Source organism: Meiothermus granaticius NBRC 107808, assembly GCF_003574355.1.
Classification (GTDB): Bacteria; Deinococcota; Deinococci; order Deinococcales; family Thermaceae; genus Meiothermus; species Meiothermus granaticius.
Genome location: NZ_QWLB01000002.1, coordinates 1 through 112,341, shown reverse-complemented (window position 1 = coordinate 112,341; position 112,341 = coordinate 1). Strand labels below are relative to the sequence as shown.

Annotated in this window: 100 protein-coding genes and 1 pseudogene (1 of these 101 only partly in view); 50 read left to right on the top strand and 51 right to left on the bottom strand. The window is 62.6% G+C overall.

Annotated features, from left to right (window positions below; all coding sequences use genetic code 11):
• The 6 genes from Mgrana_RS17005 to Mgrana_RS01225 all read left to right on the top strand — a co-directional run.
• Window positions 1-421, top strand: partial view of a hypothetical protein gene (locus tag Mgrana_RS17005; RefSeq protein ID WP_240631195.1) — the end only. 1,286 nt of this gene lie to the left of the window's left edge; the window shows 421 of its 1,707 coding nt (coding positions 1,287-1,707); the start codon falls outside the window, past its left edge; the stop codon is at window positions 419-421.
• Window positions 315-4,259 carry a hypothetical protein gene (locus Mgrana_RS01245; protein ID WP_308629429.1) on the top strand — a complete coding sequence of 1,315 codons (3,945 nt, stop codon included), beginning with the start codon at window positions 315-317 and terminating at the stop codon, window positions 4,257-4,259. Before Mgrana_RS17005 ends, Mgrana_RS01245 begins: the two co-directional genes overlap by 107 nt.
• Before the next feature lie 35 nt (window positions 4,260-4,294).
• The gene (pdxH, locus tag Mgrana_RS01240) at window positions 4,295-4,930 is read left to right on the top strand and encodes a pyridoxamine 5'-phosphate oxidase (protein WP_119355781.1); all 636 of its coding nucleotides are present in this window, start codon (window positions 4,295-4,297) and stop codon (window positions 4,928-4,930) included.
• Window positions 4,931-5,063: 133 nt separating this feature from the next.
• Window positions 5,064-5,762, top strand: a complete 699-nt coding sequence (locus Mgrana_RS01235; protein WP_119355780.1) for a M48 family metallopeptidase — start codon at window positions 5,064-5,066, stop codon at window positions 5,760-5,762.
• A gap of 29 nt (window positions 5,763-5,791) precedes the next feature.
• Window positions 5,792-7,921 (top strand): alpha-amylase family glycosyl hydrolase, encoded by a 2,130-nt coding sequence (locus Mgrana_RS01230; protein WP_119355779.1) that lies wholly within the window; start codon window positions 5,792-5,794, stop codon window positions 7,919-7,921.
• A 49-nt stretch (window positions 7,922-7,970) separates the two neighbouring features.
• Window positions 7,971-9,131 (top strand): MFS transporter, encoded by a 1,161-nt coding sequence (locus tag Mgrana_RS01225; RefSeq protein WP_119355778.1) that lies wholly within the window; start codon window positions 7,971-7,973, stop codon window positions 9,129-9,131.
• Window positions 9,132-9,144: 13 nt separating this feature from the next.
• On the opposite strand, the gene cimA is transcribed toward Mgrana_RS01225, so the two are convergent.
• Genes cimA through ilvB form a run of 6 tightly spaced genes read right to left on the bottom strand, consistent with a single transcriptional unit; the run spans window position 9,145 to window position 16,393 of the window.
• Window positions 9,145-10,731, bottom strand: coding sequence for a citramalate synthase (gene cimA / locus Mgrana_RS01220; protein ID WP_119355777.1), 1,587 nt, complete (start codon window positions 10,729-10,731; stop codon window positions 9,145-9,147).
• A 2-nt stretch (window positions 10,732-10,733) separates the two neighbouring features.
• Complete coding sequence (locus Mgrana_RS01215) at window positions 10,734-12,293, bottom strand: 2-isopropylmalate synthase (RefSeq protein ID WP_371862061.1); 1,560 nt, start codon at window positions 12,291-12,293, stop codon at window positions 10,734-10,736.
• 53 nt (window positions 12,294-12,346) lie between these two features.
• Window positions 12,347-13,369: a ketol-acid reductoisomerase gene (gene ilvC, locus Mgrana_RS01210; protein WP_119355775.1), complete on the bottom strand. Its 1,023-nt coding sequence runs from the start codon at window positions 13,367-13,369 to the stop codon at window positions 12,347-12,349.
• Window positions 13,370-13,379: 10 nt separating this feature from the next.
• Window positions 13,380-14,123 (bottom strand): class I SAM-dependent methyltransferase, encoded by a 744-nt coding sequence (locus Mgrana_RS01205; RefSeq protein WP_119355774.1) that lies wholly within the window; start codon window positions 14,121-14,123, stop codon window positions 13,380-13,382.
• A gap of 44 nt (window positions 14,124-14,167) precedes the next feature.
• Window positions 14,168-14,677 (bottom strand): acetolactate synthase small subunit, encoded by a 510-nt coding sequence (ilvN, locus tag Mgrana_RS01200; protein ID WP_119355773.1) that lies wholly within the window; start codon window positions 14,675-14,677, stop codon window positions 14,168-14,170.
• Window positions 14,678-14,704: 27 nt separating this feature from the next.
• Window positions 14,705-16,393: a biosynthetic-type acetolactate synthase large subunit gene (gene ilvB / locus Mgrana_RS01195; RefSeq protein WP_119355772.1), complete on the bottom strand. Its 1,689-nt coding sequence runs from the start codon at window positions 16,391-16,393 to the stop codon at window positions 14,705-14,707.
• A 482-nt stretch (window positions 16,394-16,875) separates the two neighbouring features.
• Between ilvB and Mgrana_RS01190 the strand changes: the two genes are divergently transcribed.
• Window positions 16,876-17,112, top strand: coding sequence for a hypothetical protein (locus Mgrana_RS01190; RefSeq protein ID WP_119355771.1), 237 nt, complete (start codon window positions 16,876-16,878; stop codon window positions 17,110-17,112).
• Between the two features lie 147 nt (window positions 17,113-17,259).
• A complete protein-coding gene (locus Mgrana_RS01185; protein ID WP_119355770.1) occupies window positions 17,260-18,369 on the top strand; it encodes a hypothetical protein in 1,110 nt (369 codons plus the stop codon).
• A gap of 14 nt (window positions 18,370-18,383) precedes the next feature.
• On the opposite strand, the gene Mgrana_RS01180 is transcribed toward Mgrana_RS01185, so the two are convergent.
• Entirely contained in the window at window positions 18,384-19,388 is a 1,005-nt protein-coding gene (locus Mgrana_RS01180; RefSeq protein ID WP_119355769.1) for a YpdA family putative bacillithiol disulfide reductase, read from the bottom strand.
• A 53-nt stretch (window positions 19,389-19,441) separates the two neighbouring features.
• Window positions 19,442-19,774, bottom strand: coding sequence for a hypothetical protein (locus Mgrana_RS01175; RefSeq protein WP_186813101.1), 333 nt, complete (start codon window positions 19,772-19,774; stop codon window positions 19,442-19,444).
• Window positions 19,775-19,835: 61 nt separating this feature from the next.
• Between Mgrana_RS01175 and Mgrana_RS01170 the strand changes: the two genes are divergently transcribed.
• From Mgrana_RS01170 to Mgrana_RS01160, 3 genes are all read left to right on the top strand, one after another.
• Window positions 19,836-20,897: a M28 family metallopeptidase gene (locus Mgrana_RS01170; protein ID WP_119355768.1), complete on the top strand. Its 1,062-nt coding sequence runs from the start codon at window positions 19,836-19,838 to the stop codon at window positions 20,895-20,897.
• A gap of 183 nt (window positions 20,898-21,080) precedes the next feature.
• Complete coding sequence (locus tag Mgrana_RS01165) at window positions 21,081-22,181, top strand: type IV pilus twitching motility protein PilT (RefSeq protein ID WP_119355767.1); 1,101 nt, start codon at window positions 21,081-21,083, stop codon at window positions 22,179-22,181.
• A 94-nt stretch (window positions 22,182-22,275) separates the two neighbouring features.
• Window positions 22,276-23,277: a tagatose 1,6-diphosphate aldolase gene (locus Mgrana_RS01160; RefSeq protein WP_222592122.1), complete on the top strand. Its 1,002-nt coding sequence runs from the start codon at window positions 22,276-22,278 to the stop codon at window positions 23,275-23,277.
• Window positions 23,278-23,348: 71 nt separating this feature from the next.
• On the opposite strand, the gene ahcY is transcribed toward Mgrana_RS01160, so the two are convergent.
• The 5 genes from ahcY to rimO form a co-directional block, all read right to left on the bottom strand.
• Window positions 23,349-24,611, bottom strand: coding sequence for an adenosylhomocysteinase (gene ahcY / locus Mgrana_RS01155; protein WP_119355765.1), 1,263 nt, complete (start codon window positions 24,609-24,611; stop codon window positions 23,349-23,351).
• A 40-nt stretch (window positions 24,612-24,651) separates the two neighbouring features.
• Window positions 24,652-25,134: an S-ribosylhomocysteine lyase gene (locus tag Mgrana_RS01150; protein ID WP_170146369.1), complete on the bottom strand. Its 483-nt coding sequence runs from the start codon at window positions 25,132-25,134 to the stop codon at window positions 24,652-24,654.
• Window positions 25,135-25,169: 35 nt separating this feature from the next.
• Window positions 25,170-26,642: a TrkH family potassium uptake protein gene (locus Mgrana_RS01145; protein ID WP_119355763.1), complete on the bottom strand. Its 1,473-nt coding sequence runs from the start codon at window positions 26,640-26,642 to the stop codon at window positions 25,170-25,172.
• Window positions 26,617-27,954, bottom strand: a complete 1,338-nt coding sequence (trkA, locus tag Mgrana_RS01140; protein WP_119355762.1) for a Trk system potassium transporter TrkA — start codon at window positions 27,952-27,954, stop codon at window positions 26,617-26,619. Before trkA ends, Mgrana_RS01145 begins: the two co-directional genes overlap by 26 nt.
• 150 nt (window positions 27,955-28,104) lie before the next feature.
• Entirely contained in the window at window positions 28,105-29,472 is a 1,368-nt protein-coding gene (rimO, locus tag Mgrana_RS01135) for a 30S ribosomal protein S12 methylthiotransferase RimO (RefSeq protein ID WP_119355761.1), read from the bottom strand.
• A 114-nt stretch (window positions 29,473-29,586) separates the two neighbouring features.
• On the opposite strand from rimO, the gene Mgrana_RS01130 reads away from it, so the two are divergent.
• The 4 genes from Mgrana_RS01130 to Mgrana_RS01115 all read left to right on the top strand — a co-directional run bounded on the left by Mgrana_RS01130 (window position 29,587) and on the right by Mgrana_RS01115 (window position 32,502).
• Window positions 29,587-29,904, top strand: coding sequence for an MliC family protein (locus tag Mgrana_RS01130; protein ID WP_119355760.1), 318 nt, complete (start codon window positions 29,587-29,589; stop codon window positions 29,902-29,904).
• A 55-nt stretch (window positions 29,905-29,959) separates the two neighbouring features.
• Window positions 29,960-30,658, top strand: coding sequence for a 5'-methylthioadenosine/S-adenosylhomocysteine nucleosidase (gene mtnN, locus Mgrana_RS01125; protein WP_240631194.1), 699 nt, complete (start codon window positions 29,960-29,962; stop codon window positions 30,656-30,658).
• Between the two features lie 82 nt (window positions 30,659-30,740).
• Window positions 30,741-31,361, top strand: coding sequence for a 5'-methylthioadenosine/S-adenosylhomocysteine nucleosidase family protein (locus tag Mgrana_RS01120; protein WP_119355759.1), 621 nt, complete (start codon window positions 30,741-30,743; stop codon window positions 31,359-31,361).
• Window positions 31,362-31,521: 160 nt separating this feature from the next.
• Window positions 31,522-32,502 carry a ribose-phosphate diphosphokinase gene (locus Mgrana_RS01115; RefSeq protein WP_119355758.1) on the top strand — a complete coding sequence of 327 codons (981 nt, stop codon included), beginning with the start codon at window positions 31,522-31,524 and terminating at the stop codon, window positions 32,500-32,502.
• Here the strand turns inward: Mgrana_RS01115 and Mgrana_RS01110 are convergent.
• From Mgrana_RS01110 to araD, 3 genes are read right to left on the bottom strand one after another with little or no spacing between them, the layout of a single operon-like run.
• Window positions 32,499-33,968 carry a S8 family peptidase gene (locus Mgrana_RS01110; RefSeq protein ID WP_170146368.1) on the bottom strand — a complete coding sequence of 490 codons (1,470 nt, stop codon included), beginning with the start codon at window positions 33,966-33,968 and terminating at the stop codon, window positions 32,499-32,501. The genes Mgrana_RS01115 and Mgrana_RS01110 overlap by 4 nt on opposite strands.
• A 57-nt stretch (window positions 33,969-34,025) precedes the next feature.
• A complete protein-coding gene (locus Mgrana_RS17190; RefSeq protein WP_119355800.1) occupies window positions 34,026-36,425 on the bottom strand; it encodes a tetratricopeptide repeat protein in 2,400 nt (799 codons plus the stop codon).
• An 11-nt stretch (window positions 36,426-36,436) separates the two neighbouring features.
• On the bottom strand, window positions 36,437-37,141 hold the full coding sequence (gene araD, locus Mgrana_RS01100; RefSeq protein ID WP_240631193.1) for an L-ribulose-5-phosphate 4-epimerase AraD: 705 nt from the start codon (window positions 37,139-37,141) through the stop codon (window positions 36,437-36,439).
• 246 nt (window positions 37,142-37,387) lie between these two features.
• On the opposite strand from araD, the gene Mgrana_RS01095 reads away from it, so the two are divergent.
• Entirely contained in the window at window positions 37,388-39,454 is a 2,067-nt protein-coding gene (locus Mgrana_RS01095; RefSeq protein WP_240631192.1) for a glutamine synthetase III family protein, read from the top strand.
• On the opposite strand, the gene Mgrana_RS01090 is transcribed toward Mgrana_RS01095, so the two are convergent.
• Entirely contained in the window at window positions 39,447-40,343 is an 897-nt protein-coding gene (locus tag Mgrana_RS01090) for an FAD-dependent oxidoreductase (RefSeq protein WP_119355755.1), read from the bottom strand. The genes Mgrana_RS01095 and Mgrana_RS01090 overlap by 8 nt on opposite strands.
• A 6-nt stretch (window positions 40,344-40,349) precedes the next feature.
• Window positions 40,350-40,715: a hypothetical protein gene (locus tag Mgrana_RS01085; protein WP_119355754.1), complete on the bottom strand. Its 366-nt coding sequence runs from the start codon at window positions 40,713-40,715 to the stop codon at window positions 40,350-40,352.
• Window positions 40,716-40,896: 181 nt separating this feature from the next.
• Here Mgrana_RS01085 and Mgrana_RS01080 point away from each other — a divergent pair, with 181 nt between their 5' ends.
• The 4 genes from Mgrana_RS01080 to Mgrana_RS01065 all read left to right on the top strand — a co-directional run bounded on the left by Mgrana_RS01080 (window position 40,897) and on the right by Mgrana_RS01065 (window position 43,549).
• Window positions 40,897-41,343: a hypothetical protein gene (locus Mgrana_RS01080; RefSeq protein WP_240631191.1), complete on the top strand. Its 447-nt coding sequence runs from the start codon at window positions 40,897-40,899 to the stop codon at window positions 41,341-41,343.
• 119 nt (window positions 41,344-41,462) lie between these two features.
• Window positions 41,463-41,852, top strand: a complete 390-nt coding sequence (locus tag Mgrana_RS01075; RefSeq protein ID WP_119355753.1) for a hypothetical protein — start codon at window positions 41,463-41,465, stop codon at window positions 41,850-41,852.
• A 29-nt stretch (window positions 41,853-41,881) separates the two neighbouring features.
• Window positions 41,882-42,397: an HNH endonuclease gene (locus tag Mgrana_RS01070; protein ID WP_119355752.1), complete on the top strand. Its 516-nt coding sequence runs from the start codon at window positions 41,882-41,884 to the stop codon at window positions 42,395-42,397.
• A gap of 54 nt (window positions 42,398-42,451) precedes the next feature.
• A complete protein-coding gene (locus Mgrana_RS01065) occupies window positions 42,452-43,549 on the top strand; it encodes a glycosyltransferase (protein WP_119355751.1) in 1,098 nt (365 codons plus the stop codon).
• A gap of 6 nt (window positions 43,550-43,555) precedes the next feature.
• Here the strand turns inward: Mgrana_RS01065 and Mgrana_RS01060 are convergent, their stop codons facing one another.
• From Mgrana_RS01060 to Mgrana_RS01050, 3 genes are read right to left on the bottom strand one after another with little or no spacing between them, the layout of a single operon-like run.
• Window positions 43,556-44,083 (bottom strand): YceI family protein, encoded by a 528-nt coding sequence (locus tag Mgrana_RS01060; RefSeq protein WP_240631190.1) that lies wholly within the window; start codon window positions 44,081-44,083, stop codon window positions 43,556-43,558.
• A complete protein-coding gene (locus Mgrana_RS01055) occupies window positions 44,080-44,709 on the bottom strand; it encodes an SDR family NAD(P)-dependent oxidoreductase (protein WP_119355750.1) in 630 nt (209 codons plus the stop codon). The genes Mgrana_RS01060 and Mgrana_RS01055 overlap by 4 nt, the downstream gene beginning before the upstream one ends.
• Window positions 44,710-44,744: 35 nt before the next feature.
• The gene (locus tag Mgrana_RS01050; protein WP_119355749.1) at window positions 44,745-44,960 is read right to left on the bottom strand and encodes a hypothetical protein; all 216 of its coding nucleotides are present in this window, start codon (window positions 44,958-44,960) and stop codon (window positions 44,745-44,747) included.
• 124 nt (window positions 44,961-45,084) lie between these two features.
• On the opposite strand from Mgrana_RS01050, the gene Mgrana_RS01045 reads away from it, so the two are divergent.
• A complete protein-coding gene (locus Mgrana_RS01045; RefSeq protein WP_119355748.1) occupies window positions 45,085-45,276 on the top strand; it encodes a hypothetical protein in 192 nt (63 codons plus the stop codon).
• A 5-nt stretch (window positions 45,277-45,281) separates the two neighbouring features.
• Here Mgrana_RS01045 and Mgrana_RS01040 read toward each other — a convergent pair whose 3' ends face one another.
• From Mgrana_RS01040 to Mgrana_RS01010, 7 genes and pseudogenes are all read right to left on the bottom strand, one after another.
• Entirely contained in the window at window positions 45,282-45,869 is a 588-nt protein-coding gene (locus Mgrana_RS01040) for a class II aldolase/adducin family protein (RefSeq protein ID WP_119355747.1), read from the bottom strand.
• Between the two features lie 34 nt (window positions 45,870-45,903).
• Window positions 45,904-46,755 (bottom strand): annotated as a pseudogene (locus Mgrana_RS01035) (alpha/beta hydrolase family protein); the annotation flags it as partial.
• 130 nt (window positions 46,756-46,885) lie between these two features.
• Window positions 46,886-51,466, bottom strand: coding sequence for a DNA-directed RNA polymerase subunit beta' (locus Mgrana_RS01030; protein WP_119355745.1), 4,581 nt, complete (start codon window positions 51,464-51,466; stop codon window positions 46,886-46,888).
• Window positions 51,467-51,532: 66 nt separating this feature from the next.
• The gene (gene rpoB, locus Mgrana_RS01025; RefSeq protein WP_119355744.1) at window positions 51,533-54,907 is read right to left on the bottom strand and encodes a DNA-directed RNA polymerase subunit beta; all 3,375 of its coding nucleotides are present in this window, start codon (window positions 54,905-54,907) and stop codon (window positions 51,533-51,535) included.
• Between the two features lie 351 nt (window positions 54,908-55,258).
• Window positions 55,259-55,975 (bottom strand): tetratricopeptide repeat protein, encoded by a 717-nt coding sequence (locus Mgrana_RS01020; protein WP_119355743.1) that lies wholly within the window; start codon window positions 55,973-55,975, stop codon window positions 55,259-55,261.
• Window positions 55,976-56,017: 42 nt separating this feature from the next.
• Window positions 56,018-57,358 carry a glycogen synthase gene (locus Mgrana_RS01015; RefSeq protein WP_119355742.1) on the bottom strand — a complete coding sequence of 447 codons (1,341 nt, stop codon included), beginning with the start codon at window positions 57,356-57,358 and terminating at the stop codon, window positions 56,018-56,020.
• A gap of 25 nt (window positions 57,359-57,383) precedes the next feature.
• On the bottom strand, window positions 57,384-57,839 hold the full coding sequence (locus Mgrana_RS01010) for a gamma-glutamylcyclotransferase family protein (protein WP_119355741.1): 456 nt from the start codon (window positions 57,837-57,839) through the stop codon (window positions 57,384-57,386).
• Window positions 57,840-57,990: 151 nt separating this feature from the next.
• Here Mgrana_RS01010 and paaA point away from each other — a divergent pair, with 151 nt between their 5' ends.
• The 5 genes from paaA (at window position 57,991) to Mgrana_RS00985 (ending at window position 61,448) form a co-directional block, all read left to right on the top strand.
• Window positions 57,991-58,959, top strand: a complete 969-nt coding sequence (gene paaA, locus Mgrana_RS01005; protein ID WP_119355740.1) for a 1,2-phenylacetyl-CoA epoxidase subunit PaaA — start codon at window positions 57,991-57,993, stop codon at window positions 58,957-58,959.
• A 4-nt stretch (window positions 58,960-58,963) separates the two neighbouring features.
• Window positions 58,964-59,521, top strand: a complete 558-nt coding sequence (locus Mgrana_RS01000) for a phenylacetic acid degradation protein (protein ID WP_119355739.1) — start codon at window positions 58,964-58,966, stop codon at window positions 59,519-59,521.
• The gene (gene paaC, locus Mgrana_RS00995; RefSeq protein ID WP_119355738.1) at window positions 59,511-60,269 is read left to right on the top strand and encodes a 1,2-phenylacetyl-CoA epoxidase subunit PaaC; all 759 of its coding nucleotides are present in this window, start codon (window positions 59,511-59,513) and stop codon (window positions 60,267-60,269) included. The genes Mgrana_RS01000 and paaC overlap by 11 nt, the downstream gene beginning before the upstream one ends.
• Entirely contained in the window at window positions 60,263-60,754 is a 492-nt protein-coding gene (paaD, locus tag Mgrana_RS00990; RefSeq protein WP_119355737.1) for a 1,2-phenylacetyl-CoA epoxidase subunit PaaD, read from the top strand. The genes paaC and paaD overlap by 7 nt, the downstream gene beginning before the upstream one ends.
• A gap of 103 nt (window positions 60,755-60,857) precedes the next feature.
• Window positions 60,858-61,448, top strand: coding sequence for a hypothetical protein (locus Mgrana_RS00985; protein WP_119355736.1), 591 nt, complete (start codon window positions 60,858-60,860; stop codon window positions 61,446-61,448).
• A gap of 33 nt (window positions 61,449-61,481) precedes the next feature.
• Here Mgrana_RS00985 and Mgrana_RS00980 read toward each other — a convergent pair whose 3' ends face one another.
• Window positions 61,482-62,723 (bottom strand): hypothetical protein, encoded by a 1,242-nt coding sequence (locus Mgrana_RS00980; RefSeq protein ID WP_119355735.1) that lies wholly within the window; start codon window positions 62,721-62,723, stop codon window positions 61,482-61,484.
• Between the two features lie 65 nt (window positions 62,724-62,788).
• Here Mgrana_RS00980 and Mgrana_RS00975 point away from each other — a divergent pair, with 65 nt between their 5' ends.
• The gene (locus Mgrana_RS00975; protein WP_119355734.1) at window positions 62,789-63,277 is read left to right on the top strand and encodes a PH domain-containing protein; all 489 of its coding nucleotides are present in this window, start codon (window positions 62,789-62,791) and stop codon (window positions 63,275-63,277) included.
• Between the two features lie 5 nt (window positions 63,278-63,282).
• Here Mgrana_RS00975 and Mgrana_RS00970 read toward each other — a convergent pair whose 3' ends face one another.
• The 3 genes from Mgrana_RS00970 to Mgrana_RS00960 form a co-directional block, all read right to left on the bottom strand.
• Window positions 63,283-64,809 carry a phosphodiester glycosidase family protein gene (locus Mgrana_RS00970; protein ID WP_170146370.1) on the bottom strand — a complete coding sequence of 509 codons (1,527 nt, stop codon included), beginning with the start codon at window positions 64,807-64,809 and terminating at the stop codon, window positions 63,283-63,285.
• 130 nt (window positions 64,810-64,939) lie between these two features.
• Window positions 64,940-65,902, bottom strand: coding sequence for a branched-chain amino acid transaminase (locus tag Mgrana_RS00965; protein WP_119355732.1), 963 nt, complete (start codon window positions 65,900-65,902; stop codon window positions 64,940-64,942).
• Window positions 65,903-66,003: 101 nt separating this feature from the next.
• Window positions 66,004-66,804, bottom strand: a complete 801-nt coding sequence (locus Mgrana_RS00960; protein ID WP_119355796.1) for a DciA family protein — start codon at window positions 66,802-66,804, stop codon at window positions 66,004-66,006.
• A 52-nt stretch (window positions 66,805-66,856) separates the two neighbouring features.
• Between Mgrana_RS00960 and Mgrana_RS00955 the strand changes: the two genes are divergently transcribed.
• Complete coding sequence (locus tag Mgrana_RS00955) at window positions 66,857-67,591, top strand: sulfite exporter TauE/SafE family protein (protein WP_119355731.1); 735 nt, start codon at window positions 66,857-66,859, stop codon at window positions 67,589-67,591.
• A gap of 10 nt (window positions 67,592-67,601) precedes the next feature.
• Here the strand turns inward: Mgrana_RS00955 and recF are convergent, their stop codons facing one another.
• Window positions 67,602-68,624, bottom strand: coding sequence for a DNA replication/repair protein RecF (gene recF / locus Mgrana_RS00950; protein WP_119355795.1), 1,023 nt, complete (start codon window positions 68,622-68,624; stop codon window positions 67,602-67,604).
• A gap of 199 nt (window positions 68,625-68,823) precedes the next feature.
• On the opposite strand from recF, the gene Mgrana_RS00945 reads away from it, so the two are divergent.
• A complete protein-coding gene (locus Mgrana_RS00945; RefSeq protein WP_119355730.1) occupies window positions 68,824-69,096 on the top strand; it encodes a hypothetical protein in 273 nt (90 codons plus the stop codon).
• Here the strand turns inward: Mgrana_RS00945 and Mgrana_RS00940 are convergent.
• The gene (locus Mgrana_RS00940; RefSeq protein ID WP_119355729.1) at window positions 69,093-70,112 is read right to left on the bottom strand and encodes a LacI family DNA-binding transcriptional regulator; all 1,020 of its coding nucleotides are present in this window, start codon (window positions 70,110-70,112) and stop codon (window positions 69,093-69,095) included. The genes Mgrana_RS00945 and Mgrana_RS00940 overlap by 4 nt on opposite strands.
• A 243-nt stretch (window positions 70,113-70,355) precedes the next feature.
• Between Mgrana_RS00940 and Mgrana_RS00935 the strand changes: the two genes are divergently transcribed.
• The 6 genes from Mgrana_RS00935 to Mgrana_RS00910 all read left to right on the top strand — a co-directional run bounded on the left by Mgrana_RS00935 (window position 70,356) and on the right by Mgrana_RS00910 (window position 75,957).
• On the top strand, window positions 70,356-71,663 hold the full coding sequence (locus tag Mgrana_RS00935; RefSeq protein ID WP_119355728.1) for an ABC transporter substrate-binding protein: 1,308 nt from the start codon (window positions 70,356-70,358) through the stop codon (window positions 71,661-71,663).
• A gap of 93 nt (window positions 71,664-71,756) precedes the next feature.
• Window positions 71,757-72,665: a carbohydrate ABC transporter permease gene (locus tag Mgrana_RS00930; protein ID WP_240631189.1), complete on the top strand. Its 909-nt coding sequence runs from the start codon at window positions 71,757-71,759 to the stop codon at window positions 72,663-72,665.
• Between the two features lie 3 nt (window positions 72,666-72,668).
• Complete coding sequence (locus tag Mgrana_RS00925; protein WP_119355727.1) at window positions 72,669-73,490, top strand: carbohydrate ABC transporter permease; 822 nt, start codon at window positions 72,669-72,671, stop codon at window positions 73,488-73,490.
• A 61-nt stretch (window positions 73,491-73,551) separates the two neighbouring features.
• Window positions 73,552-74,574 carry a zinc-dependent alcohol dehydrogenase family protein gene (locus Mgrana_RS00920; protein WP_119355726.1) on the top strand — a complete coding sequence of 341 codons (1,023 nt, stop codon included), beginning with the start codon at window positions 73,552-73,554 and terminating at the stop codon, window positions 74,572-74,574.
• Window positions 74,571-75,323, top strand: a complete 753-nt coding sequence (locus Mgrana_RS00915; RefSeq protein ID WP_119355725.1) for an SDR family NAD(P)-dependent oxidoreductase — start codon at window positions 74,571-74,573, stop codon at window positions 75,321-75,323. Before Mgrana_RS00920 ends, Mgrana_RS00915 begins: the two co-directional genes overlap by 4 nt.
• Before the next feature lie 88 nt (window positions 75,324-75,411).
• A complete protein-coding gene (locus Mgrana_RS00910) occupies window positions 75,412-75,957 on the top strand; it encodes a hypothetical protein (RefSeq protein ID WP_119355724.1) in 546 nt (181 codons plus the stop codon).
• Here Mgrana_RS00910 and Mgrana_RS00905 read toward each other — a convergent pair.
• From Mgrana_RS00905 to Mgrana_RS00865, 9 genes are all read right to left on the bottom strand, one after another.
• Complete coding sequence (locus Mgrana_RS00905; protein WP_119355723.1) at window positions 75,944-77,176, bottom strand: S41 family peptidase; 1,233 nt, start codon at window positions 77,174-77,176, stop codon at window positions 75,944-75,946. The two genes, Mgrana_RS00910 and Mgrana_RS00905, sit on opposite strands and share 14 nt — an antisense overlap.
• A gap of 69 nt (window positions 77,177-77,245) precedes the next feature.
• Window positions 77,246-78,754, bottom strand: a complete 1,509-nt coding sequence (locus tag Mgrana_RS00900; RefSeq protein WP_119355722.1) for a carboxypeptidase M32 — start codon at window positions 78,752-78,754, stop codon at window positions 77,246-77,248.
• A gap of 80 nt (window positions 78,755-78,834) precedes the next feature.
• Window positions 78,835-79,686, bottom strand: a complete 852-nt coding sequence (locus Mgrana_RS00895) for a carbohydrate ABC transporter permease (protein ID WP_240631188.1) — start codon at window positions 79,684-79,686, stop codon at window positions 78,835-78,837.
• Window positions 79,676-80,557, bottom strand: a complete 882-nt coding sequence (locus tag Mgrana_RS00890; RefSeq protein WP_119355720.1) for a carbohydrate ABC transporter permease — start codon at window positions 80,555-80,557, stop codon at window positions 79,676-79,678. Before Mgrana_RS00890 ends, Mgrana_RS00895 begins: the two co-directional genes overlap by 11 nt.
• A gap of 112 nt (window positions 80,558-80,669) precedes the next feature.
• Window positions 80,670-81,941 carry an ABC transporter substrate-binding protein gene (locus Mgrana_RS00885; RefSeq protein ID WP_119355719.1) on the bottom strand — a complete coding sequence of 424 codons (1,272 nt, stop codon included), beginning with the start codon at window positions 81,939-81,941 and terminating at the stop codon, window positions 80,670-80,672.
• A gap of 221 nt (window positions 81,942-82,162) precedes the next feature.
• Window positions 82,163-84,259, bottom strand: a complete 2,097-nt coding sequence (locus Mgrana_RS00880; RefSeq protein ID WP_119355718.1) for a DUF4832 domain-containing protein — start codon at window positions 84,257-84,259, stop codon at window positions 82,163-82,165.
• Between the two features lie 178 nt (window positions 84,260-84,437).
• Complete coding sequence (locus Mgrana_RS00875) at window positions 84,438-85,793, bottom strand: NAD(P)(+) transhydrogenase (Re/Si-specific) subunit beta (protein ID WP_119355717.1); 1,356 nt, start codon at window positions 85,791-85,793, stop codon at window positions 84,438-84,440.
• 12 nt (window positions 85,794-85,805) lie between these two features.
• Complete coding sequence (locus Mgrana_RS00870) at window positions 85,806-86,129, bottom strand: NAD(P) transhydrogenase subunit alpha part 2 (RefSeq protein WP_119355716.1); 324 nt, start codon at window positions 86,127-86,129, stop codon at window positions 85,806-85,808.
• 23 nt (window positions 86,130-86,152) lie between these two features.
• Entirely contained in the window at window positions 86,153-87,280 is a 1,128-nt protein-coding gene (locus Mgrana_RS00865; protein ID WP_119355715.1) for an NAD(P) transhydrogenase subunit alpha, read from the bottom strand.
• 110 nt (window positions 87,281-87,390) lie between these two features.
• Between Mgrana_RS00865 and Mgrana_RS00860 the strand changes: the two genes are divergently transcribed.
• The 5 genes from Mgrana_RS00860 (at window position 87,391) to Mgrana_RS00840 (ending at window position 93,153) form a co-directional block, all read left to right on the top strand.
• On the top strand, window positions 87,391-88,131 hold the full coding sequence (locus Mgrana_RS00860; protein WP_119355714.1) for an SDR family NAD(P)-dependent oxidoreductase: 741 nt from the start codon (window positions 87,391-87,393) through the stop codon (window positions 88,129-88,131).
• A 28-nt stretch (window positions 88,132-88,159) separates the two neighbouring features.
• Window positions 88,160-89,170, top strand: coding sequence for an aldo/keto reductase (locus Mgrana_RS00855; RefSeq protein ID WP_119355793.1), 1,011 nt, complete (start codon window positions 88,160-88,162; stop codon window positions 89,168-89,170).
• A gap of 30 nt (window positions 89,171-89,200) precedes the next feature.
• On the top strand, window positions 89,201-90,094 hold the full coding sequence (locus tag Mgrana_RS00850; RefSeq protein ID WP_119355713.1) for a DMT family transporter: 894 nt from the start codon (window positions 89,201-89,203) through the stop codon (window positions 90,092-90,094).
• Between the two features lie 47 nt (window positions 90,095-90,141).
• Entirely contained in the window at window positions 90,142-90,786 is a 645-nt protein-coding gene (locus tag Mgrana_RS00845) for a TapB family protein (RefSeq protein ID WP_119355712.1), read from the top strand.
• 195 nt (window positions 90,787-90,981) lie between these two features.
• Window positions 90,982-93,153, top strand: a complete 2,172-nt coding sequence (locus Mgrana_RS00840; protein ID WP_147371282.1) for a S8 family serine peptidase — start codon at window positions 90,982-90,984, stop codon at window positions 93,151-93,153.
• A 25-nt stretch (window positions 93,154-93,178) separates the two neighbouring features.
• On the opposite strand, the gene Mgrana_RS00835 is transcribed toward Mgrana_RS00840, so the two are convergent.
• From Mgrana_RS00835 to Mgrana_RS00815, 5 genes are all read right to left on the bottom strand, one after another.
• The gene (locus tag Mgrana_RS00835) at window positions 93,179-95,029 is read right to left on the bottom strand and encodes an amylo-alpha-1,6-glucosidase (RefSeq protein ID WP_119355710.1); all 1,851 of its coding nucleotides are present in this window, start codon (window positions 95,027-95,029) and stop codon (window positions 93,179-93,181) included.
• A gap of 45 nt (window positions 95,030-95,074) precedes the next feature.
• The gene (locus tag Mgrana_RS00830) at window positions 95,075-96,442 is read right to left on the bottom strand and encodes a carbohydrate ABC transporter permease (protein WP_119355709.1); all 1,368 of its coding nucleotides are present in this window, start codon (window positions 96,440-96,442) and stop codon (window positions 95,075-95,077) included.
• 10 nt (window positions 96,443-96,452) lie between these two features.
• Window positions 96,453-97,547 carry a carbohydrate ABC transporter permease gene (locus tag Mgrana_RS00825; RefSeq protein ID WP_119355708.1) on the bottom strand — a complete coding sequence of 365 codons (1,095 nt, stop codon included), beginning with the start codon at window positions 97,545-97,547 and terminating at the stop codon, window positions 96,453-96,455.
• Between the two features lie 81 nt (window positions 97,548-97,628).
• Window positions 97,629-98,864 (bottom strand): extracellular solute-binding protein, encoded by a 1,236-nt coding sequence (locus Mgrana_RS00820; protein WP_119355707.1) that lies wholly within the window; start codon window positions 98,862-98,864, stop codon window positions 97,629-97,631.
• An 81-nt stretch (window positions 98,865-98,945) separates the two neighbouring features.
• Window positions 98,946-99,935, bottom strand: a complete 990-nt coding sequence (locus tag Mgrana_RS00815; RefSeq protein WP_119355706.1) for a LacI family DNA-binding transcriptional regulator — start codon at window positions 99,933-99,935, stop codon at window positions 98,946-98,948.
• A 183-nt stretch (window positions 99,936-100,118) separates the two neighbouring features.
• On the opposite strand from Mgrana_RS00815, the gene Mgrana_RS00810 reads away from it, so the two are divergent.
• Entirely contained in the window at window positions 100,119-101,183 is a 1,065-nt protein-coding gene (locus tag Mgrana_RS00810) for a glucose-1-phosphate thymidylyltransferase (protein WP_119355705.1), read from the top strand.
• A gap of 113 nt (window positions 101,184-101,296) precedes the next feature.
• Window positions 101,297-101,986: a LysM peptidoglycan-binding domain-containing protein gene (locus tag Mgrana_RS00805; protein ID WP_119355704.1), complete on the top strand. Its 690-nt coding sequence runs from the start codon at window positions 101,297-101,299 to the stop codon at window positions 101,984-101,986.
• Between the two features lie 13 nt (window positions 101,987-101,999).
• On the opposite strand, the gene Mgrana_RS00800 is transcribed toward Mgrana_RS00805, so the two are convergent.
• Complete coding sequence (locus tag Mgrana_RS00800; protein WP_119355703.1) at window positions 102,000-102,395, bottom strand: metallopeptidase family protein; 396 nt, start codon at window positions 102,393-102,395, stop codon at window positions 102,000-102,002.
• Between the two features lie 105 nt (window positions 102,396-102,500).
• Here Mgrana_RS00800 and Mgrana_RS00795 point away from each other — a divergent pair, with 105 nt between their 5' ends.
• The gene (locus Mgrana_RS00795; protein WP_119355702.1) at window positions 102,501-102,707 is read left to right on the top strand and encodes a dodecin family protein; all 207 of its coding nucleotides are present in this window, start codon (window positions 102,501-102,503) and stop codon (window positions 102,705-102,707) included.
• Between the two features lie 15 nt (window positions 102,708-102,722).
• On the opposite strand, the gene Mgrana_RS00790 is transcribed toward Mgrana_RS00795, so the two are convergent.
• Window positions 102,723-103,823, bottom strand: coding sequence for a tetratricopeptide repeat protein (locus Mgrana_RS00790; RefSeq protein WP_119355701.1), 1,101 nt, complete (start codon window positions 103,821-103,823; stop codon window positions 102,723-102,725).
• A gap of 209 nt (window positions 103,824-104,032) precedes the next feature.
• Between Mgrana_RS00790 and pheS the strand changes: the two genes are divergently transcribed.
• The 6 genes from pheS (at window position 104,033) to Mgrana_RS00760 (ending at window position 110,382) form a co-directional block, all read left to right on the top strand.
• Window positions 104,033-105,094 carry a phenylalanine--tRNA ligase subunit alpha gene (gene pheS / locus Mgrana_RS00785; RefSeq protein WP_119355792.1) on the top strand — a complete coding sequence of 354 codons (1,062 nt, stop codon included), beginning with the start codon at window positions 104,033-104,035 and terminating at the stop codon, window positions 105,092-105,094.
• Between the two features lie 8 nt (window positions 105,095-105,102).
• Window positions 105,103-105,564: a VOC family protein gene (locus Mgrana_RS00780; RefSeq protein WP_206075031.1), complete on the top strand. Its 462-nt coding sequence runs from the start codon at window positions 105,103-105,105 to the stop codon at window positions 105,562-105,564.
• Between the two features lie 2 nt (window positions 105,565-105,566).
• Window positions 105,567-107,909 carry a phenylalanine--tRNA ligase subunit beta gene (gene pheT / locus Mgrana_RS00775; protein WP_119355700.1) on the top strand — a complete coding sequence of 781 codons (2,343 nt, stop codon included), beginning with the start codon at window positions 105,567-105,569 and terminating at the stop codon, window positions 107,907-107,909.
• Window positions 107,910-108,020: 111 nt separating this feature from the next.
• Window positions 108,021-108,980 carry a ring-cleaving dioxygenase gene (locus tag Mgrana_RS00770; RefSeq protein WP_119355699.1) on the top strand — a complete coding sequence of 320 codons (960 nt, stop codon included), beginning with the start codon at window positions 108,021-108,023 and terminating at the stop codon, window positions 108,978-108,980.
• Between the two features lie 20 nt (window positions 108,981-109,000).
• On the top strand, window positions 109,001-109,618 hold the full coding sequence (locus Mgrana_RS00765) for an alpha/beta hydrolase (protein ID WP_119355698.1): 618 nt from the start codon (window positions 109,001-109,003) through the stop codon (window positions 109,616-109,618).
• Complete coding sequence (locus Mgrana_RS00760; RefSeq protein WP_119355697.1) at window positions 109,615-110,382, top strand: VOC family protein; 768 nt, start codon at window positions 109,615-109,617, stop codon at window positions 110,380-110,382. Before Mgrana_RS00765 ends, Mgrana_RS00760 begins: the two co-directional genes overlap by 4 nt.
• Before the next feature lie 27 nt (window positions 110,383-110,409).
• Here Mgrana_RS00760 and Mgrana_RS00755 read toward each other — a convergent pair whose 3' ends face one another.
• Entirely contained in the window at window positions 110,410-111,750 is a 1,341-nt protein-coding gene (locus Mgrana_RS00755) for an ArsB/NhaD family transporter (protein ID WP_119355696.1), read from the bottom strand.
• A 79-nt stretch (window positions 111,751-111,829) separates the two neighbouring features.
• Here Mgrana_RS00755 and Mgrana_RS17185 point away from each other — a divergent pair.
• Window positions 111,830-112,341 (top strand): LysM peptidoglycan-binding domain-containing protein (locus tag Mgrana_RS17185; protein ID WP_119355790.1); only part of this gene is annotated, 512 nt, incomplete at its 3' end.

Sequence of the window (112,341 nt, the reverse complement as noted above, 5' to 3'; positions counted from 1 at the left end):
TCGCCGAGGTGCAGCTGCGGGTGTATCCCGAGGTTGGGCTGAGCCTCAGCTCCAGCACCCCCGTGCTCAAAGTGGGAGAGGAGGCCACCCTCACCCTGAGCGCCCACACCGAGTTCCCGGCCTTCTTGCCCGCCGAGCTGAGCCTCGAGCTGCCCCCGTGCTTGGAACCGCTGGATACCCCCCAGCTCACCACCCCGGTCTCGGCGAGCCACCCTGGAACCCTATCGGTGCGGGTCAGGGCAACCTGCCGGGGAGAGTTCACCCCCACCGCCCACCTCCAGCCCTGGCAGCAGGTTGCACAAACCTCCCTGCGGGTGCTCCAAGCCGCAACCTTCACCCTGCGCAAGGAAGCCCTACAGCCCCAGGTAAACGTAGGGGAGCAGGCCCAGTACCGCATCACCGTGCAAAACACCGGGGATGAGGCCGGGGAGGTCCGTGTTCGAGACGGGCTGGCTGCGGGTTTATGGGGCAGTCCGCTGGACCAGACCGTTCGCCTCGAGCCCGGCCAGGCCAAGGCCTTTGAGCTGAGCGCTACGGTTACCGCCGAGGCTCCCGAAACCCTGACCAACACCGCAACCCTGCTCAACGCCCGCGGCGAAACCCTGGGGGAGGCCCAGGCCAGCCTCAGGGTGCTGCGCCCGCTGGCCAAGCTCACCCGCACCCTAGACAAGCACCTGGCCGTTCCCGGAGAAGCGGTCACGGTGACGCTACGGGTGACCAACGAAGGTCATGCCCCGCTCTCCTACACCCTCACCGATACCCCTCCCGAGTGGTTGGAAACCGCTGCTGAGCCAGAGTTCAAAGGACAACTCGAGCCCGGCCAGAGCGCCATTCATACCTACACCGGCACCGTCCGGTTCGGCGCGGAGGCGGAGGGGCGGTTCAGGGCCGAGCTGCGCTCCAACGGGGGCACCCTCGAGGCTCCAGACGCTCTCCGCCGCGTGTGGATCGGGCTCGAGAAGAGCGTCAGCCCGGATAAGGTGGTGCTGGGCGGCGAGGCCGAGTTTGTGTTGCGGGTGCACAACCCCACCGACCACCCCTTGCGGCTCGAGCTACAAGAAGCCCCCGACCCCAACCTTAACCTGCAACTGCCCAGCGACCTAGGGCTCGAGCTGGCCCCAGGGGAGGGCCGGGAGCTCCGCCTCAAAACCCAACCGCAAAAGGTGGGGGGGCTGGAAAACCAGGTCACCGCCCTGGTTAACGGGGTTCCGGCTTCAGGCACCGCCAAGGCGGTACTGCGGGTGCTGCCGGTGCTCGAGCCGGTGCGTATCTCCACGGTGCGGCTCGAGTTTAGCCTTCAGGGGTCAGGGCAGCGCCTGCTGCTGACCCACCAACCGCCCGCCGGGACCCAGTATGAACCGGGCTCGGCCCGCCTGGATGGCCAGCCCTTCCCCGATCCACGCCTGGACGACCAGGGCCGTCTTTACTTCGAGCTGCCCTACCAGCCTCAAGGGGTTCTGAGCTACCAGCTTCGCCACCGCAACCGCTTGCCCGAGCTCGAGCCCTCCACCCTGACCCTGCAGGTAGGCGACCGCGAGGTCTTCTTGCAGGGGCAGGTGCCCTTTAGCGCCCTCGGGGCGACCCACCCCCTGGAAGTCCGTGTCCGGGACGGTTTTATTCAAGAGCCGCTGCCGGGCACCCTCTTCCGCGCCGACAAGGCCAAGGTGGTGGTGCAAACCCCCTATGGCCTAGAGGTTCAGCTCCTGATCAATGGGGTGGCCGTTGACCCCAAAAGCCTGGGGCAGGCTACCTACGACCCCGCCAGCGGAATCCAGCGGCTGGAGTACTACGGCCTGCCCCTGCAACCCGGTCGGAATCAGATCGAGCTCCAAACCGCAGCGGGTTCCGACCGGGTTGAGGTCTTTTTGGCCGGAAACCCGGTACGGCTCGAGGTGCGCCCCCTGAAGCTCCTGGCCGATGGGCGTACCCCCCTGGAGTTTGAGATCCTGGCCCTAGACGCCAACGGGCTGCCTTCGGGGTTTGGCCCCCTGACCCTTCAAACCTCTGGGGAACCGCTCGAGCCCGATGCCTTCCCCGATCTCTCCGGTTATCAATTGCTGCTCAAGGAGGGCCGGGCGGTACTGCGGCTCAAGCCGCTGGCGGCTCCCTCCAACGTGCGGCTCCAACTGGCCTTCGGTGAGCTGAGTGCCAATGCTGCGTTCTACGTGCTGGGCAAGCAAACCTCCTTCTGGCAGTTCCAGGGCAGCGTGGGGGTGCGGCTCGCAGACGGAGGACAGGGGTTTGCCTTGGGCCGGGGGTATCTAGAAACCCCCTTGGGGAACGGTATTCTGCGTGGCGCCCTGGACGGCTCGCTGGCCTTCGAACAGGGCCAGCCGCAGGTGAACGGTGGTCTGAACCGCCTCCCCGACCCCACCGGGGCCTTCCCCCTGACCGGCGCAGGGACCGAAGCCCAGCCCGCATTGCGCTCAGAGGATCCGCTGGCCCTCCGCTACGATGAGGAGCGCTTCAGCTTGGGCTACTATGCCGGCAGTCTAGCCCTGGCTGGGCTGCCCGACCTCCCCCAGGGCACCGTGCTGCGGGCCGAGACCCGAGGCGACCTCGCCGCTCAGGGTTTTCTGGGTTGGTTGCCGGTGGCCAGCCGGACCGAGGAGATCGTCCCCGACGGAACCCGAATCTATTCGCTGTCTGGGGCAGCCGAGCCGGGCAGCGAAACTGTGCTCCTGATGATCGGCGCCAGCAGCGTGCGCCTCGAGCCGCTCAAAGACTATGTCTTAGACGGGCTCAGCGGGCTCCTTACCCTCTCCCGCCCCCTGTGGCCCAGCACCGCTGATTTTCAGCCGGTACGGCTGGTGGTGAGCTACGCCCCACTAGGCGGAGCGCGGGAACTGGGGTACGGCGCTGGGGTACGGGCCAAGCTGGGAGGCTTCAGCCTGGGGGGCTCAGCCGCCTTCCTGCCTGGCTCGGGCTGGAACTACGGTCTCGAGGCAGGTTTTCAAAACGACCACTTCAGCCTGGCGGCCCGTTACCTGCAAGGCGCGGAGGAGCGCTTCGGCCTAGAAGCCAGCGGCCAAGAGGGACGCCTGGAGACCGCAGCCAACCTCAGCGTAAGCCCTGGGGCCATCGTGCAAGGCTCGGCCAGGGTGGGTTACGCCCTCAGCCCGGCGGACAAGCTCTCGCTCGAGCACACCGCCAATGCCGACAGCACCACCCATACCAACCAAACGGGGCTGCTCTACATACGGACGCTAAGCCCGAGCTTCTCGGTGGGAGCGGGGCTTGGCTACCTCTGGGAGGCCGCTTCGCTGGCGGGGCTGGGCCGCCTGGGGTATCAAAGCGGGGCCTTCAGCAGCGAGCTAACCCACGCACAGCCCTTTAGCGGCCTGGCCCAGGCCACCACCCGGCTGCGTACCCGCCTGGCCTTCGACTCCAACACCGCGCTCGAGGGCGACCTGTTGCAGACCTGGGGTCAGGGGTTGAGCGGCAGCTTGGGGCTCAAGCAAAAGCTGGCCGGTTCCAATCTGGCCCTCGATTACCAGCTCCCCGGTGCCTCCGGGGAGGGCAACCGCGCCCGCTTTGGCCTCGAAACCCCCTTGCCCCTAGATGAGCGCTGGGGCCTCAACCTTTCGGCGGGGCTCGAGCGCGACCTGAACAGCGGCACCAACCAGGCGGCTTTAGGCCTGGCCACCCGTTACAAGACCGCAACCTTCTCGGCCACGCTGGGCGGGGAGACCGCCTGGGATGGCAGCCAGGTCAAGGTGGTGCTCCGGGGCGGGGCCGCCGGGCAGCTCGACGCCCAACAGACACTCTCGCTCGACACCACCTACCAGGTCACCCCTACCCCCACCGGCAGCTTTACCGTAGCCTATGCCCTGCGGGGGGCAGAGGTATCCCTGTTGACCTACCATCGCCTCATCAGCGCCCCCCAAAGCAGCCCTGGACCGACCGGGGTGCTCGAGGGCTCCTTGGCCGCCAGCTATCACCCCAACCTGGCCTTCCAGCTGCGCCCCTCGCTGGCCTACCGCAGTGTGCTGGGGGATCCTGGCAGCACCACCTTCCAGGTGGGTTTGGGGGGCAATTACTACTTCAGCGAGCGCTGGGGCCTGGGGGCCACGGCGTATTACCAGTTCCAGCCCTCGACCGGAAGCAGCGCCACAGCCTTGGGGCTCGAGGGCAGCTTCCGGGTGGTGGAGGGGCTGTGGTTCAACCTGGGGTACGTCCTGGGGGGCTTCCAGGGGCTAACCCCCGATACCCGGCCTGGGATATACCTGCGGCTGGACTTCCTGACCGGCGGACCCTAGAGCGGAAATGCGCTGGGTGTTGCCATAATTGGGTCATGGACCTCGTCAATCGCCATGTGGATTACCTTCAGGGAACCCTCAATTCGTCTGATCTCGATCCGGACCCGTTGGTCCAGTTTGGGCACTGGCTCGAGGCGGCCTTTGCCGCCAACCTGATCGAGCCTGGGGGGATGACCCTCTCCACGGTAGGCCCCGAGGGCCGCCCCAGCAGCCGGGTGGTGCTCCTGCGGGGGTATTCCCCCGAGGGGTTGGTGTTTTACACCAACTACAACAGCCGCAAAGGGCGGGAGCTAGCCCAAAACCCCTGGGCCTGTCTGGGGTTCTGGTGGCCCGCGCTCGAGCGCCAGATCCGGGTCGAGGGTCGGGTGGAGCGGGTCAGCCCTGAGCAGTCCGACGCCTATTTCGCCAGCCGCCCCTATGAAAGCCAGCTAGGGTCAGCGGCCAGCCCGCAAAGCGAGGAGATCGCCTCGAGGGCGGTTCTCGAGGAGCGCATGGCCCGTTTGCGAGAACAGTATCCCCAGGGGGTTCCACGCCCTGCCCACTGGGGGGGGTTCCGGCTCCTCCCAGACCGCTTTGAGTTCTGGCAGGGACGCAAAAACCGCCTCCACGACCGCTTTGTCTATACCCTCGAGCCCGACCGCTCCTGGCGGATCGCCCGGCTGGCCCCCTGAAGCTCCGGCTGGCCCCAGGTCGGCGGCCTGGATATGATTTTTACCACAAAATCCGTTCCGATTAGCCTGCAACATAATTTCAAGCCCCGATCTCACCATCTGTTTTGGCTGTCCTGAATAGGATTAAGGCCGGATGTCCGCGTTTGAAACCGCTCGCATAACCTATCGGAATCGCTCCTTTTCCTTTACCATCCGCCGCAGCGCCCGCCGCCGCACGGTAGGGGTCACGGTGGATCTCCAGGGGGTGCGGGTTGCGGCCCCCAGCCGAATGCCGCTCGAGCGGGTGATTGCCCTGGTCGAGACCAAGGCCGAGTGGATCGCGGCCAAGCGGGCCGCCCTCAACCGCTGCCGAGGCCCGCGCAAGCGTTTTGTGGATGGGGAATCCTATCCCTATCTGGGCAGGCGGGTGCGGCTGGAGGTCAACGCCCAGCCCCATAAAAATCCGGTGGCCCTCAAGGGCAACATCCTCGAGGTGCGCTCGGAAGACCCCCGCGCAGCGCTCGAGGGGTGGTACAAGGCTCGGGCCCAGGAGGTGATTGGGCGCCGGGTAGAGCACTACTGCCAGATCCTGGGCTGGGAGGTTCCACCGGTGCTGATCCGCAATCAGAAAAAGCGCTGGGGCAGCTGCAATGCCAAGGGCGAGCTGCGCTTCAACTGGCGGCTGGTGATGGCTCCGCTCGAGCTGCTGGATTACGTGGTGGTCCACGAGCTGGCCCACCTCAAGGAGCTCAACCACAGCCAGCGCTTTTGGCGCTTGGTCGAGCAGATCATGCCCGAGTACCAAGAGCGGCACCAAGCCCTCAATGAGCTGGGGCCAAGCCTGTACTGGTAGGGGGCCTCACCCGCGGTAGGCTGGGAACCATGTTGAGACGAGGCCTGCTGTTCGTGATCCCGCTTTGGCTGGCCCTGGCGCTGGCCGTGCCGGTCACCTTCACCTATGACCCCCCGGTCGGGCTCGAGGTACACTCGGTCTCCCTGCGCGGCAGCTTCAACCAATGGGGGGAGATCCCCATGCTCCAGCAACCCGACGGAACCTGGAGCGTCACCGTAGAGCTGCCGCCGGGTCCCGTGCAGTACAAGTTCTTTATTAACGGGCGCTGGCCCCAAAACATGTGCGACGACCCCACCTTTGGCACCCCTGGGGTGGACGCCGAGGGGCTCACCTGCCGCGATGACGGTCAGGGCGGGATGAACGCGGTGCGCGTGGTCGAAGCCGGTCCCGATACCCCCCCAGCCGATACCCTGGCCTTTCAGCACGATCCCCAGGAGGTGCGCTATCTCTCGGTCGCGGCGGGAAAGCTCTCGGTGCGCTTTGGGGCAGCGGTGGGCGAGGTTAGGAACGCGCGGGTGATCGCCGACCAGTCCTACCCCATGCTCAAGCAGCTCGAGGATGAAACTGGCGAAACCTGGCGGGCGGCCCTACCGGTCTCAACCCAGCAGTACCGCATCCAGCTCACCGACAGGAACGGGAAGGAGCGGAACTTCGGCCCCTTTAGGGTCCCGGCCCATCCCTTTACCGCCCTGGACTGGGTTTCAAAGAGCGTGGGGTATCAGATCTTTCTCGAGCGCTTCTGGAACGGCGACCCCAGCAACGACCGCAAAGCCCTGCAAAGCGACGAGTACACCTTCAACCCGGTCTGGCAAAAAGACCCCAGCTTGCCCAAACCCTACCTCTCCAAGTGGAGCGATCCGCCCGGAGCCCTGCACTGCTGCCACCAATACTTCGGGGGGGATCTGGCCGGGTTCATGGCCAAGCTGCCCTACCTGAAGGCCCTGGGAACGACCTTGATCTACTTCAACCCGCTCTTCGACTCCGGCTCGGTGCATGGGTACGACACCCACGGCTACCTCAAGGTCTCGCCCAAGTTTGGCGATACGGCCTTGCTCCAGAAGGCCCTCGAGGCCGCGCATAAAAATGGCCTTCGGGTGATCTTCGATTTTGTCCCCAACCACACCGGGCTGGGGTTTTGGGCCTTTCAGGATGTGGTGAAAAAGGGCCGGGCCTCCAAGTACTGGAACTGGTACTTCATCCGGCAATACCCCTTTACCCCAGGCGACAGCCGCGCCTATGAAGCCTGGGCCGGGGTGGCCAGCCTGCCCAAGCTCAACACCGGCAACCTCGAGGTGCGGCGGTATCTCATCGGTGTGGCCGTGAACTGGATTAAATTTGGCTTCGATGGGGTGCGGGTAGATGTGGCCAACGAGGTCATTGATCCGCACGGCTTCTTCCGGGAGCTGCGGCAGGCCATTCGCAGGGTCAACCCCGAGGCTTACCTGGTGGCCGAGGTTTGGCAGCGCGACCCTTCCTGGTTGCAGGGGGATGAGTTTGATAGCCTTATGAACTACGCCATCGGGCGCGATGTGCTGCTGGGGTATGCCCGGGGCTTATCCAGCGCTCGCCGCACCCTGAGCGGTCTTTCCAGCATCTACAGCGTCTACTCCGAAGCGGTGGCGGCCCAGGGGTTCAACCTGATCGGCTCCCACGACACCGCCCGGGTGCTCACCGATCTGGGCGGGGGCGGGCTGCGCGACCAACCCTCCCCTGAGGCCCTCGCGCGCTTGAAGCTGGCCTCGGCCCTGCTCTATGCTCTACCTGGGGTCCCGGTCTATTTCCAGGGTGAGGAGTGCGGGTTTACCGGAGAAAAGGGCACCTATCCTGTCAACGAGCTGTACCGCTACCCGCTGCAATGGGAACGCTGCAACCCCGACACGCTCGAGCACTACCGGCGCCTGGGCCGGCTGCGCACGGGGATTGCGGCACTTCGCAGCCCGGTCTTCCGCATCTATAGGGCCGAAGGAAACGTCCTGGCCTTCTTCCGTGGGGAGGCCGGGGCCTCTGAAGCCCTGATGGTGTTCAATAGCGGTAAGGACACGGCCCAACTCCCCCTGCCCCAGGGAGGGTGGCGAGATGCCGTGAGCGGGAAAACCTATCGCTCCGAAATCCCCATGGGGCCGATCTCCTGGCGCTACCTGCAGCGGGGCGGTCTCTAGCCTGGATGGGGATTTGCCAATCTGACCCTCCAGTCAGTACAGTTGGAAGGTGCCGCGCAAGAGCATCCTGGCCATCACCCTCAGCCACGCTTCGGTAGATATGCAAACGGGTTCACTGGCGGTGCTGCTGCCGGTGCTGCTCTCGAGCCTCCACCTCAACTACGCCGCAGCAGCGGCGATCATCACGGCCAACAACCTGGTGATTGCCGTAGCCCAGCCGCTCTTTGGGGTGCTGGGCGATCACAAGTCGTTCAAATGGATGGTCTGGGTGGGCTGCTTGCTGACCGGGATGGCCATGGTCTCGGTGCTGTGGCAGCCCTTCTACGCCTTGGTGATCGTGGCGGTCATGGCCAGCGGGATTGGCTCGGCGATGTTTCACCCTGAGGGCCTGAGCCGGGTACGGGCGATCAGCGGAAACCGGGTCGCCAGCAGCACCTCGCTGTTTTTCTCCGGCGGGAATCTGGGGTTTGCGCTTGGCCCCATCCTGGCCACCAGCCTTTTGGAGCGGCTGGGCAAGGCCGGAAGCTTGCTGATGCTGGTCCCTACCCTGCTGGCCGTCCTGCTCCTATGGAGCCAGTGGCGGAGCATTGCCGGCGGCGAGGGCCGGGCTCGAGCGGCCTCCCCAGCTTCCCGGCGGCCCTGGCTGGCGGCAGCGGGGTTGGTGGCCTTTCTCATGCTCCTGATCACCCTGCGCAGCACAGTGACCACCGGCCTTCAGACCTTCATCCCGCTCTACTTTCACCATACCGGCAGCCTGGGCCGCGAAGCCGCAGCCTTTTTGGTGACGCTCCTGGCGATTTCGGGGGCGGTGGGCACCCTTACCGGCGGGATTCTCGCCGACAGATATGGGCGCAAGCTGATTATGGCCAGCACCGCCCTGATCGGGCTGGCTGCGCTCCACCTCTTTCTGCACAGCACCGGCCTGGTGCAGATGGCCGCGGTCAGCCTGGCCGGGGCCGCGCTGAGTGCGGCCTGGCCGATCATCGTGGTGATGATTCAGGAGGCCATGCCGGGGAACGTGGGGCTGGCCTCGGGGCTATCCTTGGGGACCGCCTATGGGGCCAGCGGGCTGGGGGTGGCGCTTCTCGGCAACCTGGCTGACGCCTTCGGACTGGGGAGCGTCATGCAGCTTCTGACCCTGCTTCCGCTGGGCATCTTCGCCATGACCCTTTTCGTCCCTGAGCGTGAAGCCAAGCCTATGCCCACCTGAGGGAACCCCCCCTTCAGGGCTGGGAAATTAGCTGGGTCTTGACCAGCGGATACGCATACCCATCGGTGAGGGCCTTGAGCGAGGCCTCGAGGCTGTTGCGGCTGGCCCCCACGGTCATCCAGCGCTCCCCTCCCCGGGCCATTTCGATCAGCACCCGTACCCCGCTCGAGGTGCCGCTCTCCTGCCCGCTCAGAATACGCACCTTGTAATCGGCCAGTTCGATCTCGGCGATCTCAGGGTAAAAAGGCTGCACAGCCTTGCGAAAGGCCAGATCAAGGGCCGAAACCGGGCCGAACTCGCTCTCCGCCGCCGTGTGCTGCAGGCTCTCCCCCACCTTGACCCGCAGGGTCGCCTCGGACCAGGTAGGCAGGTCGGGGTTGGCCTCGTTGGCGTGCATGAACACGCTGAACCCCAGCACCTCAAAGGGCTGCTCTCCCCCCCGCAGCCGGTGGGCCAACAGGTAAAAGCTGGCCTCGGCCCCCTCGAAGGAATAGCCGGCGTGCTCGAGGGTTTTCACCTCCTCCAACAGCGCCCCTGCGGTCTCCTTGGGCACGCTTACCCCACCCTCGGCCAGCTTGGCCAACAGGTTGCTACGGCCTGAGAGGTCCGAGACCAGCACCCGTCTCGAGTTCCCCACCGCCTCCGGTTCAATGTGTTCATAGGTACGGGGGTTCTTGAGCACCGCCGAGACGTGAATCCCCCCCTTGTGGGCGAAGGCCGCGTCCCCCACGTAAGGAGCTCGGAGATTGGGGGTGAGGTTAGCCCGTTCGTCCACAAAGTGCGAGACCTCGCGCAGCTCGGTGAGCTTCTCCCGGCTGATGCCCTCGAGCTCGAGCCCATACTTGAGGATGAGGTTGGGAATGGTGCTGGTGAGGTTGAGGTTACCACAGCGCTCCCCATACCCGTTGATGGTGCCCTGAACGTGGGTGGCCCCGGCCCGAATGGCCGCCAGGGCGTTGGCCACCGCCAGCTCGCCATCGTTATGGGGGTGAATGCCGATAATCAGGCCCGGAAAGGCCTCCCGCACGGCTTTGGTTATCTCGTAGACCTCCTCCGGCAGGCTGCCCCCGTTGGTGTCGCACAGGCATAGGGTATCGGCCCCACCGCGCACGGCGGCCTCGAGCGTCGCCAGGGCATAGGCCCGGTTGGCCTTGTACCCATCGAAGAAGTGTTCGGCATCGTGGATGACCCGTCTGCCTTGCCCCACCAGATAGCGGTAGGTCTCCTCGATCATCTGGAGGTTTTCCTCCAGGCTGACCTCGAGGGCCTGGGTCACGTGGAAGTCCCAGCTCTTGGCCACCACCGTAACCAGGGGGGTGGCGGCCTCGAGCATGGCCCGCACCGAAGGGTCATCCTGCGGCTTCACGCCCTTCCGCCGGGTAGAACCAAAGGCGCAGAGCTGGCTCGCCCCCAGGCCTACCCCCTTCATCCGGGCGAAAAACTCCGCGTCCTTAGGGTTGCTGCCGGGCCAGCCGCCCTCGATGATGGGAACCCCAAAGGCCGCCAGGCGCTTGGCGATGGCGACCTTGTCGTCGGAGGAGAGGCTCACCGCCTCGCCCTGGGTGCCATCCCTTAGGGTGGTGTCGAGGATCTCAATCATCGTTACTTCCCCAGCCCCGAGCGCTGCACCTCTTCCAGCGACCTTGGCTGCCGTGCGGCCTGGCCTGCGGCCAGCTTATTGGCCGCGTCCAGGTAGGCCCGGGCCGAGGCCTCGATGATGTCCGGGGAAACCCCCGCCCCGGTGGCTTGCACCTCCCCCAGCTTGAGCTTCACGGTGACCTCGCCCAGGGCCTCGGTGCTGCCGGTGACCGACTCCACCCGGTATAAGTCCAGCTCAGGGCGCATCTTTACGGCCTCCGCCAAGGCCTTGTAAACCGCATCCACAGGGCCATCGCCGGTGGCGGTGGCGGTGACCATGCCCCCAGGGGTGGCCACCTTGACCGTAGCGGTGGGCAAGAGCCCGGAGCCCGAGAAAAACTGGACGTGCTCGAGGGTGAACAGGTTGGCGGTAGGAGCAGTCTCCGACTCCACCAAGGCCCGCAGCTCCTCGGTCTGGATGGGGCCTTTGCGCTCCACGATCTCCCGGAAGCGGGCAAACACCGCAGCAAACTGGGCTTCGTCCAGGGTATACCCCAGGTCAGCAAAGGCTTTTTTGACTGCGGCCTTGCCGGAGTGCTTGCCCAGCACCAACACCGCAGCCTCGCGCCCCACCAGCTCGGCGTTCATGATCTCATAGGTCTCTTTGTTTTTGATCACCCCGTCCTGGTGGATGCCCGACTCGTGGGCAAAGGCGTTGTCCCCCACGATGGCCTTGTTGGCCTGCACCACCATCCCGCTGTAGCGCTCCACCATCCGGGAGATGCGGTACAGCTCGCGGGTGTGGATCTGAGTCTTGGCCTTGTAGTGGTCGCGGCGAACGTAGAGGGCCATCACGACTTCCTCTAACGAGGTGTTCCCGGCTCGCTCCCCGATGCCGTTGATGGTGCACTCGATCTGGGTGGCGCCGTTCTCCACCGCGGCCAGGGAGTTGGCCGTAGCCATGCCCAGGTCATCGTGGCAGTGGGCAGAGATGTGCACTTCCCGCCCCTGCACCACCTCGTCGTAGATGCGCTTGATGACCGCGCCGTACTCGGGGGGAGTGCCATATCCCGTGGTATCGGGGATGTTGATGGTGGTTGCCCCGGCTGCAATGGCGGTCTGGTAGAGCTTTCTCACAAAATCGAACTCGGCCCGCATCACATCCTGGGCGCTGAACTCCACATCGTCGGTGAACTCTCTGGCGTAGCGCACCATCTGGTCGGTGAGCTCGAGCACCTGCTCGGGGGTCTTCTTGAGCATGTACTCCAGATGCACCTTGGAGGCGCTGGTGAAGACGTGAATCCGCTTTTTCTCGGCCTTCTCGAGGGCTGCCGCGGCCCGCTCGATATCGAGCTTGTGGGTGCGGGCCAGCCCGCAGATCACCGGCCCCTGGACTTCGCGGGCAATGCGTGAGACGCATTCAAACTCCGCGGCCCCATTGACCGGGAATCCGGCCTCGATAATGTCCACGTTGAGCCGGGCCAGGGCGTGGGCGATCTCGAGCTTCTGCTGCAAGGAGAGCGCGACCCCAGGGCTTTGCTCGCCGTCGCGCAGGGTGGTGTCAAAAATCCGAACATGGCGCATACCGACCTCCATCGAACCGCAGGGCCGGGTCTATGACCCGGCCCTCAACTGATTTAGTCCCCAGCTACTTCTTCCTTGCTGAAGCGCGACTTCAAGAAGGGCATCATCGAGCGCAGTTGGGGGCCAACCTTCTCGATGGGATGCTCCTTCCAGAAGTTGCGGTTGGCGTTCAGGGTGGGCTGGCCGACCACGTTCTCCAGCATCCACTCCCGGGCAAACTCGCCCTGCTGAATCTGGCGCAGCACCTCACGCATCCGGGCCTTGGTCTCCTCACGGTTTATGACCATCGGCCCACGGGTATAATCCCCGTACTCGGCGGTGTTGGAGATGCTGTAGCGCATCCCGGCGAAGCCCGACTCGTAGATCAGATCCACGATCAGCTTGACCTCGTGCAGGCACTCGAAATAGGCCATCTCGGGCGGGTAACCGGCCTCGGTCAGGGTCTCAAATCCCGCCGCGATGAGCTGGGTCAGGCCGCCGCAGAGCACGGTTTGTTCGCCGAACAGGTCGGTCTCGGTCTCGTCTTTGAAGGTGGTGGCGATGGTTCCGGCCCGGGTGCCGCCGTTGGCCTTGGCGTAGGCCAGCGCCGTCGGCAGGGCCGAGCCAGAGGCATCCTGGTGGATCGCAACCAGGCTGGGTACTCCCGAGCCCTTTTCGTACTCACTGCGCACCAGGTGCCCAGGGCCTTTGGGCGCTACCATCCACACGTCGAGGTCCTTGCGCGGCTTGATCTGTCCGAAGTGGATGTTGAAGCCGTGGGCGAAAGCAATCGCCGCCCCTTCCTTCAGGTTGGGCTCAATCTCCTCGCGGTAGACCTTGCCCTGGGTTTCATCGGGGAGCAGCACCATCACGATATCGGCCTTCTTCACCGCGTCGGCGACGGGCAGAACTTCCAACCCGGCGGCCTTCGCCTTGGCTTCGTTGCGGCTACCGGGTCGCAGCCCCACCACTACCTTGATGCCCGAATCCCGCAGGTTCATGGCGTGGGCATGCCCCTGAGAGCCAAACCCCAGAATGGCCACGGTCTTGTCCTTGATAAAGCCTAGGTCTGCATCTTGGTCGTAGTAGATCTTCATAACACACTCCTTATCTCTGAGGAACGGTCTCCCGTCCTTTCACCGCATAGAAGGCTGCAAAGACACTGTTCTTGTGCAGCACTTCCACCTGATCGAAACCCACCCGGCGCAGCTGCTCGAGCTGCCACGACAAGGGGCGGGGAGAGTCTTCACGGTCAATGTAATCGAACACCTTGGCCCGGTACTCGGGACCCCCCAGGGCCTCGAGGTACTGCCCATATCGCTCCCACATCAGCGCCTGAACTGCCGGGTTGGCGTACCGCACGAGATCGCTGACCAGCAAAGCCCCACCGGGGGCGAGCAGGTCGTACAGCTTGCGCAAACCCCGCTCCCAATCAGCATCGTCGCGCAGGTGGTGCAGAACCGCGGCGGCGACGATGAGGTCGTAGCCGGGCGGCAACTCCACCGTTCGAAAATCGCCCTGAAGGATACGCACTTCCCCATCGGTAGCCGCGGTGACCCGCTGATAGGCCCGCTCGAGCATGGGAGCGCTCAGGTCAAGAAGGTCACAGGCCAGGTGAGGGTAGCCCTGAAGGATCTTCAAGGTGTTGTTCCCCGCGCCGCAGCCCACATCCAGCAAGCGCTTGGGCGCAGGCTGAAGGGCCAGGGCAGTTTGGGCCAGCAGCTCGAGCACCAAGGGAGCATCTACCGTAGCAGACTGACCGGTCTCGAGGTTAGAGAAGCGCTCCACGTCGGCATCGAAGCGGGCGCGGATCTGCTCCGTAGTGGATTTTTGCTCGAGGGTTCTGGGCATCGTGGCTCACAAGCGATAGGGGCGATTTCTCCTATCGCCCCCGGTCAAACCGCCTTCTTCTCCCGTACCTTCAGGACCTGCTCGCCGCGTGAAAGGGCTACCGCGCCCGTGCGCATCACCTCGAGCAGGCCATACGGCCGCAGGGCGTTGATGAAGTCCTCCACCTTTTGGGAATTGCCGGTCTGCTCAAAGATGATGCTCTTCTTGGCCACATCCACGATCCGCGCCCGGAAGGCCTCGGCGATGTCTTTGAGCTCCATCCGCTCCTCGAGACCGGCCACATGCACCTTGACCAGCGCCAGCTCGCGCTCGACATGGGGCTCGGAGTGATCGGTGACCTTGATCACCTCGATCAAGCGGTTGAGCTGCTTCTCCACCTGCTCGAGCACCGAGTCATCCCCGGTAACCACCAGCGAGAGCCGCGAAAGCCCCTCCTGGTGGGTACGCCCAACCGCCAGCGATTCGATGTTGAATCCCCGACGAGCGATCAGGCCGGCAATGCGTTGCAACACACCGGGGTTATCCTGAACCAGTACCGAAACCACGTGCCTCATAGCGCTTTCACCTCGGCCCTTGGCATCTTAATCCCCGGCCCCTACCGCCTCGCGCGGGTTCTCAATGATCATGTCCTCTGCCGCCCCACCGGTAGGGATCATTGGGAAGACCCCCTCTTCGTGGTGGACCCGAGCCTCCAACAACACCGGCCCATCATGGGCCAGCACCTCCTTGACCGTCTCGGCCAGCTTGGCCTTATCGGTTAGGGTGATGCCCCGGATGCCATAGGCCTCAGCCAGCTTAGCGAAGTCGGGGTTGGAATCGGCCAGGTATACCTCGCTGTAACGCCGGGCATGAAAGAGGTCTTGCCACTGCCGCACCATGCCCAGAAAGCCGTTGTTGAGCAGCACAATCTTGATAGGCAGGTTGTGTTTTTTAACCGTGGCCAGCTCCTGCAGGGTCATCTGGAAGCTACCGTCCCCGTCAAAATCAATCACCGTCTCCCCAGGGCGGGCTAAGGCCGCCCCAATGGCAAAGGGCAGGCCCACCCCCATGGTGCCCAGGCCCCCGGAGTTAATCCACGAGCGCGGACGGTCAAACTTGAAGAATTGAGCGGTGAACATCTGATGCTGGCCGACCCCGCTGGTCACCACCGCCCGGCCCTGGGTAGCCTCCCAGAAAGCCTGGATCACCTCTTGGCTCTGGAGGTAGGGCTTGGGCTTCCAGGCAAAGGGGTGCTTGGTGCGCCATTCATCAATCTGCTTCCACCATCCTTTGATCTCCAACTTCTTGGCCTCTTTGGCCAGCTCTCCTGCCACCCACCGGGCATCCCCCACTACTGGAATCGCCGTGCGCACCAGCTTGCCGATCTCCGCTGGGTCAATGTCCACGTGAATGATGGTGTGGGCGTTGGGGGCAAACTTGCTGACCTTACCCGTCACCCGGTCATCGAAGCGCATCCCGATTCCCAAAATGGTGTCGGCGTGTTGAATGGCTCGGTTGGCCGCCACTGAGCCGTGCATTCCCGGCATCCCCAAAAACAGCGGGTGGGTGCCTGGGAAAGCCCCCAGACCCATCAGGGTGGGGATTACCGGAATCCCGGTTCGCTCAGCGAAGGCGATGATCTCATCGGCGGCGTTCTGAGCCCCACCCCCGACCATCAAGATGGGTTTTTGGGCTTTCTCCAAGGCCTCCAAAGCCCGCTCGAGCTGGCGCGGATGCCCCTTGTAGGTGGGCTTGTAGCCGGGCAGGTCCACCTCCACCTCGAAGCTTCCGCTGAACGCCGCCTGTTGCACATCCTTGGGGAAGTCCACCAGCACTGGGCCAGGCCGCCCGGTTGAGGCGATGTAAAAGGCTTCAGCCAATACTCGGGGGATGTCGTTGACGTGGTGTACCTGAAAATTATGCTTGGTGACCGGTTGGGTGATCCCCACCACATCGGCCTCCTGGAAGGCGTCGGTGCCGATCAGGCTCTGGGCCACGTTGCCCGTGATGGCCACCACTGGGGTGGAGTCCATGAGGGCATCCTGCAGTCCGGTGACCAGGTTCAAGGCCCCCGGCCCCGAGGTGGCCATGCACACCCCGACCCGCCCAGAGGCCCGGGCATAGGCGGTAGCCGCATGAATCCCCCCCTGTTCGTGCCGAACTAGGATATGGCGGATGGGCGAGTCATAGAGGGCGTCGTAGGTGGGCATGATGGTCCCACCGGGGTGGCCAAAGATCAGATCCACCCCCTGCTTTTCTAACGCTTTCAGGATTGCCGCCGCTCCATTCATAGCATCTCCTCTTCCAAAACATCGCCCCCCGAGGTTCGGGGGGCTTTAGGATGCGCTTAACCGCTTCAGCTACACCAAACCCCCGTAGACCCAGTAATTACTAGGTCTACTACGGCTAGGACTAGGGTGCGGCTCGAGGGCATCTCGCCCTGAAGTCTATAAGGCTTTGGTATACCTTGTCAACCCGATAGCCACCTCACGTCATAGGTAAACAATCCATGATTTATAGTATGGGTTAAGGGGAAATCCATGTATTGGGCTGGCCTAGTAATCAACATTTTGATAGCAGGAGCCGGGTATCTATTTCTGCCTTCAGGCAAGCGACTTCTAGGACTAGTATTTTTCTTGACTTGGGTAATCTGGTCAATCTTCTTTTCAAGTACCAATATTAACACCCTTGGTCTGGCGATAATTAATATCGCCAGCGCAGTAATATATAGAAATATTTGGAGTGAAAGTGTTGGACAAAAATAGGAGCATATATGCAAATCTTAGGCGGCATTTTTGGCGTGGTATGGATGATTGGTTTTGCCGGAAATATACTCTTGTTTTTGTATGCTGAATGGCTCTTGATTCGAGAAAGTTTTTGGAACCTAATAAATCCTCTGCTGCAGCTTGGAGCCATCATACAACTGCTAACCTGGCCCTTATTCTGGATCTTTGTCGCCATCACGCTGATTGGATATTTTGGGGCGCAGTACTTCTCCCAGAGAGCGTAAAGTCCCAAGCCTCAAGAAGTTTTTTGGGATGGCTTCGAGCATCCTTTATCGGCCGATCTACCGCCAACTCTCTGACTGTAACGCCGGCATAACGGCGCTCCTGCTACCGTGCCCTAGACCCCACGAGACGGGCCTGGAGGGATGCACATGCAAAGAACCGTGGCTTTTCTAGTCGGCATCGCTTTGCTAACCGCCTGCAGCAGCGGAGGGGCGCCTCCGGCCTCACAGCCCCCGGCGGTCTCCGGTATCTGGGGGGTGCAGTTGGGGAGCGGGGAGATCCTGGGTGGGCTCGGCCTGTCCAACCTCAAGTACCTACAGTTCAACGCCAATGGGACCGGTGAGGTCTTCGCGGTCGAACCCAGCACCAACGTGCTGACCTGTGTCCCCCTGCTCTATGCCGCCCTCAACCCCAACATGCTCTCAATCTCCTCGGATGCGGTAGGGGTTACCCTGAGCAGCACCGAGCTGTTCAAGCTCGAGAAGCTCAGCGATACCTCAATTCGTCTCACCAACACCAAGGGAACCTCGCAAACCTTTTCCAAGGTGGATGCGGTGCCTGCGGGCAACCTCTGCGATACCGCCAATGTGACCGCGAAGCTCGAGAATCTGGCGGTAAGCCCCAGCTCCTTCTCCAACCTGGTCAACGACGGCACCAACCTGCGCGTCGCCGACCAGAACCGCAAGGTGCAGATCATCCAGCCGAGCACCGGGGCCATTCTCGGCGCCGAGGACATCAATACCAGCGGCTACGACGAGGTCATCACCATGCAGGGCCCCACCGACTACTGGGCGCACTGCGGCTGCGGCGGCTCAGAAGATGTGGCTCGGTTCAAGGCGGGGGTAGCCCCCAGCGATACCATCAACACCCAGACCGATCTGAGCAACTCCATCAGCGTGCGGGCGGGGGCCTTTGATGGCACCAACCTCTGGCTGGGGGGATACTCCTATACCGATCGTGTCTTCCGAATGCTCAAAATCAACTCCGCAGCCGAACCGGATGTGCTCCTAAGCAGCTTCGATTTCAAAATTGACCTTCAGGCCATCACCTTCAACGGCACCGAGCTGTGGGGGTTGGTGGGGTATCAGAGTGCTGCCCTGGTGCTGATCGACCCCGCTACCGCCAAAGCCACCCGCACCCTCAAGCTGCCCGAGGCCAGCGACGGCTACTACCGTGGGCTGACCGCGCTGGCGGGTAAGCTCTACGTGATGCTCGTGCTAAACAGCGGAAAGATCACCATTCTCGCCATACAGCCCTGAGGCCAGGGACCAGCCTAGGCCGGCTCGTTCAACCGCTCGAGCCTTCGGCTGATCTCCCCCACTGCTACCTTGGCGTGCTCCCGCCCGTTCTCAATAAACACCGTGCGGGTATCGGAGCCAAACCCTGCGCTTCCGGCCACGAACAGCCCAGCCAGCGAGGTCTCGTAGCTCTGGGAGAGCCGGGGCGCGTCCTCTGGCCCCCCAAAGCGGACCCCGGCCCTTCGCAGCAACCCGTCCACCGCACGGTAGCCTAGGTATAAAAGCACGAAATCCGCGGGCAACCGCAGGCTTGAGGCCATAGCGCTTGGGCTTTCAACCCTCCGTACCTCTACCTCTCTCGAGCCGATCTCCTTGACCTCAGCGTTCAACAGCAACCGGATCGAGCCCTCTTTGACCCGGTTCTCGAAGTCAGGCTTGAGCCAGTATTTCACACTGGGACGGATCTCCGCCTCGCGGTGAACCACCGTGACCCTAGCCCCGGCCCGGTACAGGTCCAGTGCAGCCTCCACCGCGCTGTTGGAGCCCCCCACCAGAACCACGTTCTGGCGCCAGAAACCCAGGGTCTCCTGGATGCCGTACAGGACATGCGGGAGATCCACACCGGGGACCTCCAGGCGATTGGGGTTGTCATAATAGCCGGTGGCCACCAGCACGTAGCGGCTCTTGAGGAAGGACTCCCCCTCGCGGCTGCGGCAGTGCAGGGTGAACTCGCCTTCTGAGCCAGCGACCTCGAGGGCTTCGGTATAGGTGCGGATTTCCAAACCCTCTACCTCGGCTACCCGGCGGTAATAGGCCAACGCCTCGCGACGGGTGGGTTTGGGGTTCAGGGAAGGGAAAGGGTGCCCGCCGATCTCGAGGTTCTTGGCTTCGCTGAAGAACACGGTTTCCACCGGCCAGCGGTAGATGGTGTGAACCAGGGTTCCCCGTTCCAGGTTCAGCACGCTCAGGCCCCTGCGCTTGGCCTCGATGGCCGCGGCCAGCCCTACCGGGCCCGCGCCAATGATGATCAGATCCCACATCGGGTCTCATGGTACCGCGCCAGCCCCAGAGCAATGGGCAGTACGCCACTGAATCAGGATTTGGCTTTGGGCTCTGCCGACCTCGCCTTGGGGGGCGGGGCGCTCGAGCCTTTAGGCGGGGTAGGCTTAAAATTGCGGATCGGTGCGAAGATAAAGCGGTTGAAGGCCAGATACACCGCGACATAGGCGGCGATCTGCACCAGCGGGTTGTTCAGCGCGGTGACGTGGCTGGCTCCTAGCCAGGTCATCAAGAAGGTCAACGGAACCACCACCACAAACGCCCGCAGGAACAGGCTGGGAAATACCCGCAGCATGTCCTTGAAGGAAAGCTGAGGACGAATGGCGCTTTTGCGGCGCAACTTGGCCTCCCGGCGTTTTTTACCCATAAGAAAAAGTCTACTGGGTTGCCGGAAACTCGCATAGACCGCCGCCCCTTAGAATCGGAGGGTGCAGGAACTATGGGAACGCCTGTGCCGCTTGCCCCATCGGGGCAGTGCTGGCCCCTTTGAACACCTGGCCGCCAAGTTGCTGAAGGGGCACCTCGAGGGGCTGGGGCACACCGTTCAGACGCAGCCCTTCAAAGCCCCCCGGAGCTACGGCCCTGAGCTGATCCTGACCTCATTGTTGTTGGCTTTGGGGGGGCTCTTCTCGCAGTGGTGGCTGGCCCTGCTGGGCACCTACGCCTTCTGGGCCCATTTCTCGGGCTGGTGGACCCCCTGGAGAAAGCTGTTTGACCGCTATCCTTCACAAAACCTTATCGCATATGGCCCGGCCTCTGGGGGCAACCCTAAACCCCTGGTCTTGATGGCCCACTACGACAGCGCCAAGACCTTCTTTCTCTATGGGCCGGCTTTTGTGGGGCAATTCCGGCTCAATTTCTTGTTTAATGCCGCCCTGGCCACCGTCTTACCCTTTGCCTGCTTTCTGCGGGCGGTGCCCCCGCTCATTGGCGCCTACTTTCTGGCCCAGGGGGTTCTGCTGCTGTGGCGCGAGCTAAAGGAACCCTATGTGAACGGGGCCAACGACAACGCCAGTGGGGTAGCGGTGGCGGTGCAGTTGTTTCACGAGCTGAACCTCGAGCCCCTCCCCGGCTACCGGCCTTTGCTGGTGCTCACCGGCTGCGAGGAAGTGGGCACCAAAGGGGCCGAGCACCTGGCGAAGAGTGGCCTGCTCCCCCCGAACGCGCTCGTGCTGAACCTGGACAATATAGGCCAGGGCGAGCTGTTCTATGCGACCGGGGAGGGGATGCTGGTGTTTCATCCCTATCGGGGCCAGCTGCTCGAGCTGGCCCAGACCACCCCAGGCGCAGCCCCCCTCGAGTACCGCCTGGCCTACTTCGATACCCGCCCTTTTGCGGCCCGGGGCATCTCCTGCCTCAGCCTGATTCGGCTCGAGGCGGGACTTCCCCCGCACTGGCACCGGCCCTCTGACCGCCCTGAAAACGTGAGTTGGGCCGCAGTAACCGCCACCTTAGACTATGCCCGCCGCCTGGTGCGGCAGCTCGGGTAGCGACGGGTTATTTGTGGGCCCGCCCAGCGCCGTTTGGACTATACTTCAGGGCGTGAGCCTTGGTACCCAACCCGAGCATACGATTCGGCATTTGCGCTAATTCCCCTCTGGCCAACCCAAAGGACATCCAGCGTTGAATACAGGCTCGAGCACCCCGTAGCCCTCAAGGGAGAAACGCACACCATGAGCACCACCCAGACCCCCAGCGTGATCGCCGACATGCTCAAAACCATGGTGCAGTCTCGAGCCTCGGATATTCATCTCCAGGCCGGGGCCCCGCCCACCGTGCGCATTGACGGGAAGCTCAAGGCCTTCAGCAACAAGACCCTAACCCCCGCCGATGTCGAGATCATCGTGCGCAGCCTGCTCACCCCAATGCAGCAGGAGGAGCTCGAGTACAAGAAAGAGATGGACTTTGCCTACACCATCCCCGGCCTGGCCCGCTTTCGCTGCAACCTCCTGCACCAACGGGGCAGCTTTGGGCTGGTGATGCGGGTGGTCTCGGAGAATATCCCCAGCTTCGAGAGCCTGGGCTTACCCCGGGAGATCATGGAGGATCTGGCGGGCAAAGAGCGAGGGCTGGTCTTGGTTACCGGCCCTACCGGCTCAGGCAAGAGCACCACGCTGGCCGCAATGATTGACCACATCAACCTACACTTCCCCAAAAACATCGTCACCATTGAAGATCCTATCGAGTTTCTGCATCGCCACAAGAAAAGCCTGGTGGTCCAGCGTGAGGTTGGGGTAGATACCGATTCCTTTGCCACCGGCCTCAAATACGCCATGCGCCAAGACCCCGATGTCATCCTCATCGGCGAGATGCGCGACCGCGAGACGGTGGAGGCTGCGATCATGGCCGCCCAAACCGGGCACCTGGTTTTCTCCACCCTGCACACCCTGGACTCCATGCGTACCATCAACCGCATCATTGATTTCTTCCCCCTGCATGAGCACCAGCAGATCCGGATCCTGCTGGCGGAGTCTCTGCTGGGCATCCTTTCGCAGCGCTTGCTGCCTCGAGCCGATGCGCAAGGCCGAACCCTGGCCCTGGAAATCCTGCTCAACACCCCCTACATCCGCGACATGATCAAGGATGAGGAGAAGATCCCGCAGATCAAGGATGCCATGATGCACGACAACATCCGAGGGATGCGCACGTTTGATCAGCACCTGGTCGAGCTCTACACCCAAGGGCAAATCAGCCTCGAGGACGCCGAGGGGGCCGCGACCAGCCCGCACGAACTCAAGCTGATGCTGACCAAGTTCACCGGGAAGGGATTTTAGGGCACGGCCTGATCAGGCCCCTTGAGCCGGGCCGGCGGTTAGCCTACAACCCCTTTGCCCTATAAACTAGGGAGCGGAGGCATCTATGGCCCAGATGAGCAAAGGGAAATACACCAACATCCAAGCCTGTGCGGATCAGAAAGGGGTGATCGCCGCCGCGGCTATGGACCAACGCGGCAGCCTGCGCCAGGCCATCGCCAAAGCTCGAGGGGGAGAGGTGAGCGATGCGGAGCTGCTGGAGTTCAAAACCGCGGTCACCAAAATCCTAACCCCTCACGCCTCGGCCATCCTCATGGACGTGGAGTACGGGCTTCCGGCAATCGAGGCTCGAGCCCCCGGCACCGGCGTGCTGCTGGCCTATGAGAAATCGGGGTACGACACCAATGTCAAAGGCCGCCTTCCCGATCTGCTCCCCGAGTGGAGCGTGCGCCGGCTGGTCGAGGCCGGGGCCAACGCCATCAAGATTTTGCTCTACTACAACCCCTTTGACGATCCGCACATCAACCGCATCAAGCATGCCTATATCGAGCGAATCGGGGCCGAGTGCGCGGGCCTGGACGTGCCCTTCTTCCTCGAGCCCATCGCCTATGACGACAACCTAGGCAATGAAAAGGGGTTTGAGTTCGCCAAGGTCAAGCCCAAGTATGTGGCGGCTTACATGGAGGAGTTCTCCAAAGAGCGCTATGGGGTGGATGTGCTCAAGGTGGAGTTGCCGTTCAACATCACCTTTGTGGAGGGCACCAGCGCCTTTGGGGGGACCGCGGCTTACACTCGAGCCCAGGCCCTTGCCGATCTCAAAGCCACCGCCAGCGCCGCCGGGAAGCCCTTCATCTACCTCTCGGCAGGGGTTAGCGATGCGGTGTTCCGGGAGTCCCTGGAGCTCGCCGCTGAGGCCGGGGTTCCCTTCAGCGGGGTGCTGTGTGGGCGGGCTACCTGGCAAGACGGGATCCCGGCCTATGCCAAGCAGGGCGTACAGGCCCTCGAGGACTGGCTCGCGGATCGTGGGGTGCAGAACATCGAATCGCTCAACCAGGTGCTGGCCAAAGCGGCCAAGCCCTGGTGGACCATCTACGGCGCAGAGCCTGTGGTGGGCTAAAAAGCCCCACCGTGCCCAACGCACCGGGTGAGACCCGGTGCGTTGGCTGTTGATCCCCAAACAGAGGGCGGTTATGTCCCCGCTTGCCAGGAGGCCAGGTATCGCTCTTGCTCGGGGGTGAGGGTGTCGATCTGCAGGCCCATCGCCGCCAGCTTGAGCCGGGCAATCTCGCGGTCTAGGACCTCGGGAACAGGATAGACCCCTGCTTTTAACTGCCCGTTGCGCCCGAGCATATACTCCACCGAGAGGGCTTGGTTGGCAAAGGACATGTCCATGACCGCGCTGGGATGGCCCTCCGCCGCCCCCAGATTGACCAGGCGGCCCTCGGCCAACAAGTTGAGGCTGCGCCCACCCTCCACCTGGTACTGCTCGATGAAAGGCCGACCCCACCGCTTCTCTCGAGCCGCCCCCTCCAGCGCTGGAATATCAATTTCCACGTTGAAATGCCCCGCATTGCAGAGGATGGCCCCGTCTTTCATCCGGGCGAAGTGCTCCTGCCGCAACACCCCGATGTTGCCGGTGACGGTGATGAAGATATCCCCGATCTGGGCGGCCTCGAGCATCGGCATCACCGGGAATCCGTCCATTACCGCTTCCAGGGCCTTCACCGCATCCACCTCGGTCACCACCACATGGGCCCCCATGCCCCGGGCTCTCGAGGCCACCCCTCGCCCACACCAGCCGTATCCGGCCACCACGATGATTTTCCCGGCCAGCAGCACATTGGTGGCCCGCAAGATGGCGTCAATGGTGCTCTGTCCGGTGCCGTAGCGGTTGTCGAAGAGGTGCTTGGTGTGGGCATCGTTGACCGCGATCACCGGGTATTGCAGCACGCCCTCGGCGGCCATTGCCCGCAGCCGTATCACGCCGGTGGTGGTCTCCTCGGTCCCCCCCAGGATGCTCGGCAGCAACTCGCGGCGCTCCTGATGCAGGAGGGTTACCAGGTCGCAGCCATCGTCCAGGGTGAACTGCACCCCTTCCCCAAGCACCGCCTCGAGATGCCGATAATAGGTTTCTTTATCCTCGCCTTTGAGGGCGAAGACGGGGATGCCCTCATGCTGGACCAGCGAGGCGGCCACATCATCCTGGGTGGAGAGCGGATTGGAGGCACACAACCGCACCTCGGCCCCACCGGCCTTAAGGGTCTGAACCAGATGGGCGGTCTCGGTGGTGACGTGAAGGCAGGCCGCGACCTTTAGTCCGGCCAGGGGCTTGGTGCGTTCAAAGCGCTCTTTGATCTGCCGCAGCACCGGCATCTCCTGAGCGGCCCACTGGATGCGCTCCCTCCCGGTGTCGGCCAGGCCCAGATCCTTGACGTCGTATTCCTTGGCCATAAGCTCTCCTTGTATAGGGCCAAGTCTAACGCAGGAGGGGTTACAGGGCCTCGCCGATTTCGATGGTCTCCTGCAGGTGCAGGCCCTGCTCGAGCACCGCCTTGGCCCAGCGCCGAGCCCCCGCCAGGTCGTGGTCGCGGTAGTTGCCGCACTCGAGCTCGCTCACCCCAGGCACCGCCCCTTGGTGCTCGGCGACCTCGAGCAGGGTTGTGCGGAAGGCCTGCAGAACTTTCTCTGGCCCCGGCTCACCCAAAACCACCAGGTAGAACCCCGTGCGGCAGCCCATCGGCGAGAGGTCCACGATGCCCTCCAGGTGGCCGCGCATCTGGGTGGCCAAGAGGTGCTCGAGGGTGTGTAGGGCCCCCGTACCGATGGCTTCTCGATTGGGCTGAGCCAGGCGCAGGTCATACTTTTCGATCTTGTCGCCCCTGGGGGTCTCCTTGACCCCAGCCAGACGCACATAGGGAGCCCGGACCCTTTGATGGTCGAGGCGGAAGGACTCTGGGATGATCGGGTTGGCCATAGGCATAGTCTAGCAATGGGCCGCGCGGGAGGCCCTCACCCCCGCAGCCGCTTCCACAACTCGGGCGTGAGCAGCAGGAAAACCGGGATCAGCTCGATACGTCCGGCCCACATCTGGATCATCAGGACGATCTTGGAGAGCGGGTGCAAATCGGCATAAGAGTGAAGGCCCAGCCCCGGCCCGGCGTTGCCGATGGCCTGGGCAGCGGCAGTGAACCCCAGCACGAAGTTGTTCTCGGCCACAGAGATCACCAGGGTCGAAGCGGCCAGCAGGCCCACATAAAGGGTGATAAAGGCCGCGACCGAGCGCATCACGTCCTCGCTGATGGGCCGTCCGCCGATGCGCAGGGTTACCACCGCTTGAGGGTGTACGGAGCGCAGCAACTCGCGGCGCACCAGGGCTCCGATGACCAACCAGCGCAGCACCCGGATCCCACCGGTGGAGGACCCGGCGCAGCCCCCCACGAACATCAGGGCCAGCAAGATGGCTTGGGCCGCAGGAGCCCAGCCGGAGAGGGGGGTGCTCCGAAAGCCGGTGGTGGTGATGTAAGAGGTCACATTGAAGAAAGCATGGCGCAGGGCCTCAGAAAAGCTATAGGACTCCCCGTTGCTGGGGTGGGTGTAGAGCAAGAGGGTAAGCCCCAGTCCGGCGATCAGAATGATCGCGCTGTAGACCCGGAACTCGAGCTCCCCCAGCAGCTTCGGGTCACGCCGGAAAAAGAACCGATACTGTAGCAGGAAGTTAGCCCCGCCCAAGAACATGAACAGCGTGCCCATCCACTGGGCCAGTGGAGGATACGTTTCAAAGCTGTAGGGGTTGGGGCTGAAGCCGCCGGTAGAAAGGGTAGAGAGTGCGTTGCCCACCGCCTCAAAGGAAGGTACCCCGGCCAGGGCGTACGCCACGGCAGCCAGCAGGGTCAGCCCACCGTAGACTACCGCTACGTTGCGGGAGGCACTGCGCAGGCGGGGGGTGAGGGACTCACGCCCCAATCCAGTGTTCTCGCTCAGGAAAATCTGCCGACCGGCCACCCCTAACAAGGTCAGCACCGAGGCCAGCAGCACCAAGATGCCCAACCCCCCTAACCACTGGCTCAGGTTGCGGTACAAGAGCAGGGTATAGCCTATGGAGCTGAATTCCCCCAGGGTGCTGGCCCCGCTGGTGGTGAACCCTGCGGTGGCCTCAAACAATCCATTTAGAAAAGGCATCCCCCCAGAGAACCAATAGGGAAAAGCTCCCAGCGGGGGAACCATTGCCCATAGCACCACCACCGAGAGCAAGGCCTCGGCTCGGCTGGGTTCTTCCCATCCTCTCCCGGCCCGGCGAAAGGCCACCCCCAGACCAATTCCCAGCAGGGCGCCTAGGCCAAACCCCAGCCCCGGCTCGCGCAGGGCCAGCGCGGCCACCGCCAGGAGGAGCAAAATCACCCCCAGGCTCAGATACACCGTTCCCAGGAAAAACAGCGTGACCTTAGGGATGTAGCGCTCAGGTAATCTGCTCGAGTACTGCATTGGACACCTGTCGGTCGGTAAGCACCAGGAGCTTGTCCCCTGCGGTGACGGCCAGTTGCGGGCTGCGCAAGTACACCTTGGTGCCGCGCTCTAAAGCCACCGCTACCGCCCCTCGCGGTAGCTGCAGGTTTTCGAAAGGGATTTCTCGGAAGTTGCCCGGTAGCTCAAACTCCAGCAGCTCCACCTTGTCCTCAAACAAGGCCAGGTGGTCTACGTTTTCGGGTGAGAGCCAGTCCACCACCTCGCGCACCGCAGCCGCCCGTGGGGTGAGGGGGATGTCAATGCCCACATGCTCAAAAAGGCGGCGGTTCTCACCTCGGTTGACTCGAGTCACCACCTTCTGCACCCCAACTTGCTTAGCCAGAAGCGAAACCAGGAGGTTTTTTTCGTCGTTCTCGGTGACTGCCACGATGGCGTCAACATGCTCGAGCCCCTCCGCCTCCAGCAATTCCAGATCGGTGCCGTCCCCCTCCAACACCAAAGCCCCCGGCAATTGCTCAGCCAGCCAGGCGCAGCGGTCGGGGTCGTGGTCAATGATGGTCACTTCCAGCCGCACCCGCAGCAGCTCTTGGGCCACTATGTACCCCACGTTGCCCCCCCCCACCACCATGACCCGCCGCACCCGGCCTTTGGGCGCGAAGCAGGCCTGGATGGCATCGAAGCCCGTTGGGGTGGTCATGAAAAAAATGCGATCCTCGGGCTCCAGGGTCAAGCTGCTGAAACCGGGGTCGGTCACCGCCATGAAGCGGCCTTCGCGCAGGATTCCTGCCATAAAACTACCGTCGGGCCAATCCAGCAGGGCGAGCTCTTTTCCAGCATAGGGACCGCCCTCCCGCACTTGATACTCCACAAAGCGCAGCCGCCCACCGGCTAGGGTCTCTGTGTCCACCGCTCCGGGGACCCGAATCACCTCCACGATCTCCCTGGCCAGACTGCGCTGGGGCCAGAACACCTGGTCAATTCGGGCTCCCAGCAGCTCAACGGTGCGGGGATCGGTGAGGATGTCCATATAGGTTTGTTTGCCCACGAAGCAGAGGGTTTCCTTAGCCCCTAGCCCTTTGGCCAGCATGCAGGCGATCAGGTTAACCTCGTCCCAATTGGTCGTCGCGATAAAGGTGTCGCAGAGGTCTACCTTGGCCTCGCGCAGCATCTCGGGGTCGGTGATGCTGCCGGTCACGATCTGCACGTCGAGGTTGCCGAGTCGCTCTTTGACCTCAGGATTGGTGTCCACCACTACCACATCGTGATCTTTGTGGATGGCTTTGGCGATTTGTGAGCCGATCTCGCCGCCCCCTGCGATAACTATGTGCATGGTTGCTCCGCTTTGCTCTGGGGTGCCCCCGGATCCCCGAGGGCTACGCCCCTACAAAAACCACCCCCAACCCTGGATTCCTCTACAAGCGCCGCGTGGGGGTATAGAGCAGGGTTAGGGGTGAGGTTCATAGCAGGTTCTTTGGCTAGCTTACAACCGAATGGTTTGGCTTGCCAGATTCCCAATTCCCGGCTTCCAAGCGATGGTCCCGGTCATCTCCCCGTGAAGGTCATAGGTCTCGGCCCCGGTGATGCGCACCCGAATGAGGTCCCCGATTTTTACCGTGCCATCGGTAGTGGCATAGACCAGGCCGTCGATCCCCGGCGCATCGTACTTGCTGCGCCCAACCACCTGGCCCGGCCACTCGCCGTAGCTGTCTACGATCACCTCGAGCTCCTTCCCCACCTTAGCCAGATTTTTCTCGAGGCTGATTCGGCTCTGCAACTCCATCAGCCGGGCCTGGCGCTCCTCTTTGACCTCCTGAGGAACCTGCCCCGGCAGGGCGTTGGCGGCAGCCCCCTCGACCTCGGAGTAGGGGAAGCAGCCTACCCGGTCCAGCCGGGCTTCGCCGAGGAACTCGAGCAACAGCTCGAAGTCTTCCTCCGTCTCCCCCGGAAACCCCACGATAAAGGTGCTGCGGATGGCCAGATCGGGAGCGATCGAGCGCCAGCGCTGCAGGGTTTCCAGATGAGACTCGGCCCCACCCGGTCGGCGCATGGCCCGCAGAACTCGAGGCGAGGCGTGCTGTAGGGGCACATCAAGGTAGGGCAGCAGCTTGCCCTCGGCCATCAGGGGGATCAGCTCGCGGACATGAGGATAAGGATAAACGTAGTGCAGCCGCAGCCACGCCCCCAAACCGGACAGCTCCCGCACCAAATCCACCAGATGCGCCCTTACCTCTTTCCCGGCGTAATCCGAGCCGCGATGGCGGAGGTCTACCCCGTAGGCCGAGGTGTCCTGGGCGATGATCAACAACTCCTTGGTTCCGCTACCGACCAGACGGGTGGCCTCAAACAAAACCTCAGCGGCGTCGCGCGAAACCTGCAACCCCCGCAGCTGGGGGATGATGCAGAAGCTGCACTTGTGGTTGCAACCCTCAGCGATCTTTAGGTAGGCATAGTGGCGTGGGGTGAGCTTGACCTGAGGGGGGATGAGGCGGGTAAAGGGATTGGCCTCGGGGGGGACGACCTGATGCACCGCCTCGAGCACCTTCTCGGTCTCGCCGGGGCCGGTGACCTCCAGCACCTGCGGGTGGGCCGCTTTTATCACCTCGGGCTTGGCCCCCAAGCAGCCGGTGACAATCACCTTGCCGTTTTCAGCCAGCGCCTCCCCAATGGCGGCCAGGGACTCCTCCACCGCCGGGGTGATGAACCCACAGGTATTGACCACCACCAGCTCGGCCCCCGCGTAGCTCGGTGCGGTCTCGTACCCCTCGGCGCGTAAGCGCGAAAGGATCTGCTCGGAATCTACCAGGGCTTTAGGACACCCCAGGCTGACGAACCCCACTTTACCGGCCATTGCTTCCCCCAAAGTGCCCCGACCAACCCTCCGGGCACAACAGCTTTCCAGTATAGCAGGCCGTCTGGAGGCGGGGCGATTGACGCAGGGCTGGGGCTTTCCTACCCTTGGTCTATGCCGCTGGTTTTGTGGATACTGGGAGTGATGGGGTTGGGGTGGGTTTGGGCCGGTGGAGGGTCGCTCGAGCAGGCCCCTAAGCCCGTTCAGTACCGCTGTGCAGACGGGTTCAGCCTGGCGGTGACCTACCTCGAGGGGGGGCAGCTGGCCCGCTTTCGCTACGGAGGGCGAACTTACACCCTTCGCACCGCGCTTTCAGCAGATGGGGCGCGGTATGTCAGTGGGAACCTGGAGTGGTGGACACGGGGCAACCGGGCCTTTTTGGCTACGCTTCGTCCGGATAAAATTCTGCACCGCGATTGCCTAGCCCAGTAGCGCGCTTCCAAGCCCCGGTGCCGGTTCTGAGGTGAGCCTCGGGTACACTGTCCGAGTGAGCCAGGTTGAACCTCGAGCCATCGCGGTGTTTGCTGCAGAGGGGAGTGAGGCCCAGGCCCTGCGTGAGGGCCTGGGTTTGCACGAAGCGGTCGTAGGGCCCATGCCCATCCATCGGGGTAGGTTTGCGGAACGAGAGATCGTGCTGCTCGAGGCTGGGGTGGGCAAGGCGGCGGCGGCGGCCAGCGTTACCTATGCCCATACCCGCTTCGCCCCAGAGCAGGCGGTCTGGGTCGGGGTAGCCGGGGCCCTCAACCCGGCCTTTCAGCCGCTCGACTTGATCATTGCCTTCGATGCGGTGCAATACGATGTGGACATCACCGCCTTTGGCCGCCAGCCGGGTGAGCTAGCCACCGGAGAACGGTTTCTCCCCACCGACCCTGAGCTCTCCCACCGCCTGTATCAAGCTGCGGTGCGGCTGGGGTTTCCGGTGTACTGGGGCCGCCTGGCCAGTGCGGATCGCTTCCTGGCAGACCCCGGCTTAGCCCATCAGGTACGGCAGACCTTCGCCGCTGACGCGGTGGAGATGGAAGGAGCCGCAGCCTTGTGGGCCGCCCGCAGCCTGGGACTGCGCCTGGCGCTGGTGCGGGCCATCTCCGATGGCGCTGGAGAGGAGGCCAATGAGTCCTTCGAGGTGCTCCTGGAGAGCGCTTCTGCCCGGTTGGCGGCTCTTCTGGTGGGGATGCTGGGTGGGTAAGTGCACTTGTCACAGCCTGGGGGAAATCTTGGCATAGCATTGGACTGGTTGCCGGGGTTTCCCGCTGCCGATGAGGACCGCCATGACCCTTATTTTTGCTCCCGAAGGCCGGATTGCCCAAGTTCTGGGCCGAGCCTTGCGCCTCGAGCGGGAATTGGACGGCCCCTGGCTGATTCACGGGGGGCAGGTCGGGCGGCATGAGGTGGTGCTGCTCGAGACCGAGAGGGGCAAAGTGGCCGCTGCCGCTGCGGTGGCCTATGCGCGCCAGCGCTTCAATCCAAGCCAGGCCTTCGGGGTGGGCTTGGCCCAGGCCCTGGATCCTCAGCTCAAGCCGTTAGACCTAATCGTGGCGCAGGACGGGGTGCAGTACGATCTGGCATTTGGAGCGCCAACAGAGCACCTGGTCGCGGCAGACCCGGTGCTTTCCCAGCGGGTCTTGCGAGCCGCCCAGGCATTGGGGCAGCCGGTGCGAACCGGTCGGGTGGCCACCGCCGACCGCTTCCCCTCGAGCCCGGCCGAGGTTGCCCACCTGCGCGAACGCTTGGCCGCCGATGTTGCCGAGATCGGAGGGGCCGCAGCCTTGTGGAGCGCGAGAAAAACCGGGATACCCCTGGCCCTCATACGGATGGTGGGGGATGCAGAGCACCTGGAGCCTGCGGCCCGGCACTTGGCCGAGCTGATGGTCAAGGTGCTCGAGGGCTGAGCCTTTCCCGCTCAAGGGTAGACGGGTCTCCCAATTTCGGGGGGACCGACCGGTATACTGAAGAAGATCCTTGATGCTAAGGGCTAGGTATCCCACCCCTATATACCGATCCTGGGTATAGGAGGGCTGTGCTGCTTGGGATGTGCTCGGGGAGGAACCTATGGGAGTGAGAGAACCGAGGGCGTTCGCGGAAGAGCTCGAGCACACCGACGGCGGCCATGTTAAGTTGTTCAGCGGCAACGCCAATCGGCCCCTGGCCGAGGCCGTAGCCAAAGCCCTGGGGCTACGGCTGGGGGAGGCTACGGTGGAGCGCTTCCCTGATGGCGAGGTGCAGGTGCGCTTGCTGGAGAGCATTCGTGGGGATGATGTGTACCTGCTTCAGCCCACCGCCCCTCCGGTCAACGACAACCTGATGGAGCTTCTGGTGATGGCCGATGCGGTGCGCCGCAGCAGTGCAAAGCGGATTAACGCGGTGATTCCGTACTTCGGTTATGCCCGCCAGGATAAACAAACCCGGGGCCGTGAGCCCATCAGCGCACGGTTGGTGGCCGGTCTCATCGAGCACGTGGGGGTAGACCGGGTCATCACCGTAGACCTCCATGCCCCCCAGATCCAGGGGTTTTTCTATCATCCGGTGGACGAGCTTTCCGCGGTGCGCCTCTTTGCGGAATACCTCGAGGCCAAGGGCTTTACCCGCAACGCGGTGGTGGTCTCTCCCGACTCGGGCCGGGCCGAGCAAGCCCGGCGGCTCTCCGAGCGGCTCGAGCTTCCGCTGGCGATCCTGGCCAAGCGGCGAATTGGGCCGCGAGAGACCCAGGTCAGCTACGTGATCGGGGATGTGGCGGGTAAGCGCCCCCTGATCGTGGACGACATCATCTCTACCGGGGGAACCATCCGCCGGGGGGTGGAGGCGCTGGTGGCGGCGGGGGCCCTGCCCGAAACCATTGTGATGGCCTCGCATGCGGTTTTGGTGGGACCGGCTCGAGAGAACCTGGCCCACCCCGCCATCCGCGAGGTGCTGTTCACCGACACCATTGCCCTGAACCCCAGCCTGGGTTACACCATCCTCTCGACCGCGCCGCTCTTGGCCCAGGCCATCCAGCGTGTGCACACCAATCAGTCGGTGAGCGTGCTGATTTAGGGCTGGCTCGAGAGGTTGAGCATTCCCGCTCCGACCTGCTGGGGTGTGAACGGGAGAGGGGTGGCGGCGGCCTTGAGCTTGACCTCGATCTCCGAAGGGCTCAGGCCTGGGTTAGCCTCGCGCCACAGCGCCAGCGCTCCAGCCACCAATGGGGTAGCGAAGGAAGTGCCCTCGTAGACATACTGCCCCACCGCGATGTCCTGTCCTGGCGCAGCGATATCCAGATAGTCAATGTTGACCCCCTGGCTGCTAAAGCCCGCCGGCGACCACTGCCCAGAAAGCGGGTCCTGGGTCAGGGCGGCCACCGCCACCAGGCCGGGCAAGGGGTGGGCGGCTGGGTAGTGTCTGGGGGTCAGCTTGACCAAGGCACCATCGTGGATATCAGGGCCCTGATTCCCCCCGGCGGCGGCCACCAGGGTGCCCTTGCTCAGGGCATAGCCGAGGATGGCCTCGAGCACGCCCACCGGGGTATCCCCCCCCAGGCTTAAGTTGAGCACTAGCTTGCTGCGATCGGGTACCTGGCCGATGGCGTAGCACACCCCTCGCACCACGTTGCTGGCCAGGCATAATCCGTTGCGGTCGCACACTTTTACCGGCAAAACCGTAGCCTGAGGAGCCACCCCCAGTTTGGCCCCAGCCGCCAGAACCGCGATAGGGGTGCCGTGCAGCGGGGTTTGGCTGCTGGGGTTGACAAAGTCGTCGGTTAGGTCCGTGCTGTTGTCCACAAAATTGAACCCCGGCTGCAGGTTGACAGTGTCTCCAGCGACGGTGGCTGTGGGGCTCGCTCCAGCCGTGGGGGTTGTGGTTAGGCCTGTGTCCAAAACCGCGATGGTGATCCCTTTCCCGCTGCGGTTGCGCAGCTTCGCAGCCGGCGCACCGATGGCTCCCAGGTGATCCACCCCACCCGCACCCCCGGCGGACTGGGGGTCTGCCCGGTACACGATGTTCAGTTGGTCAAGCTCGGCCAGGGCTTCCCCCAGGGGCTTTCCCCCCACATCCACCACGCCGAGGGAGCCCGAACAGGGATCGTTAGGGTCCGATGAACTGGGGTTGAGCGGCTGAAGGGCCTGGATAAACCGGAACCCTAGGGCCCCAATCTGCTTCTGGGCTTCCCCCAGATTGGTGCCGGACTTAACCGTGACCACCAATTGGTTGGGAACCACCTCACCCAGCACCCCCAGGGTTGCGGCGGCGAACCGATCCCCGGACTGGGCTTGCACGGTCTGTGGCCCAGCCGGGGTGTCCTGCGGAACGCTGAAGGTCAGGGTCTGGGGATCGAGTTTTTGGGTCGGCACCTCGGCTGTGCCGATAAATAACCGGGTTCCCTCCGCAGAAAGCCCCTTTAATCTGACCGTGACGGTCTCCCCTCGAGCCGCCTGGGGAGGGAGCAGGGTGAGGCTGGGGGGAATCGAGGGGGGAATACAGGCGGTCAACAGGGCCAACAACAGCAGTCCAATCCAGCGCACGATGTACCTCCAGCCTTAGATGTATCAAAAAAGCCGTTAAGCCTGCGTTACGGCCGCTCAGCGAGGCCGGGTAGGGCCATTGCCCTGGTGGGAGCGAAGCGCCTGAAGCTCGGCTTTATAGCGCTCGGCCATATCCTGATGGCCGCTTTTTTCCAGCAAAAGGATGGCTTCTTCCAGGGCTTCCACATCGGACAACAGCTCGGCCAGATTGGCCAAGGCCATGGCCATGATCAGCGTCTCTCCTGCCTGGCGGGCCAGGGCCAGGGCCTGCCGGTAAGCCTCCTCGGCTTCTACCCGGCGATTCTGGTAGTGCAACACCACCCCGATGTTGTTCCAGGCGCGCGCCGAGGTGTCTAGTGTCCCCGCCTCCAGGGCCAGGGCTGCTGCTTGGGTGTAGACCTTTTCGGCTTCTGGGTAGTCCTTGCGTTGCTCGAGGGCCATCCCAAGGTTGATCAGGATCCTCGACTGCACGGCGGGGTTGTGTTGGGCGGCGGCCAACACCTTGGCCAACAACTCCTCTGCCGCTTCCCCGGCATAGATCTGGGACATGGCTTCGTTGTTCAGCGCTTCGATCCACCGGGTGTCTTCCCCCAGCAGTTGCCAGAGGTTAGCGGCCCGCCGAAAGAAGCCGGTGGCCTCGCTAAAGTGTCCGGCCGCGAGGGCCAGGTGCCCGAGGGTATTCAGGGCCTCGGCTCGAGCCCGAGTTTCTCCCTCCAGGGCCCGCTCCGCCAGGGCTTTGGCCTCCCCCAGCTTTCCCAGCCGCCAGAGCAAAGTTCCTTTTAGGGCCAGAACCTCATGCTCGTCGGGTAAGCCTTGAAGGGCCTCGAGGGCCTCCCGGTACTGCCCGGCCCGTTCCAAGGCCCGGGCTCGCAGCAAGTTTAGCTGGGGATCCGCAGGAACCTCGGCCAGGGTTTCCGCGGCGCGTTGGGGAAATCCGCGCCGCAGCAGTTCCTCGGCCCAGGCTTTGTAAGCCCGATGCATTCCCGGGAGCTCGCTCGCCCCCCCGAGGGCTCTGGCCTGCCGGTACAAGGGGAAGGCCTCGAGGTCAGGCAGGAGTGGGGCCAAGCCCAGCACCAGCCGGGTCTCGAGGGCCGGGCGGGCGGAGAGCCAGCTCCGGGCTACCGAGCGAGCCCGCACCGATCCCGAGGGCTCGAGCAGTCCAGCGGTGAAGAGCTCCTCTAAGGCTTGGGCCACCTCGGTGGCCCCCAGCCCCAGGGCCTTGCGCACGGTGGCCAGGTTGGGGGTTTCAAGCAGGGAAAGGGCTCCGTACACCATCCGGCCCCCCTCGCTCAGCGGTTCCAGGCGGCTTTCCAGCACCCCCTCCAAGGGTTCTGAGCGCAGGAAAGCCCCCACCAGCGCGGGTAGCCCGCCCGTGGCCTCATACGCCCCGGGATGGGCGGCAAGCTCATCGGAGGAGAGCGGCCCTAGCTCGAGCACGGCATCCGGCTCGAAGGGGGGTTTGTCGCGCGAGGCCACCACCACCCGGACTCTAGAGCGTAGATCTCGCAGGCGCACCAGCAGTCCGCGGCTTTCCGCATCCATGCGGTTCCAACCGTCAATCAGCCACAGCCCCTCCTGGCTCGAGAGGGTACGCAGAAGGACGTCCGGGGTATTCAAGGCCGGGCCCAGCAGGGGCTCGAGGGTGGCGTAAGGCAGACCCGAGCGGGCCGGAAGGTAGATGCCTCCCGGCTCGAGCCGCCGCAGCAGCGCGGTCTTGCCCATTCCCGCCCCCCCGCGCACCCAGGCCCATTCGCCGGGGCGCAGGCCCAGCAGCTTCTCCAGCTCGCGCTTTCGGCCCACAAAGCTTTGGCGCAGGCGTCCCCGTGCGGCCTCTCCCGAGAGGGAGAGCTCGAGGCCCAGCTCCTGGGCTTCTCGCTTGATGTGCTCGGCCAGCGGGTTTCCTCCAGCCAACAACAGGGGATAAAAGCGGGGCAGTTCCTCGGGCTCAGGGGGTGGGGCTCCGGGAAGACGGTACGCGGCCTCAGCGGCGGTGGCCGCCTCGGCAAAGCGGCCAGTGGCTGCCTCACGCTCGGCCAGCTCGAGGTAGGCCAGCCGCACCTCGCGGGCCAAGGCCTCCCGTGTGCTGAAGATCCACTCCTCCAGCTCTTCCCCGCCTTCCCCCCCAGCCCCTTCCAGAAATGCCCCTTGGTATAGGTGTATTGCCTTGGCCAGGCGACCAGCCCGCAGTTCCTCGCGCACCTCCAGGGCATCGCAACCTAGGGTGGTCCAGGCCCGCTCCTCGTCGGCAAAGACCACCCCCAGCTGCCGTAGCCGGTGCAACACCACTTTGAGGCTGTTGAGCGGGTCCGCGGCTTCCGGCCAGAACAACTCGGCCAGGAAGCGCCGGGGCTTAGGGCCTTCCAGGGCCAGATAGGCCAGCAGCAGCAACGGCTTAAAGGCCCCCCGCCGCAGGTTGGAACCGGCGAGCTCGAGGCCTCCTAGGGTTCGCAGCTGCATGACCTTCATTCTTATAGCTTCTTCTGCCCGTAGTAGGCATCTGGGCCATGCTTGCGGCGGTAGTGCTTCTCGAGCAGCGCCGCTGGGATTTCCCTCAGATTAGGATTGAGCAAACGAGCATAGAGAGCCATTTGAGCGACCTCCTCGAGCACTACCGCATTGTGCACTGCTTCCCCAGCATTCTTACCCCAAACGAAAGAAGCATGGTTGCGCAGCAACACCGCAGGGACATCAGTAGGATTTATCCTCCGACGGTGAAACTCCTCTACGATTGCCAAGCCAGTGTAGTGCTCATAGCCTTGGCTAATCTCTTCAGGCCTAAGGTCACGGGTACAGGGAATGATGCCACTAAAGTAGTCTGCCTGCGTCGTCCCATAGCAGGGCAAATCCAGTCCGGCTTGAGCCCAGACCGTGGCGTAGCGTGAGTGGGTGTGAACGATGCCCCCCACTCCAAATTCCTGAGCCAATACCAGATGGGTAGGGGTGTCAGAGGAAGGCCGTAGATTCCCCTCAACCACCCTACCGCTACTGACCTCCACCAAAACCATGCTTTGTGCAGTCAGGTCTTCGTAAGGCACCCCACTGGGTTTAATGGCCAGAAGATCAGCAGCAGGATCATAAGCTGAGGCATTGCCCCAGGTAAACACCACCAAACCTTGCCTAGGCAGAGCCAGATTCGCTTCTAAGGCTTGTTCTCGCAATTCTTTGGCTATCACCTTGCCAAGTGTACGATACACAGACCGCTTCGGGAAAATCTAACATTTTGTTATCTTACAAATGCACGTTTGCATAAATTGATCACCACACATAAAACAGTTTTGTGGGTTTTTGTGCAAACTGTGATATTCTATCTGTGCTAATGTTAGCGATCATCCATCCCAGTGTTTTGGGAGGCCAGCACTGAGGGGTGGGGAGGTAGCCTAATGAGGGAAGTAAAGGATATAACTAGTGCTAGCAACGTTATGAACGAGATCTTTGCCAGCGACACCCTAACTTTAGAGGAACTGCGCCACCGGCTCTCCAAGCCCGCCTTCAAAGCGCTACAGGCCACTATAGAAAAGGGGGTGGCCATAGATCCGGCCATCGCCGATACCGTAGCCCTAGCCATGAAAACCTGGGCCCTGGAAAAAGGGGCCACCCACTACACCCACTGGTTCCAGCCGCTCACCGGTCTGACGGCTGAAAAGCACGACAGCTTCCTAACCCCGACCTCTGAGGGTTCAGCGATTGCCCAGTTTGGGGGTAAAGACCTGATCCAAGCCGAGCCCGATGCCTCTTCCTTTCCCTCTGGGGGCATCCGTGCGACCTTTGAAGCCAGGGGCTACACCGCCTGGGATCCAACTTCCCCGGCGTTCATCATGCGCCATTCCAACGGCGCCACCCTGTGTATCCCCACCGCCTTTGCCTCCTGGACGGGCGAAGCGCTAGACCTAAAAATTCCCCTGTTGCGCTCAATCGAGGCTCTGAATAAAGCGGCGCAAAAGGTGCTGCCACACTTCGGCATTCAGGCCAACAAAGTCTCCTCCACCCTGGGGGCTGAGCAAGAGTATTTCTTGATTGATGAAGAGTTTTACCTGGCAAGGCCCGACCTGGTGATGACCGGGCGTACCCTCTTCGGGGCCAAACCCCCTCGAGGACAAGAGCTAGAAGACCACTATTTTGGCAGCATCCCTGACCGGGTCCTGAGCTTCATGACCGATGCTGAGCACCAGCTGTATGCCCTGGGCATTCCCATCAAAACCCGTCACAACGAGGTCGCGCCCGGACAGTTTGAGATCGCTCCGATCTTTGAGCCCAGCAATATCGCCGCCGACCACCAGCAGCTCATCATGCAAGTCCTGAAGAACACCGCCCGCAAACACGGGATGGTGGCCCTGCTGCACGAGAAGCCCTTTGCTGGCATTAACGGCTCGGGAAAGCACTGCAACTGGAGCATCGGAACGGATACTGGAATCAACCTGCTCGAGCCGGGCGATGATCCCCAAAGCAACCTCTCCTTTTTGTTCTTCTGTGCTGCAGTGATCCGCGCGGTAGATGTCCATCAAGACCTCCTGCGCATCAGCGTGGCCTCGGCCTCCAACGATCACCGGCTGGGGGCCAACGAAGCCCCCCCTGCGATCCTCTCGATCTTTTTGGGGAGCGAGCTGACCGGGGTCTTTGAGCGGCTGGTCAGCGGCAAGGGCAGCGGCAAAAAGCCTGGGCTGCTCAAGCTGGGAACCCCCGTACTGCCCCATCTGCCCCTGCACGCCGGGGATCGCAACCGCACCTCGCCCTTCGCCTTTACCGGGAACAAGTTTGAGTTTCGTGCGGTAGGCTCGTCGCAGAGCATCTCGCTGCCCATTACCGTGCTCAACACCATCGTAGCTGAGAGCATTGACGTGCTGGGGGAGCGGCTGGAAGCCGGGTTAAAAAAGGGCAAGAGCCTGGAGGAGGCCCTGCTCGAGGTGCTCAAAGACACCTACAAAAAGCACAACCGGATCATCTTCAACGGCGATGGTTATAGCGAGGCCTGGCACCAGGAGGCTGAGCGGCGCGGGCTTCTGAACCTGCGCACCGCCCTCGACGCAATTGAACGGCTCACCAGCGAGAAAAACGCGGCTCTTTTTGCCAAGTATGGGGTGCTCAACGAGCGGGAGCTCGAGGCCCGGCAAGAGGTGATGTACGACATCTACTTCAAATCGGTGAACATCGAGGGCGAGACCACCGAATGGATTGCCCAGACCCAAATTCTCCCTGGAGCCCTGGCCTACCTGGCCGACCTCGAGGCCGTAAGCAAGAGCAAAGCAGCCGCTCGCACCGCCGAGCAGGTGACCAGAGCCACCGATGCCCTCTCAGACGCGCTCGAGGCCCTCAAGCAACAAAACGCCGCCCTGGGGGGAGATACCGTGCATGAAAAGGCTTATCACATGCGCGATCGGGTGTTGCCAGCGATGGGCGAGGTGCGTAAGGCGGCCGACGCCTTGGAGAAGCTGGTGGCTGCCGACCACTGGCCCCTGCCCAGCTATCGCGACATGCTCTTCATCAAGTAGGAACGGCCCGAATCCGCTCGAGCAACCGCCGAGCATATAGAGGAGCGTAGAAGAACCCCGCCGAGCCAAACCCGGTCAGCGCGAACCCGCCTGGAATTGCCCTGAGGTAGTGCCGGTCCAAGCGGTAGCGCACCCCGGCCCAGCTCGAGCGGGGTTCAACCCGGTACCCCAGCAGCCTCTGGCCGCTTTCCAGCAGCCATTCAACCTCCTCGGGAGCGGTGGTATGGGGCGTGTAGCTCAGGGTATGGGGCAGATAACTGCCCCCCAAGCTGTTCCCGGCCACATAGACCCCATAGGATCTTGCGGTTTCAAAGCGCTCTCGAAGCCCCAGCACCGAGCCCGCGGTAAAGCGCCCGCCCAAACCGACCAGATGGGCCCCGCTGGCCCCGCCCGCATAGATCACACGCCTTGCCCACAGCGCCTCCCCCTCCGCGGTATACAACGTGTTCCCGTCCAGGAAAGCGATTTTGACATGCTGAAGGTTCAGCCCCTCGCGCAGGCGGGCCAGAAGCGACGCGGGCTCGAGCCAGGCCGCATTTTCTAGGTATATCCCCTCTTCGGTCCAGCGATGGGGGATGGAGCGGTGGTGCAGCTTGGCCCTCCAGGCCGCCCGGTCGGGCTCAGGTACTGGGCGCACAACCCCCCGGTGCACCAGAGTGTGGCGGGGATAAAAGGCCCAGAGGGCTTCCAGGGCCTCTTCTGCCTCCGGCGCCACGCTTCCGCGCTGGCCCCGCACAGGGTTGAGCAGGGCGACCGGAACCGTGCTGGCCCCTCCGAGCTCCTCGCTGAGCACCAAAACCTCGAGGCCTGCATCTTGCAGGACCCGAGCTGCGGTTAGCCCGGCAATCCCCGCCCCCAGGACAACGATCTCGGCCTCTAACCTCTTCAACGGTCCTCAGGCCCGATGACCCCGGGTATAGAAGATGAACGATTCCCCCTCGCGCAGGCACAAACCGCGCTCACAAAGGGCCTCGAGGGTTTCTCTGGCCTGGGCTTGGGGCATCCCTACCAAACGCTCCAGTTCCGCTGGACTGATCCTTCCACCCTTGCGCCAGGCCGTTTGCATGGCCACCCGTTCGCGGGCGGCCGGGGAGATTCCCGCGCGCTCGAGCCGCAGGTTCCAGCGATACGCCCAGGCCCCCGCCCCGGCCCCCAGCAGGGCAGAAAGGGCAAAGCTTGGCCCGTTCCACTTGAAGGTGGCCAGGCTGAGGGCGAAAACCGCTCCCGCCACCGCAACGGCAATTACCAGGCGAGGCAACATAAACCCATTATCCACCCCGCACCGGCAGCGTCTGTTGTGCAATCTGGATTCCCCGCTCCAGGTAACACCGCAGTCCAGATTTACGGTCATTTATACCGATGAGTACGGCATGGGCGTTACATAAACCGTGAACGTTCAATCTGGGCATCCTTCCTCAGAAGGGTCTGCTACCCTGCGAGCGGTGACCCTGTTTGTGAACCCCGTTTCGACCCTCTCCCCCATCGAATCGCTGCAATACCGCCTGGAGTCCCTGCTGGCCCAGGCCTGGCAAGCCCTAAACCAAAGCCCGGAAAGCTCGAGCGGGCTGGCTCGAGAAGCCGAACACCTGGCCCGGCGGCTCGGGGATAACCACAATTGGGCCCATAGCCTGCTGATTTGGGGCGCATCGGCGCTATATGCCGGTCAGGCTCAGGAGGCGATCACCCTGCTGAGCCGAGCCCTGGCCGTTTACCGCTTTACCGGGGACGAACAAGGCCAGTGGAGCTGCCTTATGGCCATCGCTCGAGCCTGGACACACCTGGGCGAGGTGGAACAGGCCCACGAGACCCAGGCCGTAGCCCATGGCTTCCCCCAGCATGAAGACTTCAGCGCCCAGGCCGCTTGGTTGCGCTGGTTTGGAGGAGTATAGGGCCATCCCCAGCCTCCTGACACTTCCCCCTCCAGAGCGTCACCCCGATCTCGGTTTTTGCCTGTCCAGGGCGTGATATTTGCGCTTGACTCGGGCCGGGGTTCGTTGCAAGCTGAGATATGGAGCGTTCTGAGCTGAAGCGCGAAGTCTGGCAGGATGTGGAGGTGCATCTCGAGCTCTCCCTTGAGTTTGACCCGGAGGCGCTGATCCAAGGCCATCCGGGTCTCGCGTTGGTTCTGGCTGAGCTGCTCATCGGGCCACCGCGGTACTGGCGCGATGAGGCCGAGCTGTTGCCCTTTGCCGGGCTCAAGAGCCTGGAAGCCCAGCTCCCCCGGCTGCGCTTCCGCCCTCTCGAAACCCGGCGCCTGGCCCAGGCCCTAGACCGCATGTTTACCGCGCTCGAGTTCGAGATCGTAGGCCACAAGGTGCTAAGCGTACCCAACCTTCAGGCCCAGGGGTGGCAGGCCAAAAGTGGGGTCTGGCTTTGCCATCAGCCGCTGGCCTCGTAGCGCCCCGCCTCAAGGTAAAGTAGGGGGCAATGGGTCGGGTCTGGCTGATCGCGCTGCTGGTGGTGCTGGGGTTTTCGGTGCTCCTGTTCCTGAGCTTGCGGCCTCCAGGGGCTGGTGCCAGGCCCGCAGGCTCGAGCCATCCCAAGATGGGGCTGGACCTTCCTGACCCCCGCCTCACCCCCGGAGACGTGCTCACCCGCAGCAAGAACGAGATCTGCCGTCCCGGCTACGCCCGTAGCGTGCGGGATGTGCCCCAGGCGGTGAAAAACCAAGTGTATCGCCTGTATGGCATCTCCTCCCATGCCCCCGGCGAGTACGAGGTGGATCATCTGATCAGCCTTCAGCTGGGCGGTTCCAACTCCGTGAAAAACCTCTGGCCCCAATCCTACAAAACCCAGCCCTATAACGCCCACGTCAAAGATCGGCTCGAGAACAAACTGCACACCCTCATGTGCTCCGGCCAGATCTCGGTGCAAGAGGCCCAGCAAGCCATCGCCCAAAACTGGATCGAGGCTTACCGCAAGTACGTTGGGCCCCTACCCTGAGAGGGCCTATTTCATCTGCCCCTGAACTAAAGCCGATAAGCTCAAGGCCAGTGTATGCCGCAGCGTATCTTGTTGGTCTATACCAAAGCCGGAGGAGGACACTACTCTCTAGCCTTAACCCTCTACCGCTTGTTGCGCCAGCTCGAGCCCAGCGCCGAGATCGAGCTGTTCAATGTTTTCGAGGTGGGGCCGCGCTGGATTGGCCAGGCCATCGAAGACGGTTACAACTACTCAGTGCAAAAGCAGCGCTGGATCTTCACCATCTTTTCCTCGTTCAACTCCAACAAACCCGCCATCAGCACCTGGGCGCGGGTCCTGGGTAGCCGCCTGGGGCCACGCATCAACGAGTACTTGGAGAGGTTTCAGCCAGATAAGCTGATCTACTGCTATCCGGTCAATCACGGCTTCCGTCGCCTGCGCTACCTAAAGCAGCGCAAGCCCAAAACCCTCACCATTGTCAGCGACTTCTACAGCCCGCACATCTACTGGTTTTTAGACACCAAAGACCAGTACGTGGTGGCGAGCCCGGAAGCCTATACCATCGCCCGCCGCAACCGTATCCCCTCGGAAAACCTGCACTTCTTCCAAAATCTGATTGACCCCAAATTCGGCTCGCCCCTTCCCGCCGCCGAGGTGATCCGCCTCAAGGACGAGCTCGGGCTTCAACACCCCTATACCGTGCTCATCACCGGTGGAGGGGCGGGGCTCAAGATCACCTGGCGGCTGGTGCAGGAGCTCCTCAAGCTCGAGGGGATCAACCTGCTGGTGGTGTGTGGGTACAATCAACGCCTGCTCAAACAGCTCGAGGCCCTTAAGGCTCGGCGCAACCTACAGCACCTGCACCTGTTCGGGTATACCAACCAGATGTACGAGCTGATCAATGTTTCCAATGTGGTGGTCACTAAGGCAGGCCCGGCGGCCATCGCCGAAATCCTCTCGCAGCACAAGGAGATGATCGTCTGTGACTATATCTGGCCCCAGGAACGGGGCAATGTGGAGCTTCTCCAGCAGGAGCACCTGGGGTATTACATCCGCAATCCGCGCCGGATCGCGGAAAAGATTAACCTGCTCAAGCGCCAGGAAACCCCGTCAGAGGCCACCCCTACCCCGAACGACGCGGTCAAGCTGGCTCAGTTCATCCTCGAGATGTAAGCCCTATCAGCGCGGGGTAGCCCGCACCTCCACCGCCACTTCTACCGGGTCGTCCACGGTCACAAAGATGAGCGTGGGGCGGTTCAGGTTCCAGTCGGAAAACTTGGTGGCAAAACCTCCGCGAAACACATAGACCCCTCCCTCTTTGGTCAGGGTTCCGGTGGCCCGAATCTCCCGCCGAACCCCGTGCAGGTCTAGGGTCCCCAGCAGTACCGCCGATTCCCCTTGAAGGTTTAGCCGGCTGGGGGTCAAGCAGCTTTGGGGGAACTTGTTGACCTCGAACACCCCACGCCCATCTGCATCGCGCAGCGGGTTCCCGGAGTCGAAGCGGGTTAGGTCTACGCATACCCTACCGCCCATCTGACCGCTGCCAGAATCCCAGGTGACAGCTCCCGCCAAACTGGTGTTGCTCCCTTGCCAACGGCCCCAAGGGTAACTGGCGCTATAGGTCACCCGGCCCTCGAGCCCATACTGCGGGGCCTGGGCGTAGGCCAGTACAAAGAGCAGAACAAGAACCGCCAGTCGCTTTATCACAACTCCACCACCTCCGGCGGCGGCTCCACCAAGGCGCGGTCCAAAATACGAGCGGCGGCTTCTTGCGGCTGCAAAGCGGATTTGGGTGGACCTCCCAGTGGAGCCCACAACCCCGTAGCCACCGCAGGCAACCGCACCAGCGTACACCGCACCCCCTCCCGGCGAAACTCCTTGCGGGCCACGTTCAAAAGCGCTTCGGCTCCCAGCTTACTGGCAGCATAGGCCGCTAGCCCCGGCACCGTGACCAACTCGGGGTACACCCCGAGCAAAATCACCCGCGCTCCCGAGGTGAAGCGGGCATATTTGAGCGTCAAGGCTACACCGCCGCAGTTGGCCATTTCTATGCGCTCGGCCTCAGCACGAGACATCTCGCGCAGGCTAGCCCGGCTCACCGCCCCCGCCGCATAGATCAGCAGGTCCAGTGGACCCGCCTCAGCCAAAGCGGCGCTCACCTCGAGTTCGCTGGCCAAATCAGCCGGCAAGGCTTCCCCGCCCAGTGAGCTGGCCAGGTCTCCCAGGGCACGGGCTTCCCGCGCCAGCAGAAACAGCTTCCCGCCCCGCCCTGACAGAGCCCGGGCCAGGGCTTGGCCTAGTCCGCCAGTGGCTCCAACGACCAGAGTGCTCATCCCCACCAAGCTACGCGGGGCTCCTGCAAAGGAAGTTAGTCCTTCCCACCTTCCTCCAAAAGCTCGAAGCTCCAACTGCGGAACCCCTCGAGCCCCTGAGCCTCCCCCTCGAGGTCGCCGGCATAGGCCCAGACCTCAAGGAGGTACAACCCCTGCGCTTCGCGCTGCAGAATCCGGTAGGGGTAAGGATGCCGCCGAGCCAGGGCCTTGAGGGGATCCAGGTGCTTTCCCTCAACAAACAAAACCTTCATCCCCAAAGTCTATCGTCCCCTCCGGGACTGAGCAAAGCCGGGGCCTCCGCTTCTCTTGCAGATCGAGGCCTTTGGTTTACAATGGGGCCAACCGTTTTGAGCTGGAGGGCGCAAGGAGAGCCATATGCGCAAACACTGGCGAGAATACCCTCTCGAAGACCCAGGCTTTGCCTCTGAGGTAGAAGAGCGCTGGTGCGAGGTCGAGTTCTGCGCCCAACCGCCTAAGGACCTGGGGCCCTGGGGCGGTCCTACCCCTTCCCCCTTCTGGATCCTGGGCCTGTTGGGGGCGTTGGTAGGGGTGCTCTGGCTGGTCTAAAGGCCTCAGCGGGCCTGGGCCCAGATCCGCTCGTAAAAGAGGATCTCGCAGGCCTCCTCGAGGCTGGTCATCAGGGAATAGGCCTTTAGCAAAGCGGCCTCAGGGGTTTCCCCCTGGCCCTTGGTAAAGGCCCCATGGCCCCGCAGGATGCAGGCCTTATGGGCCTTGAGGGCCAGGGCTACGGCCTCGGCTGCTTCGGGGGTGGAGGAGCGGGTAGGAGGGGCCAGCACCGGGATCTCGTCAAAGTAATACTGGCCCTCGAGGTCAATGGGCCGAATAGACTCAAAGTGGTACGAAAGCGCGATGGAGAAGCGCGGATGCGCATGCACCATGGCCTGAGCATCCGTGTGTTGGTATACCGCCCGGTGAATAATGCGCTCGATCGAAGCCCCTTGGTCTTTGGCCTCATCGGGTTCCAGGGGCAAGAACATTAGATCTTCAGGCTGAAGCCGGGCTTTCTGCGCTCCGCTGCGGGTGATCCACAGCCCATCCTTTTCCCGCACCGAGTAGTTGCCTGAGGTGGCCGAAGCCATGCGCTGGGCGAATAAATCAGCCCCAACCTGCTGAAAGGTGAAGAGAAGCTTGGCTCGCATAATCGGCCCATGGCCAACCGCATTGTAGGGGGTCTTAGGCCTGCCCCTTCAAGGCGCGCGCAAAGAACTCTAAGGTAACCCGGTGCGCCTCGGCCTGATGCGGCAGCCGCTCAAAGGTATGCAACCCTCCCTGAATCGGATGCAACTCCGCAGGCCCCCTAGACTGTAGCCGCCGGACGTAGGTCTCCCCTACCTGGAAGGGAACCGTGGGGTCTGCGGTGCCGTGCACCACGAGCGCGGGGCCACGGTGCTGGGTCACAGCCTCGAAGGGCTCGAGGCTCAGCAGGTCTTCAAAGAACCCAATGCTCACAGGGTTTCCGGCGAAATCCAGGTGGTTGTTGGTCGGATCGTAGCTGAGTTCAGGGGCCTCTCCCCGTTCGGCCCGGCTGCGGTAGGCCGCCCAGACCTGGGTGGCAGGGGTGCTCATCGGCAGAGGCCCCAGCCAAACCGTGGGGTGGGCCGGAGCCCACAGGGCCAAAGCCCCAAACTCCAGCTCGGGCCGCGCCACCGAGAGGGCTGCCACCATCCCGCCCATCGAAAGCCCCAGCAGCCCTAGGCGGGAGGGGTCTATCTCGGGCCGGGCCTTGAGGAAGGCATAGGCCTGAACAACATCCTCCACCTCACGCGAAGGGGTCATCTGGTCAAAGGTTCCTTCCGACTCCCCCGAGCCGCGGAAGTCGAAGCGCAAGGCCGCGATCCCGTGCTCAGCCAGTAAGCGTGCGAACAGCACAAAGAGCCGGTGGGGCTCCATCCGTTGCCCGGTGAACCCGTGAAGCAGGAGCACCGCTGGATGCGGGCCCGCAGAGCTGGGCAGGTGCAACATTCCATGGCAGCGTTGGCCGTCTACGTCAAAGTGGATGGGATGCTCGTTGAGGGGCATGGCTCTATTCTCCTGTTTTGGGGTTCGTTCGTCGAGGGCAGTAGGGCGCTCTTAACATATTTTGAGTCACGTCTGTAGGGAGTGTGATAATCCAAACCCCCTCCGGCCGGAGGGGGTTTGGGGAAATATCGGCGCTCTAAGCCTCGCGGCCCGGCTGCCGCTGACCGATCACCGGGCGACGCGGAGCCCCGGCAGGGGCCTGTTCGGCCTCGCGCCGGGCCTCCTCGAGCCGTTTGAGCGTCTTCTGATCCACCACCTGGGTGTCGCGCACGAAGTCCGAGCCGGTGCCGGTCGGAAGCAGCTTGCCCAGGATAACGTTCTCCTTGAGGCCGATCAGCTCATCGGTCTTTCCGGCGATGGCGGCCTCGGTCAGCACGTGGGTGGTGTGCTGGAAGCTGGCCGCGCTGAGCCAGCTCTTGGTGGAGAGGGCGCTCTTGGTCACGCCCATCAGCACCGGCTTCCAGGCCGCGGGGAGCTTGCCCTCTTCCTGCAGGGCGTTGTTGGTGTTCTCCACATCCCAACGCTCCACCACCTGGCCCTCGAGATAGCGGCTCTCCCCTGCATCGGTAATCTCGACGTACTTGAGCATCTGCCGCACGATCACCTCGATGTGCTTGTCGTGCAGCTTCACGCCCTGGGCCCGGTAGACCCGCTGGATCTCATCGGTCAGGTAACGCTCCACCGCCTCCGGGCCTTTGGCCTCGAGCAGCTGGTGGGGGTCAATCGCACCGCGGGTTAGGGGCTGTCCAGCCTCTACGGTCTCCCCCTCCTTGACGGTGATGCGGGCCTCGCGGGGAACCTTGTACTCCTTAGAGAACCCCTCGGCGTGGATGAAGATGCTGGTCTTGTCCTCGGCCTCTTCCAGGTGCACCGTGCCGTCAATCTCGGCGATCATCGCCTTGACCTTAGGGCGCCGGGCCTCGAAAAGCTCGATCACGCGGGGCAGACCCTGGGTGATGTCGGTGCCGGTGGCCACGCCGCCGGTGTGGAAGGTGCGCATGGTGAGCTGGGTACCCGGTTCCCCGATGGACTCAGCCGCCACTACCCCCACGCTCTCCCCGATCGAAACCGTCTTGGCCGAGGAGAGATCCCAGCCATAGCAGCTCTGGCAAACCCCGTAACGGGCCCGGCAGGTCAGGGGCGAGCGTACCGGGACCTCCTCGATCAGGCGCTCTTCAGCGGCTTTGAAGATGAAGTTGACGTCCTCCTGCGAGATCTGGTGCCCCTCCTCGAAGGTGCGCCCCTTGATCTCGAACTCCCTGGCCACGGTGCGCCCGTAAAGCCCGCTCTCAACATCCCCTTTCTTGCGGGGCCGCTTGTTGCGGAAGGCCTCATCGAACTGCAACAGCGGCACCGAGATGTAGTCCGGCGTACCGCAGTCGGGCTCACGCACGATCACCTCGTGGGCCACGTCGTGCAGCTTGCGGGTCAGGTAGCCGGAGTCGGCGGTGCGCAGTGCGGTATCGGCCCCACCCTTGCGGGCCCCGTGGGTGGAGATGAAGTACTCGAGCACGTTCAGGCCCTCACGGAAGCTGGCCTTTACCGGCACCTCGATGGTCTCACCGGAGGGTTTGGCCATCAGGCCGCGCATCCCGGAGATCTGGCGGATCTGTTGGGGGTTACCGCGGGCGCCGGACTGGCTCATCACGTAGAGCGGGTTGAAGGGGTAGTTCTCCTCGAAGTTCTTGAAGACCGCGTTGGTGACCCGCTCGGTGGTCTGACTCCAGAGCTGGACAATCTGGCTGACCCGCTCCTCCTGGGTCATGAAGCCGAGCTCAAAGGCCTGCTCGATCTGGGCCAGCTTGGCATCCGCCTCCTCGAGGTAGCCCCGCTTCTCGGGGGGAATCACCGCGTCGTCAATCCCGATGGTGATACCGCTGGTGGTGGAGAGCACGAAGCCGTAGTGCTTGAGCGCGTCCAGCAGGCGAGCGGTCTTCTCTACCCCCAGGATTAAGAAGCTCTTGTAGACCAAATCGCGGAGCGAGCCCTTCTCCTGGGCCACCTCGAGGTTCACCAGTTGCTCGGCGGCTTTGGGATCTTCAACCGCCTCGCTCACGATCCGCAGGAAGAGCATCCGACCGGGGCTGGTCTCCAGCAGGCGGTCCCCGTAGCGCACCGTGACCACATCCTGGTGGTCTACAATCCCGCTCTGCACCGCCAACAGGGCCTCGTCCACGCTGGAGAAGACAAACTTGATCCGCCCCACGCTGGTTTCCTTACCGGCCACCTTGATCTTGGCGTTAAGCGCGACCTTGCCCTCTTCGTAAGCCTGAAGGGCCGCCTCGTTGGTGGCAAACTCCAAGCCCTGGCCCTTCTTCTCGCGGCGGAGCTGGGTGATGTAGTACAGCCCCAGGATGATGTCGCGGGCCGGCTTGGCCACGGGCTCACCGGAGGCCGGCGAGAGGATGTTGTGGGCCGAGAGCATCTGGATGCGGGCTTCGGCCTGAGCGTAGCTCGAGAGCGGCACGTGTACGGCCATCTGGTCGCCGTCGAAGTCGGCGTTGAAGGCCTCGCAGACCAGGGGGTGAAGCTGGATGCTTTGGCCCTCCACCAGCACCGGCTGGAAGGCCTGGATGCCCAGGCGGTGCAGGGTGGGGGCCCGGTTCAAGAGCACCACCTTGCCGTGGATGACCTCTTCCAGAGCGTCCCAGACCTCGTCCTTGATGTCGCGGGAGCGCTCCAGCATCTTGCGGGCACTCTTGACGTTGTTGGCGATGCCCTTCTCCTCCATGCGCTTTAAGAGGAAAGGCTTGAACAGCTCCAGGGCCATCCGCTTGGGCAGACCGCACTGGTGCAGCTTGAGCTGCGGCCCCACCACGATCACGCTGCGGCCCGAGTAGTCCACCCGCTTGCCCAGCAGGTTCTGACGGAAGCGGCCCTGCTTGCCTGAGAGGATGTCGGTCAGGGAGCGCAGGGCCCGGTCGGAGCCGGGGTTGGTGACCGGGGTGCCGCGCCGCCCGTTGTCGAGGAGGGCATCCACCGCCTCTTGCAGCATCCGCTTCTCGTTGCGGATGATCATTTCCGGAGCCCCCTGGCTAAGGAGCTTTTTGAGGCGGTTGTTGCGGTTGATCAGCCGGCGGTAGAGGTCGTTGAGGTCGCTGGTTGCAAAGCGCCCGCCATCCACCTGCACCATCGGGCGCAGGTCGGGGGGCAGCACCGGCACCGCCTCCAGCACCATCCACTCCGGGCGGTTGCCGGAGTCGCGGAAGGAGCGGGTGACCTCCAAACGCTTCCTGGCCTTGGCCCGCCGGGCGCGGCTGGGGTGCTTCATCTCCTCGACCAGTTCGGCCTCGAGCACGCTTAGGTCAATCTCCTTGAGCAAGGCCTGAATGGCCTCGGCCCCCATGCGGGCGTCAATGTCGTAGCTCTCGATCACCCGCACGGCCATGCGGATGAAATCCACCTCCACCCGGCCATAGATGTCCGAGACCACCTTACCCCCGTCCGCCAAGGCATCGCCAGGGCTGACCCGGTCGCCGTTGGTCACATCTACGTCGTCCTCGAAGGGGTAGAGCTTGGCCTTCATCACCACGATGGAGGCGGGCTCATGCAGGTGCACCACCCCATCGGCCTCGGCGTAGACCTCCTCGCCGGCTTCGATGGCGCCCACCAGCTTGTCGCCCTTTCGCACCTGGGTGCCTTCGGTGGCCAGGACATGCATGTGCGGCTGAAGGGGATAATCGGCCACGCGGGGGCGCTCGAGGGTGAAGGTCAGGGTCACTTCCTTCTTGCCGCTAGGCTCCACCTCCACGACCTTGAGCCCCTTGGGCAGCCGGAGCTGGCCTTTGCCCTGAGCGATGACTTCACCCTTGCCCACCAGCTCGCCCTGGCCTACCTTGGGCTTCATCCCGGCAGGAATCAGGTAGAGGGCCGCCACCGCCTCGGTCTCTGGGTCGCGGATTTTGAGGAGCGCTCCATCGCCGATCTCCTCGATATCCACCGCGCCCGACTCCTCGCTTTTGAGCTGGTACCCCTCGGCCAGATCGGCGATGGGCTCACCGGGCTTGTAGGTCCTGGCTTCGATCCAGCCCTCGCGGGGCAAGGTCAGGAGGGCTTTTTCCTTCTCGGCATACTCCACCCGGATGCGGCGGGGGAAGCGGAACAACACCAGGCCATCCATCTTCGAGGCGATGCCCGGGGCCAGTTCCTGCCCCTTCTTCACCTCATCGCCGTCCTTGACAAAGGCCTCAACCCCAGCGGGGATGGCGTAGGTCTCCTGGCGCCCAAAGCGCAGCTCGCGGTACTCGTCATCGGTGAGAAGCTGGCGCTTATGCACCGGCACCCCACCCAGCATGGCCCCTTTGGGGTCAATGGTGATGTACTTGGCGAAATACAAGACCTGCTCGAGCTCCTGCGCCGAGAGGTCCAGCAGCGTACCGATCTTTGAGGGCACGTCCTTGACGTACCAAATGTGCGCGGTAGGGGTGGCCAGCTCCACGTGGCCCATGCGGTAGCGGCGCACAATGCTCTTGGTCACCTCCACCCCGCAGCGCTCGCAGACCTTCCCCTCAAAGCGCTGGCGCTTGTACTTGCCACAAGCACACTCATAGTCTTTTTGCGGCCCGAAGATGCGCTCGTCAAAGAGGCCGTCGCGCTCGGGCTTCAAGGTGCGGTAGTTGATGGTCTCTGGCTTCTCCACCTCACCATAGCTCCACGAGCGGATTTTCTCCGGGGAGGCCAGGCCAATGCGTACTTTTCGAACTTCACGTTTCGTCATGGATTCACTCCGTGAACCGTTGGTCTTGGGTCTCGAGCCACAAGTCTCCGGTCAAAACAAGACCGTTTACCGCCTGCTGGCCAATCCCTCGAAGATATCCAAGTTCTTGGCGTTCTCGTCGTAGGTTTCTACATCCAACCCCAGCGACTGAAGCTCCTTTACCAGCACCCTAAAGCTCTCCGGCACACTGGCCTCGGGCACGTCATCGCCTTTGACCACCGCCTCATAAGCCAGGTTGCGGCCTTCGATATCGTCGGACTTGATGGTGAGGATCTCCTGCAGGGTATGCGCGGCGCCATAGGCTTCCAGGGCCCAAACCTCCATCTCCCCAAACCGCTGTCCACCGAACTGGGCTTTTCCGCCCAAGGGCTGCTGCGTGATTAAGGAGTAGGGACCGGTGCTGCGGGCGTGCATCTTGTCCTCCACCATGTGGTAGAGCTTCATGATGTACATCACCCCCACCACGATGGGACCTTCAATCGGCTCGCCGGTGCGGCCATCGTAGAGCACGCTTTTGCCCTGCTGGGCCACCTCGCGCAGTTGCTCTTGGGGGCTCTGGCTGCCATCCACAATCCCAATCTTGGCAGCGCGGCGCAATACCTCAACCTCACGGTTGTCCAGGCCAAACCCAGCCTTTTGCCGCTCGGCCCACTTTTTCTCGAAGCTCTCCTCGAGCTTCTCCTTGATCTGCTCCTCCGCCACGCCATCAAAAACCGGGGTAACAAACTTGACCCCTAGGTCATAGCCCGCCATCCCCAGGTGGGTCTCCAAGATCTGGCCCAGGTTCATCCGGCTGGGCACACCCAGCGGGTTGAGCAGGATATCCACCGGGGTTCCATCCGGCATATGCGGCATGTCCTCAACCGGAAGGATCTTGCTCACAACCCCCTTGTTGCCGTGGCGGTTGGCCAACTTATCCCCCACCTGTAGCTTACGCTTTTGGGCCACATAAACCCGCACCACCTCACGCACCCCAGGTTTGAGCTCCACCCCGGGTTCCCCACGCCGCAAGCGCAAGGTGCGCACCACAATCCCTCCCTCGCCAGGGGGAACCCGCAGCGAGGTGTCCTTTACATCCCGGGCCTTCTCCCCGAAAATGCTGCGCAACAGCCGCTCCTCGGGGGTGGGCTCGGTCTCGCCCTTGAAGCTGGTACGGCCCACCAGAATATCCCCGGCCTTGACCTCGGCCCCAATCCGCACCACTCCGTCCTCGTCCAGGTCGCGCAGGGCCGCCTCAGAAAGGTTGGGGATATCGCGGGTAACCCGCTCCGGACCCAGCTTGGTGTCGCGGGCCTCGATCTCATAGCGCTCGATGTGCACCGAGGAGTAGAAGTCGCGGCGCAGCAGGTCTTCAGAGATGACGATGGCGTCCTCGTAGTTGTAGCCATCGAAGGGCATGATCGCCACCAGCACATTCTGGCCCAGGGCCAGGCGACCCTCCTCAGAAGCCGGACCATCGGCCAAGAGGTCGCCTTTCTGGATCTTCTGGCCCTTCTGGACGCGGGGGCGCTGGTCGAGCGCGGTCCCTTGGTTGCTGCGGGTGAAGCGGCGGAAATTGAACTCGTAGAGCCCCTTGTCATCTCCGCGAATCAGGACCTTGCTGCCGTCTACGTACTCCACCGTACCGTCCACAGTGGAATACATCGAGGTCAGGCTGTCCCGCACCACCCGCTCTTCCACTCCGGTCATCACCACCGGGCTTTGGGCCCGCAGCAGGGGCACGGCCTGGGCTTGCATGTTGGAGCCCATCAGGGCCCGGTTGGCGTCGTCGTGCTCGAGGAAGGGCACCAGGTTGGTGTTCACCGAGAAGACCTGCTTGGGCGAGACATCCATATAGTCCACATCTTCAGGGTGGACGATGATCGGGTCCCCCTTCTTGCGCACCACCACCTGGTTGGTATCGAACTCGCCGTTCTCCTTCAGGGGGGTGTTGGCCTGGGCAATGCGGTAACGATCTTCCTCGGTGGCGGTCATGAACTCCACCTGATCGGTGACCCGCCCCTGCTTCACCTTGCGGTAGGGGGTGAGGATGAATCCCAGCTCGTTGATCCGGCCATACGAGGCCAGCGAGGAGATCAAACCGATGTTAGCCCCTTCGGGGGTTTCGATCGGGCAGATGCGCCCGTAGTGGGTACGGTGCACGTCGCGCACGTCGAAGCCCGCGCGTTCACGGGTCAAGCCCCCCGGGCCTAAGGCCGAGATCCGGCGCTTGTGGCGCAGCTCGGAAAGGGGGTTGGTCTGGTCTTTGAACTGGGAAAGCTGGCTGCGCCCGAAGAACTCACGGATGCTGGCCACAAGCGGGCGGTTATTGACCAGCTTGGCCGGGGTGGCGCTCTCGGGGGTGCCCAGCAGCATCCGCTCGCGCACCCCCCTCGCCAGCCGCGACAACCCCACCCTGAACTGATCGGCCAGCAGCTCGCCTACCGTGCGGATGCGGCGGTTACCCAGGTGATCAATATCGTCGCTCTCAAACCCCTCTACCCCGGATTGCAGGCTGAACAGGTACTTGAGCACCGGCAGCAACCCTTCGTCCTTAAACTCTCCGTTCTCGAACTTGATCAGCATCCGACCCGAGAGCTGAATGCCCAGTTTCTGCTGGGCTTTGTACTTCCCAGCCTCGCCCAAGTCGTAGCGGCGGGAGTCGGAGAGCAGCGAGTGGAGGTAGGTGGTGGCTTTATCCCGCTTGGGTGGGTCGCCGGGGCGCAGCTCGGTGAACAGCTTGAGGAGAGCCTCATCGGGGGCCATCTCGAGCACCTTGTTGCCCCGGTACTGCGCCTCCAAAAGCCCGGGCAGCAGGTCGGGAAACTCCCCCAACTCCTTGCTCAGGCTCTCAGCGGTATACCCCAACACCCGCAGCAGCAAGGCCAGGGGGAACTTCTTCTTGTTGACCTTCATCACCACCACCCCGGATTGTTCAAACTCCAGATCAATCCAGGGACCGCGCTTGGGCAGCGGGATCACGCTGCCGACGAATTTGCCCGGTCGGGCCTGGTCGGCGGTGAAGTACACTCCAGGGCTACGGTGGATCTGCGAGACGATGACCCGATCCGCACCGTTGACGATGAACGATCCATCCTCGGTCATCAGGGGGAGATCCCCCAGGAAGACCTCGTCTTCTTTGATCAACCCGGTGTCCCGGTGAATCAGCTGGAGCTTGGCGTACAGTGGGGCTTGATAGGTCAGGTCCTTTTCGCGGCACTCATCTTGATCAAAAGGGGGCTCGCCCAGGCGGTACTCGAGGAAGTCCAGCACCAGCCCCCGCCCCTTATCCCCCTCCTCGATAGGAAAGGTCTCTTTAAACGCCGCTTGCAGCCCCACAGGTTCCCGCTTCGAAGCTGGGACTTCCGCCTGCAAGGCCTTTTTGAAGGAATCCACCTGAATCTCGGTCAGGGGGGGAAGGGGAATCACTTCCTGGATGCGTCCGAACCGCTCTATCTTCATCAAACACCTCTGAAGCCCGTGCGCAACCCAGTGACCAGGGGCCACTTTCGTACGCGTTACTTGGGGTCGTTGGGTTTTCGTAAGCTAACAGGGTTCTTCCGCAGGTGGAGGCTTCCCCTGCGGCGGCTGGTTCTTACGCTTTTTGTGGATTGTATGTGCTCGAGGTACCGGCACAGTGCAGCCCTACTGCCCACAAGCCACAAAACACAAAGGCCAGTGTAGCATGGCCACACACGTTAAAGCAAGAGGCACCATGACCTCGTTCACGCTGCTGGGTAAAAGTGTAGCACACCCCCCAGGATTTTGTGGAGCCAGAGGCAGGACTTTGTGGAGCCAGAGGCCCCCGCCCACCTAGCGGTGCAGCAGAAAGTAAGCGGCCGCAATCACCAGCAGCCACACCCACCACCGCCCGCCCAGCCCGACCCAGCTCGGTCGCGGCAATGGGTTGGCCTCTCCTGGGGTAGCGCGATCCCGGGGAACCCGGGCCGGTGGACGCAACTGGAGGCGCTGGGCCCGCTTGACGTGGTATACCGATTTGCTGAGGTCACCCTGCTTACGGTACGCCGCCCCCAGGTTGTGGTGGGCTAGGGCATAGTCGGGGTTAAGCTGCAGCACCTCCTGATAGGCCGCGATGGCTTCGCCCAGCTTGCCCTCCTCCTGCAGCAGATTGGCCAGATTGGTCTTGGCCCGAAAATGGCCCTTATCCCGCAGCAAGGCCTGCTCGAAGGCAACCCTACCCCCCTCCAGATCACCCCGCCGTACCCGCAGCAGCCCCAAACAGCACCAAGCCTCGGCTCCCAGGTGGGGATCCTCGAGGTACGCGCTAAGGGCGGCTTCATCCTGGCCCTCAAATGCGGTCAGTGCGGCCTGGGCCTGTTCGATCTGCAAATAGGGCTCGAGCCAGGTTCCCTCCTGGCGCAACACCTTACGGGCCCAGGCATACTCCTTGAGCCGCAGCCAGTCGCGCAGCTCCAAAAGTACGGCCAGGCCATCGGCATCGCCTCCTTCTCCTGCCAGCAACCTGGCCCTGGCCTCGTCATAGCGTCCGGTTTTGATCAACTCATTCATCCAGACTTCAATGTACCCCTTTGGGCGAGCCCCTCACCGGGGTCAGCGCTGCAGCTCCTGGTAGATCTTCAGATATTCCCGCGCCGGAGCCTCCCAGGAAAAGTCGGTTTTCATGCCGTTTCGGGCCACCTCGAGCCGGTTGGGGTGCTTGAGGAACTCATCCACCCCCCACAGCACCCCCCCAGCGTCGGCGTGCTCAAACAGAAAGCCCGTTTCCCAGTGCCGCACGGTGTCCTTGAGCCCGCCCACCGCTCGCACAATGGGCGGCGTGCCATAGCGCATTGCGATCATCTGCGCCAGGCCACAAGGCTCAAAGCGCGACGGCATCAAAAATCCGTCGCAGCCAGCATAGATGCGGTGGGCCAACCCCTCGTTGTAGCCCTGTTGATAGGCCACCCGACCGGCATGGCGGGTGGCCATCCAGGCAAAAGCACGTTCCAGGTTGGGCTCCCCGCTGCCCAGCAGGACCAGGTTCAAGCCGCGCTCCAAAATCCCCGGCACCGCATCGGCGATCAGGTCTATCCCCTTCTGATGGGCGAAACGCGAGACCACCCCCAAGGTGAGGCGATCCTCGAGGCCTAGCTCCCGCAGCAAGGCGGTGCGAATTTCCGCTTTAGGGGAAAGCTCCTGAGCGGTGTAGGAATGGGTTAGGTATGGGTCGTCTGCCGGGTTCCAATACTCGGTATCCAGACCGTTGAGAATGCCCCGCAGCTTATAGGCCTGGGCCTGCAACACCCCATCCAAGCCCTCTCCGAATCCCGGTGAGCGAATCTCCTCGGCATAGCTGGGGGAGACCGTGGTTACCCGGTCGCTGTTGACGATCCCGGCCTTCATCAGGTTGATGGTTCCCCGGTGCTCGAGACCCGCGCCATAGTAGGTCTCGCCCGGAAGGCGGGTCCAGGCGTAAAAATCCTGCGAGCCCCATACCCCCTGATAGGCCAGGTTGTGAATGGTGTAAACGGTACGCCCAGGGAACCAGCCCAGGTTGCGCAGCAGGGGCAGTAGGGCGGCTTGCCAGTCATGGGCGTGAACCACCTCAAACCCCCGCAGCAGCTCTGCCACCGCCATAGAAAACCGCACGAAGCGGCGGAAATCGTCATCGTAGCCATAGGGGCGCTCGCGAGCGAAGTCAGGAAGCCCAATCAGCACATAGCGCACCCCGCCATGCTCGAGATGCCCTAGCCCCACCGGTTCGGAGCGCCCCTCAAAGCTCAATTGGCTCTCCCCCACGTAATAACCCTGGATGCCCATATACCAGGGCAGGAAGATGGTGGGCTCCATCCCCAGTTTCTTCAGGGCTTGGGGCAGGCTGCCGATCACATCCGCCAGGCCACCCACTTTGGCGAAAGGGAAGGCTTCAGAGGCAACAAAGGCAATTTTCATAGGGGCCAGTTATTCGCGCTCGATCCTATTCTACCGCCCAAACATCGGCCTCGCTCCAGAGGCCATCGGGCACCGGAACTCCCCTGGCCTGGGCGATGGCCGCTCGGTCGGGGTAGGCGTAGACCCATACCCGCACCTCCCGTACCGGCTCAAAGCCGTGCGGCTCGAGACCGCCCGGCAGAAGTGCGGTGGCCTCTATCCTGCGGTACTCCCGACCCTCCTCCTCGAGCTCATCGAGAAGCTGCAGGGCGGCTGGCAAATCCGAGAACCACTGCACCTCCCCCCAGACCACCCCTTCACCCTCCACAAGGGCCGGGTAGCCGTAGGGCCGGTGCTCTTGCGGGGGAAGGTGAAACAGTTGAAACCCCTGTACCCAGGCCCGCTCCGAGCGCAACCACCCCGCCCGCTGAGAAACCGCGAAATTGCGCTCCCCCCGCTGCAAGGTGCCGTAGACAAATACCGCAACTGGAGGCGGTTGCATAGCCCCTATAGCTTACTCGAGCCGCCCCTTGGATGGGCTTTTTCTTCTAAACCCCGGCCCCACATCCGTGGTCCACACAACCCGAAATTTGATTTCGGGTTGACCGGTAGCTATACTTTTACCTAACAAGCGTTAGTTTGGAGGACTCGAGATGCCCGGAAAATTCGGAACCCCCACCGACCCCGATTATGCTCTGCGCCTGGCCGAGTTCGAAGCCCGGATCGCACGCGGCGAAAAGATTGAACCTGGGGACTGGATGCCCGAGGAGTATCGCCGCCAATTGGTGCGCATGATCTCCCAGCACGCCCATAGCGAAGTGGTGGGGATGCTGCCGGAGGGAGCCTGGATCACCCGCGCCCCCAGCCTCAAGCGCAAGATGATCCTCATCGCCAAGGTGCAGGACGAAGCCGGACACGGTCAGTATCTCTATCACGCCGCCGAGACCCTGGGCATAAGCCGCGAGGAGATGCTGGAAGCCTTGCTCTCGGGCAGGGCCAAGTATTCCAGCATCTTCAACTACCCCACCCTGACCTGGGCCGATATCGGCACCATTGGCTGGCTGGTAGATGGCGCGGCCATCAAAAACCAGACCATGCTGGCCCAGTGCTCTTACGGGCCATACAGCCGTGCGATGGTGCGCATCTGCGCCGAGGAAACCTTCCACCACAAACAGGGCAAGGAGATGGTAATTGCCTACGCCAAGGGCACCCCCAAGCAACGCCAGATGGCCCAGGACGCCATCAACCGCTGGTGGTGGCCGGCCCTGATGATGCTGGGTCCCCACGATGCCGATAGCCCCAACAGCGAGGTGTTGATTCGGTGGGGGGTCAAGACCAAGTCCAACGACACCGTGCGCCAGGAGTTCATCAACGAACATGCCCCGGAAATCCTGGCCACAGGGCTCTCCCTGCCAGACCCCGAGCTACACCAAGACCCCCAGGGCAACTGGCGGCACGGCCCGATCAACTGGGAGGAGTTCTGGAGTGTGGTGGGGGGCAACGGCCCCATGAACAAAGAACGCCTCGAGGCCCGCCGCCGTGCCCACACTGAAGGCGCTTGGGTGCGCGAGGCGCTCGAGGCCTATGCAGCCAAGAAAAGCCCCATTCCGATGGCGGTGTGAGCCTATGAGCGACACGCAATGGCCCCGTTGGGAAGTCTTCAAGCAGGACACCCCCAATAAGCCGCATCAGGCGGTGGGCTCGGTACACGCGGCCGACCCCCTTCACGCCCTGCTCACCGCACGCAATGTCTTCGTGCGGCGCCCGCAAGCGGTGAGCCTGTGGGTTGCCCCGGCATCCGCGATCTTCTCGGTGACCCAGGAAGAGCTGGCCGAGGGCCCAAAACCCAGCCCCGAAAGCACGGGGGTCGCCGGTGCATACCTCCTCTTCCGCAAAACCTCCCACAAGCGCTCCATGACCTTTGTGGACTACGTGGGGCAGCTCGAGGCCCCCTCCCCACAAGCCGCGCTCGAGCAGGCCTTGCGGCAGTTCACCGATGCCGAGGCCCTGGCCTGGTGGGTCATCCCCGCCTCGAGCGTGGTCCGGAGTGAGGAGAGCCCCGAAACCGTAGAGAGCTGGTTCGCCCCGGCCAAAGAGAAAACCTACAAGCAGCAGTCCTACTACGGTGTGGTAGGAACCCACACCAGCAAGCTGCGGGGGCGTGGAGGCGCAGATGAGTCCTAAAGCCCAAGCCGCCCTGATCGCCAAACTCACCGCCCTGGCCGACGACGAGCTGATCCTCTCGCACCGCGACAGCGAGTGGACTGGGCACGGCCCGATCTTAGAAGAGGACATCGCCCTGGCCAACATCGCCCAGGACGAGCTGGGCCACGCCAGCACCTGGCTGAGCTTGCGCCAGGCCCTGGATGGCACCGATCCCGATCGGCTGGCCTTCTTCCGGGATGCGGAGGAATTTCGCTGTGCCCAGCTGCTCGAGCTGCCCAAGGGCGACTGGGCTTTCACCATGCTCCGGCAGTACCTCTTCGACCGCTACGAGCTGCATTGGCTCAGCGCAGCCACCGCCAGCACCTACCCTCCGGTGGCTGAGGCTGCGGCCAAAATCCTGCGGGAGGAGCGGTTTCATCTCCAGCATACCCAGGCCTGGGTGGAGCGGCTGGGGCAGGGCACGGAGGAATCCAATCGGCGCTTACAGGCCGCTCTGGAAGGGCAGTGGGGCTATGCCCAACAGCTTTTCGTCCCCCTCCCTGGGGAGGAAATCTTGGTGGGCGAGGGCATTGTCCCCGAGCTGCGCAGGCTGAAGGAGGATTGGCTCGAGAACGTTACCCGTCACCTGCAGGCCTCTGGCCTAAAGTTACCCCTTCCTCCCGGCTATCAGCCCCACAGCCGCGAGCACCACACCGAGCACCTATGGAGCCTGCTGGCTGAGATGCAGTCGGTAGCGCGGTGGGATGCGGAGGCCAGGATATGGTAAGCCCCGCACCTTGGCCCTCTGCAGAGGCCGTCTGGGCCGCACTGGAAGGGATCCCCGACCCAGAAATCCCTGTGGTGAACGTAGTGGAGATGGGCATTGTGCGGGAAGTTCAAGTTCACGAGGGCCGGGCCACCATCACCATGACCCCTACCTTCTCGGGCTGCCCAGCCCTGCACACGATCCGGGAAAGCCTTGAGCACGCCGTTCGGAAGCTCGGTTTAGAGGCCGAGGTTCGAACCGTGCTCTCCCCCCCCTGGTCTACGGATTGGATCAGCCCAGAGGCCAAGCAGCGGCTCGAGCGCTACGGCATCGCCCCCCCCAAGCCGGTAGGGGACTTAATCCAGCTCGAGCCCTCTCCTACCCGCTGCCCACGCTGTGGGAGCCTGGACACCACCCTCAAAAACAGCTTCGGTTCCACCCTCTGTAAAAGCATCTACGTGTGCAACACCTGCCATGAACCCTTCGAGGGGTTCAAAGCGGTGTAAACCTTAGCGGCACGGATCCAGGCTTGGGTCAAACCTACCTCCTCCCCTATCCCCATTGAGATACAATTCAAAAGAAGGCAAAATCCGAATCCCGGAGGAAACCATGAAGCAAGTTGCCCTACTCAGCAGCATTCTGGCCCTGGCCTTTGCGGGTTGTGGATTGATCAGCAGTCCTCCCATAGATAACCCCTTCCAGCTGGCGGGCACATCCACCACCCTCAACCTGGTGTCCAACCAAGCCACCGGCACCGCCACCGTCACCGCAACCTTCGATGACCTCACCAACCTGAACCTTCCCGCCACACCCAGCGGCTTCAACTACAACCTGGCCATCACCGGGGTGAGCTTTGGCTCAGGCTGTCCAGCCACCATTCCCTCGCCCATCAACGTCACCATGAGCGCTACTTTGACCGTCTCTGACAATGGCGGCTCCGGAAACACTCAGCGCAGCAGCACCGCTTCAGCCAGCAACGTGCAATTCACCCTCACCAACAACGGCGGTCAGATCGCGGTGGGCAATCTGACCAACGGCACCTTCAACTTCAACGCGGGGCAACTCCTGTCCATCATTCAAACCGGTGGCCCGAATACCGCCAACTTGCAGGCCCAAGTCACCACCGTCAGCACCCCCGATCTGGCCGGTTGCGCCATGACCCTCACCTGGGGGGGTGGTCAGGGGATTCTCAAGTTCTAGAGCGATTTGTTCACAGAGCCCCACCTTCCATTTTTATTGCTGTGACAGCTCGAAATAGCGCCGCAGGAGGTCGCGCACCTCCGGCGGCAGCGGCTCGTTCTCGAGGTAGTTCTGGGCTTGGCGCTGCACCTTCTGCGGCGGAGACCCCGCCGGCCAAGGGCTCGGCAACTGCTGGGGGGTTCCATTTTGGCCTGGGGCCCTACCCAGGGGGGCTTCCCCGGCTCGAGAAGCTCCAGCCGGCGCGGGGGGGATGGGGGTGGGGTTCGCTGGAGCACCGGCATCGCCGCCATCAGGGCTACGGCTCGAGCCGGCAGGGGCTGGGCGTGGGGTACCGGCATCACCGCCATTAGCGCCGGAGGGGGCCGGGCGGCCTCCCTCCGGTATCCCTCGGCCCCTCTGCCCATCACCAACGGAGCGGTTTCCAGCAGCGCCCCTATCCGACGGGACCGAGCCTTGGCCTTCAGGCCCCCCCATAGGGCGGGAGTCCGGCTGAGGGTTCCCCGAGGCTTGCGAACCTGGGCTCGAGGGCGAAGACGGGCTACCGGTCGGCGCAGGGGCAGCGTTTTGGGATGAACCGCTAGGGCTGGGTGGGGCGGAGTTCTGCGAGGAACCGGGCTGCGTGGGGTTGGGCTGAGCGGAATCTTGGCCGGGTGCGCTCCCTGGGCTCGAGCGGTTGGGGGGCTCCTGACCCGCCGCAGCTGGGGTGGGGCGGGCTCCATCCCCCTGCTCCCCTCCCGCTGGGCGAGACGCCCTGCCCGCGTCCGGCGGCGCCGAAGAGGGCGAGGGGGGCTGGGGCTCCGCCGGGTTCAAGGGGGAGACTCGGGAAGGGCTGGCCGGGGGGTGAGGAGCCGTAGACGGATGGGCTGGGGCTGTCTGGGAGGTTGTGCCTACCGGCTGGGCCCCCCACGACCACCGTACCCCAGGCAGCAGCCAGGCCGCCCCAAGCAGCAACCCATACACCAACAGAAAAACCCAGGGAAACCCCGGGGGTTTGGCCTCCTTTAGGCTGGCCTGGGCCTCGGCCTCGAGCTGGGCATGCCAGGGGTGCCCGGCTGGAGCCTCGAGGGCGCTGCGGTAGGCCAAACCATAGCGCCGGTCGAGTTCGGCCAGGGCCCGGCCCTCCTCCCGGCTCGAGGGGTACACCAAACCCAGCAGGGAGAGCAATACCCACGCCGGATGCGACCAAAGCACCAGGGGCAAGGACAGCAGCGCTAGCCCCCCTGCCCGCAGCAACCGCTGCCGCCAGGCCCGCCGTGCCGCCCAGATCTGGTGCATGCCTTTAGGGTACAAAAGGTGAACCTTGTCGTCTTCGAAGCGGGGCACAGTTGTATAAAGAGGGCATGCACTTCGTTCCAGAGCGGGCATTGAGCCCTTTATTCACCCTACTCACCGTGGGGGTGCTGGGTTTTACCCTGGGGGTCACTGCCCTGAGCGAAGAGCGCATGGTTCAGATCTTTGGGCTCATCGTGGTGCTGGCAGCGACGGTGTTGCTGCTGGTGGCTCCGCTCAGTACGCTCTACCAGGTGACCCCCCAAGCCCTGAGGATCCGCTGGTTGTTCGGCTGGGTCACCCTTCCCAAAGAGGAGATTCTGGTCGTCTGGGAAAAGGAGTTTCGGCTGGGAATTCGCACCTTTGGCATCGGGGTTCCCGGGGTAGCCCAGGGGGGGTTCCTGGAGAAAACCCTGGGCCACATTCAGGCCTACACGGCCAAGGGTGCCGGCCGGGGAGTCTTCGTCCAGATGGCCGATGGTAGAAAGGTGCTGCTGTGCCCGGCGGAGCGAAAGAGGTTTTTAGATTACCTGCGCCAGCTCGGCTACCCGGTGCAGTAGGGGCCTCAGCAGGCCTTGCCTGGGTCAAGGGTTTTGGTAGGGGAACACTGGGTGGAATATAGGGCCAGCCCACTGACCACCGGGCGTACTCCATCGCTGGGGTTGCGCAGCCGACCGCGCACCCAAAGCTGAGCTGAGCCGCCCCCATCCATTCGAATGGCCCCCCAGGCTCCCTGCTCGGCCAGGACCTGGGCCAGCACCCCAGGCAAGGTAGGTGCAGTGACCACCAGCCACACGGTACCGGTCTGGGTCCAGGCCACCGCCGACTGAGGGGCCACCTTGAGGAGGGGGGCTTTATCACGGAAGGGCTCGGCGTCTGGGCGAAAGACATTCTCCCCCCCCTGGATGAGCAAGGGGCCGGCCTCGAGGGCATAGTTGGTGGGGGGCTCGAGCGAGCCGTAGAGCTTGAGGATATCGCCGGGGGCCGCGATGGGCTCCGCCGGGGGGTAGGAAAGGGCCCAGTAGCCTGCGGGAAGGGTGTAGGGCGCAGGATAGCTGGCCACCACCCGGTCGCCTTTCACCGCCAGCACACTCTCCCCAGGCTTTCCGGCTGGCCCCGGAATGGTGTAGGCGGTGTACTTGCCGCGGGTAAGGTTGATGCCCACGCGGAAGCTCCGCCCATCCGCGGTGCGCACCACGGTGCTGAAGCGGGGCAATCCAGCAAAGAGGTTCTCTTCATCCCAAAACAGGGCGCTGCGCCCGTAGGGGAAGTTGATGGCCACCCCATCCTTGATCCACAACCCAATCGGTGTACCGGTGGGGGCATCAAAGTACCCGCCGTTAAGCACGGCCAGGGCGTTTGGGGCGGTTTTGTCTAGGGTTTGACGCACCCCCGGACGTCCAACCGGCTCCATACGCCAACTCCCCGGAGCGGCCTCGAGCACATACATCCGCAGGGGGTCCGGGGTCCAGGCCCAGAACTCGCGGTAGGTTATGCCGGGGGCCACCGGTTCAGCCCGCTCAGGCTCCAGGTAGTACACATCCAGCACCAGGCGGGCGGGGTTGTCCAGCGTAAAGCTGCGGTAACGGTAAACCCGCAGCGGCGGGGCCTGTAGGCTGAGGGAAGTACCCCCCTGGCCATACTGCGCGCTCAGGGTCACATTGGGTGGGGTTTGCCCCTCGAGCCCCGGCAAGAAGTAGGGCAGGTTGAGCTGCAAGCGTCCCCCGTAGGGCGTAAGCCCCACCACCGGAACCGTGGCTGGATCGGTTCCAGCCGGCAGGTCCAGCACCAAGCGCAGCCGGTTGGGATCGGAAGAAAGCCGTACCCCCGCTTCTGGGGCAGCGATCAACCCCGCCGCGCGAACCACCTCGAGCGGCAGCCGGCCCCCCACAGGGGCGGGCAAGCTGGGATCGAGCGGTGGGGTCCAGCCCACCCCAGGCACATAGGTCAGCTCGAGGCCGGGTTTGCTGAAGGTCGTTGCCCCCGAGTTGTCCTGGGTTACCGTGAGGCCAAGTTTTGCAGCGGGAAGGGCCACCTGGGCATAGACCAACCCCAGCCAAACCATCAAGGCGAGTCCTAGCAAGCGCTGCATCATGGTCTACATTCAACCCGAACAAGATAAATTGGGGGTGAGGAAGGACCAGATCCAAGGCTGCGGTTTGAACCCCGGCAAGACAAGCCCCTGGGCATAGGGGCTTTGTGGGCCTCGAGTGGGCCGAGCCTTATGGGTTGACGTAAGTCAGCCAAGGCCCGTATTTGGGGTTGTGGCCTTGAACGGCTTCCAAATAGGCCTTGCGCAAGCGCATGGTGTGTTCCCCCGCCTGGCCGCTGCCGATGGCCCGGTGGTCGAGCGAGGAGACCGGGGTCACTTCCGCCGCGGTGCCGACCATAAACACCTCATCGGCCATGTAGAGCTGGTCTCGAGTGGCCCTGCATTCCCGCACCTCATAGCCCAGATCTCTGGCGATGGTGATGACCGAGTCGCGGGTAATGCCCATCAGGTTGACCGAGTGCTCGAGGACATAGAGGGTACTCCCCTTGAAGAAAAAGAGGTTTTCCCCCGAACCCTCGGCCACGAACCCCTCCTTATCCAGCAGCAAGGCCTCGTCCGCCCCGGCTTGGTGGGCCTCGATGCGGGCCAAAGCGCTATTAACGTAGTTCCCCCCAACCTTGGCCTTGCCCGGCATCACGTTGGCCGGAAAGCGAGCCCAGCTCGAGGTGATCAGCCTCGCCCCCTTGCGCACCGCTTCATCGCCCAGGTAGGTCCCCCACTCCCAGGCCGCAACCATCACCTCAGCGGGATTGTTGGGCAACGGGTTTACCCCCAGGCTAGTGGCCCCCATCCAGGCCAGCGGGCGAATGTAGCAGCTTTTATAGCTGTTTTCCCGAACCACGCTGAGGATGCCCTCGCTGACCTGCTCGGGGGTGAAGGGCAGCTCGAACATCATCACCTTGGCGCTATGAAAAAAGCGCTCCACATGCTCCTTCAGCCGAAACACCGCCGGGCCTTTGGGGGTTTCATAAGCCCGGATGCCCTCAAAGACGCTGGTGCCATAGTGCAGTGCATGGGTCAACACCGAGACCTTAGCTTCTTCTTGAGGGACTATATGGCCATTGAACCAGATCAGGCCGGTCTTCATCTTGCTGTCTCCACCGATAGATTTGGGCTTGGTCTCCGCTGCCATGATTTCCTCCAAAGGGGTATTCCAGCGGCCCCCTTTAGGGCCTCAGGAACAACCTCACGCCCTGAGCAGGGCAGCCCAGAGCGCCGCAGTGCGTGCTTAGATCATACTTCCTTGAGCAGGCTTTGTAACGCCTCCGGAAGCAGCTGACGCCGAGCCGTCACGTCATGCTCCCCGGTGCGCAGTTGCAGATAACGGCGGGCGGTGTCTTGTAGGAGGGGCATCAGCGAGGGCTCTTTGACCACCTCAGGCAGCAGATCGCGCAGCTGGGCCTCGAGCCGGGTTGTGGCCAGGTACTTTGCGGCCTGCAGGGCATCGCCCTCGAGCCGGGCCTTGAGCGGAAAGCGGGTAAGCCGGACCGCCTCACGCTCCACCAGCGGGCTCACCAACAGCTTCTGGCAGGATTTGCAGGGGTTCTCACGGCTGGGCTTCCCGCAGATGAAGCAGGGCGGGTTGGGATCGGCCTTCTGCTTCTGGATCACCGCTTTTCCCGCTTTCAGGACGGCGGTTTGCAGGGTTTCGGGAACCGCCTGGCTGAGCCGACGCAAGCGGGACTCCTCGTCCGGGCTCAAGGGGGGTGGAGGGAGGGCTTTTTCCAAGCGCCGGGATTTCCGGGCAATGGGCCGCTCCTTAAACCGAATATCACCGACCACCCCAGGCAACACCTGGGCGTAGCGGGCTAGAAACTTTTCGCGCTCATACTTCAGGTGAAAGGCCGCCGCGGAATCCGGCACACTCACCGTGAGCACCCCATCGGTGAGGTCGGTGGCTTCAGAGATCGCTGCCAGCATCTCCCCTGCCACCTCCGGCCACAAGGCCAGGGCCTTACCCCGGCGCATCCCGGCCTCGAGGCCCTTGCTTCCCAGCAGCTTGTGCAAAAGTTCGGCGGGGCGTTTGGCGGCCATGCCCATCCAGTCTACCTAGGGCCGGACCGGTGTACAGGGTAAGGTATACCCCGTGGACTTAACGCTTGGACAGTGGATGCTGGGGGTGCTGGCCGCCGCCATCGTGGGGGGTTCCAAATCGGGAATCCCCGGCGCGGGAATCCTGGCGGTGGCCCTTTTTGCCCAAATCTTCCCAGCCAAGGAGTCTACCGGGGCCCTGCTCCCGCTGCTCCTGGTAGGCGATGTGCTGGCGGTAGGGATGATGCACCGCCACGCCAACTGGCCTCACCTGCTGCGGCTGTTTCCCTGGACGGCTGGGGGGATACTGGTGGGGGTGGGGGTACTGGCCGCGGTGAACAACCACCAGCTAAGGCTGATCATCGGGGGGCTGATCGTGGGGATGACCCTTTATCAAGCCGCGATCCGGCTATGGCGGGCTCCGCGGCTGACCGCACGCGGGGGAGCCTTCGCGGCTAGCCTGGGGGTTTCCGCAGGGATCACCACCATGGTGGCCAACGCCGCCGGACCCTTCACCACGCTGTACATGCTGGCGATGGGGATGGGCAAGCTCGAGTTTGTCGGCACACTGTCCTGGTTCTATCTGGTCTTCAATCTGTTCAAAGTGCCGTTTGCAACCTATCTGGGGCTAATTAGCCTGGAATCGCTGCGGATCAATTTGATCCTGGCTCCCGCGGTCGTCGCCGGGGCCTACTTGGGGCGCTGGCTGTTGCACCGCATTCCGCAGCGCTGGTTTGAGGATGCGGTGCTGCTGCTGGCCTTCCTGGGCGGATTAGACCTGCTCTTTTAAGCCGCTGCGCTCACCGCAACACCCCGGCTTCAATATGGACCACCGCGCCCATCCCCGGGGTCTCGAGCCCGGCCAGGATGGCCTGGGGTAAGCTGGCTGCGTAGGCCAATAAAGCTCCTCGCCGCCAGGTATCCAGCTCGGTGTGCCACTCATCCACCAACAACAGCGGAGCCTCTTCGTAGTGTTGCCAAAGCAAGCGGTGTTCGGCCAGACGCAGGGCCAGGGCGATGCTCCGGGCCTCTCCCCGGCTGGCAAACTTGGCGGCCTCCCGCCCAGAAAGGGTTAGGCTTAGGTCGTCACGGTGCGGGCCGAGCTGGGTCACGCCGCGCTCGAGGTCCTCCAGTAAGCTATCTTCTAAGGCCCCTAGAAACCGCTCGGGCTCGACGGTCTCGAGGAGTTCTAAGCCCAGCTCACCCGGAGCCAGCTCAGCATACGCTTCCCGGGCCAACGGGGCCAGCTTGGCCAGCATTCGGCGGCGCAGGGAAAGCATCTCCAGGCCATATTTGACCAACTCGGCATTCCACACCCCGATCCCTTTGCCCCCCAGCTTGAGCACTGCGTTGCGCTGGCTCAAGGCCCGCCCATAGGCCGAGGTGATTGCCCGGTAGCGGGCTGAAAAGCGCGAGAGCAGCAAATCCAGGAAGCGGCGGCGCTCCTCCGGCCCCCCCAACACCAGCTCGAGGTCCTCCGGGCCTAAGAGCACCGCTCCCGGCAATTGGGCCAGCTCACGCAGCGAGGCCGGGGCCTCGTTGAGCCGGTGCTCGCGCCCTTCACGCGAGAGCTTGACTTCCAAGCGGCTGGGCCCAAACTGGGTCTCGATCTCGGCGTACATCCAGGCCTCACTCTGGCCAAAGGCGATGCGCTCCAGCATCCCATTCCTTAAATCCCCCCCCAGCACCAGCTCGATGGCCTCGAGCAGGTTGGTCTTGCCTTGGGCGTTGCCCCCCACAATGGTGGTGAGCCCAGGCGGAGGGAGAAACTCTGCGCTGACCAGGTTGCGAAAGTTGTTCTGCCGAAGGCGCAAAAGCCGCACTACCCCATAGGCTAAAGGCAAATCGCTCAACCCTCAATGCACGAGCACCAACCTTTGTCCAGGCGGTTGAACTATGAGAACAATAAGAGTACAATCCCAGGCCAATGCACCTGGGCAGAAATGCCCTGCTTGACACAAGTTTAGGGCCTTTGATGGTGAAATTTGCGTCTGCTGCACTCAAGAAGTGTCAGGAGGTCTGATGAAGAAGGCCAGAAAGCTCGAGGAGGTACGCAAGCTCAACCGCACGCTGCTGGCGGAACTCGAGGAGGAGTGCCGAGCCTATGCGGTAGCGGTAAGCCTGCTCAAGGAGCAAAAACCTGGTACCCCCGGCTACCAGGATCAGCTCGAGGTGCTGCATGGGACCCTGCTCGAGCTGCGCTCCAAAGCCAAAGCGGCCGATAAAGGCCTCCAGCAAGAGCGCAAGCTGAGCCACAAGCTGGCCGAGGCTTCCAAGAAGGGATCCCACGCCTAAATTGGCCGCCGGGGAGGGGCACAGCTTCCCCGCTTGATCAGGCGCCCGGGAAAGAGCATTCGCACTGGCTCGAGGGGTGGGCCTTCCTCTACTGCTTGCAAAACCACCTGAGCCGCAGCCTGGCCCATAGCTTCTACGGGCTGCTCGATCACATCCAGGGGTGGGGTAACCAGGCTTGTCCAGGAGTAGTTGTCAAAGGTTAGGAGTGAAACATCTTCGGGGATGCGCAATCCCAACTCGCGTAAGGCACGGAACGCCCCAGCAGCCTCGGTTCCAGTAAGGGAGAACAGCGCGGTAGGAGGCTCCTTCAGCCGGAGTAGCTCGAGGGTCAGGTGATAGGCAGCTTCCTCACTGCGAGGGATGGGGCGCTGGTAGGTGGGGTCGGGGGCAAGTCCCACTGCTTGCAAGGCCAGGGGAAACACTCTCGAGCGCTCATCGGGGGTCAGGACCGGGTGATAGGCTCCCAGGCTAGCGATCCGACGGTGGCCTAACTCGTACAAATAGCGCACTCCCTCAAAGACGCAATCCTGCGCATTGAGCATCACATAGCCGAAAGGGCTATCCGGATAAAAGTGGTCTATCTGCAAGATATAAGTACCACGGGTTTGCATCTGCTTTAGGTACTCCAGGTTGGGTGTGCCGAAAGCCGAGCGCAGAATCAGCCCACTAACCCGCTGGCCACTGAACATTTTGAGGTTTTCAAGCTCGATACCAGAGTCATACTCACTGTCGGCTACCATCAGCGCGTAGCCTTGGGCTCGCACTTCATGGGCAACGGTGCGAATTAGAGCTGCAAAGAAAGGTTCAATGATATTGCCAACCATCAGCCCAATGGTGCGGGTGCGACCCCGCCGTAAGCTGCCCGCGAGCTGATCAGGTTCGTACCCTAGTTCTTCGATGGCCTGGCGAACCCGCTCGAGGGTGGCCGGGCGAAGAAGATGGGGCTCCTGAATGGCCCGTTTGGCGGTGGTGGGAGAGACCCCTGCACGCTTAGCGACATCGAGAATATTGGGCACGTGTCCATTGTAACTAGGACGGGTCTTGACAACCAGTATTCAGTATGTCTATCGTAATGGACACGAGACCATTTAGTGCGGTGAGCCCTTTCCATGAAGGTGTTCAACCATGGGGTAGCTGGCTTTAGGCATAAATGGTCACGTGTCCATCAATCTTGCTTTTGGCTACGGAGGTCAGACAGGAACGGGTGAACACATTGTGGTGAGGTTTTCGGCCCAAGTCCCTTTCTCTGGAGGAATACCATGCGCTTGTGGAAAATTCTGTTCGCTGGTGTCGGCCTATCCCTTTCAGCAGCACTGGCTCAAACCACCCTCACCATTGCCACCGTCAACAACCCGGATATGGTGACCATGCAAAAGCTCAGCGGGGAGTTTGAGAAAAAGTACCCCAATATCAAACTCAATTGGGTGGTGTTACCCGAGAATGAGTTGCGCCAAAAAGTTACCACTGACATCGCTACCAATGCCGGTTCCTACGATGTACTGACCATCGGCACCTATGAGACCCCTATCTGGGGCAAGAACGGCTGGCTGGTGGAGATGAGCGGTCTACCCCAAAACTATGACCTCGAGGATGTGCTCAAACCCGTGCGGGCCGGACTTTCCTATAATGGCAAGCTCTATGCCCTGCCTTTCTATGCTGAGAGCTCAATGCTGATGTACCGCAAAGACCTCTTTGCCGCCAAGAAAATTGCCGTTCCCGCTCAACCCACCTGGGATCAAGCCATCAGCTGGGCCAAGCAGCTGAATGAGCCCAGCAAGGGGATTTATGGCATCTGCCTGCGGGGACTGCCTGGTTGGGGCGAGAACATGGCTTTCCTAACCACCATGATCAACACCTACGGCGGGCGCTGGTTCGACGAGAGTTGGCAACCCCAAATCAATAGCCCTGAGTGGAAAAAGGCCATTGGCCAATACGTTGAGCTGGTCACTAAATATGGCCCTCCAGGGGTGACGGGTAACGGCTTTACCGAGAACCTAACCCTCACCTCTGATGGCAAATGCGCAATGTGGATTGACGCCACGGTAGCAGCTGGCTTCCTCGAGAATCCCAAAAGCTCCAAGGTAGCTGGAAAAATGGGCTATGCCAAGTCTCCGGTAGCAGTAACTCCCAACGGTTCCCACTGGTTATGGAGCTGGGCTCTAGCCATCCCCAAATCCAGCAAACACGCTGAGGAAGCCAAGACCTTCATCGCCTGGGCTACCTCCAAGGATTACATCAACCTTGTAGGCAGCACTCAGGGTTGGGTTTCAGCGCCTCCAGGAACCCGCTATTCCACCTACTCCAACCCCAACTACCTGAAAGCTGCTGTCTTTGCTAAAACGGTTCTAGATTCCATTAACACTGCTGATCCCACCAAACCCACCCTTAAACCTGTGCCCTATGTGGGAGTACAGTTCGTAGCCATCCCCGAGTTTCAGGCCATCGGGACTCAGGTCGGGCAATTCATCGCAGGAATCGTGGCCGGGAAAACCAGCCTTGAGGATGGCCTGAACCAAGCCCAGGCCGCGGTCGAGAAGACCATGAAAGAAGCCGGTTATCTGAAGTAGAGGCAGAAGGGCCGGATGTCCCAATTCCATCATTCCATCCGGCCCTTCATGAAATTTCAGTTCACAGTTGCCCCCAACTCAAATAGGCGTGCCATGACCACCAACCTTCCGCGACCGCGTACCCGCTCCAGTGCTCGAGGTCCCAATACCCTCTGGCTGCTGGGCCCGGCCATGTTGGTGCTGATCGTTTGGACCCAAGTCCCCTTCCTGCTCTCAATCTATTACTCCTTCCAGCGCTATAACCTGCTCTATCCTGATCGCAAGGGTTTCGTTGGCTTGGCCAACTTCGCCTCGCTGATCACCGACCCCATTTTTCGGGTTTCACTCATACATACCCTAGTGTTGGTAGGCTCGGTGCTCTTGGTGACCGTAGCAGTCGGGCTTTTGTTGGCGGTGCTTTTCTATCAGGAGTTCCCCGGGCGAGCCCTAGCCCGAACCCTGGTCATCTCACCTTTTTTTGTGATGCCGGTAGTATCCGCTTTAGTCTGGAAAAACATGCTGATGCACCCGGTGTATGGGCTATTTGCCTGGATCGCTAACAGCTTGGGATTCAAGCCGGTAGACTGGCTGGCACAATACCCGATGCTCTCGATTATTCTGATTGTTTCCTGGCAGTGGATTCCCTTTGCCATGCTCCTGACCCTAACTGGGCTGCAATCCCTATCCCGTGAGCAGCTCGAGGCTGCCAAAATTGATGGGGCGAATGCTTGGCAGGAGTTCCGCTACATTATCGTGCCACACCTAGCACAAACTTTGAGCGTAGTGATCATGCTCGAGACCATCTTCCTGCTGACCATCTTCGCCGAGATCTACACCACCACCTCGGGCGGACCAGGATTGGAAACCACCACCCTGCCCTATTTGATCTACCTCAAAGGCTTCAACGACAACAATATCGGCATTGCCAGTGCCGGAGCAGTGTTTGCAGTAATCTTAGCCAACCTAGTCGCTATTTTCGTATTGCGGCTCATCGGGCGCAACCTGCAAGGGGCCAGGAGGTAGAAGGTGAGCGAAAGCAAGCGCCCACGTTGGGAACTCACGGTTCTGGCCTATGTAGTCGCACTCATCATGTTCTTTCCCATCTTCTGGATGTTCATCACCGGGTTCAAAAGCGAGGCTGATGCGGTACAACTACCACCCAAGCTATTCTTTACCCCTACTCTCGAGAGCCTCCATGAAGCTCTTAGCCGCAGCAACTACGGGGGTCATTTCCTCAACTCACTGATCTCGGCGGTGGGCTCGAGCTTGTTGGCGCTGCTCCTTTCAATCCCTGCGGCATTCTCAATGGCCTTTTACCCCACCCGGCGAACCCACAGCACCCTTTTGTGGATCATCAGCACTAAAATGATGCCCCCTGTGGGGGTAATCATCCCCGTTTATCTGATCTTTATCCGACTCCAGTGGCTCGATAACATCTGGGCCCTGATGCTGATGTACACCGTAATGAACATGCCGGTGGTGATCTGGACCCTTTATGCCTACTTCCGCGACCTACCCAACGAGATGATGGAGGCGGCTCGGGTGGACGGAGCCAATACCTTTCAGGAACTTGTCAATGTACTGCTACCGGTCTCTGGCCCAGCCATCGCCAGCGCAGCTTTGCTCAGCATCATCTTAGCCTGGAATGAAGCCTTCTGGAGTCTCAACCTAACCAATGCCCAAGCCCAACCCCTCTCGGTATATGTAGCATCCTTCAAAACTGCTGAAGGACTGTTCTGGGCCAAAATGTCAGCAGCCTCGATGATTGCCATTCTACCCGTAATGGTGATGGGCTGGCTGGCCCAACGCCAGCTGGTACGTGGGCTGACTTTTGGTGCCATCAAGTAATTGTCTAAATCGTGCAGATCTATACCAAAGAGAGAGTCTTATGCTAACCACAACAAAAACCATGCGAGCTGCGGTAATTACCGCACCGGGGCAGCTCGAGACCCGCGAGCTTCCCCTTCCCGAGGCCGGGCCAGGTCAGGTACGAATTAAGGTTGTTGCAACCGGCGTTTGTGGAACCGACTTGCACCTATTGAGAGGCCACTTCCACGCCGTACTTCCCTTAGTTCCTGGACATGAAATCGCCGGAATTATCGATCAGGTGGGACCTGGAGTGCGGGGCTTTAAAGAGGGTGATCCTGTAGCCCTCGACCCGGTGGTTTCCTGTGGAAGTTGCCATTATTGCCAGAAAGGACTGCGTCAGCATTGCGAGCATTACCAAGCTCTGGGGGTCACTACAGCGGGTGGGTTTGCCGAGTACGTAGTGGCCCCAGCCACCAATGCCTACACAGTGGGCCCACTGCCCTTAGAAGTTGCGGCCTTTGCTGAGCCGCTGGGCTGTGTAGCCTGGGGCATTCTACGGCTGCGCCCGGAACCTGCGAGTAAAGCCCTGCTGTTTGGGGCCGGGCCCATTGGTCTGTTGCTGCTACAAGCCCTGCTGGCTTCAGGAGCCTCAAGCGTTACGGTAGTAGACCCTATTTCGGAGCGGCTCGAGCTGGCCAGATCCCTGGGTGCCAATCGCACACTACAAACCAGTCCCGAAGTGATCCCCCAACTTCGTGACCTCGAGCCCTATGGCTTCGATATTGTCAGCGAGGCTACAGGGCGGACCGAGGTGGTACAGGAAATGCCCAATTTGACTGCCCGAGGTGGCAAGATGCTGATTTTTGGGGTCAGTCCAGAAGAGGCCAGCGTATCCTTTAGTCCATATCAGATTTACCATCATGATCTCACTGTGGTTGGCAGCTTTTCACTCAATGCCACCGTACCCATGGCTCTAGAGTGGCTCAGTAGCAAACGGGTACAGGTTGAATCCTTGATTACCCACCGACTGCCCATCGAAGGGCTTCATCAAGCCCTCGACTACAAAAACCATCCCGGCATGGCCGGGGCCCAAAAAGTCCTAATTAAACCAGATCTCTTATGAGCAAGATCTTTTCCTTAGAACATCGGATTGCCATCGTTACTGGAGCCAGTCGGGGAATTGGCTGGGAGATCGCCAAGGCCCTGCACCAAGCCGGAGCTCACATAGTAGTGGCCGATATCGATGCTGAGGCCGGGCCAAACTCGGCAGCAGAGCTCGAGGGGGATTTCGTCCTCACCGATGTTACCGATTCGGCCTCGGTACGCAGCCTGGTTGAAGGGGTAGTTGCTAACCATGGGCGAATAGATATCCTGGTCAACAACGCCGGGGTGGTACGCAATCTCCCAAGCGAGGAGACCTCCGATGAGGACTGGAGCTTTGTGCTCAAGGTGAACCTAGATGGGGTGTTTTGGTGCTGCCGCGAGGTTGGGAAGGTGATGCTTCAGCAGGGGAAGGGCAGCATCATCAACATTGCCTCGATGTCGGGGGTAATCTCCAACCACCCTCAACCCCAATCGGCATACAACGTTTCCAAGGCAGGGGTCATTATGCTGACCAAATCGCTCGCTGGGGAATGGGCAGGGCGTGGGGTGCGGGTCAACGCGATTTCTCCTGGATACATCGCCACGCCCATGACCAAGCGGGGCCTCGAGACCCCCGAGTGGCGCGAGGTCTGGCTATCCAACACCCCCATGGGCCGCCTGGGAGAGCCAGCTGAAATTGGACCGTTGGCGGTGTTCCTGGCTTCTGATGCCAGCAGCTATATGACCGGCAGCAATGTGCTGATTGACGGCGGCTATACCGTTTGGTAGGACAACCCTCAGCCCCCCCACAGCCGCTCCTCAGCCAAGGTGTACACACTCAGCCTGGTAGGCAACCTCGAGGGCTGAGGGGGTGAGTATGCCGCTGACCATCGTGTTGTTTTCCGAGGAGGCCAAGGCCGAGGCCGCGGTCCACGAGCTCGAGCACCTGGGATTTGATCAAGTGGGGTTGGTGGCCCATGAGGTCTGGGCGCGGCAGGTGCTGGGAATGCCCGGAAGGCTCGAGCGGGAGTCGAAAGAAGGACTCAAACAAGGCAGTTTGTGGGGAACCCTGCTGGGGGGGCTGGCCGGAATTGCCAGCGCAGCCATCACCGGGGGAGCTTCGCTGGTGTGGATTGGGGTTTTCGCAGGGGCCGGCCTGGGCAGCCTCACCGGGCTGTTGACCGGGGCCACCTCGGCGGAGATCAGCAGCAGCGAGGATGAAGCTTACTACATAGAAGCCCTTCAGGAAGGGGGAATTGTGTTGGTGGTGCGCAGCAAGGAAGACCAGGTCAAGCCCATCGGGGAGGTCTTGCAACGCTTTGAACCCCAGCGCATGGTGGTGCGGCCGGACAGCCTGCCGTCCCAGGCTTTGATCGGAGAAGAACCCTCGGAAGCACGAAACCCAGAGGTCAGCGGAGATTAAGGGCCTCGAGGGCTCGAGCCACCACGGGGTCAAGCCCGGTGCTGGCCCAGGCGCTGAGGTCATCGCGGGCCTCTACGTCGGGGGTGATGGCCTCCGGCAGCGGCTGGCCCTCCCCATCGGTGGTGCGCACGTAGGTAATGGCGATGGCGCTGTGGTCGAGCAGGGGGAAAAAATCGGTGGCGGTGTTGGAAAGCCCTGCGGTGCGCTCCCCCACCACAAGCCCGGCCCCCGCTCGCTGCACCACGTAGGCGAACAGTTCCGCACAAGAGGCACTGCGCCGATTTACCAATACCGCCAATTTGCCGTTCCAGCGGGCAGGGTTGGGGAGGGTGTAACCGCGGGGATCGCGGGGGTCATTGCCCACCGTTGCCCCACCCCGATACCCCAGCGGCGAGGCACCCAGGTGGCTCTGCATGGTGAGCTGGAAATCCCCCACAAAGGCTCCGGCGGCCGCGACACACTCGGTCTCCTCCCCCCCGCCGTTGTTGCGCAGGTCTACCAGCAAAGCGGTAGCCCCCTGGGCTTGGGCCTGCTGGACCAGCGCATGAACCCGTGGAGCGACCTGTTTATAGGTCTCGAACTGCGGGATTCGCAGGATCCATACCCCTCGAGGAGCCCCGCTAGGGGCATACAGATAGGGCAAGGCCAGGTTGGGCATCAGGCGGCGCTCCAGCCTTGCCTCGAGCCGCCGCTCCCCCGCGGCTGGGCCCCGGGCGAGCTCGAGGCGCAGGGAACTGCCCGAAAGTTGCTGCTGGATCTCCCCCACAGGCTGGCCATTTGCGCTTAGGATGCGGTCCCCAGGAAGCAGCCCCGCCGCCTGGGCCGCTCCACCCGCCAGCACCTCGGTGACCAACAGCGCATTGCCCTCTGGCTGATAGGAGAAGCCGTACAAAGGGGTGGGGTCAGGGGTCCCCGCGAACGTGGCTTCCGCCCGGGCGAAGCGCTCTGGGCTCAGGTAATAGCTGTGGCCGTCCCCCAGCTCCCGCACCATCTCGGCAATGAGGGGACGGGCAACCTCGACCGGGCAGGTCTCGGCCTGGGGAGCACAGCGCTGCTCAAGCTGCTTCTGGTACTTGGCCACCAAATCCTGTGGCCGCACCGCAGAGGGGCCGTAGTAGTAAAACTCGAGGTAGAAGCTGGCCTCCCGAAAGAGTTCGCTGGCCGGGCTGGCCAGCGCCGAGGACAGGAGGATAAACCCAAGAAAAGTCCGCAGGAGCATGGCCCAATCTAGCAAGGCTTCGGTGAGGCCAGATGTATCCGGGATGAAATCTCAAACCCGGCTTTGGGCTCACACCCCGTAGAGCGCCCCAAACTTGCGGTTCAAATAGTCGATCAGGTAGCGCGGATTGAGGTCTTCACCGGTGACCTGCCGCAGAAGCTCGCGCGGCCAATAGCGGCTACCCTGACGGTGAATCTTCTCACGCTGCCATTCCAAGAGGGTCGCAAACCCTCCTCGAGCCAACAGCTCCTGTAGGTCACCGAGCTCGCGCTCGGCCTGGGCAAAGAACTGCGCCCCGTAGAGATTGCCCAGTGCATAGGTGGGGAAGTAGCCGATCAGGCCTGAAGCCCAGTGCATGTCCTGCATCACCCCGTCGGCCAGGGTAGGAGAGCGAATCCCCAAGTATTCCTGGTACTTGGCATCCCAAGCCTCGGGCGCCTGGTCTATCTCGAGCTCCCCCCGCAGCAGGGCCAGCTCCACCTCAAAGCGGATCATGATGTGCAGGTTGTAGGTCACCTCGTCAGCCTCAACCCGGATCAGGCTGGGCTGCACGGTGTTGATCGCGGCATAAAACGGCTCGAGCCCCACCCCCTGAAAGGCCTCAAAGCGGGCCTGAGCCCGGGGCCAGAAGTAGCGCCAGAACCCCAGGCTGCGCCCCACCAAGTTCTCCCAGGTGCGGCTTTGCGATTCGTGAATACCCAGGGAGATCTCCGTGCCCATCGGGGTGCCGTAATGCTCAGAGGGCAAGCCCTGATAGTAGAGCCCATGCCCCATCTCGTGAATGGTCCCGAACAGGGCCATGCTAAAAAACCCTTCGTCATAGCGGGTGGTCAGCCGCACATCCCCCGGGCCCAGGCCCAGCATGAAAGGATGGGCCACGGTATCCAAGCGTCCCGCCTCTAGATCAAAGCCCAGGGTGGCGATCACCTCTTTGGCAAAGGCTTCCTGAGCTACTCTGGGGAAATGCCGGTGCAACAGCGAGGGGTCCGGCTTTCGGGGGCTGGCCTCGAGCCGCTGTAGCAGCCCTACGGTGGCCTGGCGCAGTTCCCCAAACACCGCTTCAATCTGCCGGGTGGTGGCCCCCGGCTCGTATTGGTCCAGAAGCGCATCGTAGCGCTCCTCGGTGTAGCCGATGGCCTCGGCGACCTCACGGGTGAGCGCGAAAACCCGCTTGAGCACTGGCTTAAATCCCTCCCAATCGTTCTTGGGTCGGGCCTCTTCCCACACCGACTGGCCCTCGCTGGTGGCCTGGGCCAACTCTACCGCCAATCGCTCGGGAATTTTGGTCTGCAAGGCATAGGCCCGTCGCCACTCCCGCACGTTCACCGCCTGGGGCGAGGTGGGGTTTTGCACCAGGTCGCTGCCCTCGAGCCGGGCCAGCATCTCTCCAATGCGCGGATCGGTGTTGCGGGCATGGAGCAGCTTGGCCAGGGTCGCTTGCATCTGGGCCCGGTGGGGATGACCCTTGCGGGGAATGTAGGTGGCCTGATCCCAATTGGCCAGCGCCGAAAATGCCTCCAAATAGACAGTTTCCCGACTGTGTTGCTCGAGCCATTGATACGCTTGGTCTGCGGTCATAGCTCGAGCATCATAGCAATGCCGCCCGCAATGAAGCAGGCGCGAGCCCCTAAAGGCCCGCGCCCCAAAAGCCTACAGGCCTAACCCTTCACCGCCCCTGCGGTCAGCCCAGCCACGATGCGCTGCTGGAAGATCAGCACCATAATGACCAGGGGCACCGTCACAATCACGCTGGCTGCCATAATCGAGCCCCAGGGCACCTCAAAGGGCGTGGCCCCACCAAAGGAAGCGATGGCCACCGGCACAGTCTTCACCTCGTTGCCGATGGTGAAGGTCAGGGCAAAGAGGTATTCGTTCCAGGCCGCAATGAACGCCAAGAGGCCGGTGGTCACCAGCCCTGGGCCCGTGAGGGGGAGCATCACCCGAAGCAGGGTTTGGATGGGGGTGGCCCCATCCACATAGGCGGCTTCCTCGAGCTCCCGCGGCAGCCCACGGAAGTACCCGGTGAGCACCCACACCGTGAAAGGCAAAGTGAACAACAAGTAGGAGAGGATCAGCCCCGGAAAGGTGTTGAAAAGTCCGAGCTGGCGCAGCAGCACAAACATCCCCGAGAGCACCGAGACCTGAGGAAACATGGTCATCGCCAAAACGATGTAAAGCACGATGTTCTTGGGTGGAAAGCGCAGGCGCCCCAGGGCATAGGCCGCCGAGACCCCCAGCACCAGCGAGATCAGGGTGGCCCCCCCTGCTACGATCAGCGAGTTGAGCAGATTACGCCCAAACGCCGCCCCACTAAAGACGTTCTGGTACTGGGTCAGCGTGAAGGGGATGGGCAAAAAGCTAGGGTGAGCACTGAACAAGGCATCCGAGGGTTTAAAGCTGCTGATCACCGCCCAGTAGAAGGGGAACACGCTATAAACCACCACGAACACCACCAGCAGGTAGAACAGGAAGCGGGAAATCACCGCCCAAAGACCACGGTTAGTTCTCACGGCTGGGCCCTCCGACCAAGCGCATATACACCAACACAAAGATGAAGATCAGCACCAGTATGGCCACCGAGATGGTCGAACCATACCCCAGATCTTGGAAATCAATCAGGGTTTGGCGGTTATAGATCGCCAAGCTGCGGGTTGCGGTGTTCACCCCAACCATCACGAAGATCACATCAAAGACCCGCAGCGCGTCAAGGGTTCGGAAGATCAGGGCCACCACCAAAGCAGGGGTCAGCAGGGGTAGGGTCAGGGTCCAAAACTGCTGCCAGCGATTGGCCCCGTCAATATCGGCGGCCTCATAGATATCGGCAGGGATAAGCTGGAGGCCCGCCAGGAGAAGAAGGGCCATGAAGGGCGTGGTCTTCCACACGTCCACCGCCACCATCGCCCATAGCACCGTGTGGGGGTTGGCCAGAAAGGCAATTTTTTGGGAGAAGAGGTGCAGATTAACCCCGATAACGTTGATCACCCCGTAGATGTCGTTGAGCATCCACTTCCACATCTGGGCCGAGACCACCGTGGGGATGGCCCAGGGGATCAGGATTGCGGTGCGCACAATCCCCCGTCCGGCAAAGTTGGAGTTGATGATGAGGGCGATTGCCAAGCCCAGCACGGTCTCGAGAAACACCGAGACAAAGGTGAAGCGCAGGGTGTTCCAAAGGGCGCCCCTAAAATCGCTGTCCTGGGTGATCAGGTAGATATAGTTTTGAAGACCGATAAACTTGGGCTGATCCACAAAGGCGATATCAGCTTTGAAAAAGGAATAATAGAACACCTGGGCCAACGGATACCCAGCCACAAACGCCACCACCAGCAAGGTGGGAATCACTAAAATCCACGCCAGTCGGGTTTGTCGTAGCGTCAGCATAAAATCCCCTTTTGGATGGGCCTATATTACCGCAATTCGCCCAAAACCCTGTGGTTTAGTAAAGCCTGGGGCCGGGTTCTCCGGCCCCAGTGCGTTAGCGAAACATTGCGGCTTAGCGCAGAATGCGGGTGATTTTGGCCGCGGCATCGCGCACCGCTTGAGCGGCGGATGCCGTACCGGTGATGCTGTCATGCACAGCGGTCCAGAAGGTCTCGGAAACTTGATTGTACTTTGAGCCCGCAGGACCAGAGGGGCGGCTGACCGCGTTCTGGAACACCGGGAGCAGATCCTTGAACCAGGGGTTCTTGGCCAGCACGTCTTTATCATTGTAGAGCGCTGGGCGGGTGGGCAGGCGCGAAAGGCTAACCGCGTTGTCCTTTTGCACCTCGACTGAGGTCAGGTACTTAACCAGTTCGGCAGCCACCTTTTGGTTCTTGGAGTAGGCCGACACCATGAGCTGCCAGCCACCCAGGGTAGCCGCGTTGCGTCCTTCGCTGCCCGCTCCCTTGGGCAACACGGTCACGGCAAATTTGCCCTTAACCGCGCTGCCTTCGCTCTGCCCCAGGCTATACGCATAGGGCCAGTTACGCATGAAGGCCGCGTTGCCGGCTTGGAAGGCGTTGCGGGCTTCTTCCTCCGCATAGCTTGTCACCCCTGGAGGGGCAATCTTACCGATCCAGCCCTTGACCATGTTGAGCGCCGCGATGGCGTTGGCATTGTTGAGGGTCACCTTGCCCTCGGGGTCTACGATCGTGCCGCCACCGTTGGAGTAGATCCACTCGAGGGCATCGCAAGTCAGCCCCTCATAGGCCTTGCCCTGGAAAACAAAGCCCCAGAAATCTTTGTTGGTCGCCCGCTCCCCAGCCTGGATCTTTTGGGCCTGCTGGCTCAGCTCGGTCCAGGTCTTGGGCGGAGCCTTGAAGCCGTATTTCTGCAAGAGATCGGTGCGGTAATACAGCAGACCGGCATCGGTAAAGAAGGGCATAGAGGTCAGCTTGCCCTTGATGGTGTTGTTCTCGATGATGCGGGGGAAGAACTGCGCGATCTCCTCCTTAGAGAAGAACTGGTTGAGATCGGCAGCGTGGGGGGCCACAATTCCCGGCCAGATCACGTCAATCATGTACACGTCTACATCGGGGCTCTTGGCCGCCCAGTACTGCTGATACAGGGCCAGCCGGTCATTGGTGTCGGCAGGAGAGTCAATGTACTCAACCTTGTTGCCGGTCTTCTGGGCCCATTCCTCTGCTTTGGCCTTCATCCAGCGCCCCCCCTCGCCCACCGCGGTGGAGTCCCCGGCCAGGCGAATGGTCACGCCCTGGGCGAGGCTAGCCCCACCGACCGCGAGGGTCAGGGCCAACGCACCTGCTAACCACTTCGATTTCATATCTCCTCCTATCTGCTGGAAGTGCTTCCATTAATTAGGCTCCACAGCGATCGACAGCACTCTTGTTTGTGGAAGACCTTCCAAGCGGGAGTCTACTCTAGGCTTTGTCCCGCTGTCAAGGCAGTTTTCGCGGCAACCCAAGCCAAGGAAACCTCGAGCAGCAGCGAAAAAATGCATGGGCCGCCGGGTTTGCACTCCGGCGGCCTTAAGGCAAGGATGGGCTATTGGAACCAGTTGGAACCGCTGTAGGCGTTGCCGCTGGCAGAGGTATTGATGTTGACGGTTTGGAGCAAGGAGTTAAACCCTGTGGAGGACTCCCAGACATTTTGGTTGGCCAAGCGAACCGAGTATGCAGACCTACCATAGAGCGCCCCGGCCACATCTGGCAGGTTGAGCAGTACGTCGTAATCCCCAGTGGGAGCGCTGGTGGGCACCCCGCCGCTCACCGCAACGGTGGTGGTGGAACCCGAGAGCCAGGTGCGGGGGTCAATGCCGGTGCTCAGGCGATACACCTTACCGCTGGCCTTGTGGCGCAGGATGACCTCGAGCTTGCGGGGGTTGAACAGATTGCCCCAACCCACATTGCTCACCGTAAAGCTCAGATAGAACTCCCCTCCCGGCCTAACCTGGCCCGACAGCTGGGATTGGTTGAGCTGAAGGCGATACCCCAGCTTGCGCTTGATGGTATCCATACAACCCCCGCTAACCCAGCGGGGGTTGTCGCCAGCAGGCCAGTTTCCCGAGCCGGGGTCATAGTAAACATTGTTGAACATGTCAAAGTGATACTTTTGCAGCTCAGACATAGCGGTGGGGCAGGCCCCGCGATCAGAGTTCCAGAACCCCTCACAGGTTTCCCCGCTCATCACGGTGTATTGGCTGGTTTGCTGCATGTAGCTCTGCATCTGTAAGCTGCTGAACTGGCCCATGCCGTCCCAGGTCCCGCCGTCTTGGTCTGGGTTCAGGAAGCAGTCAATATGGCCTCCTACTCGAGACTGATTGCTGCCACTAAAGGCCTGCCCTGCGGTGAGGGCTGAGGGGTAGAGCTGCATGGTATCCAAGGGGTAACGAATCTGAACCATGCGGCTGCTGGGCAGGGCCCCTAAAATCGCGTTGAGGATGGTTTGCTTGTTGCTGAAGGAGTCAAGGCCATTCAGCGAGTTGTGCCACTCTCCCCAGGCCCCGATAAACCCAGCCTGCATGGAAACGATCACATCGGCATTGTTCTGCAACACCGGCTTAAGCTGGGAGATGTGGTTGAGCACGGTGTTCAAAGGGGCATCATTCCCGCCGCTGTCGTAGTTGTACATGAAGCGCAACATCACCTTAAAGCCTTCCTGGCGAATCCGAGCGAAGCTATCGTTCATGCGGCTAAGGAAGTCACTGTCAATCGAGCCATTGCGGTAGGCATCGAGCCGCACCATGCCACGCAGAACGGTGATGCTGCTGTCGCGGTCGTGAATCCACTTGAAGAGGTTGGGATCGCTCAGATTCCAGTCCTGGGGAAAAGGAAAAGGAACATTGTCATGGAATCCCCGCTCGGGATTGGGGAACACCACATCAGAGGGCTGATAGGTGGTGGTGACCAGGCCGCTGCTGGGGGGAGTGGGGGTGGGCGTAGAAGAGCCCGAAGGCATGGTCAAAGTGGCCACCAAGGCCGCACTGGTGGTGGAGCCGTTGGTAGCCCATACGCTGTACTCGATCTTGTCCCCCGCTTTGGCGTTGGTCTCGGTAAAGCTGGGTTGAGAGGTACTGACCACCCCCCCGCCGGTGCGCTGAAACTTATACCCAGTGGCTCCAGACACCGCATCCCACTGGATTAAGAAACCCCCGCTGACCGCGCTCACCCGCAGATTGCTGGGCTGGGCCAGAGAGGGGGGCTGCGGAGGGGTTACGGTCCCACTGCTGGGCATGGTCACGGTTACGGTGAGGGCATCGCTCAAGATTGAGCCATTTTGCGCCCATACGCTGTACTCAACCTTATCCCCCACCTTTATGCTGGGGTCTTGCTCGAGGTAGCTAGGCTGTGCAGGGCTAACCGAACCCCCTGCACCCGTGCGCTGGAGCTTATAGCCCGTAGCCCCAGCCACGGCGTCCCACTGCAGCTGAAAGCCGCTGGTCACCTTGGTGACGCGAAAGTTAGAAGGCCGCAGGGGTTTGCCCTGCCCAGAAGCCCCCCCCTCGGGGTTGCTGGGGTTAACGGGGCTTGAACAAGCAGCCAAAAAGGCTAAGAGAAGCGTTAATCCAACCAAGGAGAAGCGGCGAGACCACATCACTGGATAGTTGTACCAGAGGGCAAAATCCCAAGCTGAGATTCTCATGAAAGCGGTTTAGAGTGTTGGGCAAGTCACAACAGGTTGCAAAACCTGTGAAGTACGCGTTACTTAGGTAACGCGTAACGAGATTTACCAAAATTTAAGGTTACGTTGAACCCCCCGAGCTACGCCCAATTCGGTTTGCTTGGCCAAGGGGTTGGCGCATTGCTCCGGCAAACAACCCCTACAGCCGCTTGAGGGCCTGCACCAGCCCCCCCAATACCCCCTGGGCATCGCCGTAGAGCATGCGGGTGCGCTCCGCAAAGAACAGTTCGTTCTCCACCCCGGCAAAGCCTTTGCCCTGGCCGCGCTTGATCACGATGGCATTCTGGGCTTTATCCACGTCCAGGATGGGCATCCCATACAGAGGCGAGCCTGGGCGGCGGGCCGCCGGGTTGACCACGTCGTTGGCCCCGATCACCACCGCCACATCGGCCTGGGGGAACTCGGGGTTGATCTCCTCGAGGTCATACAGCTGCTCGTAGGGCACTCCGGCCTCGGCCAGCAGCACGTTCATGTGCCCCGGCATCCGGCCAGCGACCGGGTGGATGGCATATTTAACCTCTACCCCTTTGCCCTCGAGCACATCGGCCAGCTCACGCAGCTTGTGCTGGGCCTGGGCCACCGCCATGCCATATCCCGGCACAAAGATGACCTTTGAGGCATACCCCAGCATCACCGCAGCATCCTCGAGATCTATGGGCTTGAGGCTACCGGTCACCTCTCCCCCCCCCTGCTCCACACCAAAACCCCCTACCAGCACGCTCCACAAGCTGCGGTTCATGGCCCGGGCCATCAACAGCGTCAAGAGGGTACCTGCCGCCCCCACCACGGTTCCGGCCACAATCAGGGCCGGATTGCCGATGGCAAAGCCCTCAAAACCCACGGCTAGGCCGGTAAAGGCGTTGTACAAGGAGATCACCACCGGCATATCCCCTCCGCCGATGGGCAGGGTCATCAGAACCCCAAAGGCCAGCGCGGCCAGGAAAAACACCAGGATGAGCCCCCCAGCCTGTGTGGGCAACAGCAGGATGCCCAACAGTATCGCAAGCCCCAGCACCACCAAGTTGACCACGCGCTGGGCAGGGAACTGCACAGGCCGACCGGGCATCAACCCCTGTAGCTTGGCAAAGGCAATCCCACTCCCCGTAAAGGAGACCGCCCCGATCAAGGCCCCCAGCACCGCCAGGGCTTTGATTCCGAGAGCGCTAAACTCCCCTCCCAGCAGTTCCACAGCGGCGATTGCTGCTGCTGCCCCACCCCCCATGCCGTTGTAGATGGCCACCATCTGGGGCATGTCGGTCATCTGTACCCGCTTGGCGGCGATCCAGGCCACTACCGCGCCAATGACCAAGGCCACCAGGATCAGGGCAAAATTGCCCATGCCGGGGGTGAGAAGGGTGGCCAGCGTAGCCAGCACCATCGCCCCACCCGCCCAGAGCACTCCGCTTCTGGCCGTGGCTGGCGAGGACATCCGCCTCAAGCCCAGAATGAAGAGGAGGGCGGTGAGGAAATAGATCAGTTGGATGAAGTTATCCATAATCACGCAACGCTACTCGGTAGGGGGCTTGGCTTTGGGCTCTCGATTTTCAGGCTTAGGCTTTCGCTCAAACATCTCGAGCATCCGCTCGGTGACCGCATATCCTCCAGCCGCGTTGGCGGCCCCCAGCACCACCCCTATAAAGCCAATGGCCTGCTCGAGCGGGGTCTGGGCCCGCCCCAGCACCACCATAGCCCCCACCAGCACGATGCCGTGAATGAAGTTAGAGCCCGACATCAACGGGGTATGCAAGATCACCGGAACCCGGCTGATGACCTCATACCCCGTAAACGCGGCCAGCAGGAAGATATATACAGCAGCCCAAGTTGTGTCCATTCACCTACCTCCAGCCTTGTGGGCTATGCCTTCTCGAGCAGCTCGCGGGTTGGGCCGTGCCGCACCTGGCCCCCCTGGGTCAGGAGGGCGCCAGCCAAAACCTCATCGCTCCAATCGGGCTCGAGCCCCCCATTTTTGAGCAGCAGCTTGGCCAGGTTGTAGAGGTTTTTGGCGTACATCTCGCTGGCATGAACCGCCAGCTCGCTGGGCAGGTTGAGCGGCCCAATCACCTTCACCCCCCCTACCTCCACCCCTTCGCCCGGTCGGGTGAGCTCGCAGTTGCCGCCCGACTCCGCCGCCAGATCAACCACCACCGCTCCGGGGCTCATTCGCGCCACCATGCTCTGGGTGAGCAAGGTTGGGGCCCTGCGCCCAGGAATCTGGGCGGTGGTGATCACCACATCCATCTTGGCCACCTCCCCCTCCAGGGCTTGTTGTTGCAGGCGCTGCTCCTCCTCGGTGAGTTGGCGAGCATACCCCCCCTCGCCTTCCGCACTGATGGGCAGCTCGATGACCTTAGCCCCCAACGAGAGGGCTTGTTCAGCCGCCGCCTTGCGCACGTCATAGGCCCAGACCCCCGCCCCCAGCCGCTTGGCCGTGGCGATGGCCTGCAACCCAGCCACTCCCACCCCCATCACCAGCACCTTGGCGGGGCGCACCGTTCCGGCAGCGGTGGTAAGCATGGGGAAAAAGCGTGGGCTGTTGCGGGCGGCGATCAGGGCCGCCACATATCCTGCAACGGTGGCCTGAGAGGAGAGCACATCCATGCTCTGGGCCCGGGTGATGCGGGGAATCAGCTCCAGGGCCAGGGCCGAGAGGCCCCGCTCCGCCAGAGTCCGCACCCGCTCGAGATCCCGCTGGGGATACATCAAGCTGGCCAGGATGGTCCCTGGGGGCAGGCGCTCCAGCTCAGGCTTTTCCAAGGGCTGCACGCCAAACACCACCTGGGCCTCCTCAAACACCCCCTCTCGAGGGACGAGCTCTGCCCCTGCTGCCGCGTAGCCCTCATCGCTGAAAAATGCCCCGGCCCCGGCTCCGCGCTCGAGCCTGACCTGCCAACCCTCCTTCACCAGCCGAGCCACCACCTCCGGCGTGAGGGCCACCCGGCGCTCCCCCGGTGCGGTCTCCCTTGGCACAGCGATCCGTACCATCTGGCCTCCTGACGCCCACAGCATAACAGGTGGGCCGCAGGGGGCGCCTCTCCGCATTGACCGCGCCCAGGGGCCTCCATACAATCGCATCAGCACGAAAGTGAGGCGCGATGGAATTCAAGGACAAGGTGGTCATCGTAACCGGCGGGGCCTCGGGAATGGGCGCGGCCACTGCCCAAGGGTTCGCCGAGGCCGGGGCCCGGGTAGTGATCGTGGACCGCAACGCTGAGTTGGCAGCTCAGGTGGCCAGAGAGACCGGCGGTCAGGCCCTTATCGGCGACGTGAGCGACTCGAGGTTTTGCGCGGCGGCGGTAGAGCAAACCCTGGCCCAGCACGGGCAGCTCGATGTGCTGGTCAATGCGGCCGGGGTGATCGTGCGCTCGAGGGGTGAGGATACCAGCGACGAAGCCTGGAATCGCATTATGGGTGTCAACCTGAACGGGACCTTCTTCATGTGCCGGGCGGCGATCCGGGCCATGAAGCCTCGAGGGGGGGCCATCGTCAACTTCGGCTCTATCTGGGGGGATCTGGGGGCTGTAGGGGTGGCGGCCTACTGTGCCAGCAAGGGCGCAGTGCACAACCTAACCCGCGCCTTGGCCCTCGAGCACGCCACCGAAGGCATCCGGGTCAATGCGGTGTGCCCCGGAGAGGTTAATACCCCCATGCTCCGCTCGGAGCGCACCGAGCCGGTGACCCCAGAGTTGATGGCCCGCCTGGCCGCCACTGTGCCCATGGGCCGCCTGGCCGAGCCGGTGGAAATCGCCCATATGGTGCTTTTCTTGGCCTCGGAGAAGGCCAGCTATATGACTGGTTCGTTGGTGCTGGTAGATGCGGGCTTTGCCGCCCGCTAACCGCTGTAAGCTTGGCAAAGGGAAGATCATGGAATATCGCAATTTAGGTCGAACCGGGGTCAAGGTGGCCCCGCTGGCGCTCGGCACCGACAACATCCTCAACCCCACCGGGGAAGACGAGTCCGTGCGGATGATCCTGCGGGCGCTGGATGCGGGAATCAACCTGATTGACACCTCCAACAGCTATAAAGGCGGCGAAGCCGAGCGAATCCTCGGGAAAGCCCTCAAGCAAAGCGGGCGCCGCGATGAGGCCTTCATCGCCACCAAGGCCCACTACCCGACCGGGCCGGGGCCCAATGACCGGGGCAACTCCCGCCTGCACCTGCTCAAAGCCTGTGAGGATTCCCTCAAGCGCCTGGGGACCGACCACATTGACCTCTACCAGCTCCACCGCCCGGTCTTCGATATGCCGATTGACGAGACCCTGGCAGCCCTCACCGACCTGGTGCGCTCGGGCAAAGTTCGCTATATCGGCAGCTCGACGGCCCCGGCTTGGAAGGTGCTGGAGGGGCTTCTGATCAGCGAGTTGAAGGGGTACGTGCGCTTTGTTTCCGAACAACCCCCCTACAACCTGCTCGACCGGCGCATCGAAAACGAGCTGATCCCCATGGCCCAAGCCTATACCCTGGCCATCCTGCCTTGGTCACCCTTGGCCATGGGAATTCTGGCTGGTCGCTATGCCGACCAAGACCTCCGGCCTGAGGGCTCGAGGGCCGCCTTGCGCGGGGGCATTTACGCCGAGCGGGTGAGCGAGCGGGCCGTCCGGGTCGGCAATCGCTTCGTGGGGCTGGCCCGCGAAGCCGGTTATGACCCGGCCCAACTGGCCATCCTGTGGGCCAAGGACCAGCCCGGCATCACCGCGCCGATCATCGGGCCGCGCACAGTAGAGCAGCTCGAGCACCTCCTTCCGGTCATGGAGATGAAGCTAGACGACTCCATCCGCGCGGCTTGCGATGCCCTGGTACCCCCCGGCAGTGCGGTGGCCAACTTCCACAACTCCGCCCCCTGGATGCGGATGAAGCTCGAGTTCTCGGCCTAGGGGGCACTCCCAGCCCCTACAATCCTCAGCATGCGGCCTGCAATCTCTACCTTGGTGCTGGTGCTGCTCGGCGGAGTTCTGGCGATCTCCTTTGGCTCGATCTTGGTGCGGCTGGCCACCGAGGCCGCCGGTACCCAAAGCCCGGGGTTCAGCCTGGTGATGAGCGCCCTGCGGCTGAGCCTGGCTGGGCTGCTCTTGCTGCCGGCGTGGCGTGGCCTGAGGGATGCCCGGCCCCAGCCTGGGGCCTGGGGATACGCCCTCTTGGCGGGAGGGTTTTTGGCCCTTCACTTCGCCACCTGGATCACCTCAATCTCCCTGACCTCCATCGCGGCCAGCGTAACCTTGGTCAACACCAATCCGGTGTGGGTGGCCCTCATATCCTGGGTCTGGCTCGGCCAGGCCCCCAAACCCCTCACCCTTGGCGGGATCGCCCTGGCGGTGCTCGGAGGGGCGGTCATTGCCCTGGGGGACTCCTCAAACCCTGGCACCAACCCCGCTTTGGGCAACCTTCTGGCAGTGCTGGGTGGGGTTGCGGCCTCGTTTTACTTTCTGCTGGGCCGAGAAGCCCAGCACCGGGGTCTTGGTATCGGGCTCTATATCGCGGCCGCCTACAGCACGGCCGCTCTGGTTTTGCTGCCCGTCCCGCTGCTATTCCACACCCCCTACACCGGCTATCCGCCCCAGACCTACTTATGGATTGCCCTGATGGCCCTGGTTCCACAGCTCCTGGGGCACAGCAGCTTCAACTGGGCGGTGCGTTGGGTGGCGCCGGTACTGGTCACGCTGGTGATCCTGCTCGAGCCCTTGGGGGCTAGCCTATGGGCCTACTGGCTGTTCAAGGAGTTGCCGGGGCCGCAGGTGCTGTTGGGGGCTGGGGTGCTGTTGACGGGGGTGGGCCTGGCGGTGCTGGGAACTCGAGCGTAACACCGGTATAACGCCCTACAGTCTAAGATGACCCCAAGGAGGCCGAGATGCTGAAGGGACTTGCGGCTGTGCTTGGAGTTGCCCTGTTGGGGATGGGGTGGGCTGGGTGTGAACAAGCCTACTTCCCGGTAAAGGAGGGCTGGGTCTGGACCTATAAATCCAGCCCCGAGGGTAAAACCCAAACCATGCGCTTCAGCGGGGTTTCGCCCGCGGGGTTTACCTACGTTACCCAACTGAGCAACGGTTCGGTGGAAACCCGCTGGAAATGCGAGGCGGGTGGGTTGGCCGCGCTCGAGTTCGCCAGCTCCAACCTGGGAGGGCAGAACCAGTCGGTGAACTTCAAAACCGTAGGGCGCAAGGGGGTGATGCTCCCCAACACCCTCGGGGTCGGCAGCCAGTGGAGCTACAGCTTCACCCTCGAGGGTGCAATGAGCGGTGGCACCCTCACCGACCATATGGAGACCCTCAACAAAGCGGTGGGTTTGGAAACCATTACCGTACCGGCGGGAACCTTTAAGGCCTTGAAGGTCGAGAGCACCTCCACCCTGAAGATGGGCATGAACGTAGGCGGGAAAACCAGAGATCTGCCCAGCAACACCATTCAGTCCACCAGTTGGTACGCCAAGGGGGTGGGAATGGTTAAGAGCGTCACCGCAGGGGTGACCCTCGAGCTGGTCAGTCTGAAGAAATAGCCCTTCAACCCAGCCAGGCCGGCCCAGGTTAGACCCGTCGGGCCAGAATGGCTGAAGAACTTTTATATCTTCCTCACCTCTCTCCTGGTGGGGCCGGTTTATTCTGGCAGGGTGCGCAAAAGCCATATTTCCCTTCCCATAGCAGCACTTTTGCTGATCCTGGCTGCGTGTTCCTCCGGCTCTAAAACCGTGAGTGTGAGCATCGCCTCGCCCAATCCGCTCAACCTCGTCGTGGGTAGCCAGGTGCAGCTCAGCGCCAACGTGAGCGGGAGCAGCAACATCGCGGTCACCTGGAGCAGCAGCAACCCAGGGGTTGCCTCCATCAGTACGACCGGTTTGCTGAGCGCCCAAGCCCCAGGCTCGACGGTCATCACCGCCCAAAGCGTGGCCGATTCCAGCCAGAAGGCAACCCTTAGCGTAAACGTTCAGCCCGCTTCCACAGGTGGAACCAACAGCATCAGCGGCACGGTCAGTGTGGGGGCGGCAGCCAGCAGCCTGGCCCAGAGCGAGTTTGTACCGGGCGAGCTGATCGTCAAGTTCAGGAGCGGGGTGAGCCTGCAATCGGTGCAAACCCTCTCGGCCGGTGGGATCCAGCTTCAGCAGGTGCGCCCCCTGAGCCTGGCCAACACCTATCTCTACCGCACAACCCCAACCCGCGAAGCCGTACTCCAATGCCTGAACGAGCTGCAAGGGCGCTCCGACGTGGAATACGCCCAACCCAACTTCATCCTGCGGCCCCAAGCCACCCCCAATGACCCTCGCTTCCCCGATCAGTGGAACCTCCCCGCCATCAACGTTCCTGCCGCCTGGGACCTCACCAAAGGCTCGGCGAGCGTGGTGGTGGCGGTGCTCGACACCGGGATCGTCTCGAGCCACGAGGACCTGAGCAGCAAGCTGGTCCCCGGCTACAACTTCATCTCCGACTCCAACAACGGAGGGCCTCGAGGCCCCAACCCAGAGGACACCGATACCGGGGGGGAGTTCCACGGCACCCATGTGGCTGGGATCATCGGTGCGGCCACCAATAACGCCAAAGGCATCGCCGCGGTCGGTTGGAATACCCGAATTCTGCCGGTGCGGGTGATCTCAGCCAACGGGGGCACCACTGCCGACATCATTGATGGGCTGCGCTGGGCGGCCGGGCTCGCGGTAAGCGGGGTCCCCAACAACCCCAACCCCGCGGCCATCCTCAATCTGTCGCTGGGCGGCCCAGGCCGCTGCAGCGACTCCCCTGCCCTGCAAAGCGCCATCAACGACGCGCTGGGCCAGGGGGCCATCCTCACCGTGGCTGCGGGCAACAGCAGTGTGGACGCCACCACCTTTACCCCAGCCAGCTGCTCCGGGGTGATCACGGTAGGGGCTACCGACCGCAATGGCAACCGCGCTTCCTACTCCAATACCGGTCCTCGCATTGACCTGATGGCCCCTGGGGGGGATGCGAGCAACGGCATCCTCAGCACCATCAACAACAACAGCTACGGCTTCCTGGCCGGCACCTCACAAGCCGCGCCCCACGTGGCCGGGGTGATCGCCCTGATGAAAGCCATCAAACCCAGCCTGGGCGCAGGAGAGGCCCTGAGCATCCTCAAGAGCACCGCCAAGGCCATCGGCTCCTGCGGCGGCAACTGTGGCGCAGGGCTGATCGATGCTGGCGCCGCCCTCAATCAGCTCAGCCCCCCCACTCCCCAGAAGGGCCTGGCCCTAAGCGCCAGCCCCAGTGCGGTAACCCTCACCCTGGGCAATAGCGCCAGTGTGAGCGTGAGCCTGAGCATCATCCGAACCAACTTTAGTGACCCCGTAACCCTGAGCCTGAGCGGTGTCCCCAGCGGGCTTAGCGCCACCCTGAGCAGTTCCAGCGTGAGCGGCAACAACGCAACCCTGACCCTGGGCCTCTCTGGTAGCCCTGCCAGCGGGGCTTATTCCCTGACCATCAGCGGCAGTGGCGGTGGGGTAAGTGCCAGCACCACCGTGGTGGTGAACGTGGTTCCGGCCACCCCTAGCCCCGCACGAGATATTCAAGGGACCAAGATCTATTTCGATGCGGTGACCTCACAAACCCCACTGACCATCACCCCAGACTTCAACCCGCTGGGGATCGGCCAAAGTGGGCTGGCCGCCCCATACCGGCGGGATAACCTGGACTCTGGGGTGATCGGCTACCGGGTCTCGGCCTGGAAGGATGTCAACGGCAACGGCCAGCAAGACGCGGGGGATCTCTTCGCCTGGTACACTGTAAACGGCAACATCGCAACGGTGCCGGTGGGATCGCAAAACATCAACCTTCAGCTCCAGCCGATTCTCTCCACCACGTATACCCGCGACCAAATGCTCAGGGAAATCCGTGAAAAGGGGCACCCCTCGAGGTAAACCCTTAGACCCTCGAGGTAACCCCTCAGCCTTCCACCGCTAAGGATTTCTCCCGCAGGGCCAAGAGACCCTGCAGCGGTTTTTTGCGGCTGATCTCGAGGGTTAGCCGCAGCATATAGACCACCGCCGCGGCATCCCAGGCCTGGGGGCGGCAGGCCGCCGGGTAGGGCACGGGGGGCTCTCCCTCCTGCTGGGCATATCCCCCGACCAGTTCGGGCAGCCGCAGGTCTGGCTGGGTCAGCCCCAAGCGAAAGAGGGCCTCGGCCACCTGCAGCGCCTCATCGTAAAAGCCATAGCGCAACAGCCCGCCCGCGAAGAGCGCGGTGTCGTGCGGCCAGACCGAACCATTGTGATAGGAAAGCGGGTTATAACGCACCTCGCCTGCTCCCAGCGTGCGCAAACCCCAGCCGCTCCACAGGGGCTGGGAGAGCAGGGTCTGTACCAGTGCCGGGGCCATCTCCTGAGGCACAATCCCACTCCACAGCAGATGACCGGGGTTGGAAGACAGCACCCCCAAAGGCCGCTTTTCCCCATCCAAAGCCATGGCATAGGTGTTCCGCTCGGGCAGCCAGAACTTCTGGTGGAACTGGGCTTGCAACCGCGCGGCGCGGTCTTCCCAAGCCCGTGCCTTCTCGGACCGGCCTATAGCCTGATAAAACTCGGCGGCGGCCTGATAGGCCGCGTAGGCGTAGCCCTGCACCTCACACACCGCCAACGCGCCCTGAGCCAGCGAACCATCCCGGTGGCTCTGGGAATCGCCGGAGTCTTTCCAGGACTGCACAGTAAGGCCCTTTTGGTTAGGGCTAAACTCCAAAAGCCCATCCCCATCGGGGTCAGCGGAGCTGGTCATCCAGGCTAAGGCCGCCTCCCAGTGGGGTTGAAGGGCCTGAACCAGGGTGAAATCCCCGGTGCTGCGCCAATATTCGTGCAGCAGCAGCACGAACAGTGGGGTGGCGTCTACGGTTCCGTAGTAACGGCTAAACGGTACCTTGCCGGTACGAGACAGCTCTCCCAGCCGAACCTCATGCAAAATTTTGCCGGGCGCCTCGTCGCGAAAGGGGTCTGTGGTCTGCCCTTGGTGCTTGGCCAAGTAGGTCAAAACCCCCTTGGCGACATCGTCAGCCCAAGGCAGGGCCATGTAGGCGGTCAGCAGGGCGTCGCGTCCGAAGGGGCAGACATACCAGGGAATCCCTGCTGCCGGGAATAACCCCTCTGGCAGCGAGAACAGCAGGGCTCGCAGATCGGTGATGGCCTGCTCGAGCACCCGTTGAGCCTGCGGGTTTTCCAAGCGGTGTGGAAAGCGGGCCATCCAAGCCGCATAGCTCGGCAATGGAGCCCCCTGAGCGTCGAAGGGGCTTTGAAAGCGAGCCTTGACCTCGAGGCACACCTTCTCCTTCGGCTGTAGGGCGAATCCCCAGTTCAACGAGGGCGACTCCGGCACAATTTCCAGGTGTGTGGCCAGCTCGAGGCCATCCTGGGCGGTGTAGTGCAGCCCAGTTACGCTGCGCTGCAGGGTATGCCAGCCCCTGGCCTCAAACAAATCGGCAAAATCGGCCTGAATCTCCAGGCTCAGCTCGACCGATTGCGGCTCCAGCGAGGTGTTCTCGAGCTCGAGCCGGTCCTGGAACCCCCCCCGGTATAGCCGCAGCTCGCGCCGCAGCCCCACGGTTTGCGAAGGCCCCTCGATCCAGCTCCAGTGCTGCACCAGGTGGTCGGGACGGGGGGCTTGCGAAACCAGCAGGCTGAAGTTGGACAACCGCCAGCGATAGCGCGAGAGGTACCGGGTATCGTGTCGGTAGAAGCCACGCTCCCCCCCATCCACCATCCCCTGATCGGACAAAACTGCGTAAGTATCGTCTTCTTTTAGCGGCAGCATAGCAAGACCTGGCCAACAGCCTAAACCCTGGCCATGAGGCGGGGGTCAACCTTTGAGCGCACTGGTCGAAACCCCTTCAACGAAGTAGCGCTGGAACACCACAAAGAGAATCACCACGGGGATCATCGAAAGGAACGCGCTGGCCAGCATCAGCCCCCAGTCCCCGACCTGGCCATAGGCATTGCGGAAGAAGGAGAGGCCCAGGGGCAGGGTATAGCTGTCCTGTTGGGCCGCCAACACCACCTGGGCCTTGAAAAACTCATTCCAAACCCCCTGAAAGGTCAGGATGGTAAGGGCTCCCAGGGCCGGAGTGGCCATGGGCAGGATCACCCGGAAAAAGGTCACCAGCGGGTTGGCGCCGTCAATCAGGGCAGCCTCCTCAATCTCGCGGGGGATGTTCTCGAAAAACTGCTTCATCAAGAAGACCCGGGCCATATCAATCCCAATCCAAATCACCAAACCCCAGATCATCCCCAACAAGTTTAGGTCGCGCAGGACAAGATAATTAGAGATAAAGGTGACCTGCGCCGGGACCGCCAAGAGCAGGATGATGGCCCCGAAGATGAGGTTCTTTCCGGGCAGGTACATCCGGGCCAGGGCATAGCCGGCCAACGAGGCGAAGACCAGGTTGATCAGCACCGCGCTCAACGAGACCACAAAGCTGTTGAAGATCCAGCGCAAAAACAAGCTCTGGCCGGTATTGGGGTTTCGGGCCTCATTGAAGACCCGCACGTAGTTGCGGAAGGTGTAGCCGAAAAAGCCTGGGGTAGCGCTGTCCCAACTGGCCACCCGGCCCCGACGCTCGAGGCGGTTGGGATCGAGGGTGGCGCTGTAGAAGCGCTGGGAAAGGGGGGCCTCCACATCCAACGGCAACCGTGGGGCCGTGGGGCCCGTGCCGGGGTAGGTGATGGTGAAGCGGTAGCGCACGATCTGGCCCTGTTGTCCATCCAGCACCGCAGGACTGCGGCCCGCCTCCGCTACAGGAGAAACCTTGGCATACTGCGAGGCCTGGACTTCCTCGAGCACCGCACCAATTCCGGCACCCGCCCGGCGGGTAGGCACGGTCACGCTGGGGCTTACCGGCTCGGTTCCCTCTGGCACAAAATAGCTCACCTCGAAGGGCACCTGAGCCCCCGGTTTAAAACCACCGAGCCAGGGGTTTCCAGCCCCCAACTCGCCCAAGCGCCAGGCTTCCGCCCAGTTATGGGGCATGATCTGGGGAAAGGTGTAGCGGAAGGGATACTCGAGGGGGTTGTCCTTCAAGCTGCCCAGAAAGGCCACGTAAAACGGCCCAATGAACAACACCGCCAAGGCCAGCATCGTCCCGTACACCCATCCCGCCCGGGCCCAGCGCTGCCGGGCCAGGAAGCGCTCATCCAGCGTGCGCTTGGGGCTTATGGTTTGCGTCGCCATGGGACCTCCTCTAGTAGCTCTTCTCTGAAATCCCCAGCAGACGCTGCAGCCCCACAATGGCAAAGGTCAGCAAGGCCAGTACCAGCGCCGCCGCCGAGGCAATCCCCACATTGCCGGGCACGTTGGAGTTGAAAACGTTGTTATAGACAAAGTAGGCCAGCACGATGATCGAATCCAGCGAGGCGGCATTGCCCATTAGGGCCACCTGGTCGTACATCTGCAGGGTTCCGATCAGCGACAGGGTGACCACCAAAAAGGTCACCGGGCGTAGCATCGGCACGGTAATGCGAAAAAACTGCTGTATGGGGTTGGCTCCATCAATCGCCGCAGCCTCGTAGATGCTCTTGGGAACATCCTGTAGCCCGGCCAGGAAAATCAGCATCAGCGTGGGGATGGTAGTGAAGATGTTGAGCATCATGATCGCCCATAGGGGAATTGGGATGCCCAAAAAGCTGTTGGTCTCCGACAGCCAGGCTAGAGTGGGCTCGGTCATGGGCCGGGCGGTGACCAGCCCGGTCGCGCTTAGAACCCAGGTCAGGACCAGGGCCACCAGCAGTGAGACCGTAGCCAGCGCTGGGTCGGTAGGAGCCACCGGTAGCCCCCGGCTCCGCTCCCACCCCACCTGCACCCCCTGGGCCAGGATGAAGAGGCCCCCCAGGGTCAAAAGGATGGGGGCATAGGCACTCACCCAAGCCAGCAGGTTGTTGAGAAATCCGGTCTTCTGAAAAAACCAGATGGCAATCACCGTGACCGCTGCCGAGGAGAGGATGCTGGGCACATAGTAGACCGTACGAAAAAAGGTGATGCCCTTAAGGCGTTGGTTAAGCACCGCGGCCAGAGCCAGGGCCAGGAAAGTCTGGATTACTGTGACCACCAGGGTGTAGGCAATGGAGTGCTGTAAGGCCAGCAAAAATCGGTCATCCTGAATCAGGTAGGCATAGTTGCGCAGCCCCACAAAGTGGGGGGTATTGAACAAGCCCTTATCGGTAAGGCTGAAATATACCGCTCGAGCAAACGCAAACCCATGAAAAATCAGCAGGTATAGCAAAAAGGGGGCGATGAACATCAGCGCGTAGAGCAGTTCGGTGCGTTGGGCTCTGCGCATGGGCTCCTCCAGGTGGGGCCTCGGGGAGTGGGGTGGGTGCCCCACCCCACTCCCCGACCGCGGGAAACCGGTCTCGAGGTCCTATTTCATGAGTCGGTTCAGTTCGTTCTGGGCATCGGCAATGGCCTGATCCACGGTTTTCTTACCGGTGATCACGGCCTGCATGGCCTCATTGAAGGGGCGCTGCCAATCAGCGGCGTTGTACTTGCCAAACTTGTAGGGCAGCACCACCCCACCCATCTGGGTTGAACCATTGAACACCACCCGGTTGAGTTCGTTCTCTTTGCCCGGGCGTTGGAATACCGCACTGGTGGAGAGGGCCTTGCGGCTGGGCAGGGCCAGGCCACGGTTGAGCACCCAGTTCTGGGCTTCAGGGCTGGTAAGGGCCTTGAGCACCTTGATGGCCGCGTCCTTGTTCTTGGAGGCTGCGTTGAGGCTCCAGGAGACGGTGAAGATGAAGTTGCCGCGCTTTTTGGTCTGCGGATCGAGCGGGATATAGGTGCTGCCATAGTTCATGTTGGGGGCCTTGTCGCGCAAAAACCCACCGATCCAGGCACCCTCAATGGCCACAGCCGATTTCTCTGCCCCCAAGCAGCCGCCGGTCCAGCCTTCCCCGAGATCTGGGGCGAACTTAGCCGCCCTGTCCTTGACCAAGGAGGTGTACCAGGTGAAAGCCCGTTTGAAATTGGCGTCCAACATGGTCTTGCCCTGAGCATTGATGGGCTTCCAGCCGGCAGCATAGGCAAACTCACCGAAGCGGGCGTAATCCGCCACCACACAGAGGCCGGCTACATCCTTGAGGGCGCTCTGCACCTTGGTCAGCTTGGCCTTGAAGGTGTCCCAGGTGTCGGTTTGGTTGGGGTAGGGCACCTTGGCCTCATCGAAGAGGTCTTTGTTGTAGACCACCGCCAGGGTGTTGAAGTCCTTGGGGATGCCGTAGAGCTTGCCACCGATGGTAAAGCTCTGCACCAGGCTCGAGATGAAGGGGGCAATATCGGCCTTGCTGAAGTACTTGTCCAGCGGCTCGACCTTGCCCGAAGCGAAGATCGGCTCGGAGACGTTCACGTCTACATAGAACAGATCGGCGGCGGTCCCGGCAGAGAGCGCGTTGAGCAAGGAGGCGTTGTAATCGCCTTCGATCCCTTCGTAAACAGCTTTAATGCCCTCTTTCTCCAGGGCCGGGTTAACCACCTCTTTGAGCAGGTTGCTGACCACAGCGGTGTTGTCCCCGCCAAACCCCGCCAGCCGCACCGTGGTCTGGGCCAAAGCCCCGCCCAGCACGCTCAGCAACACGCCTATCACCACCCATCGCTTCATAGAACCCTCCTAAGACTGCTAAGACTGCGCTTCCCAAGCGCGCACTTTGTTTCAGCCGAACAGCTTGAGTTAACCTAAGGATCAGGGGCCTAGGGCATCCGGTTGGTAGCGGCTGCTGCTACCCCGCACCACCAGTTGCACCGGAACCCGCACCCCACGGGGTTGGGCCCCGGCCATGCCCTCTTTGAGCAACCCCACGGCGGTCCGGGCGATCTCAGCGATGTCCTGGCGCACCGTGGTCAGCATGGAGCCGATCTCGGGTAGATCGTCATACCCGACCACCGAGACCTCGAGCGGAACACTCACCCCCACATCCTCCAGCGCGGCCAGCGCCCCCACCGCCATCTCGTCGGAGGCCGCAAACACCGCACTGAAGCGCAACCCTCCCTCCCAGGCCCGGCGCAGCCGCCGATAGGCCGTGAGGGTCGAGAAATCCCCGTCCAGCACCAGTTCCTCCCGATACCCCACCCCATAGGCGCTCAGGGCATTTCGATACCCGGCCAGGCGCTCACGCCCGGCCTGGTGCTGGGGTTGTCCGGTCAGGTGGAGGATATCCCGATGCCCGAGCTCGAGCAGGTGTCGGGTGGCCATATAACCACCGGCCAAATCATCCGGGGCCACGCAAAAGGTGCCGGGGTACACCCCGATCAGGGCGAAGGGAATGCCTTGAGCCGCCAAGCGCTCCAAACGCGGATCGTGGTCGTGGGCCCCCATCAGCACATAGGCCCGGGCAGCCTTGAGCGGCAACCCCACAGGATCGGTGGGGATTTCCTCTAGGCGCATTCCCTCGCGCCACACCGCCTCCGCCAAATGCTCAAAAAAGAGCAGGTAGTACGGGATATAGCGCCGAACCTCAGGGGCCAGCAGGATCCCTACGGTCTCGGTATGGCCGGTGAGCTCCCGGGCGGCCTGCATGGGCGTGTAGGCCAGCCGCTGCACCGCCTCGAGCACCCGTTCGCGGGTCTCGGGGTGTACCCCCGGTCTGCCGTTGAGCACCCGGCTTACCGTTCCAGTGGAGACCTGGGCCACTCGAGCCACATCGCTGATGGTGGGCGAACGCCGATGTTCCATAGGATGTTTGTAATCGCTTACAAAATGACAAGGCCAGCTTAATTCCGGGGCTTCATTTTGTCAATACGGGATTATTGATAAAATCCTTCAGCTTAATTCTGTATGCTTTTTGTAAGCGCTTACAGACAGGGGGTGGTAAACACACCTCCTCCCCCGGCCCCGCTTGGTACGATGGAGTCCGTTATGAAAGGTTTGATTCTCGCCGCGGGGCGCGGTACGCGCCTCCGCCCGCTCACCCATACCCGCCCCAAGCACCTGTTTCGCATCGCGGGAAAACCCATCATGCACTATGCCCTGGAAAACCTTCGGGAGGCGGGGATTCACGAGGTGGGGATCGTGGTCTCCCCCTACAACAAAGAGGACTTCCAGCAGTCGCTGGGTAATTTTCCCGGAATCCAGCTCGAGTACATCGTGCAGGAAGAAGCCCTGGGCTTGGCCCACGCGGTGGGGGTCACCCGCAATTGGTTGGGGGAAAGCCCATTTGTGCTCTACCTGGGCGATAACCTCTTCCAACAGGGGATCAAGCCGTTTGTGGAGGCCTATCGGCCTGGGGTCAGCGCGGTGATCGCCTTGGTACAGGTGGAAGACCCTCGGCAGTTCGGGGTGGCGGTGGTGGAGGAGGGGCGGATTGTAAAGCTGCTGGAAAAGCCCAAAGAGCCGCCTTCCAACCTGGCTGTGGCCGGGGTGTATGTGTTTGGGCCGGAAATCCTGGAGATCATCGCCCATCTGAAGCCCAGCGCGCGGGGTGAGTATGAGATCACCGACGCCATCCAAGGGTTGATCGATAGCCACCGAACCGTGTTGGGGCAGGAGATCAAGGGCTGGTGGAAAGATACCGGGCGGCCTGCGGATCTGCTAGATGCCAACCGCCTGCTGCTGGTGGAACAAAAAAGCTCGGTTCCGATCCTCGAGGGCGAGGTGCACCACAGCCAGATCACCGGGCGGGTGGTGGTGGAAGCAGGGGCCCAAGTGCACAATTCCACCATTTTGGGGCCAGCCCACATCGCCAGTGGGGCCAGGCTCGAGGGGGCCTATATCGGGCCCTTTACCTCGGTCGGCCCAGGGGCGGTGGTTCGGCAGTCAGAGGTGGAGTTCTCCATCCTCGAGGAGGGGGCGGTGGTCGAGCAGGTTCCCATCCGCCTGCACGAGTGCATTCTGGGGGTAGGAGCCAAGGTGATGTGCCGCACCAGTCTACCCAAAGCCCATAAGCTGGTGCTGGGTGATCTGAGTAGCGCCGAGCTGGCTTAGCCCCAGACCGGCTTAAATCCCCCTGACCATCCTCGTTCATGCTGAGGGGGTTAGCAGCCCCGCTGGTTTTAGGGCTATACTCTAGGCATTCAGCATCTAAAGGGGGGTAGGGTATGTGGCCATTCGACAAGTCACTCAAACAGCGGGTAGAAGATGCGCTCAATTCCACCAATGTACTCAAAGACCTGGGCCTTACGGTCAACGAAAATGGGGGCAATGTTTCCATCAGCGGGGCCATTCCCGCCGAAACCTACAAGCGGGCCATCGAGGTCGCGGTGGGGGGGGTCAGCGACATTAAGTCGCTCGATCTAAACGGCCTGATCGCCCCCGAGAGCGTCTCTGAGGAAGCCATCCGGAGCGCCGAGGCCCAGACCCAGCAAGTTGAGAACGCCTCTGCCTTGGCCAAGAAGGTGCTGGCCGCTCTTAAGGCCAATGGTGAGCTCCGCGATGACCCCATTGACGTGCTGCAAAGCGGTAGTGGGGTGGTGTTGCGGGGGGCGGTGGACAGCCAGCACGAGTACAACCTGGCGGTGCAGATCGCTCAGCAAGTGGGGGCGACCGCTGTGGACGCCAACGGGCTACAAATCCACGATGGGGCGAAGGCCAAGTTTGCGGCAGAGAGCGGTTACGTGAATGTTCCCGACGAGTGGTACACCGTCCAGTCCGGAGATACCCTTTCCGAAATTGCCCAAAAGTTTTACGGTGACGGCACTCGCGATAGCTATATGAAAATCGCCAAGGCCAACGGGCTCGAGAACCCCGATCTAATCCGGGTGGGCCAGAAGCTGCAAATCCCCCGGTAGGCCTCACCGGCGGTCAGCGGCGAATGTTTTGGCCCTGACGATAGCGGCGCAAAAACTCCAGATCCTCTTCTACCAGATCCGCCCTCCAGGCCAGGGTTTCTAGGTGGTGGCGTAGCTCGTGGAGGAGAGTTTCCCACACCTCGCCCTCCCAATCAAAGCCGGGGTCGCCCCGGGCGATATAGGCAAAGCTGCCGTAGTAGAGGGCGATGTGGCGCCCAATGCCTTCAAAGCCACCCAGCACCGAGGGATACCCCGCGCTCAGGTATTCCCCCAGCCGCACCAGCTGGGGTTCCTCAGGATCGCGCTTGAGGGGCTCGAGAACGTGCATGCCTTGAAGCCCCCGCTTGTACTCGGCAGGAATCTCTTCCCACAACCGCTCGGCCAGCTCAGCAAAGGCTTCGTAGGTCATGGCTCCCAGTCTGCGGGCCCCACGCAGAAAACTCCACGACTACCCACACACTCATCTTGGCGTGAAACCCTAAGGTGTAGTCCAAAGCATTACAGGAGGTGAGGTATGCCCGTGGTCAAGGTGTTGGAAATCATGGCGGAGTCGCCCAAGAGCTGGGAAGATGCGGTGCAAGAAGCCGTCCGGGAGACCGCCAAAACCGTACGCGGAATTCAAAACGTCTGGGTGCAGGATTTCAAGGCGATCGTGAAAGGCGACAGCATTGTGGCCTACCGGGTAAATTGCAAGATTTCCTTCGTGGTGGAACACACCTGAGGGCCGGCCGGCCATTCAGCGTGCAGCTTTTTGGGCCTGACCCAACCAGTATTTGGCCTCCTTGTTGTCGGGCATAAGTTGCACCGCCTGCCCGTAGGCCTGGACTGCCAGCAGGTAGTTCTGGGTCTCGTAGGCCGTGCGTCCCAGCCAGTACCAGGCCTCCCCAAAGGTGGGGGCCAGCTGGGTGGCCTGCTGGAACAGGGTTAGGGCTTTGTTCTTGTCATTGGGGAAAATCGCCACCCCCTCGAGGTAGGCTTTGGCCGCAGGCAAACCATACTGATTGGCCAGCTGGGCTTGCTTGAGAAAATACCGGTCTGTGGCCGTAGCCCCCGGCGCGCTGGCGATGCTTTGCCAGGTAGCCAGGGCTGCGCTGGCTTGACCGTTCTCGAGCTGGGTGCGGGCCAACCAACGCTGGGCCTCGAGCCACTGGGGGGCGGCCTGAACCGCTTGGGCGAAGTAGGTCTGAGCCTGGGTTTTGTCCCCACCGGTGTAGGCGTCGTAGCCCTGCAAGAAGGCATGGGTGGCCTCGGGACCATAGGACTGGGCCTTGGAGGCCAGGGTTAAGAAGTACTGGTTGGCCCCGCTGGGCTTGATCCCTACGGCTTTTTGATAGTACTGCCGGGCGGCGGCAAAATCGCCCTGCTCGAGGGCAATCCGGCCCAGCCACTCCTGTGGAGCGGCATCCTGTGGGGCATACTGCGCGGCTGTTTTGAAGCGCCCCTCCGCCTCCGCCCAGTTCTGCTGGCGATAAGCCGCATAACCCAGGTTCATCTGCACCAGGGCGATCTGGGCATAGGTGGAGGGCTCGGCCTCTCCCCCGCGCAACTGGAGATATTGGTTCCAGGCTGGATCGGCCCGGATCCAGAACTTGGTCTCGGTGTAAAGCTCAGCCAGCATCCGCCAGGCCTCTGGGGACTGAGGGTCGGCCTGGGTGGCCTGGGTGGCCTTCTCGATGGCTTGCCGCCACAGGGAGACATCCAGGTTGGGGGCTAGGTTTTGGGCCTTAGCCTGCTGGACCAGTTGCTGGGCCTGCTGAAGCAGCTCTTGGGCTGAGGGTTGCTGGGCAAAGCCCAGGCTGAGCAGCAGCAACCCAAGGAGAATCAAGGGGTTCCGCATCGGTAAACCTCCGATTCAAGGTAGCACCGAATTTTCCCCGTTGGCGTAAGGGAACCCACAGCCCCACATATCCTTGAGGAAACCGCAAGAAATGCGGTACACTACCCCACGATGCGAAGGGGAGGGCGGTTTTTTAGGTAGCCTGCGGGAGTGCGGTTGGACTCTCGTGGGCGGCTCTGATGCCGCCCAACGTTTTGATCGGGGAGGCCATGGACACACAAGCGGCACTACAAGCAATCGCAGAGGCCTCGAGCCTCGAGGCCTTACAGCAGCTCAAGGCTCAGTACCTCGGCAAGAACGGGCTGCTCACCGGCGAGATGAAGACCCTGGGCCAGCTTGCGCCCCAGGAGCGGCGGGAGCGGGGGCGGGTGCTCAACGAGATCAAACAGCGCCTGGAGCAGGCCCTGGCCGAGCGCAGCCATACGCTCGAGGCCCAGGCCCTGGAGGCCCAGCTCGAGCAGGAGTCAGTGGATGTCTCCCTGCCGGGGTATGCCTTCCCCAGCGGCGGCACCCACCTGATCAGCCAGATGCAGGCTGAGTTGCTGGGCATCTTCCGGCGGATGGGCTTCAGCGTGGTGGAGGGGCCCGAGGTAGAGAGCGAGTTTTTCAACTTTGATGCCCTCAACATCCCCCCTTGGCACCCCGCCCGCGACATGCAGGACACCTTTTGGCTCGAGGGCTCCAGTGAGTTCCGCATACACGCCCCAGGCGGCCAGCCGACCCGCGACCAGGGCAGGCTGCTGCTGCGCACCCATACCTCCCCCATGCAGGTGCGCTACATGGTTGAGCACACCCCCCCCTTCAAGATCGTGGTGCCGGGGCGGGTGTTCCGCTACGAACAAACCGACGCCTCGCACGAGGCCATGTTCTACCAGCTCGAGGGGCTGGTGGTGGGGGAAGGCATCACCATGGCCGACCTCAAGGGGGCCATCACCGAGCTGGCCCGGGGGCTCTTCGGCTCAGAAGCCCGGGTGCGCTTCCAGCCCACCTATTTCCCCTTCGTCGAGCCGGGGGCCCAGTTTGGGATGTGGTGGGCCGAGCGCGAACGCTGGCTCGAGCTCGGCGGCAGCGGCATGGTGCACCCCAATGTCTTTCGTGCGGTGGACGAGTATCGCGAACAGATGGGCCGGCCCAGGGCCTACGAAACCCTGACCGGCTGGGCTTTCGGCTTCGGCATTGAGCGGCTGGCCCTGCTGCGCTACGGTATCCCCGATATCCGCTATTTCTACCAGCAAAACCGGCTCTCGTTCCTGCGGCAGTTCAAACCCTAGGAGTCGCCATGCCCATCCCGGCCAAGTATGTTCACACCAACCTGGTGGCTCGAGACTGGCGTAGGCTGGCCAGGTTTTACCAAGAGGTGTTCGGCTGCACAGGGGTGCCTCCAGAGCGGCACTTCAGCGGAATCTCCTTCGAGCAGCTCACCGCCCTCCCCGGAGCAAAGCTGCAAGGAGCCCACCTTCGGCTTCCCGGTTATGGGGAGGGTGGGCCCACCCTGGAGATCTTTCAGTATCAGCCGGAAGGGCAAAGGCTCCCGACCGGCGTCAACCATCGGGGCTACGGGCACCTCGCTTTCGCGGTGGAGGATGTACCGAGCGCCCTCGAGGCCGTCTTGGCCGCGGGAGGAAAGGCCCTGGGGGAGGTGGTGACGCTCGAGGTGGCGGGCGGGGCCAAGGTTACGGTGGTCTATGCCACCGATCCCGAGGGAAACATCCTCGAACTTCAGTCCTGGACGAAGGGGTAAACATGCGGATTGTGTACAGTTGGCTGCAAGAATTCCTGCCGGATGCCCCCGGCCCCGAGCGGCTCGAGGAGTTGTTGGCCGGGCTAGGCCATGAGACCGAGACCATCGAGCACCTGCCCGCACCCGACCCCAAGATCGTCTTTGCGCGGGTGCTCTCGGTCCAGGAGATCCCCGGCCTGGAGGTGCGCAGGCTCCTGCTGGACGCGGGTCGAGAAGTCCAGGTGATCTCCGGGGCTCCCAATGCCCGCTCGGGCATTGGGGTGGCCCTGGCCCTGCCAGGAGCAGTATTGCCCTCAGGTCAGGAGCTTTCCGTGCGGAAAATCCAGGGGCTCGAGTCCTACGGGATGGCCCTCTCCCCACGCGAGCTGGCGGTGGGCGAGTACGCGGGAGGGCTGCTGGAGTTTCCCGAGGCGGCCCTGCCCCCCGGAACCCCGCTGGCGGAGGCCTGGCCCGAGGAATCTGTGATCGAGATCGAGATCACCCCCAACCGGCCCGATGTGCTCTCGGTCTATGGTCTTGCCCGAGACCTGGCCGCACTCGGCCTGAGCCTGGTGCACCCCGAGCCCAGACCCAAAACCACAGCGCTGGCCCTGCCGTTTCAGGTGTGGATTGAAGACCCCAAGGGCTGCGACCGCTTCACCCTCTCCTATGCCCGTAACCTGCGGAATGGCCCATCCCCTCTCCGCGCACAGCGCCGGCTCTACGCTGCTGGGATGCGCCCCATCAGCGCGGTGGTGGATGCCACCAACTACACCATGCTCGAGCTGGGCAACCCCCTCCACGCCTATGACGCCCGCTTCCTCGGTCAGGGCATCGTGGTGCGGCGAGCCCGGCCAGAGGAGCGGCTGGTTACCCTGGACGGGGTGGAGCGCTCCTTAGACCCCCGCGACCTGCTCATCACCCTCAAGCAGGGAGACCAGACCCTGCCGGAGGGAATTGCTGGGGTGATGGGGGGTCAGCACAGCGAGGTGCGCCCCGACACCACCGAGGTAGCGCTCGAGGTGGCCCACTTCGACCCGGTCTCCATCCGCGGCACGGCCAAGCGCCAGGGCCTCAAGACCGAGGCCAGCTATCGCTTTGAGCGCGGGGTAGACCCCAACGGGCAGGTACGGGCTGCGCTGCGCTTCCTGGAGCTGGTGCAACAGTGGACGGGAGCGGAGGTTGGAGAGGCGCGCATAGACCTGGACCATACCCAGCCGCCCCAACCGATCGCCTTCTGGCCCAGCCACACCAACCGGCTCATCGGGGTGGAGTTTCCCGCCGATCAGCAGCTAGGGGTGCTGAGGCGTTTGGGCTTTGAGGTTGTGGGCCAGGAACCGCCCTACTCGGTCAGGCCGCCCAGCTACCGCATGGATATGGGCCTCGAGGAAGACCTGATTGAGGAGGTGGCTCGAGTCCTCGGCTATGACCAGATCCCCGTAACCCTGCCGAGCTTTTTTCCGGCCCCGGACAACCTCGGGGTAGACCAGCCCTATCAGGCCAAGGAGCGCCTCAAAGCGGTGCTGGCTGGGATTGGCTTCCAGGAGGTGGTGAACTACTCCTGGAGCTCGCCCGAAACCCTGGCCAAGTACCGGGCCCCGGCCCCCACGGTAGCCTTCGCCAACCCTCAGGCTTCCGACCGCACCCATCTGCGCACCGCGCTGTATCCAGGCTTGCTGCAGACCCTCGAGTTCAACCTCTCGCAAGGCGAGGGCGGGCCATTTCTGCTCTTTGAGCTCGGCAACGTTTTTCAACGGGAGGAAACCACCCACCTGGCCCTTCTGTTGTGCGGCGAGAGCGTGCCGGGGCGCTGGCAGCCGGGGTTGGGGGGTGGGTTTTATGCCTTGAAAGGCCTTTTGGAAAACACTGCAGCTCACCTGGGGGCCAGCCTGAAGGTGCAAAAAGAACCCTTTGCCCACTTGCACCCAGGGATCAGCGGGGCGGTGTACTGGAATGGGCACAGGGTCGGCAGCATTGGCCAGCTCCATCCAGGGATCGCAGCCCAGGTCGAGCTTCCCCCTACCTACCTGGCCGAGCTCGAGCTGCCCCTACCCACCCTCAAGTCTCGCTTCAAGGACGTGGCCAAGTTTCCCGCCGCGCTGCGCGATCTGGCCGTGGTGGTTCCGGAAGCGGTGCCCTATGCCGAGTTGGAGGCCTTAATCCGCGGGAGTGCGGGGGAGGCGCTCGAGGGGCTCGAGCCCTTCGATGTCTACCGTGGGGCCCCGCTGCATCCAGGCGAGAAAAGCCTGGCCTTCCACCTCAGCTTCCGCGACCCCGCGCGCACCCTCACCGATACCGAGGTCGAGGGGTTCATGGCCAGGGTCATCCAGGCCTTGGAGGCCGCAGGGTACGCGATCCGCAAGTAATACCGGCCCCGCCTCACCCAAGGCCTGAGGTGGGGTGCTCTGGGCTCCTTTTGCTTGACTTTTTATAGCGCTATGTCTAATAATACATGGGCGGAAGCGAGAGGAGTTGCCATGAGCACCCAAATACACGGCCTGCACCACGTCACCGCCATTGCAGGGAAGGCCCAGACCAACCTCGAGTTCTACGCCGGGGTGCTGGGGCTGCGCCTGGTCAAGCGCAGCGTCAACCAAGATGACCCCACCACCTATCACCTGTTCTACGCCGATGCCGAAGGAAGGCCGGGTACCGATCTGACCTTCTTCCCCTGGGAGCAGCTGGCCCCCAGCCGCAAGGGGGTGGGGCTTTCGGTGGAGGTGCAGTTGGCCGTCCCTGAGGGCAGCCTGGACTTCTGGGGAGAACGGCTGGAGCGGTACGGGGTGAGGCTGGGCCACCCCGAGGTGCGCTTTGGGGAGAAAGCCCTGCCCTTCCGCGACCCGGATGGCCTCGAGGTGGCCCTGGTGGAAACCCCTTCCCGGGTGTTTACCCCCTGGGAGCGCAGCGAGGTGCCGGAATCTCGGCAGATCCGGGGGCTGCACGGAGCCCGCATCTGGGAGCGGGACCTGCTGGCCACCGCCACCTTCCTGACCGAAACGCTGGGGTTTCAGGCGGCGGGGCGGGAGGGCGGTTGGAGCCGCTTCAGCCTGGATGGTGGGGGCTCGGGCAAGTTCGTGGACCTCAAGGAGTTGCCCAATCTGCACCGGGGCCAGTGGGGCACCGGCAGCATCCATCACCTGGCCTGGCGGGTAGCCGGCCCCGAGGAAGAGCTCGAGCTGCGAGCCCGCATCGAGGCCGCCGGGCGCCGCCCCACGCCTCCGATTGACCGCTTCTGGTTCAAATCGGTGTATTTCACCGAACCCGGCGGGGCCCTCTTCGAGCTGGCCACCGACGGCCCCGGCTTCTCTGTGGATGAAGACCCTGCCCGGCTGGGGGAGTCGCTGGTGCTGCCCCCCTGGCTCGAGCCACGCCGGGCCGAGATCGAGGCAGCGCTGCCCGAGCTGCACCTGCCCTATGCCCCCCAACCCACCCCTTAGGGAAACCCGGCTGGCACCCCATGCATACCCCCCTCAGTTTTGTCCATCGCTTTGAGCCTGGCTCCTCGGAGGCCACCCTGCTTGTGCTGCACGGCACCGGCGGAGATGAGAACGACCTGATCGGGCTGGCCCGAGAGCTGGCCCCCACCGCCCCGCTCCTCTCTCCTCGAGGGAAGGTGCTCGAGAACGGCGCCCCACGCTTCTTTCGTCGGCTGGCACCGGGAGTTTTCGACCTCGAAGACCTAAGGACCCAGGCGGCGGATCTGGCCAGGTTCGTTCAGGGCGCTGCTCAGCAATACGGTCTGGATAGGGACCAGATCTATGCTCTGGGCTACTCCAATGGGGCCAATATGGCCGCGGCCCTGCTGCTGCTGCATCCGGAGATCCTGGCGGGAGGGGTGCTGCTGCGGGCCATGATGCCCCTCGAGCCCCAGCCATTGCCCCATCTGAAGGGCCGATCGGTATTCCTCGCCGCGGGCCGGCAGGATCCGCTGATTCCCCCAGGCTCGGTGGAAACCCTGGCGCAGCGGCTGAGGCAGGCCGGGGCCGACCTCGAGCTGCGCTGGCAGCCAGGGGGACATTCCCTGTACCCCGCCGAGCTCGAAGCGGCCCGAAGGTGGCTGGAGGCCCATCTATGAACCCCACCCTGAAGCTCACCGGCTTGACCCTGCGGGTCCGTGACCTCGAGGCCCAACGGGCCTTTTACCGCGACCTGCTGGGGCTCGAGGAGCTTGGACAGGAAGAAAACCAGGTGCAGCTCACCCCTGCTGGGCGGGGCTTCACCCTAAGCCTGCTCCACGACCCCGCTGCCCCCTTGCGCCCCCAGCCGTCGCTGGGGCTCTACCACTTCGCCCTTTTGCTGCCGGAGCGCCGAGCGCTAGCGGCGGTGTTTCGGCGGCTGCTCGAGGCCCGCTATCCCTACCTTCAGGGGGCCTCCGACCACGGGGTCTCAGAGGCCCTTTACCTGGCCGATCCCGAGGGCAACGGAATCGAACTCTACCGCGACCGGCCCCGGCTCGAGTGGCCCTGGAACGGGGATCGAATCGAGATGCGCTCAGAGCGCCTCGATGTGGAATCCCTCCTGGCGCAAGCCGCGCAAAGCGCCCCGCTGGATCCTCAGACCCTTTTTGGGCACCTTCACCTGCATGTGGCCAACCTCGACGAAGCGGAGCGCTTCTTCACTGGGTTGGGCCTGGTCGTCACCCAGCGCGACTACCCTGGGGCTCGCTTCCTGGCCGCCGATGGGTATCACCATCACATCGGCATCAACCTCTGGGCCAGGGGCCGCACCGCGCCACCGGAGTCCACCGGGCTGCTGGGGTACCGCCTGGCCCTGCAGGGCCATAAACCCCAAACCCTACACGATCCCAACGCTACCCCCGTAGAGGTGTGGCCCCTGTAACCAGCGGCACCCCCACCCCCGGCTGGGTCAGGGGTGCAAAACGTAGAACAGCAGCAGGGCCACCCCCACCGTCACCGCTGAGATGGGGGTGCCGTAGCGTAAAAAGGTCAGGAAGCTGATGGGGTGGCCGGCTCGAGCCGCGATATCCGCCGTCACCACGTTGGCCGAGGCCCCTATCAGGGTGAGGTTTCCCCCCAGACAAGCCCCGATTGAAAGTGCCCACCACAAGGGATCCATACTGGGCCCCAGGGTCTGGCGCAGGTCGCGCAGCACATAGCTCATCGAGATGGTGTAGGGAATGTTGTCCACAAACCCGGAGATGAGGGCCGAGCCCACCCCTACGATCAGCACCCCCAGCTTGAGGTTGGTCCCCATCAGCTCCCGCAGCCACACCGCCAGGGCGTGAAACACACCGGTATGCTCGAGCCCCCCCACCACGATAAACAGCCCCGCGAAGAAGATCAGCGTCACCCACTCTACCCGCTCCAAAAACCAAACCGGGCTGGTGCGCGAGATCAGGGCCAGCAGCGAGGCCATGAAGAGGGCAATCACCCCTGACTCTAGGTGGAGTACCCCATGCGAGAGCACAAACAGGAGCACCGTAAGCGCAAACACACCGACCGATTTCCGCAACAGCGGCCAGTCCACCTCGAGCCGCCCAGGCTCCTCGAGCAGCGCCCGCACCGCTTCCCTCGAGACCCTCTGGTCCAGTAGGCCTTGCCGGGCCAGCAGGAGCTGCATGGCCCCAATCCCGGCCAAAAACGCCAGGGCCACGTAGGGGGCCACATTGACCAGGAAGTCGTTGAAGCTCTTGCCCCCAATCGAGCCGATGATGATGTTGGGCGGGTCGCCGATGAGGGTGGTCGTGCCGCCCAGGTTGGACGCCAACACCACCGCCACCAGAAAGGGCACCGGCGGAATCTTCAGGCGCAGGCACAGGTGCAGCACCACCGGGGCCATAAAGAGCACGGTGGTGACGTTGTCCAAAAAGGCCGAAAAGAACGCGGTGAGCAAGGAGAATACCCACAGGATGCGCTTGGGGCTGCCCCCGGTATAGCGCAGGGCGTGGTCCGCCATCAGGGCAAAAAAGCCGCTCTTGGCCATGATCGCCACCATCAGCATCATCCCGAAGAGCAGGAACATGGTGCCGTAGTCAATTGAGCGCCAGGCCTCCTGTGGGGTCAGGATCCCCAACACCAGCACCGTTGAAGCCCCCAGGAGGGCCGCCATGGTACGGTGAAGGTAGCGCTCGAGGAAAATCAGCACGTAGGTTCCGGCAAAAACCGCCAGGGCCCAGCCCGCCAGGCCCTCCGGAGGGCCCTTATACCCCAGCAGCCCTAAAAGGCCGATGGCCTCGCCTTGCTCCATGGTCTGGATTATATGAGTTCCCTCTGGGTGGGCAAATAAAGGCCAGGCCGCAGAGGAATCGCGTATAATGGCCATTGTCATGCGCAGGATAGGTGTGCTTCCGTGGTTGATGCTGCTGGCCTTGGCGCAGGCTCCCAACACCTACACCGTTCAGCCCAAAGACACCCTCTTCTCCATCGCCAAGCGCTTTGGCACCAGCGTTGAGCTGCTGCTACAGCTCAACAACCTCAGCTCGCCCAGCCTCGAGGTGGGCCAGGTGCTGCGCCTGCCCACCCCCACCGTCACCTACACCGTTCAGCCCAAAGACACCCTCTTCTCCATCGCCAAGAAAAACAACTCCACGGTGGAGGCCATCATGCAGGAAAACAACCTGCAGGGCCCCGCGCTCCGGGTAGGCCAGGTGCTGCGCATCCCGCAGGGGGCGAGCACCCCCTCTTCCCCGCCGTCCCCAGCCCCTAGCCCCTCCCAGGCCGCCTCACCGCCCTCCCCCCCCACTCCCGTCCCGACCCTGACCCCCATCACCCCACTCCCCAACCCCACCCCGCCCGAACCGCCCAAGCCCGCAGACTTGGCCCCCCTACCCGCTAACCC

What these genes read in the sequence shown, in the direction of transcription:
- pdxH (WP_119355781.1), top strand. Translation starts at nt 4,295, where the DNA reads ATGGACCTCGTCAATCGCCATGTGGATTACCTTCAGGGAACCCTCAAT.
- Mgrana_RS01235 (WP_119355780.1), top strand. Translation starts at nt 5,064, where the DNA reads ATGTCCGCGTTTGAAACCGCTCGCATAACCTATCGGAATCGCTCCTTT.
- Mgrana_RS01230 (WP_119355779.1), top strand. Translation starts at nt 5,792, where the DNA reads ATGTTGAGACGAGGCCTGCTGTTCGTGATCCCGCTTTGGCTGGCCCTG.
- cimA (WP_119355777.1), bottom strand. Translation starts at nt 10,731, where the DNA reads ATGATTGAGATCCTCGACACCACCCTAAGGGATGGCACCCAGGGCGAG.
- Mgrana_RS01215 (WP_371862061.1), bottom strand. Translation starts at nt 12,293, where the DNA reads ATGCGCCATGTTCGGATTTTTGACACCACCCTGCGCGACGGCGAGCAA.
- ilvC (WP_119355775.1), bottom strand. Translation starts at nt 13,369, where the DNA reads ATGAAGATCTACTACGACCAAGATGCAGACCTAGGCTTTATCAAGGAC.
- Mgrana_RS01205 (WP_119355774.1), bottom strand. Translation starts at nt 14,123, where the DNA reads ATGCCCAGAACCCTCGAGCAAAAATCCACTACGGAGCAGATCCGCGCC.
- ilvN (WP_119355773.1), bottom strand. Translation starts at nt 14,677, where the DNA reads ATGAGGCACGTGGTTTCGGTACTGGTTCAGGATAACCCCGGTGTGTTG.
- ilvB (WP_119355772.1), bottom strand. Translation starts at nt 16,393, where the DNA reads ATGAATGGAGCGGCGGCAATCCTGAAAGCGTTAGAAAAGCAGGGGGTG.
- Mgrana_RS01190 (WP_119355771.1), top strand. Translation starts at nt 16,876, where the DNA reads ATGCAAATCTTAGGCGGCATTTTTGGCGTGGTATGGATGATTGGTTTT.
- Mgrana_RS01185 (WP_119355770.1), top strand. Translation starts at nt 17,260, where the DNA reads ATGCAAAGAACCGTGGCTTTTCTAGTCGGCATCGCTTTGCTAACCGCC.
- Mgrana_RS01180 (WP_119355769.1), bottom strand. Translation starts at nt 19,388, where the DNA reads ATGTGGGATCTGATCATCATTGGCGCGGGCCCGGTAGGGCTGGCCGCG.
- Mgrana_RS01175 (WP_186813101.1), bottom strand. Translation starts at nt 19,774, where the DNA reads ATGGGTAAAAAACGCCGGGAGGCCAAGTTGCGCCGCAAAAGCGCCATT.
- Mgrana_RS01165 (WP_119355767.1), top strand. Translation starts at nt 21,081, where the DNA reads ATGAGCACCACCCAGACCCCCAGCGTGATCGCCGACATGCTCAAAACC.
- Mgrana_RS01160 (WP_222592122.1), top strand. Translation starts at nt 22,276, where the DNA reads ATGAGCAAAGGGAAATACACCAACATCCAAGCCTGTGCGGATCAGAAA.
- ahcY (WP_119355765.1), bottom strand. Translation starts at nt 24,611, where the DNA reads ATGGCCAAGGAATACGACGTCAAGGATCTGGGCCTGGCCGACACCGGG.
- Mgrana_RS01150 (WP_170146369.1), bottom strand. Translation starts at nt 25,134, where the DNA reads ATGGCCAACCCGATCATCCCAGAGTCCTTCCGCCTCGACCATCAAAGG.
- Mgrana_RS01145 (WP_119355763.1), bottom strand. Translation starts at nt 26,642, where the DNA reads ATGCAGTACTCGAGCAGATTACCTGAGCGCTACATCCCTAAGGTCACG.
- trkA (WP_119355762.1), bottom strand. Translation starts at nt 27,954, where the DNA reads ATGCACATAGTTATCGCAGGGGGCGGCGAGATCGGCTCACAAATCGCC.
- rimO (WP_119355761.1), bottom strand. Translation starts at nt 29,472, where the DNA reads ATGGCCGGTAAAGTGGGGTTCGTCAGCCTGGGGTGTCCTAAAGCCCTG.
- Mgrana_RS01130 (WP_119355760.1), top strand. Translation starts at nt 29,587, where the DNA reads ATGCCGCTGGTTTTGTGGATACTGGGAGTGATGGGGTTGGGGTGGGTT.
- Mgrana_RS01120 (WP_119355759.1), top strand. Translation starts at nt 30,741, where the DNA reads ATGACCCTTATTTTTGCTCCCGAAGGCCGGATTGCCCAAGTTCTGGGC.
- Mgrana_RS01115 (WP_119355758.1), top strand. Translation starts at nt 31,522, where the DNA reads ATGGGAGTGAGAGAACCGAGGGCGTTCGCGGAAGAGCTCGAGCACACC.
- Mgrana_RS17190 (WP_119355800.1), bottom strand. Translation starts at nt 36,425, where the DNA reads ATGCAGCTGCGAACCCTAGGAGGCCTCGAGCTCGCCGGTTCCAACCTG.
- Mgrana_RS01095 (WP_240631192.1), top strand. Translation starts at nt 37,388, where the DNA reads ATGAACGAGATCTTTGCCAGCGACACCCTAACTTTAGAGGAACTGCGC.
- Mgrana_RS01085 (WP_119355754.1), bottom strand. Translation starts at nt 40,715, where the DNA reads ATGTTGCCTCGCCTGGTAATTGCCGTTGCGGTGGCGGGAGCGGTTTTC.
- Mgrana_RS01075 (WP_119355753.1), top strand. Translation starts at nt 41,463, where the DNA reads ATGGAGCGTTCTGAGCTGAAGCGCGAAGTCTGGCAGGATGTGGAGGTG.
- Mgrana_RS01070 (WP_119355752.1), top strand. Translation starts at nt 41,882, where the DNA reads ATGGGTCGGGTCTGGCTGATCGCGCTGCTGGTGGTGCTGGGGTTTTCG.
- Mgrana_RS01065 (WP_119355751.1), top strand. Translation starts at nt 42,452, where the DNA reads ATGCCGCAGCGTATCTTGTTGGTCTATACCAAAGCCGGAGGAGGACAC.
- Mgrana_RS01055 (WP_119355750.1), bottom strand. Translation starts at nt 44,709, where the DNA reads ATGAGCACTCTGGTCGTTGGAGCCACTGGCGGACTAGGCCAAGCCCTG.
- Mgrana_RS01050 (WP_119355749.1), bottom strand. Translation starts at nt 44,960, where the DNA reads ATGAAGGTTTTGTTTGTTGAGGGAAAGCACCTGGATCCCCTCAAGGCC.
- Mgrana_RS01045 (WP_119355748.1), top strand. Translation starts at nt 45,085, where the DNA reads ATGCGCAAACACTGGCGAGAATACCCTCTCGAAGACCCAGGCTTTGCC.
- Mgrana_RS01040 (WP_119355747.1), bottom strand. Translation starts at nt 45,869, where the DNA reads ATGCGAGCCAAGCTTCTCTTCACCTTTCAGCAGGTTGGGGCTGATTTA.
- Mgrana_RS01030 (WP_119355745.1), bottom strand. Translation starts at nt 51,466, where the DNA reads ATGACGAAACGTGAAGTTCGAAAAGTACGCATTGGCCTGGCCTCCCCG.
- rpoB (WP_119355744.1), bottom strand. Translation starts at nt 54,907, where the DNA reads ATGAAGATAGAGCGGTTCGGACGCATCCAGGAAGTGATTCCCCTTCCC.
- Mgrana_RS01020 (WP_119355743.1), bottom strand. Translation starts at nt 55,975, where the DNA reads ATGAATGAGTTGATCAAAACCGGACGCTATGACGAGGCCAGGGCCAGG.
- Mgrana_RS01015 (WP_119355742.1), bottom strand. Translation starts at nt 57,358, where the DNA reads ATGAAAATTGCCTTTGTTGCCTCTGAAGCCTTCCCTTTCGCCAAAGTG.
- Mgrana_RS01010 (WP_119355741.1), bottom strand. Translation starts at nt 57,839, where the DNA reads ATGCAACCGCCTCCAGTTGCGGTATTTGTCTACGGCACCTTGCAGCGG.
- paaA (WP_119355740.1), top strand. Translation starts at nt 57,991, where the DNA reads ATGCCCGGAAAATTCGGAACCCCCACCGACCCCGATTATGCTCTGCGC.
- Mgrana_RS01000 (WP_119355739.1), top strand. Translation starts at nt 58,964, where the DNA reads ATGAGCGACACGCAATGGCCCCGTTGGGAAGTCTTCAAGCAGGACACC.
- paaC (WP_119355738.1), top strand. Translation starts at nt 59,511, where the DNA reads ATGAGTCCTAAAGCCCAAGCCGCCCTGATCGCCAAACTCACCGCCCTG.
- paaD (WP_119355737.1), top strand. Translation starts at nt 60,263, where the DNA reads ATGGTAAGCCCCGCACCTTGGCCCTCTGCAGAGGCCGTCTGGGCCGCA.
- Mgrana_RS00985 (WP_119355736.1), top strand. Translation starts at nt 60,858, where the DNA reads ATGAAGCAAGTTGCCCTACTCAGCAGCATTCTGGCCCTGGCCTTTGCG.
- Mgrana_RS00980 (WP_119355735.1), bottom strand. Translation starts at nt 62,723, where the DNA reads ATGCACCAGATCTGGGCGGCACGGCGGGCCTGGCGGCAGCGGTTGCTG.
- Mgrana_RS00975 (WP_119355734.1), top strand. Translation starts at nt 62,789, where the DNA reads ATGCACTTCGTTCCAGAGCGGGCATTGAGCCCTTTATTCACCCTACTC.
- Mgrana_RS00970 (WP_170146370.1), bottom strand. Translation starts at nt 64,809, where the DNA reads ATGCAGCGCTTGCTAGGACTCGCCTTGATGGTTTGGCTGGGGTTGGTC.
- Mgrana_RS00965 (WP_119355732.1), bottom strand. Translation starts at nt 65,902, where the DNA reads ATGGCAGCGGAGACCAAGCCCAAATCTATCGGTGGAGACAGCAAGATG.
- Mgrana_RS00960 (WP_119355796.1), bottom strand. Translation starts at nt 66,804, where the DNA reads ATGGCCGCCAAACGCCCCGCCGAACTTTTGCACAAGCTGCTGGGAAGC.
- Mgrana_RS00945 (WP_119355730.1), top strand. Translation starts at nt 68,824, where the DNA reads ATGAAGAAGGCCAGAAAGCTCGAGGAGGTACGCAAGCTCAACCGCACG.
- Mgrana_RS00935 (WP_119355728.1), top strand. Translation starts at nt 70,356, where the DNA reads ATGCGCTTGTGGAAAATTCTGTTCGCTGGTGTCGGCCTATCCCTTTCA.
- Mgrana_RS00930 (WP_240631189.1), top strand. Translation starts at nt 71,757, where the DNA reads ATGACCACCAACCTTCCGCGACCGCGTACCCGCTCCAGTGCTCGAGGT.
- Mgrana_RS00920 (WP_119355726.1), top strand. Translation starts at nt 73,552, where the DNA reads ATGCGAGCTGCGGTAATTACCGCACCGGGGCAGCTCGAGACCCGCGAG.
- Mgrana_RS00915 (WP_119355725.1), top strand. Translation starts at nt 74,571, where the DNA reads ATGAGCAAGATCTTTTCCTTAGAACATCGGATTGCCATCGTTACTGGA.
- Mgrana_RS00910 (WP_119355724.1), top strand. Translation starts at nt 75,412, where the DNA reads ATGCCGCTGACCATCGTGTTGTTTTCCGAGGAGGCCAAGGCCGAGGCC.
- Mgrana_RS00905 (WP_119355723.1), bottom strand. Translation starts at nt 77,176, where the DNA reads ATGCTCCTGCGGACTTTTCTTGGGTTTATCCTCCTGTCCTCGGCGCTG.
- Mgrana_RS00900 (WP_119355722.1), bottom strand. Translation starts at nt 78,754, where the DNA reads ATGACCGCAGACCAAGCGTATCAATGGCTCGAGCAACACAGTCGGGAA.
- Mgrana_RS00890 (WP_119355720.1), bottom strand. Translation starts at nt 80,557, where the DNA reads ATGCTGACGCTACGACAAACCCGACTGGCGTGGATTTTAGTGATTCCC.
- Mgrana_RS00885 (WP_119355719.1), bottom strand. Translation starts at nt 81,941, where the DNA reads ATGAAATCGAAGTGGTTAGCAGGTGCGTTGGCCCTGACCCTCGCGGTC.
- Mgrana_RS00880 (WP_119355718.1), bottom strand. Translation starts at nt 84,259, where the DNA reads ATGAGAATCTCAGCTTGGGATTTTGCCCTCTGGTACAACTATCCAGTG.
- Mgrana_RS00875 (WP_119355717.1), bottom strand. Translation starts at nt 85,793, where the DNA reads ATGGATAACTTCATCCAACTGATCTATTTCCTCACCGCCCTCCTCTTC.
- Mgrana_RS00870 (WP_119355716.1), bottom strand. Translation starts at nt 86,129, where the DNA reads ATGGACACAACTTGGGCTGCTGTATATATCTTCCTGCTGGCCGCGTTT.
- Mgrana_RS00865 (WP_119355715.1), bottom strand. Translation starts at nt 87,280, where the DNA reads ATGGTACGGATCGCTGTGCCAAGGGAGACCGCACCGGGGGAGCGCCGG.
- Mgrana_RS00860 (WP_119355714.1), top strand. Translation starts at nt 87,391, where the DNA reads ATGGAATTCAAGGACAAGGTGGTCATCGTAACCGGCGGGGCCTCGGGA.
- Mgrana_RS00855 (WP_119355793.1), top strand. Translation starts at nt 88,160, where the DNA reads ATGGAATATCGCAATTTAGGTCGAACCGGGGTCAAGGTGGCCCCGCTG.
- Mgrana_RS00850 (WP_119355713.1), top strand. Translation starts at nt 89,201, where the DNA reads ATGCGGCCTGCAATCTCTACCTTGGTGCTGGTGCTGCTCGGCGGAGTT.
- Mgrana_RS00845 (WP_119355712.1), top strand. Translation starts at nt 90,142, where the DNA reads ATGCTGAAGGGACTTGCGGCTGTGCTTGGAGTTGCCCTGTTGGGGATG.
- Mgrana_RS00835 (WP_119355710.1), bottom strand. Translation starts at nt 95,029, where the DNA reads ATGCTGCCGCTAAAAGAAGACGATACTTACGCAGTTTTGTCCGATCAG.
- Mgrana_RS00830 (WP_119355709.1), bottom strand. Translation starts at nt 96,442, where the DNA reads ATGGCGACGCAAACCATAAGCCCCAAGCGCACGCTGGATGAGCGCTTC.
- Mgrana_RS00825 (WP_119355708.1), bottom strand. Translation starts at nt 97,547, where the DNA reads ATGCGCAGAGCCCAACGCACCGAACTGCTCTACGCGCTGATGTTCATC.
- Mgrana_RS00820 (WP_119355707.1), bottom strand. Translation starts at nt 98,864, where the DNA reads ATGAAGCGATGGGTGGTGATAGGCGTGTTGCTGAGCGTGCTGGGCGGG.
- Mgrana_RS00815 (WP_119355706.1), bottom strand. Translation starts at nt 99,935, where the DNA reads ATGGAACATCGGCGTTCGCCCACCATCAGCGATGTGGCTCGAGTGGCC.
- Mgrana_RS00810 (WP_119355705.1), top strand. Translation starts at nt 100,119, where the DNA reads ATGAAAGGTTTGATTCTCGCCGCGGGGCGCGGTACGCGCCTCCGCCCG.
- Mgrana_RS00805 (WP_119355704.1), top strand. Translation starts at nt 101,297, where the DNA reads ATGTGGCCATTCGACAAGTCACTCAAACAGCGGGTAGAAGATGCGCTC.
- Mgrana_RS00800 (WP_119355703.1), bottom strand. Translation starts at nt 102,395, where the DNA reads ATGACCTACGAAGCCTTTGCTGAGCTGGCCGAGCGGTTGTGGGAAGAG.
- Mgrana_RS00795 (WP_119355702.1), top strand. Translation starts at nt 102,501, where the DNA reads ATGCCCGTGGTCAAGGTGTTGGAAATCATGGCGGAGTCGCCCAAGAGC.
- Mgrana_RS00790 (WP_119355701.1), bottom strand. Translation starts at nt 103,823, where the DNA reads ATGCGGAACCCCTTGATTCTCCTTGGGTTGCTGCTGCTCAGCCTGGGC.
- pheS (WP_119355792.1), top strand. Translation starts at nt 104,033, where the DNA reads ATGGACACACAAGCGGCACTACAAGCAATCGCAGAGGCCTCGAGCCTC.
- Mgrana_RS00780 (WP_206075031.1), top strand. Translation starts at nt 105,103, where the DNA reads ATGCCCATCCCGGCCAAGTATGTTCACACCAACCTGGTGGCTCGAGAC.
- pheT (WP_119355700.1), top strand. Translation starts at nt 105,567, where the DNA reads ATGCGGATTGTGTACAGTTGGCTGCAAGAATTCCTGCCGGATGCCCCC.
- Mgrana_RS00770 (WP_119355699.1), top strand. Translation starts at nt 108,021, where the DNA reads ATGAGCACCCAAATACACGGCCTGCACCACGTCACCGCCATTGCAGGG.
- Mgrana_RS00765 (WP_119355698.1), top strand. Translation starts at nt 109,001, where the DNA reads ATGCATACCCCCCTCAGTTTTGTCCATCGCTTTGAGCCTGGCTCCTCG.
- Mgrana_RS00760 (WP_119355697.1), top strand. Translation starts at nt 109,615, where the DNA reads ATGAACCCCACCCTGAAGCTCACCGGCTTGACCCTGCGGGTCCGTGAC.
- Mgrana_RS00755 (WP_119355696.1), bottom strand. Translation starts at nt 111,750, where the DNA reads ATGGAGCAAGGCGAGGCCATCGGCCTTTTAGGGCTGCTGGGGTATAAG.